Below are 92,091 nucleotides of genomic sequence, written 5' to 3' on the forward strand. Positions count from 1 at the left end.
ACGATAATATCATACACGAGTTTTTAGGTAAACCAGATTTAGAATACCTCACAGAAATGGCTACACTTTCATTGAGAAGAGTATATAAACATTTTAAAGATTTAGAAAAACAAGAGCAACACATTAAACAATATTAAAGCAATGAAAAAGATAATTCTAGCTATGATTATAGGGCTATGTAGTCTAGCGAGTTTACAAGCGCAAGATCTGGTATATAGACCAAAGAATCCTGCATTTGGAGGCGATACATTTAACTATCAATGGTTGTTAAGCTCAGCCGAATCTCAAAATAAGTTTACAGAAGAAACCAATACAGGAAGAGATCAACGATCCGATTTGGAGCGATTTACAGAAAACTTAAATAATCAATTATTGAGTCAGATATCTCGGTCATTATTTAGTGATCAGTTTGGAGAAGATGGACTCACAGAAGGAACCTACACCTTTGGAACCTTATTTATAGAAATCTTTCCTTCATCAGAAGGCTTGGTGATCGATATACTCGATACCAGTACAGGAGATCAATCACAAGTCATAATACCTAATTAAAATAGTTAATGCCATACAAGATTTATAAGGGGATTGTATTAATATGCTGTACGCTTACATTAATAAGTTGTGGAGCATATTTTAATCAACCTATCACGCAAGAAAATGCACGATTGGGTGAGATAACAGTAGAAACACAAAAATTAAAAAAATTACCACCTCCCGTAGAACCCGTAGTAGTGGGAGTATACAAATTCAGAGATCAAACAGGACAATACAAACCCACAGAGAACGGGAGCACCTTTAGTACTGCAGTAACACAAGGAGCTACAACAATATTGCTTAAAGCACTTGAAGATTCAAAATGGTTTGTTCCTATAGAGCGAGAAAACTTAAGCAATTTACTTAATGAAAGAAACATCATACGCTCAACACGTAAAGAATATCGTAAGACTAAGAATCCTAACGAGCCACAATTACCACCATTATTATATGCAGGAATATTATTAGAAGGAGGAGTAATCTCGTATGATTCAAATATCATTACCGGAGGATTAGGAGCAAGATATTTTGGGATAGGGAGTTCAACACAATATAGACAAGATCGTATTACAGTATATTTAAGAGCAGTATCAACGTCAAGCGGAAAAATATTAAAGACGGTCTATGTTTCCAAGACAATATTTTCGCAAGCATTGGATGCAAACTTTTTTAGATACGTAAAGTTTAAGAGGTTATTAGAAGCTGAGACAGGATTTACCAAAAATGAACCAGGACAATTGGCGGTAAGCGAAGCTATAGAAAAAGCGGTAGAAGCGTTAATAGTAGAAGGAATAGAAGATAAGTTATGGAAGCCTAAATTATCCAATACAGAGATAAATAATTTTGTGGCAAATTATAATACCGAGAAGAACGAAGCAGAAAATACAGGATTATACGATAGGTATTTTCAAGAACGTAGAGGAAAGAAGTCCGTATTTATAAAAGGAGGAACAGCCTTAATTAGTGGAGATTATAATAATGCAGAATTCTCTTATTCAGCAACAGTAGGAATGCGATGGTATATAAGTCCATATGTAAATGTTAATGGTAGTTTAAATAAGTTTGAATTAAGGAATGAACAATTTTTTTCAGAAGGATTTAATGCCTTTAATGCCAATGCAGAATTGACTTTGTTGCCTTATGAGAAATTAACCCCATTTATGTTTGGAGGAGCAGGAGTTGTTAATAATGATGGGTTTGATCAAACAGCATTTAAGTTGCAATATGGAGGAGGAATCGAATATCAACTAACGGATAAAGTAGGAATAATGGCAAGTGTAACCCATAATTTACCACTTAGTGATAAGTTGGATGGAGTGGTACAAGGAAAGTTAGATGATCAATACTTTAATTTTTCGGTAGGATTGAATTGGTATTTTGATACACCAATCATAAGAAACAAGCAAAGAAGATTAGCTCAAAGAAGTACAGATCAAGCCATACGAAGAAAGAGTAGGGCAGTAGAAACATCGGCAACAGAATCCAATAGAGCATTTAGAAGAGAAAAGAGACGAGCATTACGAAAACTAAGAAAGCGTAATCGAGATTTAATGGATAAGTGGTTAAGAGAATATTAATAAAATACGAATATACTATATAAAGAAGTATAGCAAATGAAAAATATAATAAGCAATAGAAATCTATGGAGTATACTACTTATAGGTATTACATTTTTTATACAAAGTTGTAGTGAAGATACGATTGATGCAGAAGGCTTAGGAACGATAAAAGGAAAGGTAGTATTGATGGGGACTAACGAACCTTTGGCAAATGTAAAAGTTTCTACCAATCCTAATACCAGTACAGTATTTACTAATGAAGAAGGGATCTATACATTAGAAAATATACCCGAAGGAGATTATTCATTAAGTGCAGAACGAGAAGATCTTTTGGCAGAATTTGAAGCAGTAACGGTACTAACTGATAAAGAAGTAGAAATTGTTTTTGAAATGGAAATTTCTACAGCTAATAATAGACCACCTAATGCTGCAGTAGGTATAACTCCTGTAGATAATGCAGAAGAAGTAGGAATAACGACAGAATTAAAATGGAGTGGAAGTGACCCAGAAGATGATACGTTAACCTATAAAGTGACCTTGCGTAATGAAGCAAATGATGAAGTTGAGGTGTTTGAAAATCTCACAGATACAATACTTGCTATATCAGATTTAGCATATAATACGCGATACTTTTGGCAAGTAGCTTCAAATGATGGAATTAATGAATCAGTTAATAGTTCTGTATATGCTTTTCAAACTGTTGCTTTCCCAAGTAATAGAATCGTTTTTGCTAGACAGATTAATGATAATAATGTATTATTCTCAACAGATGAAACAGGTACAGAAGTACAATTAACCGCAGAAGATAAAAACAGTTTTAGACCAAGACAAAATAAAGTAGTTTCCAAAATTGCTTTTTTACGAACCATAGGAGCCACAACACAGCTATTTATAATGAATCAAGATGGTACCGATATCAGGCAAGTAACATCAACTGTAGCAGTATCAGGATTTAATCTTAACGAAGTAGATTATAGTTGGGATACAGATGGAGCAAGTATTTTATTCCCTAATCAAGATAAATTATATCGCATAGCTATAGACGGTAGTGGATTGAGTTTGATTTATCAAACGAGTAATGGAAATTTAATTACTGAAATAGATCAAAATGATGCTACAGGAAAAATCGCTTTAAAAACAAATGATCTAGATGGATATAATACAGAGATTATTACGATAAACGAATCAGGAATATTACAAGAAACAGTCATTACTGGAGAAGCAGGTGCAGCCGGAGGTATTAATTTTTCTGTAGATGGTTCTAAATTATTGTATACAAGAGATATTTCAGGGTTTGAAAACCCTGATTACAGACAATTAGATTCACATATCATGTTATATGATTTTAATAGTGGAACAACACAAGACCTTTCTGTCGAAAAGACAACAGGAACAAATGATTTAGATGTTAGGTTTTCGCCTAATGAAGCATCAGTGATTTTTACTAATACATCAAATGATGGAATTTCTCAAAAAAACATTTTTATAATGGAAATCGATAATATCGATAATAGAACACTCCTAAAAGAAAATGGATCGATGCCCGATTGGGAATAAGATATCAAGATGTAAAAAATCACAAACAACCATCTGGAATTTATTTCAGGTGGTTTTTTTAATAATGAAATACTTGTAGTTTTGTTTTAATGTTAATTGAATTTAAATTACTGTTTATTAGTGTGTTAATTAAGTGTTGTTTACGGGAAATGCGTAGACGAATATAAAAGCTTTGTTTTTATTTTACGGTAGAAATCAAAAAACGAATCAAAGTTATAGCTATATCTTCTGCTGTTGAATATACTTTACAAGATTCCAAGAGATTATTTTTTTCAATACATCATTTTATTTAATCCAGAGACTTAAGAAGGCAATTTAGGATCCAATATGTTGGCTTAAGTTGAAAGCAAAAATGTTTTGTATTGGAGTTTTAATGTTGTGAATTCACCAAACTCAGAAGTACAGTTTGTGAGCTCGCCTATGACTTATTTGGATTTTGATTTCCGAAAAATCACACTAATCTTTAAAATCAAAATTTAATGAAACATTTAAAATTAAAAGCACTAGCCTTAGGGTTAGTAATGCTAGGGGTATGGTCTTGTGAAACAGAAGAAGCAACACAAGAAGTAGAAGTTCAAGAAACTATCGAATTAGAAGACAATATAGAAGGTTTGAAAGAAGATGAAGAAGAAATGCCTTTAATTACAAAAATAAAGACGTATACAGGTAGTGAAGTTTATTTTTATGGAAGTAAAGATTATTCGGGTAAATTAGTTCTAGAAGATGGAGAATGCAGTAGTTGTATGGTACTATCAAGATTAAGTAGCTTATCTGAAGAAAAAATGAATGCTTTTGATATCTTTTGGGCTTTATCAGAACCAGGAGTTGAAGTTCCAGAAATAATACTTCAAGAAAAAAAAGAAAAAAGCTTATTTCAAAAACAAGGTTGGGCTAGGAGTGAATTAGAAAAAACAAATATCGGAAATGAGAAGTTAGCTGAGATAGCTTGTAATAATAATAGTTTTAAAAGTTCTATTAATGGAGGTTTTGTGGGAGGGAAACCTGATTTTATTGATTTAGATATAATACCTAAATGGAGAAATCTTCCAAAAGATTGTTATAGTATACCACTTAACGGAGTATGTGCACCTGGGCAAAGATATAGATATACAGCTCAATATAATGGAATTAAGAGTTGGGGAGCAAAATTATGTATAAAAAGCGTTGAAACTCCACAAAATACACACAAATTCTGGTTAAACGGAAGACTTATATATAAAGCTCCTACAGTATATTTTTCATATTACAATAGGGGTAAATGGCATGTTCCAAGTGGATCTTGGAGAGAAGTAGCAGCAAATCACACTAGAGTTATTGATTGGAGATGGATTACATCTATTAACAGTAATTTTAGATTTAAATTAAGGTATTTAAGAGATTTTGATCAAGTAGATATAATGATGGACAAATAAGAGTAAAAATCTAACTATATTTTTTAAACAAAGCCTTATAAATTATTTTATAGGGCTTTGTGAATAAAAAGACCCCATAACCAGTTTATTAATTATGGAGTCTTGAAGAAAGATATAAAAGAATGAATTGAATATGAACGTTATTTAAAAAGGAATAAAAGCAGAGATTTTATAGAACTCATCTGATTGACCTAGATTTGTAGCAAAGTTTTTTCCTGCTGCAATTCTAAAAAAGATGCCTTTATCGAATTTTAGTTTTAAATAGCCACCTAACCATTGGTAGACGCTATCTTCTCTAATAATATCATCTGTAGAGCGTGTCAGTACAAACTGTTCATAATAAGCACCCACAGAGAATCGTTTATGAGCGTTGATACCCGGAGCAACCCAATTGAGTAAAAAATCACGAGTTACAGGACCACCTTTTCTCAATGCACCATAATAAGCGAGATAGGCTTCAAATTCAAATTTACCTTGATTATAAGTAGTAAATACACTAGGAATAATACCTTCTCCTAATAAAGTGGTTTCTCCTAAGGATAAAAATTTACCATGACCAAAACCTAAACTTGGATTGATAAACCATTTATCATTAAGTAATTTAAAACCTAAACCAATTCCAGTTTCAATAAAGAGATCACCGCCTCCAGGACTGGGCTCAAGGCCAAAAGTAGGATTGGTCCAAAACACGCTGTACATCGTTAAGTCTAGTTTGTCATTAATAGGTAAACTTCCTAAAAACACAGTAGAAAATCCTGCGACACTATTATGTATGGTATGTACAGCAAAGGAAGCTTTTTTTTCTTCTTTTGTTGATTCTTGAGCATAGGCGATAGATATACTTATCATGAAGATAAGTACAGAACATAAAGTTTTCATAAAATATAATTTGTGTGTTAATGATTATTTGTAAGTAAAATGAGGCGTGCGTTTATCAATAAAAGCTTGCATACCTTCTTTTTGGTCTTGTGTAGCAAAAAGTGCGTGAAAGTTGCGGCGTTCAAATAGAATACCATCTTTAAGACTAGTCTCTAGTGCATGATCGACTACTTCTTTGGCAATAAGAACACTAGGTTTGCTATAAGAAGCAATAGTTTGAGCAATATTTAAAGTCTCTTCAAGTAATCTATCTGTACTAAAAATACGAGAGACTAAACCAGATCGTTCTGCTTCTAGAGCAGGCATTATACGCCCAGTAAGAATTAGATCCATAGCCTTAGATTTTCCTATAAGTTTGGTAAGACGTTGCGATCCACCTATACCAGGAATCACACCAAGTTTTATTTCAGGTTGTCCAAACTGAGCATTGTCAGCTGCCAAGATGATATCGCACATCATAGCTAATTCACATCCACCACCAAGAGCATAACCAAATACAGCTGCAATCTTGGGAGTACGTATAGCTGTAAAAGCTTCCCAGCCCGAGAAATAATCTTCTTGTGACATAGCTGCATAAGATTTGTCTTTCATTTCTTTAATATCTGCCCCAGCAGCAAAAGCTTTTTCTGATCCAGTAATAACAAAACAACCAATTTTAGGATCATTGTCCATTTGTTGTAATGTCTGTATAAGCTCTCGCATGAGCACTGTATTTAAGGCATTTAAGGCTTCGGGACGATGTAATTGAATGATAGCAACCCGCCCCTTTTGGGTTATTGTTATTGTTTTCATAATAATGTGTTTAAGAGAAATAAGTTGATAATAAGAGATTAAGAATCCCAAATAGCTCCATAAGCAGGAATGTTTCTACTTTCCATACCGTAAACTACTTTCCAAGTCAATTTTTTATTGGAAATACAGATGACAGCTTCAGCATTAAAATCTTGATAAGCTTTATATGCAAGTTTGACCATGTCGGGTTTTCCATGAGTATCGGTATTCCAGATGATGGCATTGGGTTGTACAGCTAATATTTCGTCAACTAATGCATCTCCATAGGTTTTTCTTGGGCTTCGAGTTGCCCAAATTAGAAGTGATGGGGTGTTTTGAGAAAGTAAATGAGGTATACATGGACCAATACCACTTCCTGTAGCTACCCAAATAACACGTTTAAATAACTGGTCAATATTACCTACGCCAGCAGTTGGAATTCCTTTAACCCATAGATGAGAAGGAAGATTATCGATTAATTGTCCTGTCCAATCTCCAGCTCTTGAAATAGTAAGTCTAAAACCATCTTTATCTGGAGTTGGTACATTGGCAAAAGAATGCCATTCAACTAAAGGATTTCGACTAATAGCTGTAGAAGAACCTGCAAAAGGAGTAACACCATAATCAAAATTTGCAAGTACCACATGAGATGATGGATTAACCATATCGACCGCTACTTTTTTTAGACGTAACCATGGTAATGCAATACTAAAAGTGATTAGCGATAATAACCAAAAACTAGGAGATTGTAATAAAGCAGTAGCTAAAGATAATGAAGATTGATCGGCAATAAAGAAAATAGTCTGCAACCAAAATAATATTAATGCTGTCCATCCACCAAAACGATGTGTTTTTTCAAACTGATTATGAAATTTGGCTCTTATAGCAGGTAAAGCCATGATAACAATACCGATTAATAATGCTAATAAGAGATATGTAGTAGAGATTAGTCTAAAAGAAACATCTGAGATTTGGTGATGATATGCATAGGTTAAAGAACCTACTAAAAGAGCAAACCAAACTGTACCGCTTACATTACTACCACTGTGAAAACCACCAAAGTGATATACTTTACCAAAAAATCTTCTAATTTGGATAGAAACAGAATGCGGAATACTAGTGGCAATTTTGAAGAAAAGATTGATCAAATAATGTTGTCGAACTAAAATCCCGATCGAAAAATTAATTAAAACAATGTTAGAAATAATAGGTAAGTTAATAGCTTCAGTAGACCACCATTGCCCTTTAAAAATACCATAGCCTAATACGCATAGATTTATTAGAGCAACCAAGGTAAAGATACGATGGTAATGCATTAATGCTTCGGTTTTCCATATTCGTTTAAAAAAAGGAAGTTGTTTAGGCAATTTTACAACATCTAATTCTTCTTGAGATATGGTGTTTTTATCAGTAGTAGAATTTGCTTTTAAAGCTTTGTTTTTTGCAATATTCATGAGTTTACGTTTATCAACTTTTCCGCGGCTAGTCATAGGAAAAGTATCCATAGGGATAATGAATTTAGGGAGACAATAATAAGGAAGCTTATCTTTGATCTTTTGCATAGCTTCATCGATAGCAACGTTAGCAGGGCTTACAAAAGCAACTAAGTGTTGGTTATCAAATTTTAGTGTTACTGCATCTTTACACAATGAAGTTGTTTCAAGTACAGAAGAAACCGAATCTAATTCTACTCTAAATCCTCTAATTTTTACTTGATCATCAATACGACCATAATGCTCTAATTCTCCATTAGCATTCCATCGACCTAAATCTCCAGTATTAAACATGAATTCTCCATTATTGAGAAAGGGATCAAGAGCATATCGTTTTTTATTGAGTTCGTCATTATTAATATATCCTTTTGAAACACAATGACCACCACCCCACATTTGTCCTACTTCTCCTATAGTACAGGGTTGTTTGTGTTCATTTAAAACATAAACAGTATTATTAGGTGTAGGTTTTCCTATAGTAATATGTTTTGCATTAGGCTCGCATAATTGCATGGTATTAACTATAGTGGTTTCTGTAGGTCCACAAGAGTTGTAAAAATTGCAAAATGAGGCCCATATATTAGCCAAAGGGATAGGACATGGTTCTCCTGCTACAGCAACTGTTTGTACTTGCTTACATTGATTTGCATCTATAGTACTTAAAATAGACGGAGTAGCTATAATAATATCGACCTGTTGTGCAGTTTCATTAATATCTTTACCTCTAACGACCAAGGTAGCTCCATGAGATAAAGCTCCCAGGATTTCCCATACAGCCATGTCAAAGGCAATACTTAAAATTTGCCCCACTTTAAGTCCATGACGCATACCTAAATCTCCAGGTGAGGTAAGGAGTATGTTGCACACATTTTTGTGTGATACTTGAACACCATTAGGAGGACCAGTAGTTCCAGATGTAAAAATAGTAAAGCAAACTTCGTCTTGTGAAACAGGCGTATGCGGAGTGAATTCTGCATTAAAATGTTGATCTTGAGTTATTGTATCTAATAGGAATTCATCAATACTGATAATGTTGACAGCTTCTTTTTGAGGAATTAAGTCATTAAAATCAGCTAATGTTAATACAACTTTCATTCGGGTGACTTCCATGATATTAAGCAATTGAGAAGAAGTAGCTATACCTGCATGTTGAGGCACATAAGCAGCTCCAACTTTTAAAGTAGCAAGAATACCGATCACCATAGGAATAGAGCGTTGCAGAAATATACCGACAAAATCACCTTTACGAATACCTTGCTTAACTAGTATGGTGGCAAGTTTATTAGCTTGATGATTCAATTCTTGATAAGTCATCGACTCACCTTGATGTTCAATGGCTATAGCAAGCGGGTGTTTGGCTACCTGAGCTTCGATGGCGTGATGAATACAAGAATACGGGAGTGGAACATGAATACCTTGTCCATATAATTTAAACAACGCTCTATCTTTGTCTGATAATGATTGCAATGCAGTATTATCAAACAAGTTGGGGAAACTATTGTTTGACTGAGCTTGATCTAAGGCTTGTTTTCTAGCCTGTATCAACTCATCTTTTTTTAAGGCAATTTCTTTTTTCATTTAATATAATTTAAGTGAGTATGTGATGTGAAAACTGATCATATAAGATCAGATAACATAGGGGTAATAGAAATTTGCTTTAGTAGAAAAAGAAAGCTTTTGAGTAAGATTCTTTTAGAGGATAAGAACTATAAAAGTTAACATATTCATTAAAAGAAGAGGTGTCGAATAAGCGATCTTGTGTTTTCATAATGTGTATAAATTGATTTTGATAAGACCAAAATTGCCGCTCTTTTTTAGGTAGAAATGTTGGGATTGTAACAGTTTGTTTTCTAGTAGATTTGTATTGTGTTATAATATTGAATGTAAACCGTATAAAGTTTATGGGAAAGCTATGCTATAAATGTTAAAGAATGGATGAAAAGTGTATAATGAAAATTTAGAGAGATTTGATAGGAGTATAATTGTATAGAAATAAGTAAAAGTTTAATTGAAAAAGAAATTAATAGAATCTCATAGAACATACATTTTAAATTTTTGAGCCTCTGTAATTCTATTATCTTTGTCAAACAAACACAACATTAAATAATCATGAGCCAAGAAGTAAGCAAGCGTTATGCTCAACGCGGAGTTTCAGCTTCAAAAGAAGATGTACACAGTGCTATTAAGAATATAGATAAAGGGTTATTTCCTAAAGCATTTTGTAAAATAGTACCAGATTATCTCACAGGAGATAAAGAACATTGTTTGGTAATGCATGCAGATGGAGCAGGAACAAAATCCTCATTGGCATATATGTATTGGAAAGAAACTGGTGACTTATCGGTATGGAAAGGAATTGCTCAAGATGCATTAATCATGAATATAGATGATTTATTATGTGTAGGAGCTACAGATAATATCTTATTATCGTCTACTATAGGTAGAAATAAAAACCTAATTCCGGGAGAAGTAATTTCTGCAATTATTAATGGAACTGAAGAATTATTAACTGATTTAGCTTCTCATGGTATCACAATTCATTCTACAGGAGGAGAAACAGCAGATGTGGGTGATCTAGTACGTACGATTATTGTAGACTCTACAGTAACTGCTCGTATGAAAAAAGAAGATGTAATTGATAATGCAAATATCAAAGCAGGAGATGTTATTGTAGGATTAGCTTCTTATGGCCAGGCAAGCTATGAAAAAGAATACAATGGTGGTATGGGAAGTAATGGATTGACTTCTGCAAGACACGATGTATTTGAAAAAATATTGGCAGAAAAATATCCAGAGAGTTTTGATCCTGCTGTACCAGAAGAATTAGTGTATTCTGGAGAAATGAATTTAACAGATACCAATACCAATGCACCACTCGATGCAGGAAAATTAGTATTATCACCTACACGTACATATGCACCAATTATCAAAAAGATATTGACTAAGTTTGATAAAGAAACTATACACGGAATGGTACACTGTAGTGGGGGTGCTCAAACTAAGATTCTTCATTTTATAGAAAAGAACCATGTGATCAAAGATAATTTATTTGATGTTCCACCTTTGTTTGAGTTAATTCAGAAAAACTCAGGAACAGAGTGGAAAGAAATGTATCAAGTATTTAATATGGGACATCGTATGGAACTGTATGTAGCTCCAGAAATAGCTGAAGAAATTATAGCTATATCAAAAAGTTTTAATGTAGATGCACAGATTATAGGAAGAGTAGAAGCTTCAGAAGAAAAGAAACTAACCATAAAGAGTGCGTTTGGAACTTTTGAATATGCTTAAAAATCAGGATTTATAATACGCGTATACTTTTGCCGTAAGAATTGTAGTTTGGGATGTATATATTGTTTACAAAAAGGTCGATCAGGATCTTTAATATAATAATCTCTAATCTGCTCCCTAGAGGCTTTAAAGGAATCAAAAGGTAAAACAAATGTAATTATAGAAGATTCAAAATCAGCTTGTAATTCTTGTATGTAAACCTCACAAGAATGTTTGTCTTCAATATTAAAATAATAAACAGCACTTCGATATTTAGTTCTAAAACTATGTGTCGAGGTGCTTTTGTGTGTATGCAAATGAACTTCAATCAAATCTTTAAGTGTTATAATTGATTTGTCAAAATGAACAATTACAGCTTCAGAATATACCGTATGAGGCACTGTACTAGAAATATATCCTTGTTCAACTTTTTGAACTCCGTTTAATGACTGAAAAACAGCTTCGGTACACCAATGACATCCGCCACCTAAACCTATTTTTTGAATGGTACTCATACCATAAATGTCGTGAAAAGAAGAATGTATTTACATGAAATAATGAAAATGTTTTTTTGTGAGTTGTTGATGAATAATGTTTTATGATGATTTTAAATTAATTTTAAGACAAATCATAAAAATCGAAGTAAGATGTTAAAATCAATTTCTAGTCTTAAAGGCACAAAAATCTTAAACAAAAAAGAACAACAACAGATAAATGGAGGAAGAGTTCCTTCTTGTTGGGTTGCATGCCCAGATCAAGCACCAATTATATGTGGATTAAATACAGGGATTTATACACAATGTGATTGCAATTGCTATTAATAGTAATTAATAGATATAAAAAATATAAAAGCCGGAGAAAAACCATTACTTCTTCGGCTTTAGCTATATATAAAGGATGTTTTTTTGAATCCTTATAAAGTATAGTATATTTGATAACACACAAATACAATACTACTTTATGTCTGATATAACCAAGTTCCATAGTCTTGCCCATATTTTTATTGCGTTTATAGGAGGTGTTTTATTATTGGCTATTTGGTATAATATCAAGAAACGATTCAAGAAACAATTAGAAGAAGATGATTCTCAAAAGAGAATTGATAAAGGACTACTTTATTTAAGTTTTGCTTTGTTTGTTTGGGTGTTTTCTGGAATGTGGATGTATTTGAGTAATGGATTAGGTTTTGCAAATACCATTCTGTATGATATAGGATATAGTCTTTTTTCGGTATTAAATAATCTATTTTTGTTATTGGCTTTATTCTATTTTGATTTTGCACCTTCTTTTTTATATAAAAACGAAAAAAACACAAAAATTATAACCATACTGATTATAGGAGTATCGGTAGTTACATTTGTATTGATACAGATATTAAAAGAAAACCCTATTGCTTATGGAATGCGATGGAGTGGGGTACCAGATTTATTATTATCAAGTTTTATAACTTATTTATTGATAGTGTCTTTTTACAAAACCTTTATGAATAGAGGATTAAAAGTAGTTGCTGTAATAGCTGTAGTCGCAATTAGTTTAATGTTAATCTCTCAGGTTCCAGATGTATTTATTGTTATAGATGAAGAGTTGTATCGTAATTTGATCAAGATTATAGCAAAAACATCTTTAATAGCAATTTTTTTAGTGTTAGCCACAAGTTGGGTTATTCAATTAGCCTTAACACCTAAACCAAGTGAAATGAAGATTAAATTCTTGGATTGGTCTTTGGTGAACATTACTATTCCTTCAAAAGAAATATATGATAAGACTATTGATTTTGGAGCAAAAACTACACAATATAAAAACCTCTTAAAATTTGCGATTAGACGTAAATATGAAACTGGTGATAAACAATATATAGTAGTCTCGTCTGCAGGAGAAATAAAAAGTCAAACTTACCTTAGTAGAATTATAGAAAATATTAATTCGATTTTGGAGTTAACTTCAGAAACACAGCTTGATCGAAAAGATATTTTTACATTTTTAGGACATGGGAAATACCGATTACGTATTATACCCGAAAATATTAGTATTGATAAAACTCTTTTAAAAGAATTTGAAAAAACGTCACAGACATAATAAAGGAGTAATGTAAAAAGTTGTGTGCGATTTATATATTCGGAAATTAAACTTAAGACAAATCCATTAGCAATCAAACAGTCCAGAAATTTTATTATTTCTCTTATAGCTAATTTTACACTATATTTTCGATAGATCGATAAAAGAATTTAGAATTTGATTTGTTAACCTGAAACTCCATCAGCTACCGAACTCAAAAAACACCAAGTGCCTCCTTTTTTACATTTTATATTTAGTGTTTTACATTTTAGATTATACTAGGGTTAAAATACAACGATAGCTCTTGAGCTATCATAAACACTAGGTTGTGATTAATTGTAATTGCTTGTGTAAAATAACAAATGACAATCAAAAGTTATTATTTGTAACGTCATTTTTTGTTTTATAGTAAAAGCTCATGATTTGTACTGTATTAAAAAATTAAAACAGATGAATCTAGAGCAAACAAAAGAAACTACGTTTTTCGGACATCCCAAAGGTTTAATTTACCTCTTCTTTGCAGAGCTATGGGAACGGTTTTCGTTTTACGGAATGAAAGCCTTATTAGTACTATATATGACTAAGCATTTATTATTTAAAGATGATGCCGCTTTTGGAGTAATGGCAGCATATATGTCATTGGTATATGTAACTCCTATGATAGGCGGAATTATAGCTGATCGTTATATAGGATATCGTAAAGCAATATTATGGGGAGGCTCTTTAATGGCTATAGGACATATTTTATTGACTATAGAAGAACCTATATTTTTTTATGGAGCATTGGCTATAATTATAGTAGGTAATGGTTTTTTTAAACCTAATATATCAACTATGGTAGGAGGACTTTATCAAGAAGGAGATAAACGTAGAGATTCTGGATTTACGATTTTTTATTTAGGAATCAATTTAGGTGGAGCTATTGCTCCATTATTATGTGCATTACTTGCAGAATTATATGGATGGCATTATGGATTTATGTTGGCAGGTTTAGGAATGATTATAGGATTAATTGTATTTAAAAGAGGAACACAGGCTCAAGTTTTTGGAGAAAATGGTATAATACCAGATATAAAAGCATATCAAACTAAGGTATGGGGAATGACCAAAGGAACTCGTATCCATATATTAGCATGGTTAGCAGTACCAGTATTTGCCTTGATTGTAAGATTTAATCAGTTTGAACATTATTTGGTGTGGATTATTTCAATAGGATTAATAGGTTATCTGGGATATATACTCAAAACAGTAAGTGCAGTTGAACGAAGCCGATTATGGGTGGCGATCTATTTTACAGCTTTATATGCATTATTTTCTGCAATATTTGAACAAGCAGGGAGTTCTTTAACACTGTTTGCAGATCGCAATGTAAACCTGATAGGAATTAATGCTGCACAGACCAATAGTATCAATTCATTATGGATTGTATTATTAGCAGTTCCGTTTGCAATGTTATGGACATTTTTATCTCGTAAACGTATGAACCCAAGTTCTCCTGTAAAATTTGGTTTAGGTTTATTATTATTAGGATTAGGGTTTGTGATTTTTGGAATTTCTGCACAAGCTTCAGATGAATTTGGAAGAACACCGATGTGGTATTTGATTTTAGGGTATTTTGTACTCACTGTAGGAGAGTTGTTTTTATCCCCTATAGGATTATCAAAGATCACAGAACTTTCGCCAATAAAATATATCACCTTTATTATGGGAGTTTGGTTATCTGCGAACTTTTACGGACACTTTTTTGCAGGAAAAATAGCGAAATTAACAACAGTAAGAGAAGGGGAAGAGAGTATTTTTTCTCAAGGAATTGTAGGTGAGATAGTGGAAAGTATAACAGGATTAGCACCTGCTTTTATACAAGAGAATACAGAAAACTTCCAGCAATTATATTCTTATGTATCGGTATATGCAAGTTTTGGAGTAATCTCAATGATTATAGGAATTCTTGCAATTTTTGTAGCACCATTAATTCAAAAAATGATGAGAGGTATTCAATAGTTTAATCTAAAGTGTTGTTTTATAGGAGGCTGTATGCTTGAAATATAAAGGTGTGACTATATTTTATTGAATACGAAATGTATAGTCAATAGCTTGTTGCGAAAAGCGATTGCTTTTACATAAAAAAACGTATTTTTGCAGAAGTTTACAGAGGAAATACTTATGATAGATAAATTAAATATAGTTAAACAGAAGTTTGACGAGATAAGTGATTTAATTATTCAGCCAGATATAATAGCAGATCAAAAAAGATATATTCAATTAAATAGAGAATATAAAGATCTTAAAGCATTAATGGATAAGCGTGAAGAGTATATCACGTTAACAGATAATATTGCTGAAGCAGAAGAAATTATTGCAGATGGTAGTGATGCCGAAATGGTAGAAATGGCCAAAATGCAATTAGATGAAGCAAAAGAAGCCTTACCAACATTAGAAGAAACAATACGTTTTATGTTGGTACCTAAAGATCCAGAAGATGCTAAAAACTGCGTGGTAGAGGTTCGAGCAGGAACTGGTGGAGACGAAGCGAGTATCTTTGCAGGAGATCTATACCGTATGTATACTAAGTATTGTGAAGGTAGAGGATGGAAAACTAGCGTAGTAGATCTTAACGAAGGAACTAGTGGTGGATATAAAGAGATTATCTTTGAAGTAAGTGGAGAAGATGTATATGGAACAATGAAGTTTGAGGCAGGTGTACACCGTGTACAACGTGTACCTCAAACAGAAACTCAAGGACGTGTACATACTAGTGCAGCAACGGTAATGGTTTTACCTGAGGCAGAAGAGTTTGATATAGAACTGGATATGAAAGAAGTGAGAATTGAGAGAACTACGTCTACAGGACCTGGAGGACAATCGGTAAACACAACATATTCGGCAATTAAACTACATCACGAACCTACAGGAATGATCGTAAGTTGTCAGGATCAAAAATCATCACATAAAAACTTAGAGAAAGCATTAAAGGTTTTACGTTCTAGATTATACGAATTAGAATTGGCTAAAAAACAAGCAGCTGATTCAGAAAAACGTAAGAGTATGGTATCTTCTGGAGACCGTTCTGCAAAAATTAGAACATATAACTATCCTCAAGGGCGTGTGACAGATCACCGTATAGGATTGACATTATATGATTTAGGAAATATCATTAATGGTGATATCCAAAAAATCATTGACGAATTACAATTAGTAGAAAATACAGAAAAGCTAAAAGAATCTAGCGATTTATTTTAGATAATACTTTTAAAACATTAAAAATCCTCTTTTATCATAGTGTAAAAGAGGATTTTTTTTACTTATAGTAGAATAAAAAAATAACCGCTTGGATTTATCAAACGGTTATGCTATAATGAAATTAATAATAGACTTAACTTTTTTGAGGTCTTAATACAAAGTATAAACCAGTAAGTATAAAAGGAATACTTAACCATTGACCAGTAGAGAAAATACCTAAAGCACTTTCAAAACCTCCTTGGCTTTGTTTTACATATTCTACAGCAAAACGAACAGCCCAAATAAGGATAAGATACATTCCAAATAAGAAACCTGGTTGATTTCCTTTATTCGCTTTCCAATACATAAACCATAGTGCTGCAAATACGAATATATAACCAAATGCTTCATATAATTGAGCGGGGTGACGATATGGAATAGCTTCTAGAATATCTGCAAATTGAGGATTATCTGTAATGGCACTATACGCTTTATTTACATTTTTAATACCAGTTTTTTGAACAACTTCGTATTGACTTAAACCATCTCTAACAAATTTAACTCCCAAAGGAAAATCGTCTGAAGGTTTACCTATGATTTCAGAATTAAAGAAATTACCTAATCTTACAAAAATACCACCACAAGCTGCAGGAATAGTAACACGGTCTAAAACCCAAAGTGTAGGTTTTTTTAATATATTTTTTGAGTAATAATACATTGCAATGATAAAAGCAATAGCTGCACCGTGACTAGCCAAACCTTGGAAACCAATAAATTTAAACGACGGACTAAACTTAAATGGTAGTATGATTTCTAAGAGATTATTTTTGTAATATGCCCAATCATAAAAGAAAACATGACCTAATCGAGCTCCAATAAGAGTACCTAGTACCGCATATATAAAAACTGAATCTAGTTTTTCCATATCGATCTTCTCTCGAATGTAAATTCTTTTCATCAATACCCAACCCAGCGAAAAAGCCACGACAAACATAAGGCTATAGAAGTGTAATGTGTAGAAACCTAAATCGATACCTTTGGCAGGATTCCAGATGATTTTTGCAAATATCATTGATTATATAGTATTTAATTAGATAATGAAGTAAATATAAATAAATATGTGAATCTTGAGGAAAACAAAAGCCTAATTAATATTTAATTAGGCTATATATAGTATTATTTGTTTTTTGAATTTTGAGAAGGAGGTACAGGATCATAACCTTTTCCTCCCCATGGATGACAACTAAATATCCTTTTGGTTGCTAACCATCCACCTTTTAATAATCCATGCTTTTGTAATGCCTCTATTGTATAATGTGAACATGTAGGATGATAACGACACGTAGCAGGAGTAAGTGGCGAAATAAAACGCTGATATATGCGAACCAAAAAAATAAATGGTATAACAAGTAATCGTTTACTCACAATTATAAATTAGTTTAAAGTAAAAGATGTTCCTTCACGGCCATCCTTTAACTGTATACCTATAGCAGCTAATTCATCTCTAATTTGATCACTTAAAGCAAAATCTTTATTTACTCTAGCTTCTGCTCTAAGCTTGATTAAAAGTTCTACTGCTCCAGATAATTTATCGGTATTATCTGCAGATGTAGCATTAACATCTTGTAGCCCTAAAACATCAAAAACAAAAGCATGAAGCGTGTTTTTAAGTATTTCAAAATCAGTGGTAGTTATCGTAGCTTTATTGTCTTTAAGATTGTTGATGAATTTTACAGCCTCAAATAATTTAGCTATTAAAATAGGACTATTGAAGTCATCATTCATAGCATCATAACATTCCTGTCTCCAGATAGAAACATCGAGGCCGTTAGTCGTTTTTCCTGTATTGATTTGTGATAAAGTATTTATAGCTTCCATAAGCTTATAAAATCCTTTTTCTGAAGCTTCTAATGCATCATTAGAAAAATCTAAAATACTTCTATAATTAGCTTGAAGCATAAAAAAGCGAGCTACAGTAGGAGCATAAGCTTTGTTTAAAATAGGATTATCACCATTAAAGATTTCTGCAGGAGAAATAATATTTCCTGTAGACTTTGACATCTTTTTACCATTTAAAGTTAACATATTGGCATGCATCCAGTAGTTAACAGGTGTTTTTCCACAAGCAGCTTCACCTTGAGCAATTTCACACTCATGATGAGGGAATTTCAAATCCATCCCACCTCCGTGAATATCAAAAGTCTCCCCTAGATATTTTGTACTCATAACAGTACATTCTAAGTGCCATCCTGGAAAACCATCACTCCATGGTGAAGGCCAACGCATGATATGTTGTGGTTCGGCTTTTTTCCATAAAGCAAAATCTTGAGGATTCTTTTTATCACTTTGAGCAGTCAATTCTCGAGTATTTGCAATCATATCTTCGAGATTACGACCGCTTAGTTTACCGTAATCATTTGTTTCATTAAACTTTTTAACATCAAAATAAACAGAACCGTTAGAGATATAAGCAAAACCATTATCTATAATAGTCTTAATGATTTCGATTTGTTCAACAATATGACCTGTAGCAGTAGGTTCGATACTAGGCGGGATATTATTGAACTTGTTTAAAATGTTATGAAAGTCAACAGTATAACGCTGTACGACTTCCATAGGTTCTAGTTGTTCTAAACGAGCCTTTTTAGAAATCTTATCTTCACCTACTTCTTCATCATTTTCTAAATGACCTGCATCAGTGATATTACGTACATAGCGTACCTTATACCCTAAATGTTTTAAATATCTAAAAACTAAATCAAACGAAATAAATGTGCGACAATTTCCTAAATGTACATTGCTATATACAGTAGGTCCACAAACATACATTCCTATGTTTCCTTCTGTAATAGGTTTAAAAGCTTCTTTTTCGCCAGTAAGCGAATTATAAATTTTTAAGTGTTGTGATGTGTACAATGGATCTGTCGCCATAATTATTTATATAATGTTTTTTTAAGGTTTTAAAATTGAGTGTCTAATTGGATGTAGTTTAAAAATTCTTTACGTACTGCAGGATCTTTGAATTTACCACCGAATTCACTAGTAACAGTACTACTTTCGATATCTCGTATTCCTCTAGAGTTTACACATAAGTGTTTTGCATCAATAACACATGCAACATCTTGAGTACCTAATATTTCTTGTAGATCTTGAACGACTTGCATAGTCATACGTTCTTGAACTTGAGGACGCTTAGCATAATAGTCTACGATACGATTCATTTTGGATAATCCTACTACTGTACCATTTGAGATGTAAGCGACATGAGCACGACCTACTATAGGTAATAAATGATGTTCACAAGTAGAGTATACTGTTATATTTTTTTCAACCAACATTTCTCCATATTGGTAAGTATTATTGAACGTTGATGCAGTAGGTTTATTATCTGGATTTAATCCTGAGAAAATTTCCTTTACAAACATTTTTGCCACACGTTGAGGAGTACCTTGTAAACTATCATCGGTTAAATCAAGTCCAAGAGTTTCCATGATGTGATGAACATCTTTTTTTATTAATTCTATTTTTTCGGCATCACTTAGTGTGAATGCATCATCTCTTAATGGGGTGTTGGCGCTAGTAGCTACATGATTATCACCTAACGCCTCAATAGCTTCAAGGGCTTTATCTATTTTCATTGTCATTCTTTAAGAATAGCAAAAATACTATTTATAATTGGCGCAAAGATACAATTTTGTAGTTTTTGAAAGCTAAACCTTTGTTAACAATTATATAGAAGCATAAGAAGAGACATTATTGGTATATTTTTCTTATTTTAACCCACTTAATTCCGCAATTATGATCAATATCCCTATCAGTCAAAACCAAACATCAATTACTTTTTTATACAAGTTTATATTTTTTGTTTTGTTATTTATTTGTTCATCAGTATCTTATGGTCAAGGTGCTACATGTGAGGTTTCAGAGCCTTTTTGTTCAGATGCTTCAGGAGAACTTGTTTTTGAGAATGTTACGGGAGTATCAAGTACTACTTCTATAGGATGTTTATCATCAACACCAAATCCTGCTTGGTATTTTTTAAGAATTGATCAATTAGGAAGATTAGAATTTGATATTATACAATGGGTAGATACAAACGGTAATAATATTCCTGATGGAACGGAAAGACGCTTAGATGTAGATTTTATTGCTTGGGGACCTTTTTCTACTTCAGATTCTAATTGTACAGATTTGGCTAGAGCATGTGACACCAATGGTGATGGTGTAGCAAACGAAAATTGTCCTAATAATACAGCTGGACATGATTTTTATTTAACTAATGCTGATAATACAAATATAGTAGACTGTAGTTATGATGGGGCAAGTGTAGAGTCCTTTATTATTCCTGATGCACAAATAGGAGAATATTATTTATTATTAGTAACGAATTTTGCGAATACTTCTGGGAAAATAAAATTAGAGCAAAGAAATTTAGGTAATACAGGAGCTGGAGAGACAGATTGCTCGATAGTAATTACACCATTTTCTGATAGAGATGTGTGTGGTAATGATCCTATAGAGATAGATGGAACAACTACTGATGCGGTTATTTATCAATGGGCCGTTTTTAATGAAACAACGATGATGTTTGACGATATACCAGGAGAAACTAATCCTATTCTTACAGTTAGTGTTTCAGGAACATATCAATTAACTGTTGAGGATATAGATGGTAATTCTGTGATAGAAGATATAGTTGTCACTTTCTATGATGAACCAGTAATAGCTAATACTCCTCAAAATTTTACAATGTGCGGATCAAGTGATGGAATGGCTGAATTTGATTTTTCACTTAATGACAATCTAATTTTAGGAACTCAAGATCCAGGAGTATTTTTAGTTTCGTATCATACTAGTCAAGATGATGCAGAAAATAATAGAAATGCAATACCTAATCGAACGAATTATACGAGTATAACAACAGAGGTTTTTGCTAGAATAGGGCGTAATGATTTAACAAGTTGCGCAGTAATAACATCTTTTCAATTGACAGCAAATCCAGCGCCAATATTGTCAGATACACAATTTGATTATACAATTTGTGAAGTATTGGACGCTACGCCAAATGAAACAGAATTGTCTTTTGCTGCTATGTTAGCAGGATTAAGAGATAGTAGTGATCAATCTACTACTTTGCTAGATGCTACAGAACCATTAAGTATTGCTGATTTTGTAATTACATATCATAGAAGTATGGCTGATGCAGAAAATGATGTTAATCCAGTTGCTGATAACTCAATAATTAATAATGGCACGGTTTTATTTGTAAGAGTAGAAAATAATGAAGCATCTAATCCAACAGGGTGTTTTAATATAGATAATATAGCAACTATTACCATCGAAGTATCTCAAATACCAGGAGTAAATACTAATGTGCCTGATGATATAGAATGTGCGACATCAACTGCAGATCAAAATATAAGAATATTTGATTTAACAGAAAACGATGCAAATATATCTGTAGCAGCTAACTCTCCAGATGTAGAGGTGATTTATTATGCAAGTATGGCGGATTTTAATGCAAGTACACCTATAGCCAACCCTAATGCGTATACCAATTTAAGTAATCCTCAAACAATAATAGCACAGGTGGTTAATCCTGTAAGTGGATGTATATCTAATGAAATAGTAGATTTTGATTTAGTCGTAAATCCTATACCTATTCTAGCCGATACTAATTTTAGTTATGCTATATGCGAAGATATGGATGCCACGCCTAATGAAGATAATGTGGACTTTTCTGAAATGTTAACAAATTTAATAGCTAGTAATAGTTCTTTAAGTGAATTATTAGATGGAGGAGAACCTATTGCTTTAGCAGATTTTAATGTGTCTTTTCATCTTACAGATGTTGATGCTATGTCAAGCATGAATCCTATTACAGATGGAGCAGCATTAACAGATGGAACAATTTTATATGTTAGAGTGGAAAACCCTATAACTGGATGCTTTAATACAGATAATATAGCTCAAATCACATTGAGTATAAATAGCAAACCTAATGCTATAGCTGTGACAGCACCATATGAGGTTTGTGAAACAGAAGTAGGTTCTTCTATAGGTATATTTGATTTAACACTGTATAATGATGAGGTTACTGGAGAAGATCCTGTTCCTGCTAGTTATGCATTTACATATAGATTAAGTGCAGATGAAACATCTGATGTTATTGCAGCACCAGAAACTTTTGAAGGAACAACAGGCCAGATTATTTATGTGTGGATAGAGGATACCACATCAGGATGTGTTTCTGAAATAGGAAATTTTACACTACAGGTGAATCCTTTACCTGTGGTAATATATAGAGAAGATGGTATTGAGTGTACTAATATTAATGGTGATTTAGCAATAAATCTAGGTCAGGATTTAGGTACTGGATATATTTATGATTGGACACCCGATAATGACCCTGATGGAGATGGGGTTGAAAATCCAATTTTTGAAATAAGAAATTTAACAGAAACAACTACTTTTTCATTAACAATTCAAGATATAAGCGCAAGTACTGTAACCTCTTGTGAAAATACATACGAAGTTGAATTAACACCAACTTTTCCTCCTATAGGATTAGAAGTTGATATTCAGTCAGATGCTTTTTCTGGTTTCTTTATGGTTACAGGAGTACCAGATATAGGATTAGGAAATGATGCAGATTATGAATACCAATTAGATGATGGCGAGTTTCAAGATTCTCCAACATTTACAAACTTAAGAGGAGGAGAGCATACCATGACAATAAGAAATCGTTATGGATGTGGTGCAGAAATAACAACTTCTTTTATATTAATTGATTATCCTAGATTCTTTACACCTAATGGAGATGGATTTAATGATGTTTGGAGAATAGAACATATAGAAAATCAGGAAAATGCGATCATTTATATATTTGATCGATCAGGTAAATTATTGAAACAACTAGTACCAGGTGAAGCTTGGGACGGAACATATAATGGTAGAAATTTACCCGCGTCAGATTATTGGTTCAGAGTAGAGTATACAGAGCCTAGAGATAATACAAGTAGAGTTTTTAAAGCTAACTTTAGTTTGAAGCGATAAATTTTTCTTAAAGATAAGGATGAAAACAGGAATTGTGATTAATTACAATCCCTGTTTTGTTTTAGATACATTACTTCCAAAAAGAAGCTTTAAACGATATCAAATAAAGTATGATAGAAGTAACTAGAACGGTGAGTATAATAAAACTATGTTGTAATACTGGATATACGTACTTTAGTATGGATTAAAAATAAAATAGCTCAAGAGGTATAAGAGTTTCTTGAGCTATTTTTATATGTTAATCTAAATCTAAAAATGCAATATGTTTTAGAAATAGTGATTAATAGATTCTTATAAACTTAAAGAAAATGTTACAGTAATATTTTCCCTTTCTTGAGTAATAGAAGCAGTGTTTAGAAAAACATCACTATCAATGAATTGCTGTCTACGATCCTGTTCTGCATAATCATATGCAATATCTAATTTCATTTTTCCGAAATTATAACCAAGACCTAAAGAATACCCGTTAGTATCACCTAATTGAGTTTCGTCTCTATAAGGACTTTCTTCATAGCGTAAACCGCCTCTAAAACTCCAGTTTTGATGCCTTAATTCACCACCAATTCTTACACTTGCAGCACCTTGTAAAGTATTTTTAATACGGTTGTTTTGAAAAGAATAATCAAGATCATCATAAAAATCATCGCTAGAACTAAACTTTGTAGTAGCATAATCTTTATAACTATAATCAATACTAATTAATCCGCTTTTTCCAAAGATAAAAGCTGCACTTCCTGTAAACTTAGCAGGAGTTCTTAAACGATATTCTGGAAAAATATTAATAACGTTGGGATTTGCTATCGCTGTACCATTTGTATTACTATCTGAACTTAAAGCTTGTCTAGTTTCTTCAGAAATTAAAAACCAAGTAGGTGTTTCTAAAGAAGCTCCTAAACGTAAGAAAGGTGTGATTTTTGCAATTCCACCTATATGAGCAGAAAAACCAGATCCTCTAGTTGATAAACGATTGGTAAAAGCAATTTCATTAATATCAGAACCTGTATTCGAATTGAATTCAAAATAGCGAGTTACTTGATCATAATTTATAAAATGAGAGTTTAAGTTAAGACCTAAGTAAAAACGGTCATAAAGTTGCATAGCACCACTTACGCTAAATTTTCCGTTAAAACCAGTGCTTTCAAAAAAGTAGTCCTGATTAAATGAACCAGAAGCTACATTAGAAATATATTCGGTATTAGAAGGATCAGAAGGATCGACAGCATCCAAGATAAAAGTTTCATAAGCTAATAAGGCTTCTTGAGCTCTAGTTCCTTCTCTTTCGCCTAATCGAGCATAAGTGTCTTCTAAAAATCCATTACCTACAGAAATTTGATCAAGGGGAAAACCTTGTGCGGCATTTAAGAAATGACGATCTATAGAAACAGAACTGTTACCAGCTGCAATAAATTCATCTTCGTTATCACTAGTTTGATCATAATTAATACCTAAAACTAGTTTGTTAATAGGAATTGTCTCGTCATTATTTTTAAAAACAAAAACAGCTCCTAATTGATTAAAGTTTAAATTGCTATTAGAATTACTCACAATAGAGTTACTAAAAAACGCATCATTGTTAATATTTGAATGCGAAAGCGTGATAGCGCCTAGAGATTTATTAAAAACTGCTGCTCCAGCAGGATTAGTTTGAATAGCAGAAAGATCACCACCTAAAGCTCCAAAAGCACCACTCATACTACGGTAACGTGCCGTACCTTCAATATTTTGATTGGCATAACGTAAAGCATCTGTGATACTTTGTGCATGCAATCCGGCAACACATGTAATGCCTGTGAAAAATAATGTAAATAGTTTTTTCATTTATTAAAAATTAATAGGCTAAAGAAAAGCCATAATGCTTCGATTTAATTAAAAGCAAATGTAATTAATAGTTAAGATATCTTAATAGAAATTATCCTCTTCCTCCACGACTTCTTGAACGACTTCCAGATGATCTTGTACCAGAAGAACGACTACTGCTACTACGACTTCTGAAACTGCTAGATGAACTTCTATTAGAAGATCTAGATCTTGAGTAGTTTGAACGAGAGCGGCTAGGTGTTTGTCTAGAGCGATAAGAACTATTGCTTCTTGTTCTAGGAGAATAAGTTCTTGTTCTAGTTCTAGAACGATCATATGCACTATTAGACCTTGATCTAGATCTGTTATTTATGGTAGCATTTGAGCGTGATCTGTATCTTGAATTACTATTAATGTTAGCTCGGCTTCTCGATCTGCTGTTATAATTTGTATATCGAGATCTATAAGAGGTACCATATCGGCTACGATTAATAACATTTCTATTGTATCTATTATAAGCAATATAAGGAGAGTTATAGTAACGGTAGGAACGATTATAATAGCGATAAGGAGAATAATAAGAATAGAATGGAGGGCAATAAAATGGATTTCCATAATACCATCCTGTATTCCAGTATGGATTAAAGTTCCAAGGATTATAATAACCATAATTATAATACCCTAATCCAAATCCCCAACCATATCCATAAAATGGTCTAAAGCCTGTATTGTAGATATTAATGGAAACTTCGTCAGATGTGCTTCCCCATGCAGGTCTACCTTCAGAATACCCTACAATAGATGTAGTGTCAACTTCATATTGATCACTTGCATAAGAATCTATATCCGTAAAAATAGCTCCCTCTTCAGGAATTTCGCCATATTGTGTAGACTTTTCTGAAAAGTATTGTTCATAATAACCATTTGATTTTTTTTCAACAGTTCGTGGAGTATGTTGTGGTTGATTGGGTTGATTTTCATAAATACCATCATCATCATGAGCAACATATTGATAAGAACCGCAAGAGGTTAATGTAAGAATACTGAGTAACAAAATCAGCCCAGAGGCTTTATTGTTTAGAATATAATTTTTAAGTCGCATATCTCCTTAATTAATTGTTGAACAATACAAATTTAGTTAGTTTTGCCATAACTAAAATTTATTTAACATAGCCACAAGAGTTGTGCCAAATAACAGTTTATGAGCAAGAATTTAACGAAACGAAGTGAAGATTATTCAAAATGGTATAATGAGCTGGTTGTCAAGGCAGATTTAGCCGAGAATTCAGCAGTAAGAGGATGTATGGTCATCAAGCCCTATGGATATGCCATTTGGGAAAAAATGCAAGCTGAACTAGACAAAAAATTTAAGGAAACTGGACATCAAAATGCATATTTCCCCTTATTTGTACCTAAAAGTTTGTTTGAAGCTGAAGAAAAAAATGCAGAGGGATTCGCAAAAGAATGTGCAGTTGTTACACATTATAGATTACAAAATGACCCTGATAGAGAAGGGAAACTAAGAGTAGATCCAGAAGCTAAGTTAGAGGAAGAGTTGGTTGTAAGACCTACGTCTGAAGCTATCATCTGGAATACATATAAAGGATGGATTCAATCCTATAGAGATTTACCTATATTAGTGAATCAATGGGCAAATGTAGTGAGATGGGAGATGAGAACACGTTTGTTTTTACGTACAGCAGAGTTTTTATGGCAAGAAGGGCATACAGCCCATGAAACTAGAGAAGAGGCTATAGCCGAAACTGCACAAATGAATAATATCTATGCAGATTTTGTAGAAAAATTTATGGCAATTCCAGTTGTAAGAGGAAGAAAAACTGAAAGTGAACGTTTTGCTGGAGCAGAAGATACTTATTGTATAGAGGCATTAATGCAAGACGGTAAAGCATTACAAGCAGGTACTTCTCATTTCTTAGGTCAAAATTTTGCAAAAGCATTTGATGTGAAATTTACTTCAAAAGAAGGAAAACAAGATTATGTATGGGCAACCTCATGGGGAGTTTCTACTCGATTAATGGGAGCTTTAATAATGACGCATAGTGATGATCAAGGATTAGTATTACCTCCTAATCTAGCACCAACACAAGTAGTCATTGTTCCTATATACAAAGGTGAGGAGCAATTGAATCAAATTTCTGAAGTAGTAGATACTATAGTAAAAGAATTAAGAAGTAAAGGTATTTCTGTTAAATTTGATAAAAGAGATACGCATAGGCCAGGAGCTAAGTTTGCACAATATGAATTACAAGGAGTTCCGTTAAGAATAGCTATAGGTCCAAAAGATCTTGAAAAAGGAACTGTTGAGTTAGCAAGAAGAGATACACTTACAAAACAAATTGTAGAGCGAGGTGCTATTGTCGATACTGTAGCCAATTTATTAGAAGAAATACAAGAGAGCTTATACACAAAAGCATTAAATTATAGAAACGAGCATATAACGCCTGTAGATACTTTTGATGAGTTTAAAGAGGTATTAGAGGAAAAAGGAGGTTTTATTTCGGCGCATTGGGACGGAACAGCAGAAACCGAACAAAAAATTAAAGATTTAACAAAAGCAACTATACGTTGTATACCATTTGATGGTATAGAAGAAGAGGGAGTTTGCGTATTAACAGGACAACCATCTTCTAGAAGAGTATTATTTGCTAAAGCATATTAATAACTCTTTTATATAAAAAATAAGATTAGTGATTTGTCGATAAGATAAATCACTAATTTTTTTTAAAAATTATTTTATTGTTTTTCAGTGTATTGTGTTTTTGATGCAAAAAAAAATAAAAAAAAGTTCAAAAAAGTATTGCAGAAGTGAAAAAGGGTTGTATATTTGCACCCGCAATCAGCAATCGAAATAATTGAAATACTGAAAAGCAAAAAAAATGGTCCGTTCGTCTAGGGGTTAGGACGCCAGGTTTTCATCCTGGTAACAGGGGTTCGATTCCCCTACGGACTACGAAAAAAAAGTTGCAAGTTTGAAAATTAAGTTTTAAGTTTGCACACCTTTAAAAAGGTAAATGGCCCGTTCGTCTATCGGCTAGGACGCCAGGTTTTCATCCTGGTAAGAGGGGTTCGATTCCCCTACGGGCTACAAGTTTTTAGATAAAAAATTAACGAGAAGAGAGAGAGATGGCAAATCATAAGTCAGCATTAAAGAGAATAAGAAATAGTGAAGCTAAGCGTCTTAGAAATAAGTATCAGCATAAAACTACTCGTAATGCAATTAAGAAATTACGTGAAGCTGATAAAGAAGAGGCAGTTAAGTTGTTTCCTTCAGTAGTTTCTATGATTGATAAATTAGCTAAAAGAAATATTATTCACAGTAATAAAGCGGCTAATTTAAAATCTAAGCTTACTAAGCACGTAGCAGCTCTTTAAGATTAAGAAAGCATTAAAATTTAAACCGATTGAAATTTTCAATCGGTTTTTTTGTTTTTAATATATATCGAAAATTACAGACATGTCTCAGAAACACATAAAAGAAATAGTAGCAGAATGGTTTAATATATGGGAAGAAGGAGATTTTTATAAATTACCACTATCTGAAGATTTTATACATACAAGTCCTTATGGCGTAATAGAAGGTAAAAAGAAATATTTAGATATAGTTTCTGATAATAAAGAAATGTTTTTGGGTAATAGATTTAAAATACTTGATGCAATTTATGATGAAAATAAGGCTAGCGTACGTTATATAATGGAGTCTTCTAATGCGTTTTTGAATGTAAGTGAATGGTTATATATAAAAGAAGGTAAAATCAGTGCTATAATATCATATTATAATAAAGAGGAAGAGAAAAAAGCTGGAAGAGGGATTACTATCCCTCAATAGATATTATGATTTATTTTTTTCTTCAATCCAGCGAGACATAAATTCAGTACTTCTATGAGAATGATGTTGTAGCATAGCTCCTATAAAGTTTTGTGTTCTTAACGATTGTAAGTGTTCTTGTGTATATTCTATATGTTTAAATAGATTAGGTAAAAACTTTTTCTTATCATATAAGTTGTTGATTATTTGAATTCCGTTTTGTTGAGATTTAGACCATAATTCTTTGTCTTTATACAATGTTACGGCAGCAGTAACAATTTCGTCTTCTGTATTGGCTATAATACCGTTCCAAGGTAGGTTATGATGCATACCTTCTGCACCTATAGTTGTTGTAATGCTAGGAGTTCCGCACAACATAGCTTCAGTAAATTTTCCTTTGATACCTGCACCAAATCGTAGAGGAGATAAACAAATTTTAGCATTAGACATTATTTGATGAGCGTTATCTGCCCATCCTTTGATTAAGAATTCTTCTTTAGAATTGTGTAATTGAGAAACTTTTTCGCTTGGATAAGAGCCATAGATATGTAATTCGGATTGAGGAAGTTTTTTACGTATTAGCGGCCATATTTTTTGTTTTAAATATAATGTCACGTCCCAATTAGGAGCGTGTCTAAAATTACCAATATGAACAAAATGTTTACGTTCTTCAAGAGGTACCCAGGAATTGCTTTTTGAAGATGAAATCTCTTCATATAGAAAAGGGAGATGAAAAAGTATTTCTTTAGGAATGTCAAATTCATTTTGCAATAAATCCATTTCGAAAGAAGAAATCATCAAACTTATATCACAGCGGTAGATACTTGCGATTTCTCTTTTTGCAATAGTGCTATTTTTTAATAGCGCAGGTGTAAAAGGTATTTCTTTTTTTAATGCTTCATGTCGGGTCTTTCTTAAACTATGTAGATCTTCTGTATTTAATATTTTTAATGCATTAGGAAGCTGTTGACTAATACGCCACCCAAATTGTTCTTCCATCATAAAACGATCAAAGACTACTATATTAGGCTTCAATTGAGTTATAAAGGTATCAAAAGAGCTGTCATTAGGTTGTATAGATTGTTTTTTAACTTGTAAAGCCTCAAGATCTATCATATGAGGAGTTTCTGAAGCAGGGCTAGCAAAAATAACCTCCCATTGTTGTTGTTTAAAAGAAGTTATTAATTGAAGCATGCGAGTACCAGCAGCAGACGAATTAGGTTCTGGCCATACGTATCCTATGATTAAAACAGTATTCATGTTTAAGAATTGGTTTATACAAAAAAGTCTCAGTAATTAACTTACCGAGACTTTTGATTTTATAAAGATGTAGCTTTCTTATAACTTAGAAAAGATAGCATACATTTTTTCTTTTTCTTCTTGTGCTAATTCTTGATCAACAAGAATTCTACCACTATGCTCATCAATAATGATTTTTTTACGAGCAGCAATCTCCATTTGTACTTGAGGAGGAATAGTAAAGAAAGAACCACCAGAAGCTCCACGTTCAATAGGAACAATTGCTAAACCGTTCTTTACGTTTTTACGAATACGCTTGTATGCATTAACTAAACGATCTTCGATTTCATTTTCAAAATCAGCAGATTTTTGTAATAATGCTTGCTCTTCTTTTTCTGTTTCTCCTAAGATAGCATCTAACTCACCTTTTTTGTGATCAAGATGTGCTTGACGTTCAGATAAACGCGTTTTTGTTTGTTCAATAACTTCGTTTTTATGAACGATTTGAGCTTTAAATTCTTTGATATGCTTTTCTGCTAATTGAATTTCTAATTCTTGAAATTCAATTTCTTTACTTAAAGAGTTGTATTCACGGTTATTGCGAACATTTTTTTGTTGCTCTCCGTATTTTTTTATTAATGACTTAGCCTCTTCAATAAGGTTTTTCTTATTCTTGATTCCCTCATCAATAGTATTTAAGTCATTTTTAAGCTTATCTAATCTGGTGTTTAATCCGGCTACTTCATCTTCTAAGTCTTCAACTTCTAATGGTAATTCACCACGTACGTTACGTATTTCATCAATTCTGGAATCTATTAATTGCAAATCATATAATGCTCTTAATTTTTCCTCTATAGTAACTTCTTTCTTTGCCATGTTTATAAATACTTAATAGGATTGGTATTTTTCTCCGATAAAATGATGGCAAAATTACTGATTTTTTTTCTAAGATAGCTAACAATTAAGTTTTTTGTGTATTGTTCGCTCTCATAATGTCCAATATCTGCCAAAATTAGTTGATTTTCTGCTTGATAAAATTGATGGTATTTTAGATCTGCTGTGATAAAAACATCAGCACCAGCTCTTTTTGCATTTTCGATAGCAAAACTACCACTACCACCTAAAACTGCTACTTTTTGAATAGGTTTATTCAATAAAGAAGAATGTCTTACACATCCTGTTTTAAAAACAGCTTTAATATGTTGTAAAAAATCAAGCTCATTCATAGGTTGCTCTAATTCACCAACCATTCCCATTCCGATATGTTGATTTGTATTTTCTAAAGTAGTGATTTCATAAGCAACCTCTTCATAACTATGCGTGTTAAATAATGCTTTTAATACAGCACTTTGTTTGTGTTTAGGAAAAGTAACCTGTATTTGTGTTTCTGGCTCATAATGTGTTTCTCCTTTTTTTCCTATAGAAGGATTGGCCGTATCTTGAGCTCTAAAACTACCAGTACCGTTTGAAGCAAAACTACAATGATCATAATTACCTATAGTTCCAGCTCCTGCATTAAATAAAGCTTCTTTAAGAAGATCTGCTTCTTTAAGCGGTACATAAGTGGTCAATTTTTTTATGGTATCTTTTTGAGGAATTAAAATTTTGCGATTGACTAATCCTAGTTGTTCACAAATCATATCATTTACTCCTGTAAAAGTATTATCTAAAGCAGTGTGAATGGCGTAGATTGCAATATCATTTTTAATAGCTTTCATCACTACTCGTTCAACGTAAGAGTTACCATTAAATTTTTTGAGACCACTAAAAACTATAGGATGAAAACTTACAATAAGGTTACATTGATTCTCGATAGCTTCATCGACTACAGATTCAAGAGTATCTAATGTAACTAGAACACCGCTAAGTTCGGTTTCTTTATTTCCAACAAGAAGACCTACATTATCAAACCCTTCTGCATAAGATAGAGGTGCTAGTTCTTCTAAATATTGAATGACATCTTTAATTTGCATATTCGTATTTCTAAAAAATGAAAGTACTAAAACTTTTATTAATACAATTGTATATGCTAAATAAGTTTTTTATTAGAGGTAATGCTCTCCAGTAAAATAGTTATTTTCGCTTTACAAAAAATGAGATATGAACCTATTGCGAAAGATTTTATTTCCGATTGTACCTATATATTATGTAATAACTTGGATTAGAAATTTCTGTTATGATCATAATATTTTTAAATCAGTAGCTTATGACTTTCCAGTAATTGCAGTAGGAAACCTAAGTGTAGGAGGGACAGGAAAATCTCCAATGATTGAGTATTTGATTAAGCTATTAAAGAAAGACTATACAATAGCAACTTTAAGTCGTGGGTATAAGCGTGAAACAAAAGGTTTTCAAATGGTAGCAACTACGGCTATAGCAAAAGATGTAGGAGATGAACCGCTACAGTTTAAGAAAAAATTCCCTGAAGTTCTAGTTGCAGTTGATGCTGATAGAAGAAATGGGATAGCTAGACTAAGACAAGAAAATACTGATTTAGATGTACTATTGTTAGATGATGCGTATCAACATCGTAAAGTGAAAGCAGGTTTGTATGTATTGCTTACTGCGTATTATGATTTGTATTTTGATGATATAATGTTACCTACAGGAAATTTGAGAGAACCTATAGGCGGAATGAGTAGAGCAGCTGTAATTATAGTCACCAAATGCCCACCAGATTTAAGTGATCAAGAACAAAATCATATTATAAAAAAAATAAAACCAAAAGAAAATCAGTTAGTACTATTTAGTACAATAGCATATAGTAAACAACTTAAAAGAGATAAAGAATCTTTAAGTATAGATATATTAAAAAAGAAATCTTTTACGTTAGTAACGGGAATAGCAAACCCTAAACCGTTACTAGATTATTACGATAGTTTAGGATTATCATATGAACATTTAGCTTATCCAGATCATCATCATTTTACAGCTCAAGAGATAAAAGAGTTACAATCTAAAAATGTAATCATTACTACAGAAAAAGATTATGTGAGACTAGCAAATTCTCTTGAAAATGACCTATGGTACCAGCCTATAGAAGTACAATTTTTAAATCAAGCCGAACAGTTTGATCAACGAATTAAAGAATTTGTAAAGTCTTTTTAAAGCTAAATGATGATATAATGAAACGTTATGGTTCTAACTTATAGGTTGTTTCTTTGTTAAAGCTTTGTGTAGTTTAGAGAAAAACTCTTCGGTTTTATATGGCTTAGGGATAATGTCATCAAAACCATTGTTATAAAACTCATTTAAATTATCGTCAAGCGTTACGGCTGTTAATGCTATAATAGGTATTTTGGAATCAAATTTTCTAATGATACGAGTGGCTTCTATTCCGCTAATTCCTGGCATATGGATATCCATGAGGATTAAATCAAATTGCTCATTTTTGGCTTTTTCGATAGCGGTATCGCCATTATCTGCAACATCACAAATGATGTTGTTCTTTTCTAAAATTTTTCTGGTGATTAATTGATTAATTTTATTGTCTTCAACAACGAGAATACGTTTATTGGCTATACTATTATAATCAATTGTTTTAATTTCTTCGATATATTTTTTAGGTGGGGCTTCAAAAACATCAAAGTTTAAATCAAAATAAAAAGTAGATCCTTTACCAGGAGCACTTTTTAATTTGATAGTACTACCCATAAGGTCTAATAAATTCTTAACGATAGATAATCCTAAACCAGTACCACCAAATTTTCTGTTGATTTGAACTGAACCTTGAGTAAAGTTTTCAAAAATACTTTGTTGTTTTTTCTCAGAGATTCCAACTCCATCATCCTCAATTTCGAAGCTTAAAAATACCTTATTCTCTACATGACTAAGGAGTTTTACTTTGATCCAGATATTTCCGTTTTGAGTAAACTTAATAGAGTTACCGATAAGATTAATCAATACCTGAGAAATCTTTAGGGGGTCACCTATTAATTTAGACGGAATATTATCATCAAAAGAGTAATGAAGTTTATTGTTTTTATCTTTTGCCGATTTACCTAAAGCGATAAGTACATCATTAATACGTTTTCTTAGATTAAAAGAGGTATTGTCAAGTTCTACTTTTTTGGCTTCAAGCTTATTTAAATCTAGTATATTATTGATTAAAGAGAGCAAGTATTCTCCAGAGAATTTAAGTGAGTTTAAATGTTCTTTTTGGTTAGGAGTAGGACTTTCTTCTAATAATAAATGCGTAAGACCTGTTACAGCATAAAGTGGTGTTCTTAATTCGTGAGTAATAGTTGATAAGAATTGAATCTTGGCTTCACTAGCTCTTTCTGTATTTTCTTTAGCAATAATAAGCTCGGTATTTTTATTTTGTAATAGCTCATTTGCTCTAGCTCTTAAATTATTATTCTTATACAGTGATAATGTTAATAATGATAAAATTGTAATTAAGGCTATACTTAAGATCGTAGTAAGTCTATTGAGTTTAAGTGATTGTTGTTGTTGGAAATTTTCTTCGGTAAGTTCTTCTAGTAATACATTTTTTTCGCTGAGATTAATTTTTGCACTAGCTTCTTGAACAACAATTTCTTTGTTGATATTAAAGAGGGAATCGTTTAGTTTTTGATGCGATTTTAAGAAAAGTAAAGAGGTTTTAAAATCTTCTTGTTGTTCATAAATCTTACTATAAATATAATATGATTTAGAACGAATTTCGAAAAAACGATTCTTTTTACCCATATTCATGGCCAAATCATTAATCTTTTTAGCTTCTTCTATTTGATTAAGCATTAACAAAGCTTCTGCTTTATTGACATATAACTTGGATTTAAGATATAGGTTTTTTGAAGAATTGATTTGAGGTAAAGCACTGTTGAATTGCTGAATTGCTAATTCAGGTTTTTGTTGAGCCATATATAATAACCCTAAATTGATTTGTATAGAACTTTCTAATTCAGGAGCATTATATTGCTGTGCTAATTTCTCTGCGTGAAATAAATCTTCTTGAGCATAATCAAACTCGTTAAGTTGTGTACATATCGAACCACATAAATTTAATGATTGAGCTAATTCTAAAGGATCCTGAGCTTCACGTAGAATTTTTGTGGCTCTAAAAGCTAATTCTTGAGCTTGTTTAAAATCTCTTAATTCAAGATAAAGTTTAGCGAGAACTCTACTTGTTTTGGCAGAGTAAATTCTGTCTTTAGTATTATGAGAAAGTTCTTTGGCTAAAGTGATATTTTTTAATGCGAGCTCAAATTTTGATGTATGGATAGCAAAGGATGCAGCATTTAAATAATTTTCAATAGAATCCTTTGTGGTTAATAGTTGATCTTGATTTCCAAAAGAATATGAAAGAGAAGAGACAACTGAAATCCACAGAGCAAATATAAATGTTATGTAATATTTGATTTGGGTAAGCATTTGCGTCGAAATATCTCAACTAATATAGTTATTTCTTACAAATCTTCGGTATTAAATCGATTAATCTGTTACTGTAACCTATCTCATTATCATACCAACCTATAATTTTTACCATTTTTCCGATAACAGAAGTCATAAGTGCATCAAAAGTGCAAGAATATGGATTTCCAATAATATCAATGGACACTATAGGATCTTCTGTATAAGCCAAAATACCTTTTAATGAATTTTCTGAAGCTTCTTTAAAAGCGCGATTAATTTCGTCAATAGAAGTTTCCTTTTTTACATTAAAAGTAATATCAGTAAGTGAACCATCAGGAACAGGAACTCTAATACCACAACCACCAATTACATCATTGAGTTCTGGAAATATTTTTGTTAATGCTTTTGCTGCTCCAGTTGTTGTAGGAACAATAGATTGACCAGCTGCACGAGCACGTCTTAAATCGCGATGTGGTTGATCATGTAAACTTTGATCGGTAGTATAACTGTGTACTGTTGTAATGTATGCTTGTTCAATACCACACAACTCATTAATGACTTTAATCATAGGAGCTGCATTATTTGTAGTACAAGAAGCATTAGATATAATAGTCTCGCTTCCATCTAGAATATCATCATTAACACCTAATACTACAGTTTTAATCAAATCATCTAGAGGAGGGGCAGAGAGGATTACTTTTTTAGCACCAGCATCGAGGTGTTTTTGAGCTAAAGAATGTGTTTTAAACTTTCCTGTAGCTTCGATAACTATATCTATATCAAATAAATCCCATTGACATAAAATAGGATCTTTATGATGCGATAAAGGTACTTTTTTATCATTAACAAGGATAGCATCAGCTTCATAAGAAATATCATGAGCCAAAACACCATGTATACTATCGTATTTTAGTAAATGACTTAATGTACGAGCATCTGCTAAATCATTGATAGCAACTACATCTATATTGGGATGTTGTATCAATAAACGGAATAGGTTACGACCTATTCTTCCGAAGCCATTGATAGCTATTCTAATAGGATTGTTCATTATGGATAAGAAGCTATGCTAAATATTAAGTCAAGTGTTTTTGAGCTTTGTATGAAGAACGTACTAATGCACTACTTTCTACATGCCTGAATCCCATATCTAGAGCAATTTCTTCGTATTTTTTAAATTGATCTGGAGTGATAAATTGTTTTACAGGTAAATGCTTTTTACTTGGTTGTAAATATTGACCAATAGTCACTACATCAAGATTAATAGCTTTAAGGTCTTTTAAGGTTTGAATTACCTCTTCTTCCTTTTCTCCTAAACCAAGCATGATACCACTTTTTGTGCGGTGAATCCCATTATCTTTTAAGTATTTTAAAACTTGTAGACTTTGCTCATATTTCGCTTGTATACGAACTTCTCTCGTTAAACGTTTAACCGTTTCCATATTATGAGAAACAACTTCGGGTTTAACTGCTATAATGCGATCTATATTTTTAGTTTTTCCTTGAAAGTCAGGAATAAGTGTTTCAAGAGTTGTATTAGGGTTCATACGACGAATAGCTTGTACTGTCTCAGCCCATATAATTGATCCACCATCCAATAAATCGTCTCGGTCAACTGATGTGATTACCGCATGTTTGATATTCATCAATTTAATAGATCTAGCTACTTTTTCAGGTTCTTCCCAATCTACGGTTTCTGGACGACCAGTTTTTACACCACAAAAACCACAAGAACGTGTACAGATATTTCCTAAAATCATAAAAGTCGCAGTCCCTTCACTCCAGCATTCTCCCATATTAGGACAGCTTCCAGAAGTACAGATAGTATGTAAATTATATTTATCTACAAGACCTCTTAATTCTGTATATTTTTTACCAGTAGGAAGTTTAACTCGTAACCATTTTGGTTTTCCTTTTGGTGGAGCAACAGTAGCTACATCTGTATTCATAGTAATGCAAATTTTAAAGGCAAAGATACAAAGAAAGGAATTAAAAAAGCACTAGCATAAGTTTTGATTCGTAAATATGATGTTAAAAGAATCGATTAGGAAAACAATCGGTTAATGATCTAACTTCAAAACTATAGGTTAAGAAAATTTCATGAGATCCTTGACTAAACTCATTGAGGTCTGATAATGTATAATCATAAGCATAACCTACTCTAAAGTTAGGTGAAATCTTATAACTGAATAAAGCACTTACAGCATCTTCTATTCTATAAGAAACCCCTAATTCTAATTTATTTCTCATCAAAAAACTAGCTGCAATATCTGTTGTAATAGGTGCTCCAGCTGCTGTTTTTAATAAAACAGATGGTTTAAACTTAAGATCAGGATTTAATCTAAATACATAACCTGAAGTAAGATAATAATGAATGTCTTCTCTTCCTTCAAAAGTTGTAGCAGCAGTATTTTCTAAATGCTTTGATGGAATAAGGTTAGGAGCAGATAATCCTAAATAAAAATTTCTGCTATATAAAAAAGCACCAGCTCCAACATTTAAGAACGTACTGTTTACATTAGCAAAAGCAGGGTCTGTATTTGATCCTCCAGAATCTAAAGTTAGATTTGAGAAATCAGCATTATAAACAGTAAAACCTAATTTTGTTCCTAATGATAAGCGCAGGTTTTCTGAAAGATTAAAGCGGTAAGCAAAATCTCCATTTACATTAGTTTCGGTAATATCATTACCTATCTGATCATTGACTACAGTAAGTCCTAAATCAATATTTCTTCTTAAAGAAGCATGTCCAAAAAGCGTAATTGTTTCTGGTGCACCTTCTACATTTGTCCATTGACGTCTATATAAAGCTCCTAACTCAATATGTCCGGTATCTCCAGTTACATATGCAGGGTTAATAACATTCATGTTATAGGTGTATTGAGTGTATTGAGGATCTTGTTGGGCAAGACTTAAAAAAGTATTGCATAATATGAATAGGGGGAATAATAATTTTTTCATTACAGCATAGTTAAGTTTAGACTACTAAGTGTTTAAAGTTTTTGGGTTACTTTCTTAAGTGAATTCTACCTTGAATAGGATCAAAACCAGCTTGATTTAATTCAATAACATAAAAATAAACTCCAGAAGGAACCACTTTTCCAGAAAGGAAAGATGAAGAAGATGAACCATCCCAAGGTGGAGTATTGATGTTCCCTTCAAAAACCTTATTTCCGTAACGGTTATAAATCTTTATAGTGTGATTAGGAAAAGTTGCTAAATCATTAATGATTAAAGTATCGTTAATACCATCTCCGTTAGGCGAAAAACCATCAGGAACAAAAATGGTAAAGAGTACAGTTAATCGAACTTGAGCAGTTAATGTTTGTATACAAGCTATTCCAGAAGCTGTAGTTATTGTTACACGATATAAATACCCATTAAAATCTAATGAAACAGGATCTATAGTTAAAGTATTTGTAGTTGTACCAGAATAAATACCTCCATCTGATAGTGTAGTCCAAGTAGAACCATTGTCGGTACTTTCTTCCCAAGATATAGTTACATTAGTATCATCTGTTTCAAAAGAAAAAGAAACACTTTCATCTTCGTTAATTACTTGGTCAGTAGGCGCTGTAGTAAAACTTAAGGTATTAGCTTCTAAAAAGTCAGGGACACCATTGTTATCTCCATCTAGAGGAGTGAGGTAACCACCATTTGCATTTATTGTTGTTGAGTTTGATACTAACCCATCGGCATCTTCTTGAACATTAGTACTTTCTAATGAATCTGGATGTCCTGTTCCAGAAGGATCTGGATAACCAGCTTCTAGTGCATCTGAGCATCCATCTCCATCACTATCTAAGTCTTCGTCATTAGGAATTCCATCTCCATCAAGATCTGGACAAGCTGGAGCAGAGATAACGGTAATTTGTACATCATCTATAAAGTTACCAGAAGATTGATCTCCAGCACTAGAAACAGATACGAATGCAAATACAGTAGTTTGTTGATCTGCAGGTACAGTATATTCTCCAGTATATAAGCCCCAATCTGTATTACCATCAGACATGGTAGCTTGAGTTACAGCATTTGTTAAAGATTCTCCTATTTGAACTTCTGCAACATCAACGCCTGTACGTCCTCTATGTCTTACAGACCATCTTACTACAGAACCAGGAGTGATACATAAGTTCTGATATAAAGTAGAAACTTCTGTAGCATTAAGTTCTGCAAATTGATTTCCTTCAAATGCAGGTACACCGCTAAAACCATCTCTCCATAATTCAATATTATTATCAGAAGATGTTGTCGACCATTTTAATTCATGCGTATCAAAATCATCAATACCTTCTCTAAAAGCTTGGAAAAAACCAAAAGAGTTTGTTGTAGGAGCTTCAAAACCACCATTAGATAATGGTTGCGCACAACTATTACCACACTCGTCTGCATTAGTAATTCCATCATTATCTTTATCTAAATCCACAGGTGGAGGAGGTGGATCACCAATTTGAGTTAAAGCACAAATTTTTTGTTCATTAAAACGACCTCCAGTTGATCCTGTAAATCCCCATATTACCTCAGAAGCACCTAAAATTGTTCTAAGGTCATTATTAATTGTTGTTAATAGTACACCATCAAAGAAATAAGTGAAGGTGTTATTTGCTGGATCCCATATAAATTGTACATCATGGTAATTATCATCTTCAATATTTCCATTAGTACCGATTACTTGAGGGCCAAATAAATTAGTAGTACTATCACTGTGATCTGCACTACCATCGATTTGAATTCCTGTATGATCACTACCATTATTAGGATCTCCTTGATTCGAATTGGTAAAGGTATCAAATTCAACCGCAAAAGAAGGTGTAATAGATTCATAACCAACTCCACCACCGCTGTTTCCAAATTCAGAAGAACCGATTCCGCGAAGTACAAATGCAACACCGTCTGCACCAGCATTATCATTTCCTAAAAATATTCTAAATTCGAAATCAAAGCCTTCATTTAAATTTAAAGTGTTTACACCCCAAAATGCACCTACTTGATTTTGTTGAGCAGGGGTAATGATATATTCGTTATCCGAATTTAGTGTAGCATCCTGTAATGGTGTAGCACCGATATCAAGACATTGTTGGGCATTTATTTTTGATGAAAATAAAAAAGCACAACAGATAACAAGGAGCTTGTAGTGAAGTTTCATAATATTGGGGATTAAGAAGTGTTTAACTTTCTATATCTGATTAGAAATGACCCCAAATATCGAATCAATTAATTAATTTTCAAAATAGATTAGACATAAAGATGCCTGTATCGAATGAAAAATCAATCAATGAAGAGTAAATAAAGTATCAATTACTTTTAAAATGATAATATGTGATTAAACTTTTTGAATAAAATATGTTTTATGGATTAATAAAGTATTTTTTTTACATAAATATGATTGACTATGGTTTTTAACAAATTTGATATTGATACATTTTAGAAAAATCGATTTGAATAACAATCAATGTATTTCCTTAATTGGAAACTATACATTAGAAAAACTTCATGTGATCCTCTACTAAATTCATTTAATCCAGACAGTGTATAATCATAAGCATAACCTATCTTGAAATTAGGTGTAATATCATATCTTAACATCAAAGCCACAGCATCTTCTAATCGATAAGAAGCACCTATTTCAAATTTTTCTTGCACTAATAAATTTAATGAGACATCTGCAGAAATAGGAGCATTAGCCACATGTTTAACAAGAGCTGATGGTTTCAATTTAAAATCTTTATTGATATTAAAAATATACCCTACAGTTAAATATGCATGAAGTTCTTCAAAACTACGAGCTTCATATGAAGCAGTATCTTCTATATGTTTTGTAGGAATAAAATTAGGAGAAGATATTCCTAAATAAAATTCTTTTGTATATAAAAACGCACCTGCTCCAAAAGTTAAAAAGTTACTATTAATATTTTGAGCAAATAAAGGATCTGTAGGAGCTCCTCCTGAGTTGAGTTGAAGTCTACTAAAATCTGCATTATAGTTAGTAATACCAGCTTTTACACCAAGAGATAGAAAAAAATCTCTTGCAAGTTCAAATCGATATGCTACATCTGCATTTGCATTGGTCTCGGTAATTTCTCCGTCAAGTCCAATACGATCATTGATTACATTTATTCCTACCTCTACACCAGCTGGTAATGTGGCATGAGCAAATAAAGTACCTGTTTGTGGAGCTCCTTCTACATTTACCCATTGTGTTCTATAGAATACTCCTGTATCGATATTTCCTGTTCTAGCTGTTGTATAAGCAGGATTAACAATACTCATGTTATACATATAATGAGTAAAATGAGGATCTTGTTGCGCTAGACTTGTAATAGAATACAATAGTAAAGCGAAAATAAAAACTGCTTTTTTCATGGGTAATAAATTTTGTGGTGTTGTCTGTCTCATCAAGTGTTAAAGAGTTTTTATGGTTATTTCCTTAGATGTACTCGTCCTTGTAATGGATAAAGATCATCTTGATTAAGGTGAATTACATAGAAGTAAACACCACTAGGTAAAGCTCTATCTGAGGATTCATTATTTAATGAACCATCCCAAGGATTTGAATTAATCCCTCCTTGATATACTCTATTTCCATATCTGTTATAGATTTCTATAGTATGATTAGGGAATGAGTTGAGATCTTCTATTACAAAAGTGTCATTAATACCATCATCATTTGGAGTGAATCCATCTGGAACAAAAATGTCCATAACAACTTTTAATCTAGCTTGTGAAACAGCAGATAGGTCACACATAAAATTAGGATCGTTAATGACTACTCGATATAAATTACCATTAAAGTCAAATGGAGCTGGATCTATAGTTAAAGTATTTGTAGTTGTACCGTGGTAAACATCAGAATCCATAAGTTCTGTCCAAGTATCACCACCATCAGTACTTTCTTCCCAAATGAAAACAAGATCCGGGTTTTGAGTATCAAAAGTGAATGAAATAGCTTGTTCTTCTTCTACTGTTTGATTACTAAGTTCTGTACTAAAGCTTACATCAACAGCTTCTTGGAAATCATAAATTCCGTTATTGTTATTATCAAGTGGAGTGAGATAACCACCTTGATTAATTACCAAGCCATCAATGTCTTCTTGTACAGGAGAAGTACCTAGTACACCATCATCATCAGGATCTGTAAATCCAGCTTCGATGGTATCATAACAACCATCACCATCACTATCTAGATCGCGATCATCAGTAATACTATCACCGTCTGTATCTGGACAAGGAGATATACCACCACATTCCACATCGTTGGTGATTCCGTCATTATCAAAATCTAAATCAGCACGTTCATTAACAATTAAAATGGCTTCACTGGTTACTTCGTATTCACAAATAAAATCAGGATTACTCATAGTGACTTTATATCGGTAACCATTAAAATCTAGTGTAACATTGCTAATGGTTAATATATTATTATTGGTTCCACTATAAATAGTATTATCGACTAATTGAATCCATGTTTGTCCACCATCTCTACTTTCTTCCCAACCAAAATCAATTTCGCTTCTAGCCATAGAACTGTCAAAATTAAAAGAAGCATCATTTTGTTCTAATACAGCAGTGTTTTGGATTTCGGTAGTGAAAATTAATAGAGGAGGTGCTTCTTGAAAATCAAATATGGTATTGTTATCTGTATCAAGAGGAGTAAGATATCCTCCTTGATTAATAACTAATCCATCAACATCTTCTTGTACAGGAGAAGTTCCTAGTACTCCATCATCGTCAGGATCAGTGAACCCAGCCTCAATAGTATCAAAACAACCATCGCCGTCACTATCGAGGTCAAGATCATCTGTTAGTCCATCGCCATCAGTATCTGGACAAGGAGTTAGGCCTCCACATTCAACAACATTGGTAATACCATCATTGTCTAAATCCAAATCTGGACGAGGGTTCACTGTAAGCAAAGCTTCTGAGTAGGTGTAATAAGGGCAAATGAAAAAGGGATTTCTAATCGCAATTCTATAGCGATGGTTGTTAAAAGTTATAGGTACAGGGTTAATCGTAAGTCTATCTCTATTAGCAGAGATAGTATATATTCCTGTACTTTGTATATCGGTCCATGTGGTACCATTATTTGTACTTTCTTGCCAAATAATTTCGCTAAATGTATTTAACGGAAGCACTGTGGCAAAATCAAAAGATACACTGTATTCTTCTTCTATAATTTGATCTGATAATTCTTGAGTAAAAGCAACATCAGTGGGAGCTTCTTGAAAGTCAAAAATACCATTATTGTCATTGTCAAGAGGAGTGAGGTATCCCCCTTGATTAATTACTAGTCCGTCAATATCTTCTTGCACAGGAGAAGTACCCAGAACTCCATCTCCATCAGGATCTGTAAATCCAGCTTCTATGGTGTCAAAACAACCATCTCCATCACTATCAAGATCTAAATCATCTGTAACACCATCTCCATCTGTATCTATACAAGGTGTTTGTCCACCACATTCAACAACATTAGTAATACCGTCATTATCTAAGTCTAGGTCTGGTCGAGGTGTTACAGTAAGTGTACCATCTGTATATGCAAATCGTTCACATAAAAAGGTCGTATCACTTACTTCTACACGATATTGATAACCATTCATATCAATAGTCGCGGGATTGATATCAAGAATATTTGGAGCAGATAAACTATATATAGAAGGAGGTGTAAAATCAATGTTAGTCCAAGTGTTTCCTCCATCGGTACTAAATTGCCAAGTAATATTTAATCTATTAAAATCAATATCAGTATCAAAAGTAAAGGTTACAGGATTCACTTCTTCTATAGTTTGATCGGCCATTTCTACAGTAAAGTTGATCGGATCTGGTGCTTCTTGAAAATCATAAACTCCATTGTTGTTATTATCAAGAGGATCTGTGTATCCACCTTGATTAATAACTAACCCATCAATGTCTTCTTGTACAGGAGAAGTTCCTAATACACCATCATCATCAGGATCTGTAAATCCAGCTTCGATAGTGTCATAACATCCATCAGCATCACTATCTAAATCTTGATCATCTGTAATACCATCTCCATCAGTATCTATACAAGAATATACATTTACCGTCATTTGAGGATTACTAATAGATGCTGGTCCACCGTGATTTGAATTTCCAAAAACGATATCTACACCTGCTTGGCAATCATAAGTAAAAGCTTGATTAAGTACAAAGCCAGCAACAGAAGCATCCATAAATGGTAAAGCATCTTCACGAGTTCCATTGGCTGTAGTAACCATTAATCTAATATTAACTGGAGTAGCGATTAATTCTGGGTTACCTTCATTAGTCCATGGAGTCCATGTACCATCTCCATTACTATCAAAACGTCCACCTCTATTGAATTCTCTTGTTTGGGCTCCGTTATTAGCATCCCAGTGATCCTGATGGAAAAAGATAACAGGAACACCATCTATAGTTAATTGTAAACCATCATCAAAAGAACCTACTGTGAAAGATAATTCGCAACGATCTAAAATATTATTAGTACCAGTATCTACATTTACGTTAAAGTTTGATGTGATTACTGAGTTTCCTGAAGTACCATTAACTGTAGCTGTAACAGGATATCCTCCTGTAGCACTTTGATTATCGGTACCAGTAATAGTTAATTGAGTCGTATTAGCAGCACACTCAGTAGCGTTAGTAATACCATCATTATCGAGATCTAAATCTGGTCTAGGCAATACTGTAAGTATACCATCTGTATAATAATATAGCGGACAAAGGAATAATGGATCACTAACTTGTACTCTAAAAATATTTCCGTCATTTGATAAATCTACAGGATCTATAGTAAGTGTTGTATTATCAGCACTAATCGTCATATTTTGATGAGGCGGGGTTCCTGGTGTTAAATCAGTCCAGGTAGTCCCATTATCAGTACTCGTTTGCCAAGTGGCAATAAATGATGATAATGGTAAAGTAGTATCAAAAGAGAACGAAACGCTATTTTGATCTTCAACTGTTTGATCAGACATTTCTAAGAAGAAAGTAATAGGAGTTGGCGCTTCTTGAAAATCATAAATACCATTATTATTACTGTCTAGAGGATCTGTATATCCACCTTGATTAATAACTAAACCATCTTGATCCTCTTGAACAGGAGATGTTCCTAGAATACCATCATCATCAGGGTCTGTAAATCCAGCTTCAATAGCATCTACACAACCGTCATTATCACTATCCAAATCAAGGTAATCAGGGATAGAATCTCCGTCTGTATCTTGACAAACTTTTAAGGAGAATGTAACATTGTTATTGAATAGACCTAAATCTATATTAGAATATACTCGAACACTAGTAGCAAATCCTCTAGATTCCCAAGTAAAATCATCACTATTAATAGGACCATTAACAGTTCTTCTTACATAATAATCGTTTTGATCTATATCTGTAGGTAGAGGACGGCTTTCAAAACCAGGATCAAGGTTCGATACTAAATCGTAACGTACTCCATCTAATGAAAGCATACCGTCTATATTATTGGTATCTACGACACCTCCTCTACGATGTGTTACTCTTATTTCGGCATCTAGTGTTCCAGATACTGTAAACGTAACAGGATCATCACGTTTAACTCCCCATCGTGTACCTCTTACATGACCATTAGTCATCGTAACCAAAATACTTCCTGGAGGATACCCAAAAAGAGCAGATACATCACGATCGGTTACATCGTATCCAATATTTGAATCGTTAGGAATAGGAGCGTCAAACATAACACTAGGAGAAATTTCTACAAAAGGAGCATCACATTCGGTTTCGTTGGTGATACCATCATTATCGAGATCTAAATCTGCTCTAGGTAATACAGTAAGTACGCCATCTGTATATTCAAATAATGGGCATAAGAATAAAGGATTACTAACTTCTGCTCGATATAGATAACCTGTCATATCGATTGTAGCAGGATTGATCGTTAGTATATTTGTGTTTTCGCCACTATAAATAGGGCTATTTTGAAAATCAATGTCTGTCCAACTAGTACCATTGTCTGTACTTAATTGCCAATTGATAGCAAGACCTGCAATATTCAAATCTGTATCAAAAGTGAAAGAAACACTATTGTTATCAATAATGATTTGATCAGACATTTCTACAGTAAAATTGATAGGTTCTGCAGCTTCTTGGAAATCATAAATACCATTATTATTACTATCCAAAGGAATATCATATCCTCCTTGATTAATTACAAGACCATCTAGGTCTTCATCAACAGGAGAAATACCTAAAATACCATCACCATCAGGATCTGTAAATCCAGCTTCGATAGCATCAACACAACCATCATTATCACTATCTAAATCTAAATAATCTGGTACACCATCTCCATCTGTATCTGGACATGGAGCAGGAGTAATAATAGTGATTTGAACATCATCGATAAAATTACCTACAGATGGGTCATTATTAGCACTTGAGATAGATTCAAAAGCAAAAATAGTACTGTCTTGATTAAGCGGTACTGTATATTGCCCAGTATAATAACCCCAGGCTTGAGTACCATCAGACATGATTTGTTGAGTTGTTGCAGAAGCTAAAGTTTCACCTATTTTTACTTCGGCTACATCTACTCCTGTACGACCTCGATGCCTTACAGACCATTCTAAAACAGTACCAGGAGTAATACATAAAATTTGAAATAAAGTGGAAACCCTAGTGGCATTTAATTCGGCAAATTGATTTCCTTCAAATGCTTGAACACCTTGAAAACCACTGCTCCAAAATTCGATTCGACCATCTGAAGCAGTAGTTTCCCAACCAGGGATAGTATCTTCATCTAATGTAGCAAATGATCCTAGAGAAATTGCAGGTGTTTCAAAACCTCCGTTGATAATAGGTTCAGAACAAGCTGCAAAACCACATTCGATGGCATTTGTTATTCCATCATTATCAGAATCTAAATCTGGACGAGGTGTAACGGTTAATACCGCTTCAGAGGTAACCTCTACTGGACAGGGCGCATTAGGGTCAGAAATGACTACACGATATTGATACGTGTCAAAGTTAGCAGGGACATTAGGGATACGTAGTGTGAATGTGTTTACGCCTAGGTAATTGGGGTCTGTAGGTTGAATTCTTGTCCATGTAGCTCCATTATCTGTACTAACTTCCCAATAGTGATCTATAGGAGTGATTGAAGGCTGAAAAGTAAATGTTGCTTCAAAGCCTTCGTCAACTGTTTCGTCAGCTAACTCAACGATGAAAGAAACAGGATTTATAACTTCTTGGAAATCGTAAATGTTATTGTTGTTACGATCTAGTGGAATAGCATATCCTCCTTGATTTAACACTACACCATTAGCATCTACAGTAACAGGAGAAGATCCTAGAATTCCGTTATCGTCAGGATCGGTAAATCCAGCTTCAAGAGTATCATAACAGGTATCATTGTCACTGTCAAGATCTAAATGATCATATACTGTATCATTATCTGTGTCATTAGGAATTGTCCCTGTACCAGCAGTATCAGGAATACCATCGTTATTATCTAAATTACCATCTATATCATCTGCATAACCATCATTATTTAAATCAACACCACCAGATTCACGTACATCATAAATTCCGTCATTGTCAGAATCTAAATCTAAAGCATCTACAATACCATCGCCATCTGTATCGATACACTTTGAGTTAGAGAATCTAAAGCCTTCTAAAGAAGCACCTCGTTGAGCATTAATTGTTATACTTGTTGCGCCTCTTGGGAAAATGATATGCCATCTTAACTCGCTATTAGTAATAGGATCAACTCCTCTTTGTGTAAAAGAACTTCCGTTGGTTAAAAAACTACCATCATTTTCAACTAATTGATCTTGAGGGTCACGAATTACAGCATTACCATCTCCGCCAGTCCAAGTAATAGTATAAATGTTGAATCTAGAAAGAAAGTCTTCACCTCCAGTTCGACCATATAGAACTAAAGCATTTTCGGTATTGTTAGTAGGAATATTAAAAGTAGCATCTAGTGACCAAAAACCATTACTACTACTATTACCTCTGTACATAAAATAAATTCCTCCTAAGGGAGAAACTCCTTGATTAGTAATAGTGTTGAATCCTGAAGCAGTAATATCCCAAGTACCAGAATCTTGACCATCAAAATCATAAGTTCCATTTTCTGTACCGTTTTGATTATTACTTGTGATTTCAAAATCAGCATGAACTAATGAACATTCTACAGCATCTGTAATACCATCATTATCTGTGTCTAAGTCAACAGAATCAATACGATTACGAATACATACTTTTTGTAAGTTAGTTGCTCCACCTGTAGATCCTGTAAAACCCCACAAAACATCAGAACTACCAATAATTGTTCTAATATCTCTTTGTAAAACTGTAAGTTCTGTACCGTCAAAATAATATGTGAATTCGTTAGTAGTAGGATCCCAAACAAAACGAACATCATGATAAGCATCATCTTCAATATTACCTAAGTTTTCGGGACCAAAAAGATTGCTATTACTATTGTGGTTTGATATTCCATTTGCCATGATACTAGTGTGATCATTAGTGGGGTCACCAAGTCCACCATTTCGATATGTATCAAATTCTACAGCAAAGGAAGGTGAAATACCAGCATAACCAACACCACCTCCAACTGATCCAGTTTGAGCAGTACCTTGAGCTCTTAAAACAAAAGCTACTCCATCTGCACCAGCGTTATTATTACCAAGATAAATACGAAATTCAAAATCAAAAGGATTATCTAGACTTATTGGTGATTGCCCCCAGATAGCACCAGCTTGACTTCCTGCATTAGGAGTAATTACATATTCATTAAGGTTATTAACTGAAGCACTACCTATGGTATTTACATCAATGGGAATACATTGCTGAGCATGGATACCTGTTATGTAAAAAAAGTATAAGAAAACAATCCAAGTAAAGTTAGTATTCATGACAGTTTAGTTAGTTCAAGCACACAATCTGTCAAAACTTATAGGGATATCAATATGTAGGTATTCAATGGGGGATGTGTTCCAAATGTCTAACTAAAAAATGAATAAAAAAAATGCTTGTATTAACGTATGATTAAAATATTTTTTTATTTTTTATAATATGTAAGTGTCATATTATAAGTGATCTAAGATACCATAAGCTAAAAAATAATAACCCTAAAATACCAGCAATACTGAGGATTTTAAGAAATTTTGAAGGTTTTTGTTCAGGTGTTAACTCAAGTTTAAAAATTAGAATGTGATTAACAATTGCATAAAACGGAGCAGTTAAAAAGGATAATATAGTAGCAGTTTTGATTAATAATTGCATCTCTGAAGTAAAGAAGTTTAAGATAATTAGTGTTCCTAGAACTAAAATTAAACTCCAGAATAAGAAAAAGTTATTTTTTTTTGAGTTTGTTAATAAAGAAGTGGCTTTTGCCATAGCTCTAGGTGATGCGTCCAAAGTAGTTAAAGTAGTACTAAACATAGTAGTAAAGGCAGCTATAGCAATTATAATGGTAAAATTGTTTCCGAGATTTTTAGTGTAAAGAGTTATAAGTTGTTTCGAAAAAACAATTCCTGAACTTGAAAATATCTCATCGGTGTTGAACATGACCAGAGCTCCTAGACTTAAAAAGCAAATAGCAAGAATAATGGTTGTAATATAACCGATATTAAAGTCAAATAATACATTTTTAACCTCTGTAACGTTAACTTCTTTTTGTTTTTCTACAGTCCATAGAGATTGCCATATAGAGATATCTAGAGGTGCAGGCATCCATCCCATAAAGGCAATTAAGAAAGCAATATCAGTTGTGGATTCTGGAAGAACCTGTTTAAAATCAATAGGAGTTGAAGATTTAAAAAATGCAACAATAACAGCATATATAGTAGTTAATGTTAACGTAATAACTATAACTTTAATGATTCGATCTAGAACTTTATACTGTCCAATTAATAAAATTGCAGCACAAAAAATAGTAATAATAGTACTCCAAAGATTGAGAGAAAGTTCAAAACCAAAAAGTTGATTTGCTAAACTTGCAGTAACAATAGTTACAGCAGTTTGAATAGTAAACATGGTAGCAAAAGAGAGTATTATATAAAAAATTAACACTCCTTTATGTAAACTTTGATAACCGTCTAGTAAACTCTTTCCTGTAATAGCAGCATATCTTGAACCAAATTCAAAAAATGGGTATTTGATAATGTTTATAAGAATTAATGCCCATAAAAAACCATAACCAAAATCTGCTCCAGCTCTAGTAGATTGAACTAAATGAGAAACACCAATAGCAGCTCCAGCAAATAAAAGACCAGGGCCTAATTTTTTTAAAGAAAATGTCATAAGGTGAAATTACTTGTTTTTGATAATTTCTGCAAGTAATTTTCGAGCTCTCAATAATTTAACTTTAACATTGTTTATAGGTTCGTCAATAATAGCAGCTATTTCTTTATAACTCAATTCTTGGAAATAACGTAGATTAATGACTTCTTGATAGTGAGGTTTTAACTGTTTGATATATTGTAATAATTGAGCTAAATTTTGCTCAGTTATTAAACGATCTTCTGGAGTAGGAGTGTCATCAGGAATTTTGTAGATAGTATCTTCTTCTTCTGTAGAAGTTTTTGAAACGACAGATGTGTTTTTCTTTCGTAGAGAGTCGATATGTAAATTTTTGGCTATTTGAATAAGCCATGTGCTGAAGGAATAAGATTCATTATAAGACACTATTTTATCAAAAGCTCTAGAAAAAGCTTGAATAGTAATGTCTTCGGCATCATACTCATCTTGTGTTCGTTTTAGTAAAAAACCATAAACATCATTCCAATAAGTATCTAGAAGATAATTAAAAGATTTTTGATTACCTTCTTTAGCTTTTTGAATATGAGTTAATAAAGTTGAGTCCTCAGTGTTCAAATACGTAAATTATTTTAAAATGATCAAAATTGATTAAAAGCTATAAAAAAAGCTATTATCCAGCATGATTAGTCTCTGTACAAGAATCAAATTGATCAGGAGTTTTTCCGCAAAAAGAGCAAGATTCTCCATTTTCGTTTAGAAAAGGACTTTGGCTTGCACATGTACCTGAAAATTTACCATCTTTTTTTGCCCATATTTTAATAGCAATTCCAGCAACAGCAAGAAGTAATAATCCTAAAGTCAATAATAAAAGTTTCATAAACTAAAAATAGCATGTAAAATTAATGAGACAAAGATACAAAGAATATATCCTTGCCTTATGATAAAAAACATGTTATTCTGTTAAAAAATGTTGACTTCGGCCTCTAGTGAGATTCCAAAAACAGATTTGATTTCAGCTTGAATCTTTTGAGCTAATGCTAAAATCTCTTTACCAGTAGCATTACCGTGATTAACGAGTACTAAAGCTTGTTTGTTATGAACACCAGCATCTCCAAAGCGTTTACCTTTAAAACCTGCTTTTTCAATAAGCCAGCCTGCTGGAACTTTTACCTGAGAAGAAGAAATGATATAATGTGGTATTTCAGGAAACTTTTGTTGTAATTCCTTAAATACTTTAGATGAAATAACAGGGTTTTTAAAAAAACTTCCACTATTTCCAATTTTTTTAGGATCAGGTAATTTACTTTGTCTAATCATAATTACAGCATCAGCAACATCACGAATGGATGGAGAAGAGATACCTTTTTCAGACAAAGCATTTTCTATAGCACCATAAGAAGTGTTTAAAATATGTTCTTTAGTCGTCAATCTAAATGTTACCGAAGTGATAACATATTGACTTTTTCCTTCATTTTTGAAGAATGAATTGCGATACCCAAAGAGACAATCTTCTTTAGAAAATATTTTTTTTGCTCCAGTAGCAATATGAATAGCTTCACACGAGACAAAATGGTCTTTTAGTTCAACACCATAAGCACCAATATTTTGGATAGGAGAACTGCCTACATAACCTGGGATAAGCGAAAGATTCTCTAATCCGCCATAATTTTTGCTAATACAATACTGTACGAAATCATGCCAGTTTTCACCAGCAGAAGCTGTCACTAAGACTGTGTTTTCTGTATTTTTTTGTGTTGTAATACCTTTAATGGCAATATGTAAAACTAAAGCATCAAGTGACTTAGTAAGTAGCATGTTACTTCCTCCGCTTAAAATAAATAGAGGTGTTTTATTATGTTGTTTTAAAGCTTGAATTAATGCCGTTTCACTAGTGATTTTTATATATTGAGAAGCAGGAACATCTATACCAAAAGTATTGAGATGTTTTAGCGATTTTTGTGATTCTAATTCCATAATGTCAGGTATTTCTCGAGTGCTAATTTAAGAATTGAAATGGCTTTTTTGAGATCATTATTGTTTAATACGTAAGCTATTCTAACTTGGTTTTTTCCAGTGTTAGGAGTTGAATAAAAACCAGCAGCTGGAGCTAACATGATAGTTTCTTGATTAACATCAAATTGATCTAGTAACCATTGAGAAAAATGTTCGCTATCTAAGACAGGTAATTCTACTATACAATAAAAAGCACCTTGAGGTGTAGCTACTTTAACATTAGGAATCTTCTTTAATTCACTAATCAAAGTATCTCTTCTGGATTTATACTCAGCAATAGTTTCTTTATAATACGTTTCGGGAACTTCTAATGCTGCTTCACTAGCGATTTGAGCTAATAAAGGAGGGCTTAAGCGTGCCTGAGCAAATTTCATGGCAGTATTAATTACTTCCTTGTTTTTTGAAATAAGAGCACCAATTCGAGCACCACACATACTATAACGTTTAGAAACAGAATCAACAACAATAGCATGATTGCTTAATTGTTCTTCTTGTAAAATAGAATAGTGACTCATATCATCATATACAAACTCTCGATAAACTTCGTCAGAAATAATGAATAGATCATGTTTGATAGCAATTCTAGCTAATTCTTGAATTTCTTTTTTGCTATATAAATAACCCGTAGGATTTCCTGGATTACAAATAAGAATAGCTTTAGTTTTAGGCGTAATTAAAGTCTCAAAATCTTTGATAGGAGGTAAAGCAAAACCATTGTCCAATGTTGAAGTAACAGGAACTACTTTAACATTAGATTGTTGTGCAAAACTATAATAATTGGCATAAAACGGTTCGGGAACAATGATTTCATCTCCTGGATCAGTAATACTACCCATTGTGAATATTAAAGCTTCACTACCACCTGTTGTAATTAAAATATCATTTGATGAGACAAGTATATTATGCTTCGTGTAATAATTTGCTAATTTAATTCTTAAGCTCTCAATACCTGCAGAATGACTGTAGGCCATAATTTCTAATGCATTGTTTTTTACGGCGTCTAAGGCCTCAATAGGTGTTTTAATATCAGGTTGTCCAATATTTAAATGATAAATATGTTTGCCTTGCTTCTTTGCATGATCAGCAAACGGAGCCAATTTCCTTATCGGGGATTCTGGCATCGAATTTCCTTTTTTTGATATAACAGGCATTGAAATAATGTTAAAATGGCGATAAATTTCTGAAATTATTTGATAATTAAGCCTATAATTAAAAACGATTTTTGATTAATTACGTATCTTAGAATAAAAAGTAAACTTATTTGGGAAAAAAAAACAGAAAATGCATTTTATATGCGATAATACTTGGTATGCTTTCATTTACTATGAATGCTCAAGAGGGATTACATTTTAAAAAAGGAGTTACAAAAGATAAAATACGATTTAAGCTTACAAATAATTTAATAACGATTCCAGTTAAAATTAATGATACAGAGCTTACTTTTTTGGTAGATACAGGTGTGAATTCCACTATCATTTTTAGTTTGGAACAAAAAGATTCTGTAGAATTTAAGAATGCTTCAAAAATTTTAATCAGAGGTTTAGGAAAAGGAGAGCCTATAGAGGGAATCAAATCTATGCATAATAGATTAGAAATTGGTAATGCCGTTAATAATGATCAAACGATTTACCTTGTTTTTGATGAAACAATGAACCTTTCTCCTAGAATGGGGTTTCCGGTACATGGCATTATTGGCTATGATTTTTTTAAGAATTTTATAGCAGAAGTAAATTACAGTAGAAAAGTTATTAAAATAACTAGTCCAGAAACGTATAAGTATAAACGTTGTAAAAAATGTTTTTCAACAGAGATTTTTCTAAGAAATAGTAAGCCTTATATAAAAACAATATTAAAGCAAGATAAGAAAGATGAAGAGCTAACTTTATTAGTGGATTCTGGATCTGGAGCTGCCTTATGGTTGTTTGAAAATGTAAAGGACAGAATAGAGATAGCAGAACGTTTTTTTGAAGATTATTTGGGGAGAGGATTAAATGGAGAGATATATGGTGTAAGATCTAAAGTAAAGCATTTTACATTAGGGAATTTTGATCTAAAAGAAGTGACGGCTTCTTTTCCTGATTCTATTTATACCAGAGGAGTAAGAATTGCGGATAGACAGGGATCCATAGGGGGGAATCTAATGAAGCGATTTAATATGGTTATTGATTATCCTAATAAAAAAATGACCTTTAAAAAGAATAAGTATTTTTCTAGACCCTTTAATTATAATATGAGTGGTTTAACGATTATTCATAGTGGTTTTGATGTGGTGGAGAGAAGAACAGGATCAGTAAGTGATCTAAGAGCTTTTTCTTTAAATTTTAATGCGAGATCTCATGTAGAAAAATCAAAAAATGCTTTATATCAATTATTATATTCGTTACAACCTAAATTTGAGATTTTTGAAGTAAGACCCGATTCTCCTGCAGCTTTGGCGGGATTACAAAAAGGTGATGTTTTGATAAAAGTAAATAATAAGCCAGCAAAGGATTATTCTTTATCAGCATTAAATGATTTGTTCTATAGTAAAGAAGGAAAGCGTATAAAGATGGAAATAGAACGGAATGGAGTGAGGATTAAATATATCTTCTATTTAAAAAAAGTAATATAAAAAAAGCACCAAATTATTGGTGCTTTAATAGTTCGGTTATACTATATTATTTAAGATTTTTCAAGAACACTTTTATTAGGATCTAAAACGGTTCCTTTTATCTTAATAGCCTTTGTAGGTTGTACTGCATTAGAATATACAGTGATCGTTTTACGAATAGGTCCAACTCTTTTAGTGTCGTACTTTACCTCAATAACTCCAGTAGCTCCCGGGGCAATAGGTCCTTCTGGTTTTTTAGGTATAGTACATCCACAACTTGAGTGAACTCTAGAAATGATTAAAGGAGCATCTCCTGTATTGGTGAACTGAAATTTACGAACACCATCACTTCCTTTGGCGATTTCGCCATAATCGATTACGTCAGATTTAAATTCGATTTTTGCTTTGGCATCTTGAGCATGAAGTGAAATGCTTAAAAGGCCTACAAACAAAAACATAACTATTTTTTTCATAATGTAGGTTTTAGTTAACTGTAAAAGTAAATACTTTTTAAACAACATCAAAATAATACATAGCGGTATTGCAGTAGTTACTATATTATAGTTACTTTTGCACTTCTAACTTCAAAAACTAGACCAAAGTATGGCATCATTGGGAAAATATAATGCGAAAGCAGTAGAAGAGAAATGGTATAATTACTGGATGAAAAATAATTATTTTCATTCTGAAGTAGATGAAAGAGAACCATATACTATAGTAATACCACCACCCAATGTCACAGGAGTCCTTCATATGGGACACATGCTTAACAATACAATTCAAGATGTATTAATTCGTAGAGCTCGTCTTAAAGGATTAAATGCTTGTTGGGTACCAGGTACAGACCACGCTTCTATTGCTACAGAAGCCAAGGTTGTAGCAAAATTAAAAACTCAAGGAATTGATAAAAATGATATTACTAGAGAAGAGTTTTTAAAACATGCATGGGAGTGGACAGAAGAATATGGAGGCGTTATCTTAGAGCAGTTAAAAAAACTAGGTGCTTCTTGTGATTGGGAACGTACTAAGTTTACTATGGATGACGATATGTCAGAAGCTGTAATTAAATCTTTTGTAGATTTGTATAACAAAGGATTGATTTACCGTGGTTACCGTATGGTAAACTGGGATCCAGAAGCAAAAACTACATTATCAGACGAAGAAGTGATCTATGAGGAACGTCAAGGATTCCTATATCATATCAATTATAAAGTAGAAGGATCTGATGAAGTGTTGACAATTGCAACAACTCGACCAGAAACTATTTTTGGAGATACGGCAATTTGTATCAATCCTAATGATGAACGATTGACCCATCTTAAAGGAAAGAAAGCTATTGTACCTATTGCAAATCGTGTGATTCCTATTATAGAAGATGAGTATGTAGATATGGAGTTTGGTACAGGGTGTTTAAAAGTAACTCCTGCACATGATGAGAACGATAAGGTTTTAGGTGACAAACATCAATTAGAAGTAATCGATATTTTTAATGAAGATGCTAGTCTAAACTCTTTTGGATTACATTATAAAGGACAAGATCGTTTTGAGGCACGTAAAGCTATAGCCAAAGAACTAGAATCCTTAGGTGTATTAATAAAGAAAGAAAGTCACCTTAATAAAGTTGGTACATCAGAGCGTACAAAGGCTGTTATAGAACCTAGATTATCTGATCAGTGGTTCTTAAAAATGGAAGAGTTGGTTAAGCCAGCAATAAAAGCTGTACTTGAAGATGAAGAGGTAAAGCTATTTCCTAAAAAGTTTGAAAATACATACCGTCATTGGATGACAAATATCCGCGATTGGAATATTTCTAGACAATTATGGTGGGGGCAACAGATTCCTGCTTATTTCTATGGAGAAGGTAAAGAAGATTTTGTTGTTGCAGAAAATAAAGAAGAGGCCTTAAAGCTAGCTCAAGAAAAAACAGCTAATGCGTCTCTAACTATAGCAGATTTAAAACAAGATCCAGATGCTCTTGATACATGGTTTTCTTCTTGGTTATGGCCTATGAGTGTGTTTGATGGGGTACGTAATCCAGATAATGAGGAGTTTAAATATTATTATCCTACTAATGACCTTGTAACAGGACCAGATATTTTATTCTTCTGGGTAGCAAGAATGATTATTGCGGGATATGAGTATGCAGATGCAAAACCATTTTCTAATGTTTATCTTACAGGATTAGTACGAGATAAACAAAGACGTAAAATGTCTAAATCATTAGGAAACTCTCCAGATGCGTTAAAATTGATAGAAGATTTTAGTGCAGATGGTGTACGTGTAGGATTATTATTAAGTAGTGCTGCAGGAAATGATTTAATGTTTGATGAAGCGCTTTGCCAACAAGGAAAAGGTTTTGGAAACAAGATTTGGAATGCTTTTAACCTAGTACAAGGATGGGAAGTAAGCGAAGAAACAGTACAGCCTAAAGCTTCAAAAATAGCGATAGAGTGGTATCAAGCTAAATTACAGAAGGCCTTAGTTGAAATAGAAGATCATTTTTCTAAATATAGAATATCTGATGCTTTAATGGCTATCTATAAGTTAATTTGGGATGATTTCTGCTCTTGGTTCTTAGAAATGATAAAGCCAGCTTATGGTGCACCTATTGATAGTGTTACATATAAAGCAGCTATAGCATTATTTGAAGACAACTTAAGAATTCTACATCCGTTTATGCCATTCTTAACAGAAGAGATTTGGCAGCATATTACAGAGCGTTCAACAGAAGATGCGTTAATTATTAATAAATGGCCATCGTTAACAACTGTTGACGAAGAGTTGATTTCTGCTTTTGATTTTGCTTCAGAGGTAGTATCTGGAATACGTAATATTAGAAAAGAAAAGAATATTTCGTTTAAAGAAACTATAGAGTTATCAGTGGTTAATAACGAAAAAGTAGCGCCTATTTTTGATGAGGTAATTGCAAAGCTTGGTAATGTTTCTGCTATTAATTATGTGGGAGAGAAGGTGAGTGGAGCATTAGCATACAGAGTAAAATCTAATGAATATTTTATTCCGATTGCGGGAAGTGTTAATGTAGAAGATGAAATAAAGAAATTAACTGAAGAGTTAACGTATACAGAAGGATTCTTAAAATCGGTTCAAAAGAAATTATCTAATGAGCGTTTTGTAAATAATGCACCAGAGAAGGTAATTGCTATGGAACGTAAAAAAGAATCAGATGCGTTAAGTAAAATAGAAACACTTAAAACGAGTTTAGAAGGATTGAAAAATTAATAAGATCCATATAAAATACATTATAAAAGTCCTCTTTGTTAAATATAATAAAGGGGATTTTTTATGCGAAATAATAAACGAGTATAGTAGAGTTAAAATAAAAATAGAGAACACTCTGGTTGATACTAGAAATCTTATTTTTAAAATAGAATAGTTAATTCTAATCAGTAATATATTTATTAACTAGAGCTATATATTTAAGTTTTGCTTCTCGAGGGCTTAGGTTCTTTATTTGAAACAAAGCATTAAGTTTAAAAGCGTTTCTCACTTCGTTTGATCCAGAAGGAGTGTGTAGCCCTTGATTGTATGTAGCGTGTTTATAATAGGCATAAAAATGAAGCATAATATCAGGTGCTAATTGTATTTTTGTAGCACTAGCACGCTTAAAAGCATTTTCAAAGGCGATATTTAACTCTTCTTCGGTCATAAGTTTTACTTAATACAAAAATAAGTCTTTGTAAGAGAATTTAATAAAGAAACTAGAATTAAACTTGTCCAAAAAATTTCATTACTTCTAAAAAGAAGTATAAAAAAGGACTAGCAAAAATGATACTGTCTAAACGATCAAACATACCACCGTGGCCAGGCATAAGAGAACCACTATCTTTAACTCCGGCTTGTCTTTTAAATTTTGATTGAATTAAATCTCCTAAAGTACCAAAGAAACTTACTATAATACTTATTACAATCCAAATAGGTAATGATAGCGAAGTAGCGTATAACGAAATGATATAAGCGGCTATTAAAGAAAAGGCAAATCCTCCGACAAAACCTTCGATGGTTTTTTTAGGAGAAATACGTTCTAATAATTTATGTTTTCCAAAATTTTTACCTGTGAGATAAGCAAAAGTATCATTAGTCCATATTAATAAAAATGCACCTGCAATAATTTCGGGTTGATAAAATCCTTGATAACAGGGTAAGATTAACAAAAATGTCATTGAAGAAATAAGATAGAAAATACTTACCAGATATTTCTTCTTTTCAAACATTGGTATAATACGGATAGTTAATAAATCACGTATTAATAAAACTTGAGTTAACAAGGTAAGGGCTAATAAGCTTCCTGTTATGTATTGAGGAGGTGTGAAACCTACAAAAACAACAACTAAAAAAGCAAATATGAGATAAAGCCAATAGTTCTTAAAATGAATAAGTCGTTGAAGTTCCTGAATACAGATGAATCCGAAGATAGAAAAGACAGCGATAAATGAATATTTGTGAAAAAATATTGCGAATAAGAGTATCGAGACAAACAAAAATCCCGATAGTGATCGTGTTACTAATTCCTTCATTGGTTTATAGGTCTTCTAATAACAGTAAATATAAATTTTTAGAAATACTGCCGTAACTTAAGAAATCTTTTTCTTTTTGAGGTTCAAAATTCTTAATAGTTGTGATATTTGAAGGAATAGCGTTTTTATTTTTTTCTTTAATACCTTTTAATCCTTCACTTATATTACCTACTAGTTGACTTGTCGAGGAAACAATAACAATATTATCTGAAAGTTCGGATAACTTTTTTTCGCTTAATTGATTTGAGCAAATAAGGATTGCTCCTGTATCTGCAATTAGATACTCACAAGTAGCAAAATAAAAATCAGTAGTAGTGTGTTGAGTAAATTCAAGATTGTATCCTTGAAATTTACTTTCTAAGGAAGGTTCAAAACAACAAACCTTTTTTTCGTACCAATCATTTTCTAATAAGATATTATCAAAAGACTCCTGTAATTCGCTTTCGTTATCACAGTATAGGAATTTACCACCATTACGCTTAAAGTTAATCATAAATTGTTCATCAATAGGAAGATTAACCTCAGGCATATATTTACTGCGATCATCTGCAATAGGAGACTTGCTGGTTTGGTCTGATTTAGATTTTCGAGAAAATAACCTTCTAAATAGACTCATTCTTTATTAGTGATTGGGGGATTATCTGTTTGTTTATTTCCAAAGATATAAAAAATCTTAATTCAAGTTTAAACTTGAATTAAGATTTTTTACGTTTTCTCCGTAATTCTTATAGATAACCCATTGATTAATATGGTTTAAGATTACTCTTCTTCAGTAGAAACTTCTGCTTCAGTTTCAGTTTCTCCAAAAGAACGTTTTCCAAATATCTTTTCTAAATTATCTTTGAAGATTACTTCTTTTTCTAGTAATACTTCGGCTAATTCAGTTAATTTATCTTTATTATTCTCTAATAAATCGATAGCTCTTTGATATTGTTCTTCAATGATTTTAGAGATCTCTTTATCTATTAATTCACTAGTTTGTTCACTATAAGGCTTACTAAAGTTATATTCACTTTGACCAGAAGAATCATAATAAGTCAAGTTACCTATTTTATCATTCAGACCATAAATAGTAACCATAGCTCTAGCTTGCTTTGTAACTTTTTCTAGATCACTTAATGCGCCAGTAGAGATTTCATCAAAGATAACTTTCTCTGCAGCTCTTCCTCCTAAGGTAGCACACATCTCGTCTAACATTTGTTTAGGACGCACGATTTGACGTTCTTCTGGTAAATACCATGCAGCACCAAGAGATTGCCCTCTAGGAACAATAGTTACTTTTACAAGAGGAGCAGCATGCTCAAGCATCCAACTTACCGTAGCATGTCCAGCTTCGTGGAATGCAATAGCCCTTTTCTCTGCAGGAGAAATGATCTTGTTTTTCTTTTCTAATCCACCTACGATACGATCTACAGCATCAAGGAAATCTTGTTTACCTACAGCTTTTTTGTTGTTACGAGCAGCTATTAAAGCAGCTTCATTACATACATTTGCTATATCTGCACCAGAGAATCCTGGAGTTTGTTTTGATAAGAAATCAGTGTCAAGATCTTCTTCTTTTTTAAGAGGCTTTAAATGCACTTCAAAAATCTCTTTACGCTCTCTTACATCTGGAAGATCAACATATATCTGTCTGTCAAAACGTCCAGCACGCATTAATGCTTTATCAAGGATATCTGCACGGTTAGTAGCAGCCAAAACAATTACATTTGTATTGGTACCAAAACCATCCATCTCTGTTAATAACTGGTTAAGTGTGTTCTCTCTTTCGTCATTAGAACCAGAGAAATTGCTTTTTCCTCTTGCACGACCTATAGCATCTATCTCATCAATAAAGATGATTGCAGGTGATTTTTCTTTGGCTTGTTTGAACAAGTCTCTTACACGAGAAGCTCCAACTCCCACAAACATCTCTACAAAATCAGAACCTGATAAAGAAAAGAAAGGAACTTTGGCTTCACCAGCAACAGCTTTTGCCAATAAGGTTTTACCTGTACCAGGAGGTCCTACTAATAAAGCTCCTTTAGGTATTTTTCCTCCTAAAGAGGTATATTTTTCTGGGTTTTTTAAGAAGTCAACAATTTCTTGTACTTCTTCTTTTGCACCTTCTAATCCAGCTACATTTTCAAAAGATACTTTTACATCAGTGTTTTGATCAAATAGTTTAGCTTTTGATTTTCCGATATTAAATATCTGACCTCCAGCTCCACCACCGGCACCACCACTCATTCTACGCATAATGAAAATCCATACTCCAATGATTAAGGCAAAAGGGAGTAGTGAAAGTAAAATATCTGCCATAAAATTACTTTCGGTCTCATATACTACAGAGGTTTTAAGTCCTTCTTTTGAAATTACACTGTTAATTTGATTTTCAAAATTTTGTAAATCCCCAAATTCAAATTGGTAATTTGCTTCTTGAGGACTTTTGGGAAGTAGTGATTTTGATTTTGAACCTTGATGTTTATCAAGAGAAGATGCTTCTGGCGTTAAGTATACTTTAGCTATTTTTCTATTAACTATAACAACTTTTGCAACTTCACCTTCTTTTAGGTATTGATTAAAATCTGATGGATTAATTTTTGCGGGATCGATCCATCCACTACCACCTAGAAAATTTAAAGCTATAAAACCTACTAGAATGATTGCATAAATCCAGTAAGCGCTAAATTTAGGCTTTTTGTTAAAATCTGGTTTTTTATTATCTCTCGCCATCTAAGCTTATTTCTGATTTAATAATTTGTTTTTATAGAAGTAGTTTTGGCATCTCCCCATAACCCTTCTATATCATAATATTCACGTATGTGCTTTTGGAAAACATGTACAACTACATTTACATAGTCAATTAAAACCCATTCTCCATTTTCAGTCCCTTCTACATGCCAAGGCTTGTCTTTTAGTTCTTTACTAACTATTTTTTGAACTGAACTTACAATAGCATTTACTTGTGTATTTGAGTTTCCGTTACATATGATAAAATAGCTACATACCGTATTTTCAATCTCTCTCAAGTCTAAAATATCGATATCTTCGCCTTTAACCTCTTCTATCCCCTTAATGATATGAGTAATTAATTGGTCTGTACTAATTTCTTTTTTTGTCATGCAAAAATTTTAATTTGTGTAAAGTTATTATTTTTTGTGATTTAAGTAACCTTATTTGTGCATATTTGTTAAAACTTTTTTTGATATTTTAACGATATATTATGCGTATAATCAAAGTTGATGCCATTGAGTCAACAAATACATTTTTAAGAGATCTTATTCGCTCAACATCTGTAGAAGCTTTTACTACTGTTTCGGCTAGAGAACAAACAGCAGGAAGAGGGCAAATGGGAACGATATGGAAGAGTAAAGCAGGTGAGAATCTGACTTGTAGTGTGTTTGTACCGATGAAAGGATTTGCTTTATCATCGCAGTTTTATATCTCTATGGCTGTTGCTCTTGCTATAAGTAAAACTTTGCAAAGTTTATTGATACCTAAAATTAAAATCAAATGGCCAAATGACATTTTGTCTGATAAACAAAAGGTATGTGGAATTCTGATTGAAAATATAGTAACTCATGGACAATTAACAGGTGTTATTGTGGGAATAGGTTTGAATGTTAATCAAATCGATTTTGAAGGGTTACCTCAGGCGAGTTCTCTTAAGCTTATTACAGGTAAGTTTTTTAACATAGATGAGTTGACAATGGTTATTCTTGATAATTTAAAAAAATATATTGAACTGTTAAAAGCAAATGAGTTTGATGTATTGCATAAAGCGTATGAAGCGTTGTTATTTAGAAAAAACAAACCCTCTACATTTCAAGATGTAAAGGGTGAATCTTTTGTAGGTATCATATGTAATGTTTCTCCTTCAGGAAAACTAAATGTTTTATTAGAAGATGAAATCGTACAAGAATTTGATTTAAAACAAATCAAATTACGATACTAGATAGTTCCTAACTTGTCGCTTAAAGTATTGATGAAATTTTGGATAGGTCCTTTGATCATCATACCCATCATAGCATTGAATTTACCTTCAAATACTAATTTTGTTTCACTTTTTGAATCAGCAGTTTCTTTAATGTCTGCAGTAAGTGTAAATGGTAATTTATCACTTGCAGCACCTAAAACTACTTTATTAGGAGCAGTACTATCTTTTTGCTCTAATACGATTTCTGGCATACCTTTTAATTGAAAAACAAAACGTTTGTCGTTAATCACTTCAAATTTTTGTTTGCTATCAGGCATAATTTGCTCAAAGTTTTCAACTTTTGATAAAAAATCAAAAACTTCTTGAGGAGTTTTATCTACAGTTACAGTAGGACTTTCTAAATTCATTATATAAGTAAGTTTACTATTTATTGATTCCACTCAGCAGGATGTTCTCTCCAGCTTTGTAGGGTTTCTAATTCTTGAGAGGTGATGTAATTGGTATCTTTAGCTTGTTCTAATAACGCTTCATAATTACTCAAAGTATGTAACGATAAATTAGCTTCTTTAAAGTTTTGAGTAGCTATTTCAAATCCATAATTAAAAATAGCAACCATACCTTTAACCTGTGCTTCTGCCGCTATAAGAGCTTTGACTGCGTTCAAACTACTTTTACCAGTACTAATTAAGTCTTCGATAACAACAACTTTTTTACCTTTAGGTATGATTCCTTCTATTTGATTTTGTCGACCATGCTTTTTTGCTTCAGGTCTAACATAAATAAAAGGTAAGTTAAGATACTCTGCAACGAGAATACCTATTCCTATAGCACCAGTTGCTACTCCAGCAATAACATCAGGTTTACCATATTCTTGTTCGATAAACTTAGCGATATGCTCTCTTAAAAAGTTACGAATAGGTGGATAAGACAATGTTATGCGGTTATCACAGTAGATAGGAGACTTCCATCCAGAGGCCCATGTAAAAGGCTCTTGTGGTTGTAGTTTAATTGCGTTAATTTGCAATAATAGTTCAGCAGTTTTTTTTGCTGTATTTTTGTCAAAAATCATAATGCAAATGTATAAAGTTTTTGTAAATAATACGCCGATTATTCTATCGACCGAAAAGTCTACAGACTCCAATTATAAATCGATTCCGATTAAAAAAGCCGATTTTATAACTATTATTAGAGGTATTCTTGACGGAACGTCAACAAAGATACATTTGTATCACAAAAATGAAGAAAAATTATTCAAGCATTTATATAAAAAATTGCCTGTAATTGTCGCTGGAGGAGGAAAAGTCTTTAATAATAAGAATGAAATACTTTTTATCCATCGTAATGGAAAGTGGGATTTGCCTAAAGGTAAGACAGAAAAAGGAGAACCAATACCGATTAGCGCCATACGAGAAGTTGAAGAAGAAACAGGAGTAACAGGAATTGAAATCACAAAGTTTCTATATAAAACTTTTCATGTGTTTAAGCGCAATGGTGAGTTTAGACTTAAAGTGACTTATTGGTTTGAAATGAAAACTGATTATGATGGAGAATTAGTTCCACAAATAGCAGAAGGAATTCATAAGGTAAAATGGAAAGGACATAAGAGTGCTCAAAAAGCATTGAAAGATTCGTATGCAAATATCACACTCTTATTTTCTCATGATTATTTATCGTCTTAAAATACGATAGATAGGATATTGTAAATGTGCTTTTTCATAGTGAGCAGAATGTTTGTGAATCCAATCTAATTGTGCATACCAATTTGAAGCAAAGCTGCTATCCTGTGTTTTCTTTTGTTCAAAAGACATTTTAAGATTAGCATCTGTTTTTAAAATAGCCAAGGCTTTATCTTCCCATACATAAGGAGAAAAGCCTTCTTTTTGTTGTAGTATCGTATCAAAGAAATTCCAATTAAAGAAAGAATCAGTAGCTTCTGGCTCTAAGGTTTCTAATACATATCTAAAAGCTGATTGATTAGTAGGAACAACCCAATCACCTTTTGAGAAATGTATATTTTCATTATTAGCAGATACATTGGTATTGTAATGAAGATAGTGCCCTTCAAAAGGAGTATTTCGGGTTTTATAATCCGCTATACGATAAGATTCTACCTGTATTGTAGAGTCTTTTTGTAATTGATGCATTTCTACTTTGTTCAATTGTAAGCGTTCAATAACAGGCCACCATCCTTGAGGAATTATATAAGCTTCAGGAATAGAGATGTTTTTGGTAGCTTTAAAATAATCTTTGTATTTGATTGTTTTTTGGTAAGGTTGATCTCTATAGTATTTTAAACGATTTGCTCCTGTAATTTCACTTGGGATGTAATCTCCATTAAAACCTTTAAAGTCAAATTTAGAATACCGGGTAGTATCAACTTTCCAGAGTATAGGGTATGTTTTTTCTTTAGTAAACGAAGCCAAAGCAGACGAGCGTAGTTGTTTTATTTTTGAAGCATCTTTTTCTATAATTTCAATCATAGATTTCATTAATTCATAAGTACCGTCAACTCTCTTCTTATAAGGTTTCAACATATGCGTTTCTACCATCATACCTAATGTGTTCCATAATGTAGTATATCCTGTAGAATAACGAGGTGTATCTAGAAATTGAGAAAATCCCTTATCTGGAGTAGTTCCCCATACATTAACATAAGGAGTGATGTCCCATTGTTTTTCTGATAAATGGTTCTCGAGTTGTGGTTGTAATTCGTTCTTTAAATACTGACCTAATTGGTGATGGAGTTTGTTGTGTTGTGTAAAAAGGTGCGTTAATGTATATTGATAGTCGGCACCGTTACTCACGTGGTTATCAATAAAAACATCAGGTTGTACATGGTGAAAAACTTTCGCGAAAGCTTGAGCATTTTTAGTATCATTCTTGATAAAATCCCTATTGAGATCATAGTTTCTAGCATTACCTCTAAATCCATATGATTTAGGACCATTTTGATTTGTTCTAGTAGTTGAGTTTCGGTTTAATGCACCACCAATATTATATATAGGAATCGCTGTTATAATGGTGTTTTTAGGAGATGTTACATGACCTTGAGCTAAATCTCTCATCAATAACATCGTAGCATCTATACCATCACTTTCTCCTGGATGGATACCATTGTTGATCAATAAGACATTTTTCTTTTGATGGAGAGTTTCAAAATTAAAGTTTTGATCAGGGTCAAAAGTAACTAGATGTAAAGGATGACCACTATCAGTCATACCTATAGCTTCTAGTTGAATAGAAGGATATTGATCGGCTAATTTTTGATAAAATGTAATGACCTCTGGATAAGTAGGCGTTTCTGTACCTTGACTTTTTTCGTAGCGTGTAGTAAAATCATAAGAAGTATCCTCGGTCGTAGTACCACATCCTATAAGAATTACAGAAAGGATTAAGAATAGAATTTTTTTCATCGGTAAAGTTCGTGTATTTAGAATCTATAGCATAAATATAATAGGAAAAATAAGAATGATGGATTAAGCTGAAATAGCTGGAAGAATAATGATAAATAATAAGGTAAGATAGATTGTTAATGCTGAGGATGATAAATGGAGCAATGTTATGATTATGTGATAACTAAGTGAAGAATGGTCTGAATTATTGTATAACAGGAAAATAACACTATTTTTGCAGCCTTAAAAATATAGGATATGACAGAATTCGTGAGAAAACGTGTAGCAAATGCTAAAAACGATATTTTATCGGGATTAACAGTAGCATTAGCGTTGGTTCCAGAAGCAGTAGCTTTTGCCTTTGTAGCAGGAGTAGATCCATTAGTAGGATTATATGCTGCATTTATGATTGGGTTGATAACTTCAATTTTTGGAGGAAGACCAGGAATGATCTCTGGAGCAACTGGAGCTTTGGCAGTTGTGATGGTTCATCTTGTTGCCGAAGGAAACGAAATGGGAGCAGCTGGAGAACAATTAGGATTATACTACTTATTTGCTACAGTAATCTTGATGGGAATTATCCAAATGTTAGCTGGAGTATTCAAATTAGGAAAATTTGTTAGGTTGATTCCGCATCCAGTAATGATGGGATTTGTTAACGGATTGGCTATAGTGATATTCTTATCTCAGGTAGGGATGTTTAAAGAAAATATAAAAGATGTTTTTGGTGGAGATAAATATGCGACGACTTCTGTCGAAAAGCGTTTTGAAATTAAAGACGATAAAGTATATGATGTTGCTACTCAAAATGTAATGTTTACTTATGATAATGGTCGATTTGAAGATGTACGTACCAAAGAAGGGAAATACATGATTTATGATGGGCAAGTGTTTGATTTACAAAATAAGCAAGTGGCCTTTAATAAAGAAGGGAACTTTATTTATTCGATTAAGAAAACAGGAAAAGCAAAACAATGGATAGCTACAAATCAATTGTTAATGATGTTAGGACTAGTTTTATTAACGATGTTAATTATGTGGGGATTACCTAAATTAACTAATAAGTTACCTGAAGCATTAATCGCTATAGGGGTAGTATCTGCAATAGTAATTTTAGGGGGACTTGATGTAGCTACAGTTGGTTCTTTTATTAGAGATGGTGGAGGAGAAGGATTACAAGGAGGATTACCACAATTTCAGGCAGATATATTTTCTAAAGTACCTTTAACTTGGGAAACACTTAAATTTATAGGGCCATATGCTTTAATTCTGGCAGCTATAGGATTAATAGAATCGTTAATGACACTTAACCTTATTGATGAGTTAACAGAGACTAGAGGAAATTCTAATCGTGAATGTATGGCTCAAGGTGGAGCGAATATTATTACAGGACTTTTTGGTGGTATGGGAGGTTGTGCTATGATCGGACAATCTATTATCAATATTAAAGGAGGAGGACGTACACGTCTTTCTGGTATTGTGGCAGCTGTAACATTATTAATGTTTATTCTTTTTGCATCTGGATTGATAGAACAAGTACCTATTGCAGCATTAGTAGGAGTAATGTTTATGGTAGTAATAGGAACATTTGCATGGTCTAGTTTTAGAATTTTAAATAAAATACCTAAGAGCGATGCTATCGTTTTAATTGCTGTATCTGGATTAACTGTGGTATTTGACTTAGCTATAGCAGTTATTGCAGGGGTAATTATTTCGGCATTGGTTTTTGCATGGGAAAACGCGAGACGTATCCGTGCACGTAAACATATCAAGGAAGACGGAACTAAGGTTTACGAAATTTGGGGGCCATTATTCTTTGGAAGCATACAAGCATTTACAAGCAAGTTTGATGTAAATAATGATCCAGAATATGTAGAGATTGATTTTATGGAATCTCGTGTAAGTGATCACTCGGCACTAGAAGCAATTTTTAATTTGATCGAGAAGTATGAAGCAGCAGGAAAGCATGTACGTGTAAAGCATTTGAGCGAAGAGTGTCAAGCATTAATGGTAAAGGCTTCTCCTAAACTTGCAAACTCTATAGAACACAATATCGATGATCCTCGTTATCATGTTATGGCAAAGGTGATGGAATAATAATGATATAATAGAATAAAAAAAAGAGAAAGCCTGAATAGTTAATATTCAGGCTTTCTCTTTTTATAATAAATAACCTTTTATTTCTAAATCAATTTAAAAAGAAAGGTTTTGATTTGTTTTATTTAACGCGTACTGTATTAGGTACCAAAATGGTATAATCACCATTGTTACGAATAACATCTCTTACAATACTACTACTAATAAACGAAGTCTTGGCAGCAGTTAATAAAAATACAGTTTCGATTCCTGCTAACTCGCGATTAGTATGGGCAATAGCTTTTTCAAATTCAAAGTCTGCAGGATTACGTAATCCTCTAAGTATAAAATTAGCATCAATTTCTTTACAAAAATCAACAGTGAGACCACTATAAGTAACTACTTTGATTTTAGGTTCATCAGCAAAAGCCTCTTCAATAAAACGTTTACGTTCTTCTAGAGAAAACATATACTTTTTTGAACCATTAATACCAATAGCTACAATAACTTCGTCAAATAAAGGAATTCCACGGCTAATTACATCGTAGTGACCTAAAGTGAAAGGATCAAAAGATCCAGGAAAAATAGCTCTGCGCATAATGATAAGTTTTGATCGCTTAACAAATATAAAGATTTAGGATAAAGCAGCTTCTATAGCATTGCCAAATAATGCAGTTAAGGAGATACCAGCAGCGTTTGCTTGCTGAGGCAAAATACTAGCTTCACTTAATCCAGGATTTGTATTCATTTCTACAAAATGAGGTTCTCCATTATGAAAAATATATTCACTTCTAGAAAAGCCTTTCATTTTTAATAGTTTATATACTTTTAAGGCTAATGCTTTTACTTTTTCAGTATCCGCTTTATTTAATCGAGCAGGAGTGATTTCTTGTGATTCTCCTAAATATTTTGCAGCATAATCAAAGAACTCATTTTCAGTAACAATTTCTGTAATAGGTAATACAGTGGCTTCACCATTGTATTCGATTACACCTACAGAAACTTCGGTACCTTCAAGAAAAGACTCGATAATGATTTCATCATCTTCTTTATAAGCCAGTTCAATAGCAGGAAACATTTCTTCTATAGTTTTAACTTTAGAAACACCATAACTACTTCCAGATTTGTTAGCCTTTACAAAGCAAGGTAAACCTACAGTGTCAATAATTTCTTTAACATTGATCTCATCTCCTTGATTCAAGAAATAATTTGTAGCACAAGGAATTCCGTAAGGCTTCAAGGCACTAATACAATCACGTTTATTAAAAGTTAACGCTGCCTGATAAAAATCACATGCAGTTTGCGGTATACCTATTAATTCAAAATAAGCTTGTAATAAACCATCTTCTCCAGGAGTACCATGAACAGTATTAAAAGCTGCATCAAAAACAATTTTTTGTTCTCCAATAATAAGTGTGAAATCTTTTTTGTCAATCAAAAACTTATGTTCGTTTTCATCAAGATAATACCAATTATCTGTAGTAATATATACACGATAAGGTGTATAATGATCACGATCCAAGAATTTATATACAACATTTCCACTATGAACAGAGATATCAAACTCACTAGAATAACCTCCCATTAAAATGGCGATATTTTTTGTACTCATAACAAAACAGATTTGATGATTTCAATACAATTTAAATATTAAATAGTATTATAACGTTTATGATAGGAACAAAAATATCATTTTATATCTTTGCCCAAAGAATTAACCAATGGGATTATTAAAATTTATCTTTAGCAAGAGTTTCTTGATGCAACTTATTATTGCGGTAGTATTAGTGGTAGTTATATGTTTTGTAGGGTTAGAATGGCTTAATAAAACTACAAATCACGATCAACGTATTATAGTACCAAGTTTGAGTAAGTTGACCTTGGATCAAGTCAAAGATGTTTTGACCGAAAAGCAATTGCGTTTTGAAGTTCAGGATTCGGCTAACTTCAATCCTAATTACCCGAGATATTCTGTAATTGAACAAAACCCGACTGCAGGAAGTAAAGTAAAAGAGAATCGCAAGATATATGTAGTATTAAATCCATCGGGATATAGAAAAGTCGAAATACCTAATAACTTGATTCAACGTACTCGTAGACAAGTTGAGCCTACATTAAAAGCATTAGGATTTAAGATAGGTAAAATCACATACAAACCTAATATTGCTACAGACGTAGTATTAGAGTTATTACATAAAGGAAAGAAAATTAAAGCGGGAGACCAATTGATGAAAACATCAGTTATTGATTTAGTAGTAGGAGACAATGCCTTATTAAATCAAGGTGAAGGTTCGCAAGAAGAAGGAGCAGAGCGTACAGAACAATAGATATGAGTATAGTAGAAGGACCAATAGAGCAGAACGAAGACGAATTATATGAGCATTATCGTTTTGTAGCAAGTAGTGGACAAGAACCATTACGTGTAGATAAATTTTTAATGAATTTTGTAGAAAATGCTACACGTAATAAAATCCAACAAGCTGCAAAAGAAGGAAGTGTTTTTGTAAATGATGTGGCAGTAAAGTCAAATCATAAGGTAAAACCCAATGATGTAGTGAGAGTATTGTTCTCTCATCCACCATATGAACAATTGTTAACACCAGAGGATATTCCGCTAGATATAGTATATGAAGATGATGCAGTATTAGTGGTAAATAAACCAGCGGGAATGGTAGTTCATCCTGGACATGGAAATTATTCGGGTACATTGATTAATGCCTTGATATATCATTTTGATAATTTACCTAATAATAGTAGTGATCGTCCTGGATTAGTACACCGTATAGATAAAGATACTAGTGGACTTTTGGTAATAGCCAAAACAGAAGAAGCGATGACACATCTTGCTAAACAATTTTTTGATAAAACTAGTGAGCGAGAATATGTGGCTATAGTATGGGGGAATGTAGAAGAAGACGAAGGTACAATAGAAGGAAATATAGGAAGGCACCCTAAAAACCGTTTACAAAATACCGTTTTTGAAGGCGATGAAGCAGAGAAAGGAAAACCTGCTGTAACACATTTTAAAGTGATTGAGCGTCTAGGATATGTAACATTAGTTTCTTGTAGACTAGAAACAGGACGTACACATCAAATACGTGTACACATGAAGCATATAGGGCATACATTATTTAATGACGAACGTTATGGTGGTGAAAAAATCCTTAAGGGAACTACCTTTACTAAGTATAAGCAGTTTGTAGAAAATTGTTTTAAGGTGTTATCAAGACAAGCCTTACATGCACGTACTTTAGGATTTGTACATCCAGTGACAGGAGAACAAATGCATTTTGAAACAGAAGTACCACAAGATATGTTGGATTGTATAGCGCGCTGGCGAAACTACGCAAAGAATCAAATAGAAGGAAAATAATATAAACGTCGACTTTAAGTCGGCGTTTTTTTATAAAAGAAATTAAAGGACTATCAAAAAAATCAATACAAATATCAATAACAAAAAAATATAACCATTTTATAAGTCCTTAATGAATTGTATTTTTGAAAAAAGAAAAGATATAATCTGCAAATAGAAGTAACATTTTAAATAGATGTAAATCATAACTTACAGATTAGATCACATACCATAAAAAAAAGAGCAAATGAAAATAGTTATATCTCCAGCAAAATCTTTAGACTTTGAATCAGCATTACCAACAAAAAAACATACACAGGGATCTTTTTTGGCAGAAGCCGAAGTATTAAATGGAATATTAAAAGAAAAAAGCCCTAAAGAAATAGGAGAGTTAATGCATATAAGTGATAAACTTTCTGAGCTTAACTGGCAACGTAATCAAGATTGGAAATTACCATTTACAGTAGCTAATGCTCGTCCGGCGGTATATTCATTTAATGGAGATGTATATACAGGACTTGATAGTTATACGATTCCAGAAGAAAAGTTAGATGTATTAGAAGGTACTTTACGTATTTTATCTGGACAGTATGGGATTTTAAAACCTTTTGATTTAATACAACCATACAGATTAGAGATGGGAACTAAGCTGCCTGTTGAGGAACATAAAAATCTTTATGGTTTCTGGAAAGATAAATTAGCACCATCTCTTAATGAAGAATTAGCAGATGACGAATTGTTTGTAAACTTAGCAAGTACAGAATATTTTAAAGCAGTAGATACAAAAACGTTAAAAGTACCTGTGATCACACCAGTTTTTAAAGATTGGAAAAACGATAAACTTAAAGTAATAAGTTTCTTTGCTAAAAAAGCAAGAGGAATGATGGTTCGTTATATCATAGATACTAATGCAAAAACAATAGAAGATCTTAAAGGATTTAATTATGAAGGATATTCGTTTAGCGAAGAACACTCTATTAAAAAGAATGAGTTGGTATTTGTAAGATAAGAACTATCAAAAATTATAGATATTTCAATTTTAATGAATTGAAAAAGTCTAAATGAATTCATTATAAAGAATAAACCATGGTAAGTGCTATGGTTTATTTTTTTACAGATACTTAATAGTGGATTTTATGCTAGTTATTTTGAATAAAAATGACATTTATGACAAAGTTTTTGTAGTCTATGGGATATAAAAGCTTAGTAACTAGCATGTGATTTGCAGTTTTATGCTGAGTTTCTTAATATTGAAAGATTGAAAATGATTATTAGATAAGAATATTTAGAAAAATCAGCTTCAATAAAAGACTAATAGCAGTCAAAGAACCCCATAAAACCCAAAAAATTGAACATAAAACCAATCCAGATAGCAGTTTTTTTAATCCTAGTATTAGGAGTTTTATTTGGATTAACATTTTTAAGTCAAGAAGAGGCTATCAAGAAAAAGCATAAAGCCGAAGATGGCTTTGCATTGACAGGGCTTCAGATTAAATATCCTACTACAGAAAACTTTTTACAATTAGAAGAAGATTCTGTAGCTACGCTAGAACAAATAAAAACCGTAACAACAAGTGTTATTCCTATAGAAGAGGAAGTACCAGAAGAAACATTAGTAAATGTTGATAGCATTATTAGTGAGCCTGAAGTAAAACTTGTACCTCAAAAAATAGATTTTTCGAAAATAGATACTACTCAAATTGTGCGTATACGCTATCCAGATAGCATGCCAGATTTTATTAGTGATTTAAGAAAAAAACTAAATAGTAAACAATGTAGAATTTTACATTATGGAGATTCACAGTTAGAAGGAGATCGTATCACGTCATATTTACGTAATCGTTTACAAGGTTTATATGGTGGTAGCGGTCCAGGGTTTATTCCTATAAAACAAGTATATAGACAAATCAGTGCAGAAGTAGTGCCATCTGATAATTGGGAACGATATGCACTTTTTGATCCAACACAAGCTAAGTTTTCGCATAAAAAATATGGAACCTATATGTCTATATCAAGGTTTACACCAGCTGTAGAAACGTTACCAGATAGCTTGGCTCTTGATACAATGGCTATACAAAAAGCAACAATAACTATAGGTAAAACCAAAAAATCATATGCAAGACTCAGAAAATTTAATACTATAGGATTGCATTACGGAAACTGTTTAGATGCGATAAAGGTCAAAGTTTATAATAACGATCAGTTAATACAGCGAGATAGTTTAATTGCAGATGCTAATTACCATAATTACAAAATTAAGTTACCGAGTACGCCCACAAATTTACGTATAGAACTAGAAGGGAAAATAAGTGCAGATTTTTATGGACTTACACTAGATAGTGGTAAAGGAGTACAAATAGATAATGTCGCTATGCGTGGAGCATCAGGGACAGTGTTTGCAAAATCTAGTGCTACAAACTATAGTCGTATGACAAGAACACTAAAACCTAAAGTTGTTATCATGCAATATGGAGGAAATACAGTGCCATATCTCAAAGACTCAACACAAGTAGAAAATTATAGTAAGTATATTATACATCAGATTAACTGGATTAAAAGAAGAACCAAAGGAGTACAGGTAATCTTTATAGGACCTACAGATATGTCAACTTCTGTTAACGGAAACATGGAAACCTATAAAATATTACCGTATCTTAATCAAACATTAATGGAGACTTGCCTCAAGAATGAAGTAGCTTATTGGAGTATGTATGATGCAATGGGAGGTAAAGGATCTATGAAACTATGGGTTGATGAAAAATTAGCAGGTAGTGATTATACCCATTTTACACCCAAAGGAACCAAAATAATATCAGAACTATTTTTTACAGCCCTATATCTTGACCTTAAATCAGAAAACGATGAAGCCTTATAGAATATTATTCGCCTTATTATTGCTATGGGTGTCAAAATCATCCTATGGACAAAAATATTTGTTAGATAGCATTAAAACCAATTACAACTTTGTGAATTGGAAAGCTAATGAGATTAAATTTGCAGAAAAATCACCAGCATTTAAAGCATTATACAAACGATTAAATAATGTAGTTCAAGCTAAAGAAGAAGATATACATATATTTCATATAGGTGGTTCTCATATACAGGCCGATATCTATTCTAATAGATTACGTTCCTATTTGCAACATATGAGTCCTACGGCCAAAGGGCAAAGAGGTTTTATCTATCCATATCGTATGGCCAAAACCAATAATCCAGGTAATTATAAAGTAGAATACGACGGAGAATGGAAAGGATTTAGATGTTCTATACTTAAAGATAGTATAGCATGGGGGTTATCTGGAGTTACAGCAGTATTTAAAGATTCTATATCGCATGTAAAAGTAGATGCTAACTATGTCAATTATGATAAAAAAATGTACAACTTTAATAAGTTGAGAGTATTTTATGATGATTGGAGTGAAGATTACCAATTAAAATTTACAGATAGTACATTGATTACTCATAGTGAGGTAAATAAAGAGGGGCATTATATAGAATATGCTTTTAACGATACCGTTGAAAGCGTTGAATTTGATATAGAAAGAATAGGAACTCCAGAAGAATCTGAGTTTTTAATGATGGGATTAGAATTAATGAATGATAGAAAAGGAATTGAATATACTTCTATAGGGGTTAATGGAGCAAGCTTTGCATACTATAATCGTTGTAAGTATTTTGAAGATCAATTGATGCTATATAAACCAGATTTGTTTATTGTTTCTATAGGAACAAATGATACATATACGACAGAATTTGATGATCAGGAGTTTAAAAATTACTACGAGAATCTGATTAAAATGATATTAAAGGCAAATCCCAGAGCAGCAATTTTATTAACCGTACCTAATGATTCATATTATAAAAGAAAATATCCTAACCCTAATACTCGTATAGCAAGAAAAGTAATTTATGATTTGGCACATAAATATTGTATGGCTGTATGGGACTTTTACGAAATTATGGGAGGATTTAATTCGTCTAAGGCATGGTATGAAAATGATCTTATGCCCAAAGATAGAATCCATTTTACGAGATTAGGATACCGTATAAAAGCAGATTTATTATTAGAAGCATTAACAAATTCTTGGGAAAGATCCTTAGGTTTGCAGCCTCGAACAGTTCTTAAGCAAATAATTAATGAATAGACTTATTGATATATTCTCTTTCTCAGAAGAGTTCCCATTAATCTTTACTCAAGCAGATTTTTGGATATTTTTTGCTATCATATATTTTATCTATGCATTAATCTATTCAAAAAAAAGTGTTCGAAGTGCGTATTTGTTTTTAATAAGTTTAGTGTTTTATTACAAAACAAGTGGGCTTTTTATCGGAATTCTACTTTTTAGTACGATAAATGATTACTTCTTAGGGAAAACTATTTATAATAGTACATCACAGCTCAAGCGAAAGATTTTAGTAACGATAAGTGTAATTTTAAATTTAAGTACACTTTGTTATTTTAAATATGCATATTTCTTTACAGATTCTTATAATTATTTATTCAAGACCAATTATGAAGTATTTAATGCTTTGGCATATTGGGCAAACGGAATATCACAAATAGATTATTTTACAGTAGATGCGATTATATTACCTGTAGGAATTTCATTTTACACGTTTCAAACTATAAGTTACAGTGTAGATATATATAGAAAGCAGTTAAAACCATTAGATTCTATAATTGATTTCGGTTTTTTTGTAAGTTTCTTCCCTCAATTAGTAGCAGGTCCCATTGTAAGAGCATCTGATTTTGTACCGCAAATAAGAAAAGATATTGTTGTTACTAAAGAAGATTTTGGAAGGGGAACATATATGATCTTAAAAGGGTTGATCAAGAAAATGATTTTTGCAGACTTTATTGCAATGAATTTTTTAGATCCTATTTTTGATATGCCCGAGATGTTTTCTGGCTTTACTAATGTTATGGCTATGATTGGGTATTCATTGCAGATTTATGGCGATTTCTCGGGATATACAGATATAGCTATAGGATTAGCATTATTAATGGGATATAAATTGCCTAAGAATTTTAACTCTCCGTATAAAGCAATTCACTGTGGAGATTTCTGGAAGCGATGGCATATTTCGTTATCAACTTGGTTAAAGGATTATTTATACATTCCGTTAGGAGGAAATAGAAACGGAACAGCAGCCTCGTATATTATTTCTGCAATTATCATATCAGGAGTATTATTTGCAGTAGGAGATTTCTTGATTGGGATGTTTGTATTTTGGATATTAATGTTAATTGCCTTTCTATCACATATCAATAAGAGTGTAGCAAAGCATATTAATACCAATATAAATGTATTATTAACGATGCTTATTGGTGGACTATGGCATGGTGCATCATGGAAATTTGTTGTCTGGGGAGGACTTAATGGTTTAGGAATATTGGTTTATAAATACTGGAAACGTATTAGCCCATATGAAAAATCAAATCATTTTATCGTTACTACCTGGAAAATAGCCTTGACTTTTGCTTTTATAACTTTTACAAGAATATACTTTAGAGGAAATAGTATGGATCATATAGCTCGATTTTATGAGCAAGTAATGAATAATATGGATTGGCAAAATGCAACATTAGTTTTATGGGAGTATAGATTAGTTTTTGGAGTGATGCTTGTAGGATATATTACGCATTGGTTACCTTATGCAACCAAGGATTATTTTGAAGCAGTATTTATAAAAAGCCCTATGATGGTAAAAGGAACTGTAGCAGTTGCAGTAGCTATATTATGTTATCAAACATATGCAGCAGATTTTCAACCATTCATTTATTTTCAGTTTTAAAAAGAAGAGCTTTTTTAGATCACGATAGATATAAAAAAAAACTCATAGCATCGCTATGAGTTTTTTTACTTTATAAGGTATTACAGATTAGTTACCTTGTTGTTGAGCTTTCTTTTTCATTTCTTCATTAGCAACAATACCTAACTCAACACGTCTGTTTTTTGCTCTACCCTCGGCAGTATCATTAGTGTATTTAGGTAAAGATTCACCATGCCAAAATGTTTGAAAACGATAAGGATTTAAACCTTTAGATGTTAAATACTTTACAACAGATTCAGCTCTATTTTTAGATAAAGTTAAATTATAATCAGCATTTCCTCTATTATCAGTATGTCCCTCTACAGTAATATTAGTATCAGGAAATTCTTTAAAAATACCAATAAGCTTATTTAGGTTAGCTTTAGATTTAGCATTAAGCGCATAAGAGTTAGTAGCAAAATAAACACCACTATTTTCATCAAAAACAACGTTAATTCCTTCTCCTACACGAGTAACTTCTGCACCAGGAATTTCTTCTTCAATTTTTTGAGCTTGTTTATCCATTTGTTTCCCAATGATACCACCAGCCAAACCACCTACAACTCCTCCTATGATAGCACCTAGAGCAGAGTTTTTCTTTTTTACATTATTACCAATAATACCACCTAATACGGCACCAGAAGTAGCACCAATCACAGCTCCTTTTTGTGTGTTATTAGCATTTTTTATTGCACTACAGCTAGAAGTTAAGATAGCTAAAGCAATAAGTATCGAAAGTGTCTTGTATAAATTCATAACAAATTAAATTTTTGAAAAGTTCATAGTAATTACAAATGGTTTTCCTTCAAGAATAGTGGTCATTTTCCAAGTCATAACTTGGTCATCTAGATGATCAAGTCCCATACGATAACCTTTGTTACCATTGGTACTTTTTTTCTTAGTATCTATAGGCTTAAATAAAAAACTATAGTTACCGTTTTGGTCAGGTTCTGGAATAGTAAATCTAAAATTTCTATTACCTGTAGATTCACAACGATTAATAGTGTAATATCCTGTATGGTTATTAGGAATAAAACGCCAAGTACTACCAGCCATGCATTCTGCTGTAGCATCATTGTATAAGGTAACATCAAAAATACCAGATTCACTATACGTAATTTCGTTAAGAGACCAATCACCTTTTAGTGTCTTTTTTGCAGCAATGATTGTTCGTTGTGTAGGTGAACAAGAAATCAAAGCTATCGTCATTAATAATAAAATAACTTTTTTCATAGTTGATGAGGTTTGTATAAAATGAACATACAAAATTATCTAATATTGATGATTTAGAAATGGTATTTTGATATAAAAACAAAAACTTAAAGAAAGATTACTGTAGACACGTCATAATCAAATAGAGAACGAGTAAAAAAAATAAAAACGAAAGCATAGCAGTTGTAAGAAAATAGATTAGTACGTAAGATAAATATGAGTACTGTAGAGAAAATCGTATTATTGAGATACATTTAAGTAGAAAATATGTTTATCCATACACACCCATATCCTCCATTTTTTCCTGAAAAAGTAACCAAATTAATAGTAGGTACATTACCACCTCCAAGATTTACCACTGGAGAATTAAAAGAAGAAGATGTTAATTTTTGTTATGGAAGCATAAGTGGATTGTTATGGCCAGTATTAGATACTATTTTTAAACTAGATCTTAAATTTGAAAATACAGATAAAGCTATAGCACAACGAAAAAACTTTTTAAGTTCAAGAGGTATTGGAGTCTGTGATATTGTAGCTGCATGTAAACGTGAAAAAATAGATGCTTCGGATTTAGGAATGCAAGACATAGAACTAAGAGACGTAATAGCATATTTAGAAAAATATCCTAATATAGATACCATATTATTTACAGGAGGGAATAGTAAAAATGGACCAGAATATTTTTTTAGAAAATTATTAAAAGAGTACGATTTAAAGTTAAGTTTGGTAGACAATACCATTCCTAGAATACACCAAGTAGATATTAATGAGAAAAAGGATAATAAAGAATCACGTATTATTAAGACTATTTCATTAACTGCTCCATCTGGTGCAGCTAATAGAGCAATAGGAAGTCAATCATTGTATAAACAACGAAAAAAAGAAAATCCTAAATACACAACTTTTGATTATAGAGTAGAACAGTATCAACAGTTTTTTTAATAAGCCTATGCCTATGCAGAATCAGTCTCAAAAGTTGTGGGTGAATTAAAATATAATAATGAATGTTGATTTATAGATGTACTTAGAATTCATCAATTAAAATCCTTTAAAATTTTACATTTTAGACTATTCATTGGAACTAAAAACAGAACAATTGAGTTTTGTTCTCTATCCTCTAAACAAGAAGAAGCGATCTTTCATGTTTTCGATTTCAGAATTTTTATTAGTAATGATATAATCGATAGCTTCATTTGTAAATTTTTTTCCTTTAGCAGTAAGCGATACAATATCATTATCGATAACAATCATATTATTATTTAATGCTAGATTAAGTACAGATTTAGATTTTACTTTTTGCCAATTGATATGTTCGTTTAAATGATTTACATGGCGTTCGCTTTCTTCACTATGATTATTTAGGTGTAATAAAAAGGTTAATAAAGATACCTCTATACGTTGCTGTCTTTGTCTATATAATACAGAAAATAATCCTCTATTAGGCGCAAAAAGGTAGACAAGTAAAAAAAGAACCCCTAGTACTGTAGTCATAGAACCAGCTATAGAAGCATCTAGCGCATGAGCAACCCAATATCCAATAATAGCACAGCAAACTCCGAAGAAAACAGAAAGTCCTAGCATTTTTTTGAGATCATTTGTTAACAAATAAGCTGTTGCAGCTGGAGCAATCATTAATGCTACTACCAAAACTGCACCTACAGCATCAAAAGCACCAACCGTAGTAATAGAAGAAACGGTCATTAATCCGTAATGAACAACCGCTGGAGAAAAACCTAATGCAGAAGCTAAACCAGCATCAAAAGTACTTACCTTTAACTCTTTAAAGAAAGCAATTAAAAGAGTTATGGTTAATGATAAAATGACTCCAATAATCCATAATGATTTAGGTCCTAAATCAAAATCGTTAATGATTAAACGATCAAAGGGAGCAAAAGCTAATTCACCCAAAAGAACAGCATCAACATCAAGATGTACATCATTTGCATTTTGAGCAATGAGAATAACACCAATGCTAAATAATGCTGGAAAAACTAACCCAATGGCAGTATCTTCTTTTACTAAGCCTGTCTTTTGAATAAACTCTACCAGTATTACTGTAACTACACCACTTAATGCAGCAAGAATGATCAATAGAGGTGAAGAAAGATCATGCGTAATAAAAAAACCAATTACGATTCCGGGTAAAATAGAATGACTAATAGCATCACTAATTAATGCCATTTTACGAAGTACCAAGAAAGTTCCTGGAATCGCACAAGCTATAGCCACTAAACTTGCAATTAATTGTATTTCGATTTGAGCACTACTCATGAGGAGAATCAATTTGTTGATTGTATAAATTAGCGGCTTTATGATAACCAGCTTCAGTCATAGACCACATATTACCTTTTACAATGATATAATCTTTATCTTCTAGTTTTTGCAAAGACTTTTTTGTAAAACCTTGAAAATTATTCAAAATCTTAATGGCATGTGGATGAGCTATATTTTCATGATCTTTAGCAATATTATACATAAAAGATAAGGTCTTATGTAGTTGTAGATCATTCCTATTTTTTCTAAAACGTATTTCCCTAAATAAAAGTCCTCTACTAGGAGAAAAAATAAAAGAGATTAAAACAAAAATAGCAGCTACCAAAACGATAACAGGACCTGTAGATAAGTTGTTATGACTAGCACTTATAGCTGTACCAATTACTCCAGATGAGGCACCAAAAATAGCGGCAAGTGTAACCATGATACCTAGACTATTTGTCCATTGCCTTGCAGCAGCAGCGGGAGCCAACAACATGGCACTCATTAAAACAACGCCTACAGTCTGTAGACCTAATACAATAGCTAGAACAATAAACGAGGTGATTAAGATATCAATAAAACGAGTATTAAATCCAAGAGTTTTTGTATAATCTGCATCAAATAAAAGAATCTTAAACTCTTTCCAAAATAACAATAACACAAAGAGACAAATACTTGTTACTATAGCCATTAACCAAACATCACTTTCTACCAATGTAGCAGCTTGACCAAATAAATACTTATCTAATCCAGCTTGATTAGCATTAGGTTGCTTTTGGATAAAAGTTAATAGCAACATTCCAAATCCAAAAAATAAGGATAAAATTAATCCTAGAGCAGTATCAGATTTAAGATGTGTTTTACTAATGATTCCTTTAATCCAAAAAGTACCTATTAGCCCACTGATTAAAGCACCTAATAAAAGTACATTGCTATTTTTTGCGCCCATGATTAAAAAAGCAATAGCAATTCCAGGTAATGCCGCATGAGAGATGGCATCACCTAATAAACTTTGTTTACGCAATACAGCAAAACTACCTAGCATACCACAAATGGCTCCCAAAATAGCAGTACCAAGTGTTATTGTACGTAGCGTGTAATCTGTAAAAACTAATGATATGTATTCAAAAATATCCATATAATAATTGAAAAGTATTAAGCATAGAACTATCCTTGAATACTTACTTTATAATTTATACCATACGTTTTAGTAAGGTTGTCATCATTAAAAATATCTTTTACGGGACCCGTTGCTATTTTTTTGACATTTAAAAAAGTAACCCAATCAAAATATTCGGGTACAGTTTGTAAATCATGATGAACGACAATTACCGTTTTACCTGCTTTACGTAACTCTTTTAAAATATTTATAATAGCTTTTTCAGTAGTAGCATCTACACCTTGAAAAGGTTCGTCCATAAAATAAATAGAAGCATTTTGTACTAAGGCACGAGCCAAAAAGATACGTTGTTGCTGCCCCCCAGAAAGCTGACTGATTTGGCGATCTTTAAAAGAAAGCATCCCTACTTTTTCTAAAGCTTCTAATGCAGCTTTTTTCTGTTTTTGTCCAGGACGTTTGATCCAGCCTAGACTACCATAGGTACCCATCATTACAACATCTAATGCTGTAGTAGGAAAATCCCAATCAACACTTCCTTTTTGAGGAACATAGGCTACAAGTGAGCGTTGTTTCTTGTATGGTTTATTATAAATTTGAACACTACCCGCTATAGGCTTTATAATATCTAAAATGGATTTTATTAAAGTAGATTTTCCAGCACCATTAGGTCCTACAATAGCCATAAGAACCCCTTCTGGAATCGCTAAATCAATGTCCCATAATACTGGTTTATAATTATAAGCAACCGTGAGATCATCTATACGGACAGCAATTGCTCTATCTTGAGATGAGGTTGAATTAGTTTTGGGAGCAGGTTTCTCCATTTTTATAGTATTCATAATGAATTCTAAATTTAAGAATTCCACTTTAAATGAAAGAGAAAAGCGAATTCAATAATAATCATTTATTGTAAAGCATCAATAATAGTCTTTACATTATAGGTAAACATACCTACATAAGTTCCTTCTACAGTATCAGGATTCCCTAATGCATCAGAATATAAAGTACCACCAATAGTAACTTCATGGCCTTTAGATTTTACAGCAGCTTGTAAAGCTTCGATAGTACGTTTAGGAACAGAACTTTCAACAAAAATTGCTTTGACATTTTTCTCGATAATAAAAGCAGCCAGTTTTTGAACATCTTGAACTCCTGCTTCAGTTGCAGTTGATAATCCTTGTAGTCCCACTACATTAAATTGATACGCTTTACCAAAATAATTAAAAGCATCATGAGCAGTAACTAGAATTCTTTTTTCAGGAGCGAGTGATGTTATTTTTTGAAGAATATCTTGTTGTAAAGTAGATAGCTTTGCTAAATAAGCTTTACTATTCTTTTCATAAGTTTCAGCATTTTTAGGATCAATTTCTTTTAGTTTTTCTGTGGTGAATTGAATAGCTAATTTCCAATTATTAATATCAAACCAGATATGAGGGTCATAACTAGAAGCAAAATATTCAGAAGAAATTAAAGTACTTTTATCGATAACATCACTTATAGCTATTGTTTTAATGTTTTGGTGACGCATTTTCTCAAAAACTTCTTCCAGTTTTCCTTCTAGGTGTAATCCATTATAAAAGATCACATCAGCATTTACTAATTTGGTTACATCACCTTCACTGGCTTTATAAAGGTGAGGATCAACACCATTACCCATTAATCCTTGCAATTCAATAACATTACCCCCAATATTTTTAACCATATCTGTGATCATAGAAGTAGTAGTAACTACATTTAGTTTTTCATTAGGGTCTTTTGTCACCTTTTTACATGAAAATAAAGAAAGCATTAAGGTTAAAATAAGAAAGGTGTGCTTGTACATAGAATTGTTATTTTATAATAATTATGGGATATGAAATTCAATCTCACTGTTAAATGAAATCCGAATAACTTCATAAAGACTTAGTAGTTATATATTCACAAGTAAATAAGTAGAATAAGAATAGGCTATAAAAAATCAAAGATTATAATATGTTGATTTCTTGAGGTAAAAAACCAGTAAAACCAAAAACTGATAAGAATATGAAGATTATACTTCGGTTAAATTTCATGAATTGTTATTTTTGTTTGTATTTGAAGCAAAACTAAAAAGTTAGCTTTGACTAACAAAATAAATATGCATAATTTAACAAAAAGCGAAGAGGATTACCTAAAGGCACTCTTTCAATTACTTATAGAAGATGAATCTATTAAAGTAGGAAATAATCAATTGGCCGAATACTTAGCAGTATCTCCTGCATCTGCTAATAATATGGTAAAAAAGCTCAAAGCTAAATCATATGTTATAAGTGAAAAATACGGTAAACTAGAACTTACTGATGAAGGAAAAGCTGTAGCTGTACGTTTAATACGAAAGCACAGGCTATGGGAAACTTTTTTATGTAAGTATCTTAATTTTACATGGGACGAAGTACATGAAGTAGCAGAACAATTAGAGCATATAAAATCATCCAAACTAATAGACGAATTAGATCGCTTTATGGATTTTCCAGAACGTGATCCCCATGGAGAAGTAATACCAAATGCAAAAGGAGAATATTCTATACAACCCAAAATAACACTATCATCATTACCTCAAGGAAGTATATGTAAATTGATGGCAGTAAACGACGGATCGGTGACTTTTTTGAAGTATGTTTCAGAAATCGGATTAGCATTGAGTAGTGAAATAGAAATTATCGAAATTAGAGAGTTTGATAAATCTATTCGCATACGATTTAATGCAATAGAAGAAACTGTGAGCAAAAAATTTGCAGATAATGTTTTTGTTAAACTCATAGAGTAATAAAAAAGACAAGTTCGTTTAAAGTTTTCAATTTTGATATATACTGTATCTTTGATGTAACACAATCATTATGGAACTAAAACTAAACAAACCTATTTGTTTCTTTGATTTAGAAACTACAGGTATTAATATCTCTAAAGATAGAATTGTAGAGATTTCAATTTTAAAAGTATTTCCAAACGGGAATAAAGAAAGTAAAACATGGTTAGTAAATCCTGAAATTCCAATTCCGCCAGAGACTACAGCTGTTCATGGTATTACTAATGAAAAAGTAGCAAATGAACCAACCTTTGAAAAAATAGGACCTTTAGTTCATGATATGATCAAGGGGTGTGATTTAGGAGGGTTTAATTCTAATCGTTTTGATATTCCTTTACTAGCCGAAGAGCTTTTAAGAGTAGATATAGATTTTGATATGAAAAGTGCTGTAGCGGTAGATGTACAAACTATTTTTCATAAAATGGAACAACGTACATTATCTGCTGCATTCAAGTTTTATTGTGATAAAGACTTAGAAGATGCACATTCTGCAGCAGCAGATACCAATGCGACTTATGAAGTATTAAAAGCACAATTAGATCGCTATCCAGAATTAGAAAATAATATGAAATTTTTGGCAGATTTTAGTTCGAGAAAACAATTTGCTGATTTTGCTGGATTTATAGCTTTTAATAAAGAAGGAAAAGAAATTTTTTCTTTTGGAAAACATAAAGGAAAATTGGTAGAACAAGTATTGGACGATGAACCAGGATATTTTGGTTGGTTACAAAATGCAGATTTCCCGAGATATACTAAGAAAATTTTGACAGCAATAAGGTTAAGAAAACTTAATAATAGCCTTAAACTGTAAAATGTAAGATAAAATAGGTTCATTAAATTATTAATGAACCTATTATAATATAAAAAAGAGAATACTATGAAATTGATATGTATAGGTAGAAATTATACGGATCATATAGAAGAATTAGAAAATGAAAAACCAACAGATCCTGTAGTTTTTCTGAAACCAGATACCGCTATACTATTAAAAAAACAACCTTTTTTTATTCCAGATTTTTCAGATAATATACATCACGAAGTAGAAGTTTTGGTGAAAATTAATAGAGTAGGGAAATTTATTGATAAAAAATTTGCACATAAATACTATAACGAAATAGGGTTGGGTATTGATTTTACAGCAAGAGATTTACAACAAAAATTAAAAGAAAAAGGATTGCCATGGGAAAAGGCAAAAGCCTTTGATGGTGCAGCAGTAGTAGGTAATTGGGTACCAAAAGATACTTACGAAAACCTTGATGAACTAGATTTTAGTTTAAAGAAAAATGGAGAAGAAGTTCAAAGAGGAAATACAAGGTTGATGCTCTGGAAAATAGATGAGTTGATCGAATATGTATCAAAATATTTTACATTAAAGATAGGAGATATTATATTTACTGGTACACCAGCAGGAGTAGGGAAAGTTCAAGCTGGAGATTCACTAGAAGGATTTATAGAGGAGAAGCAATTTTTTTCGATAAGGGTTAAATAGATGGAAAAAAGATATAGTTTAGAAAAAATAAAAGAATTAGCAGGAGACGATCAAGAATTTATTACAGTACTAGTACAAACTTTTCTAGAAGAAATTCCAGAAGATATGCATGGTATGGTAAGCGCAGTCGAAGCTAATGATGCAGAAAAAGCATATCAATGTGCTCATAAAATGAAACCAAATCTTCAATTATTTGATGTGGATTTACTAAGCTATATTAAAGAAATGGAATCTTGGTCAAAATCAAATAAAAACAAAGAAGACATTCAACCTATCTTAACTCATATAACCAAAACGATAACAGAAGTTTTGAAACAATTAGAAAACGATTTTGCTTAAAAAAATATGTTAGCAGAAATAATTACGATAGGAGACGAGATCCTTATTGGTCAAATTGTAGATACTAATTCGACTTATATTAGTAAAGCTCTTAATAAAATAGGAATAGACGTATACCAAATTACTTCTATTCAAGATGAAAAGAAACACATACTTCAAGCCTTAGAAGAAGCAAAAAATAGAGTAGATGTAGTCTTGATAACTGGTGGACTAGGTCCAACAAAAGATGATATTACTAAGCATACATTGTGTGAGTATTTTGATGATAAACTAGAGCAAGACGATGAGGTATTAGCTCATGTAGAAGAGTTATTTGAAAAATACCTTAATAAACCATTATCACCTATTAATAAACAACAAGCACTTGTACCTACAAAAGCAATAGTTTTAAAAAATCAATTTGGTACAGCTCCAGGAATGTGGTTAGAAAAAGACAATACTGTTTTTATTTCTATGCCAGGAGTACCTTTTGAAATGAAAGAATTAATCGATGGAGAAGTGATTCCTAGATTGCAAAGACAATTTAAAACACCGTTTATTCTTCATAAAACATTGATGACCTATGGAGTAGGAGAGAGTGATTTGGCAAATGCTATAGCCGAAGTCGAAGATAACCTACCTCCAAGTATCAAGTTAGCATATTTACCTAATTTAGGAAAAGTAAGATTAAGATTATCTGCTAGAGGTGAAGACAAAGAAGTTCTCGAGAAAGCATTAGGAGAAGAAGTAGCTAAAATTGAAGCTATTCTAGGCGATGTTGTTGTAGGCTATGAAGAAGATAAAGCAATTGAACTTGTTGTAGGAGAGTTGTTAAAAGCTAATCAAAAAACATTAGCTATAGCAGAAAGTTGTACAGGTGGAAAGATTGCAGAAACCATAACAGCAAATGCAGGAGTATCATCATTTTTTAATGGAGGAGTAGTGACCTATGCAACAAGATCAAAAGTAGATGTTTTAGGCATAGATAATACTACAATAGAAACTTTTGGAGTAACAAGTCATGAAGTAGCTCAAGCTATGGCCAAAGCTGCACAGCATAAATTTAAAGCAGATTATGCTATAGCAACAACAGGAAATGCGGGGCCATCAAAAGGAGATGGAGATGTAGAAGTTGGTACTGTATATATAGGAATAGCGACACCGACAAGAGTTTTTTCAGAAAAATTTAAATTTAGTAACCATCGTACAAGAACAATAGGTAAAGCGGTAAGTAAATCATTTGAACTTTTAAAAAAGACTCTAGAAACTAGCTAGTAATTGATCGCTCCATGAAATAGCATCTTTGAGATTGGAAAAAACATCCATAGGACGATTAAAGAAAGTACGTTCAAGATCTGCTATTTTAGTAGTCTTATCATTATAAGATACAATAGCATAACCTTTTAAATTAGGAAAAAGACCTCTTAACTGAAAATGAGATGTAGGAACAACAGAGTATGAATGGATTCTATTAGAGATATAGACAAACGAGATATCCTCTTTATAATGTAAAAGAGCTGCTTTAAAAATAGGATGAAGCTTTTCAAAGTCAACAATAGATCCTCTATTCATTTCACCAATAACGCAATCTTCATAAAAATAAAAAGATCCAAAATCAAGGCATAGGTATTCTAGTAATTTTTTGTTTATTGTGGTGGAGGTAACCGAATTTTCCTGAGGGTTCATCATGAATAAAGTATACTTAAAGATAGTATTTTTTCAAAAATAAAGGAAAAGACAGCTATAACTGATATAAAATGAGAGTAAAATAAATAGAAAAGCGATGCTATTACACATCGCTTCAATCTCTATTACTACTTAATTACCCCATATCAAGTAGTTAGTTGCTTTCTTGAAAACTAACTGATGTAAAATTAAGTAAAGAAGTACAGTTTCTAAATAGGTAAAAACCCCTATTTTTAGTACGGTTAATGAGTTGAATTAAAAAAAAGTATAAAAAAATAATAGACAGTGTGTTGTATTTTAGATAAAAAAATCGTTAATTTGCACCCTGTTTTGAAATAATACCAAAATTTAGAAAGAGATGTCAAGAGTTTGCGAGCTTACAGGTAAAAAAGCAATGGTTGGGAACAATGTTTCTCACGCAATGAATAAAACAAAACGTAAATTTAACGCTAATTTAATTAAGAAGCGCTTCTACATTCCTGAAGAAGACCGTTGGATTACTTTAAAAGTATCAACTGCAGCGTTAAAGAATATTAATAAGAATGGGATCTCTGCTGTTTTAAAAGAAGCAAGAGCAAAAGGATTTTTAACTAAGTAATATCCTTCTTTATATTAAAGAAACTATACAATGGCAAAGAAAGGTAATAGAATTCAGGTAATCTTAGAATGTACAGAGCACAAAGCTAGCGGTAAGCCAGGTACTTCAAGATATATTACAACAAAAAACAAAAAGAATACGCCAGATAGAATTGAATTAAAGAAATTTAATCCGATTCTTAAAAAAATGACGGTTCATAAAGAGATAAAATAAATAGAAAATGGCAAAGAAATCAGTAGCATCGTTACAGACTAAGTCAAACAGATTGACTAAAGCTATAAAAATGGTAAAGTCTCCTAAAAGTGGAGCTTATACTTTCGTAGAGTCAATCATGGCGCCAGAAGCGGTAAATGACTTTCTTAAAAAAAAGTAGTTCGCTTTGAGTAAAAATATTAGATAGAGCTGTTTTCTTATTGAAAATGGCTTTTTTCTTTTTTATATATTTGAGTAATATTTAGAAAGTTTTTATTGGAAATCTTTTATACATAAACAAAGAATAACTAATAAGAAGTAATTTACACTAGAAAAACGAATGAGCTTTTTTAAAAAAATATTCTCTTCAGAGAAAAAAGAAACCTTAAATAAAGGGTTGGAAAAAACAAAATCAAGCTTCTTTACTAAATTAAGTAAAGCTGTTGCAGGTAAATCAAAAGTAGATGATGAAGTTCTAGATGATTTAGAAGAAGTATTGGTAAGTAGTGATGTGGGAGTAAAAACTACTATTAAGATCATTGATCGTATAGAAGATAGAGTAGCAAAAGATAAATATCTTGGTACAGATGAGCTTAATAAAATTCTGAGAGAAGAGATAGCAGGTCTTTTATCCGAAACTAATGTAGGAGAAGGTGTGGATTACGAGATACCTAAAACAAAACCTTATGTCTTAATGGTGGTAGGTGTAAATGGTGTAGGTAAAACCACTACTATTGGTAAGTTGGCTTATCAATTCAAAAAGAAAGGACTTAAAGTTGTTTTAGGGGCAGCAGATACATTTAGAGCAGCAGCTATTGATCAATTACAAGTTTGGGCAGATCGAGTAGATGTACCTATAGTAAAGCAATCAATGGGAAGCGATCCTGCTTCAGTAGCTTTTGATGCATTGCAATCTGGAGTGACTCAAGATGCAGATGTTATTATTATAGACACTGCAGGAAGATTGCATAATAAAGTCAATTTAATGAATGAATTGTCTAAAGTAAAAAGAGTAATGCAAAAAGTGATAGGAGATGCACCTCATGATGTGTTATTAGTATTAGATGGTTCTACAGGGCAAAATGCTTTTGAACAAGCAAAACAATTTACTGCAGCTACAGAAGTAACTTCATTAGCAGTAACGAAATTAGATGGTACAGCAAAAGGAGGGGTAGTAATAGGTATAAGTGATCAATTTCAAATACCTGTTAAATATATTGGTGTAGGAGAAGGTATTGAAGATTTACAGGTGTTTAACAAATACGAATTTGTTGATTCTTTCTTTAAATAGAAAGTAGATATAACTAAATAAAACAAGAACGAGCTATGAATATTCATAGCTCGTTCTTGTTTTATCAAAAACCTTTAAAAAAACTTTTGTGTATAAAGCGCTGTAGTATAGGTGTGTAAGTGTGTAGGTGAAAAAACTTTAAA

At 32.3% G+C, this 92,091-nt stretch carries 79 protein-coding genes and 2 tRNA genes (1 of these 81 running past the window's edge); 38 read left to right on the top strand and 43 right to left on the bottom strand.

Annotated elements, in window-relative coordinates:
- The 5 genes from csgH to ACYEKI_RS10545 all read left to right on the top strand — a co-directional run.
- Nucleotides 1–137, top strand: the end of a protein-coding gene (gene csgH, locus ACYEKI_RS10525) for a curli-like amyloid fiber formation chaperone CsgH (RefSeq protein WP_459211149.1). The gene continues 583 nt to the left of window position 1, outside the view; only the last 137 of its 720 coding nucleotides appear in the window; its start codon lies off the left edge, out of view; it ends in the stop codon at nt 135–137.
- 4 nt (nt 138–141) lie between these two features.
- Nucleotides 142–549: a curli production assembly/transport component CsgF gene (locus ACYEKI_RS10530; RefSeq protein WP_459211150.1), complete on the top strand. Its 408-nt coding sequence runs from the start codon at nt 142–144 to the stop codon at nt 547–549.
- Between the two features lie 8 nt (nt 550–557).
- Nucleotides 558–2,108, top strand: a complete 1,551-nt coding sequence (locus ACYEKI_RS10535) for a CsgG/HfaB family protein (RefSeq protein ID WP_459211151.1) — start codon at nt 558–560, stop codon at nt 2,106–2,108.
- A gap of 36 nt (nt 2,109–2,144) precedes the next feature.
- Entirely contained in the window at nt 2,145–3,647 is a 1,503-nt protein-coding gene (locus ACYEKI_RS10540) for a carboxypeptidase regulatory-like domain-containing protein (protein WP_459211152.1), read from the top strand.
- Nucleotides 3,648–4,126: 479 nt separating this feature from the next.
- Complete coding sequence (locus tag ACYEKI_RS10545; RefSeq protein WP_459211153.1) at nt 4,127–5,059, top strand: hypothetical protein; 933 nt, start codon at nt 4,127–4,129, stop codon at nt 5,057–5,059.
- A gap of 144 nt (nt 5,060–5,203) precedes the next feature.
- Here ACYEKI_RS10545 and ACYEKI_RS10550 read toward each other — a convergent pair whose 3' ends face one another.
- Genes ACYEKI_RS10550 through ACYEKI_RS10560 form a run of 3 tightly spaced genes read right to left on the bottom strand, consistent with a single transcriptional unit; the run spans nt 5,204 to nt 9,780 of the window.
- A complete protein-coding gene (locus ACYEKI_RS10550) occupies nt 5,204–5,938 on the bottom strand; it encodes a DUF6733 family protein (RefSeq protein ID WP_459211154.1) in 735 nt (244 codons plus the stop codon).
- A 24-nt stretch (nt 5,939–5,962) separates the two neighbouring features.
- Nucleotides 5,963–6,730: an enoyl-CoA hydratase gene (locus tag ACYEKI_RS10555; protein ID WP_459211155.1), complete on the bottom strand. Its 768-nt coding sequence runs from the start codon at nt 6,728–6,730 to the stop codon at nt 5,963–5,965.
- Between the two features lie 38 nt (nt 6,731–6,768).
- The gene (locus tag ACYEKI_RS10560) at nt 6,769–9,780 is read right to left on the bottom strand and encodes an amino acid adenylation domain-containing protein (protein ID WP_459211156.1); all 3,012 of its coding nucleotides are present in this window, start codon (nt 9,778–9,780) and stop codon (nt 6,769–6,771) included.
- 531 nt (nt 9,781–10,311) lie between these two features.
- Here ACYEKI_RS10560 and ACYEKI_RS10565 point away from each other — a divergent pair.
- A complete protein-coding gene (locus tag ACYEKI_RS10565; protein WP_459211157.1) occupies nt 10,312–11,493 on the top strand; it encodes an AIR synthase related protein in 1,182 nt (393 codons plus the stop codon).
- On the opposite strand, the gene ACYEKI_RS10570 is transcribed toward ACYEKI_RS10565, so the two are convergent.
- Nucleotides 11,490–11,987 carry a peptide-methionine (S)-S-oxide reductase gene (locus ACYEKI_RS10570; RefSeq protein WP_459211158.1) on the bottom strand — a complete coding sequence of 166 codons (498 nt, stop codon included), beginning with the start codon at nt 11,985–11,987 and terminating at the stop codon, nt 11,490–11,492. The two genes, ACYEKI_RS10565 and ACYEKI_RS10570, sit on opposite strands and share 4 nt — an antisense overlap.
- A 132-nt stretch (nt 11,988–12,119) precedes the next feature.
- On the opposite strand from ACYEKI_RS10570, the gene ACYEKI_RS10575 reads away from it, so the two are divergent.
- From ACYEKI_RS10575 to prfA, 4 genes are all read left to right on the top strand, one after another.
- Complete coding sequence (locus ACYEKI_RS10575; RefSeq protein ID WP_459211159.1) at nt 12,120–12,293, top strand: hypothetical protein; 174 nt, start codon at nt 12,120–12,122, stop codon at nt 12,291–12,293.
- Between the two features lie 139 nt (nt 12,294–12,432).
- A complete protein-coding gene (locus tag ACYEKI_RS10580) occupies nt 12,433–13,548 on the top strand; it encodes a hypothetical protein (RefSeq protein WP_459211160.1) in 1,116 nt (371 codons plus the stop codon).
- Nucleotides 13,549–13,977: 429 nt separating this feature from the next.
- Entirely contained in the window at nt 13,978–15,528 is a 1,551-nt protein-coding gene (locus ACYEKI_RS10585; RefSeq protein WP_459211161.1) for a peptide MFS transporter, read from the top strand.
- Between the two features lie 162 nt (nt 15,529–15,690).
- Nucleotides 15,691–16,767, top strand: a complete 1,077-nt coding sequence (gene prfA, locus ACYEKI_RS10590; protein ID WP_459211228.1) for a peptide chain release factor 1 — start codon at nt 15,691–15,693, stop codon at nt 16,765–16,767.
- 133 nt (nt 16,768–16,900) lie between these two features.
- Here the strand turns inward: prfA and lgt are convergent, their stop codons facing one another.
- From lgt to folE, 4 genes are all read right to left on the bottom strand, one after another.
- Nucleotides 16,901–17,818, bottom strand: a complete 918-nt coding sequence (gene lgt, locus ACYEKI_RS10595; protein WP_459211162.1) for a prolipoprotein diacylglyceryl transferase — start codon at nt 17,816–17,818, stop codon at nt 16,901–16,903.
- Nucleotides 17,819–17,922: 104 nt separating this feature from the next.
- A complete protein-coding gene (yidD, locus tag ACYEKI_RS10600; protein ID WP_459211163.1) occupies nt 17,923–18,171 on the bottom strand; it encodes a membrane protein insertion efficiency factor YidD in 249 nt (82 codons plus the stop codon).
- Nucleotides 18,172–18,180: 9 nt separating this feature from the next.
- Nucleotides 18,181–19,677 (bottom strand): cysteine--tRNA ligase, encoded by a 1,497-nt coding sequence (cysS, locus tag ACYEKI_RS10605; RefSeq protein ID WP_459211164.1) that lies wholly within the window; start codon nt 19,675–19,677, stop codon nt 18,181–18,183.
- A 29-nt stretch (nt 19,678–19,706) separates the two neighbouring features.
- Nucleotides 19,707–20,384, bottom strand: coding sequence for a GTP cyclohydrolase I FolE (gene folE, locus ACYEKI_RS10610; RefSeq protein ID WP_459211165.1), 678 nt, complete (start codon nt 20,382–20,384; stop codon nt 19,707–19,709).
- 160 nt (nt 20,385–20,544) lie between these two features.
- On the opposite strand from folE, the gene ACYEKI_RS10615 reads away from it, so the two are divergent.
- Nucleotides 20,545–23,802, top strand: coding sequence for a T9SS type B sorting domain-containing protein (locus tag ACYEKI_RS10615; protein WP_459211166.1), 3,258 nt, complete (start codon nt 20,545–20,547; stop codon nt 23,800–23,802).
- A gap of 291 nt (nt 23,803–24,093) precedes the next feature.
- On the opposite strand, the gene ACYEKI_RS10620 is transcribed toward ACYEKI_RS10615, so the two are convergent.
- Nucleotides 24,094–25,620, bottom strand: a complete 1,527-nt coding sequence (locus tag ACYEKI_RS10620) for an OmpP1/FadL family transporter (protein WP_459211167.1) — start codon at nt 25,618–25,620, stop codon at nt 24,094–24,096.
- 91 nt (nt 25,621–25,711) lie between these two features.
- Entirely contained in the window at nt 25,712–26,701 is a 990-nt protein-coding gene (locus ACYEKI_RS10625) for a hypothetical protein (protein WP_459211168.1), read from the bottom strand.
- Between the two features lie 99 nt (nt 26,702–26,800).
- On the opposite strand from ACYEKI_RS10625, the gene proS reads away from it, so the two are divergent.
- From proS to ACYEKI_RS10650, 5 genes are all read left to right on the top strand, one after another.
- Complete coding sequence (gene proS / locus ACYEKI_RS10630) at nt 26,801–28,279, top strand: proline--tRNA ligase (RefSeq protein WP_459211169.1); 1,479 nt, start codon at nt 26,801–26,803, stop codon at nt 28,277–28,279.
- Between the two features lie 219 nt (nt 28,280–28,498).
- Nucleotides 28,499–28,570: transfer RNA gene (locus ACYEKI_RS10635), tRNA-Glu, on the top strand.
- A gap of 63 nt (nt 28,571–28,633) precedes the next feature.
- A tRNA-Glu gene (locus ACYEKI_RS10640) sits at nt 28,634–28,705 on the top strand.
- A 38-nt stretch (nt 28,706–28,743) separates the two neighbouring features.
- Nucleotides 28,744–28,992, top strand: coding sequence for a 30S ribosomal protein S20 (gene rpsT / locus ACYEKI_RS10645; RefSeq protein ID WP_459211170.1), 249 nt, complete (start codon nt 28,744–28,746; stop codon nt 28,990–28,992).
- Nucleotides 28,993–29,074: 82 nt separating this feature from the next.
- Complete coding sequence (locus ACYEKI_RS10650; protein WP_459211171.1) at nt 29,075–29,446, top strand: nuclear transport factor 2 family protein; 372 nt, start codon at nt 29,075–29,077, stop codon at nt 29,444–29,446.
- Between the two features lie 3 nt (nt 29,447–29,449).
- Here ACYEKI_RS10650 and ACYEKI_RS10655 read toward each other — a convergent pair whose 3' ends face one another.
- The 3 genes from ACYEKI_RS10655 to ACYEKI_RS10665 form a co-directional block, all read right to left on the bottom strand.
- Entirely contained in the window at nt 29,450–30,685 is a 1,236-nt protein-coding gene (locus tag ACYEKI_RS10655; protein ID WP_459211172.1) for a glycosyltransferase family 4 protein, read from the bottom strand.
- Between the two features lie 78 nt (nt 30,686–30,763).
- Complete coding sequence (locus ACYEKI_RS10660; RefSeq protein WP_459211173.1) at nt 30,764–31,540, bottom strand: zinc ribbon domain-containing protein; 777 nt, start codon at nt 31,538–31,540, stop codon at nt 30,764–30,766.
- A gap of 2 nt (nt 31,541–31,542) precedes the next feature.
- Nucleotides 31,543–32,637 carry a Nif3-like dinuclear metal center hexameric protein gene (locus ACYEKI_RS10665; RefSeq protein ID WP_459211174.1) on the bottom strand — a complete coding sequence of 365 codons (1,095 nt, stop codon included), beginning with the start codon at nt 32,635–32,637 and terminating at the stop codon, nt 31,543–31,545.
- A gap of 127 nt (nt 32,638–32,764) precedes the next feature.
- Between ACYEKI_RS10665 and lpxK the strand changes: the two genes are divergently transcribed.
- Nucleotides 32,765–33,772, top strand: coding sequence for a tetraacyldisaccharide 4'-kinase (gene lpxK, locus ACYEKI_RS10670; protein ID WP_459211175.1), 1,008 nt, complete (start codon nt 32,765–32,767; stop codon nt 33,770–33,772).
- Nucleotides 33,773–33,805: 33 nt separating this feature from the next.
- Here the strand turns inward: lpxK and ACYEKI_RS10675 are convergent, their stop codons facing one another.
- The 12 genes from ACYEKI_RS10675 to ACYEKI_RS10730 all read right to left on the bottom strand — a co-directional run bounded on the left by ACYEKI_RS10675 (nt 33,806) and on the right by ACYEKI_RS10730 (nt 54,435).
- Nucleotides 33,806–36,037 (bottom strand): tetratricopeptide repeat-containing hybrid sensor histidine kinase/response regulator, encoded by a 2,232-nt coding sequence (locus tag ACYEKI_RS10675; RefSeq protein ID WP_459211176.1) that lies wholly within the window; start codon nt 36,035–36,037, stop codon nt 33,806–33,808.
- A 28-nt stretch (nt 36,038–36,065) separates the two neighbouring features.
- Nucleotides 36,066–37,070: a type I glyceraldehyde-3-phosphate dehydrogenase gene (gap, locus tag ACYEKI_RS10680; protein WP_459211177.1), complete on the bottom strand. Its 1,005-nt coding sequence runs from the start codon at nt 37,068–37,070 to the stop codon at nt 36,066–36,068.
- A 25-nt stretch (nt 37,071–37,095) separates the two neighbouring features.
- The gene (gene lipA, locus ACYEKI_RS10685; protein ID WP_459211178.1) at nt 37,096–37,968 is read right to left on the bottom strand and encodes a lipoyl synthase; all 873 of its coding nucleotides are present in this window, start codon (nt 37,966–37,968) and stop codon (nt 37,096–37,098) included.
- An 82-nt stretch (nt 37,969–38,050) separates the two neighbouring features.
- Nucleotides 38,051–38,980: a PorP/SprF family type IX secretion system membrane protein gene (locus ACYEKI_RS10690; protein WP_459211179.1), complete on the bottom strand. Its 930-nt coding sequence runs from the start codon at nt 38,978–38,980 to the stop codon at nt 38,051–38,053.
- 46 nt (nt 38,981–39,026) lie between these two features.
- Nucleotides 39,027–41,165, bottom strand: coding sequence for a lectin-like domain-containing protein (locus tag ACYEKI_RS10695; RefSeq protein WP_459211180.1), 2,139 nt, complete (start codon nt 41,163–41,165; stop codon nt 39,027–39,029).
- A gap of 278 nt (nt 41,166–41,443) precedes the next feature.
- Nucleotides 41,444–42,382 carry a PorP/SprF family type IX secretion system membrane protein gene (locus tag ACYEKI_RS10700; RefSeq protein WP_459211181.1) on the bottom strand — a complete coding sequence of 313 codons (939 nt, stop codon included), beginning with the start codon at nt 42,380–42,382 and terminating at the stop codon, nt 41,444–41,446.
- A gap of 56 nt (nt 42,383–42,438) precedes the next feature.
- A complete protein-coding gene (locus ACYEKI_RS10705; RefSeq protein WP_459211182.1) occupies nt 42,439–49,923 on the bottom strand; it encodes a lectin-like domain-containing protein in 7,485 nt (2,494 codons plus the stop codon).
- Between the two features lie 169 nt (nt 49,924–50,092).
- Complete coding sequence (locus ACYEKI_RS10710; RefSeq protein ID WP_459211183.1) at nt 50,093–51,313, bottom strand: Nramp family divalent metal transporter; 1,221 nt, start codon at nt 51,311–51,313, stop codon at nt 50,093–50,095.
- A 9-nt stretch (nt 51,314–51,322) separates the two neighbouring features.
- Nucleotides 51,323–51,886 (bottom strand): RNA polymerase sigma factor, encoded by a 564-nt coding sequence (locus tag ACYEKI_RS10715; protein ID WP_459211184.1) that lies wholly within the window; start codon nt 51,884–51,886, stop codon nt 51,323–51,325.
- Between the two features lie 55 nt (nt 51,887–51,941).
- Nucleotides 51,942–52,148 (bottom strand): membrane or secreted protein, encoded by a 207-nt coding sequence (locus ACYEKI_RS10720; RefSeq protein ID WP_459211185.1) that lies wholly within the window; start codon nt 52,146–52,148, stop codon nt 51,942–51,944.
- 83 nt (nt 52,149–52,231) lie between these two features.
- Nucleotides 52,232–53,245, bottom strand: coding sequence for a UDP-N-acetylmuramate dehydrogenase (gene murB / locus ACYEKI_RS10725; RefSeq protein ID WP_459211186.1), 1,014 nt, complete (start codon nt 53,243–53,245; stop codon nt 52,232–52,234).
- A complete protein-coding gene (locus ACYEKI_RS10730) occupies nt 53,236–54,435 on the bottom strand; it encodes a pyridoxal phosphate-dependent aminotransferase (protein ID WP_459211187.1) in 1,200 nt (399 codons plus the stop codon). The genes murB and ACYEKI_RS10730 overlap by 10 nt, the downstream gene beginning before the upstream one ends.
- Before the next feature lie 158 nt (nt 54,436–54,593).
- Between ACYEKI_RS10730 and ACYEKI_RS10735 the strand changes: the two genes are divergently transcribed.
- The gene (locus tag ACYEKI_RS10735; protein ID WP_459211188.1) at nt 54,594–55,895 is read left to right on the top strand and encodes an aspartyl protease family protein; all 1,302 of its coding nucleotides are present in this window, start codon (nt 54,594–54,596) and stop codon (nt 55,893–55,895) included.
- Nucleotides 55,896–55,945: 50 nt separating this feature from the next.
- On the opposite strand, the gene ACYEKI_RS10740 is transcribed toward ACYEKI_RS10735, so the two are convergent.
- On the bottom strand, nt 55,946–56,347 hold the full coding sequence (locus tag ACYEKI_RS10740; protein WP_459211189.1) for a DUF1573 domain-containing protein: 402 nt from the start codon (nt 56,345–56,347) through the stop codon (nt 55,946–55,948).
- Nucleotides 56,348–56,477: 130 nt separating this feature from the next.
- Here ACYEKI_RS10740 and ACYEKI_RS10745 point away from each other — a divergent pair, with 130 nt between their 5' ends.
- Nucleotides 56,478–59,114 (top strand): valine--tRNA ligase, encoded by a 2,637-nt coding sequence (locus ACYEKI_RS10745; RefSeq protein ID WP_459211190.1) that lies wholly within the window; start codon nt 56,478–56,480, stop codon nt 59,112–59,114.
- A gap of 160 nt (nt 59,115–59,274) precedes the next feature.
- Here ACYEKI_RS10745 and ACYEKI_RS10750 read toward each other — a convergent pair whose 3' ends face one another.
- The 5 genes from ACYEKI_RS10750 to rsfS form a co-directional block, all read right to left on the bottom strand.
- A complete protein-coding gene (locus ACYEKI_RS10750; protein WP_459211191.1) occupies nt 59,275–59,541 on the bottom strand; it encodes an acyl-CoA-binding protein in 267 nt (88 codons plus the stop codon).
- A 58-nt stretch (nt 59,542–59,599) separates the two neighbouring features.
- Nucleotides 59,600–60,409, bottom strand: a complete 810-nt coding sequence (locus tag ACYEKI_RS10755) for a phosphatidate cytidylyltransferase (protein ID WP_459211192.1) — start codon at nt 60,407–60,409, stop codon at nt 59,600–59,602.
- 4 nt (nt 60,410–60,413) lie between these two features.
- Nucleotides 60,414–61,025 carry an LUD domain-containing protein gene (locus ACYEKI_RS10760; protein WP_459211193.1) on the bottom strand — a complete coding sequence of 204 codons (612 nt, stop codon included), beginning with the start codon at nt 61,023–61,025 and terminating at the stop codon, nt 60,414–60,416.
- A 143-nt stretch (nt 61,026–61,168) separates the two neighbouring features.
- Complete coding sequence (ftsH, locus tag ACYEKI_RS10765; RefSeq protein ID WP_459211194.1) at nt 61,169–63,124, bottom strand: ATP-dependent zinc metalloprotease FtsH; 1,956 nt, start codon at nt 63,122–63,124, stop codon at nt 61,169–61,171.
- A gap of 17 nt (nt 63,125–63,141) precedes the next feature.
- Nucleotides 63,142–63,513 (bottom strand): ribosome silencing factor, encoded by a 372-nt coding sequence (gene rsfS, locus ACYEKI_RS10770; protein ID WP_459211195.1) that lies wholly within the window; start codon nt 63,511–63,513, stop codon nt 63,142–63,144.
- Nucleotides 63,514–63,614: 101 nt separating this feature from the next.
- On the opposite strand from rsfS, the gene ACYEKI_RS10775 reads away from it, so the two are divergent.
- Nucleotides 63,615–64,346 carry a biotin--[acetyl-CoA-carboxylase] ligase gene (locus ACYEKI_RS10775; RefSeq protein WP_459211196.1) on the top strand — a complete coding sequence of 244 codons (732 nt, stop codon included), beginning with the start codon at nt 63,615–63,617 and terminating at the stop codon, nt 64,344–64,346.
- Here ACYEKI_RS10775 and ACYEKI_RS10780 read toward each other — a convergent pair.
- Together ACYEKI_RS10780 and pyrE are read right to left on the bottom strand one after the other, a co-directional pair.
- Nucleotides 64,343–64,735 (bottom strand): SRPBCC family protein, encoded by a 393-nt coding sequence (locus ACYEKI_RS10780; protein ID WP_459211197.1) that lies wholly within the window; start codon nt 64,733–64,735, stop codon nt 64,343–64,345. The two genes, ACYEKI_RS10775 and ACYEKI_RS10780, sit on opposite strands and share 4 nt — an antisense overlap.
- Nucleotides 64,736–64,755: 20 nt before the next feature.
- Entirely contained in the window at nt 64,756–65,397 is a 642-nt protein-coding gene (pyrE, locus tag ACYEKI_RS10785; protein ID WP_459211198.1) for an orotate phosphoribosyltransferase, read from the bottom strand.
- Nucleotides 65,398–65,404: 7 nt separating this feature from the next.
- Here pyrE and ACYEKI_RS10790 point away from each other — a divergent pair, with 7 nt between their 5' ends.
- Nucleotides 65,405–66,007 (top strand): NUDIX hydrolase, encoded by a 603-nt coding sequence (locus ACYEKI_RS10790; RefSeq protein WP_459211199.1) that lies wholly within the window; start codon nt 65,405–65,407, stop codon nt 66,005–66,007.
- Here ACYEKI_RS10790 and ACYEKI_RS10795 read toward each other — a convergent pair.
- Nucleotides 65,996–67,741: a M14 family metallopeptidase gene (locus tag ACYEKI_RS10795; protein ID WP_459211200.1), complete on the bottom strand. Its 1,746-nt coding sequence runs from the start codon at nt 67,739–67,741 to the stop codon at nt 65,996–65,998. The genes ACYEKI_RS10790 and ACYEKI_RS10795 overlap by 12 nt on opposite strands.
- A 237-nt stretch (nt 67,742–67,978) precedes the next feature.
- Here ACYEKI_RS10795 and ACYEKI_RS10800 point away from each other — a divergent pair, with 237 nt between their 5' ends.
- On the top strand, nt 67,979–69,817 hold the full coding sequence (locus ACYEKI_RS10800) for a SulP family inorganic anion transporter (protein ID WP_459211201.1): 1,839 nt from the start codon (nt 67,979–67,981) through the stop codon (nt 69,815–69,817).
- A gap of 121 nt (nt 69,818–69,938) precedes the next feature.
- Here ACYEKI_RS10800 and coaD read toward each other — a convergent pair whose 3' ends face one another.
- Together coaD and ACYEKI_RS10810 are read right to left on the bottom strand one after the other, a co-directional pair.
- The gene (gene coaD, locus ACYEKI_RS10805) at nt 69,939–70,394 is read right to left on the bottom strand and encodes a pantetheine-phosphate adenylyltransferase (RefSeq protein ID WP_459211202.1); all 456 of its coding nucleotides are present in this window, start codon (nt 70,392–70,394) and stop codon (nt 69,939–69,941) included.
- A 36-nt stretch (nt 70,395–70,430) separates the two neighbouring features.
- Nucleotides 70,431–71,408: a D-alanine--D-alanine ligase gene (locus ACYEKI_RS10810; protein ID WP_459211203.1), complete on the bottom strand. Its 978-nt coding sequence runs from the start codon at nt 71,406–71,408 to the stop codon at nt 70,431–70,433.
- A gap of 109 nt (nt 71,409–71,517) precedes the next feature.
- Between ACYEKI_RS10810 and ACYEKI_RS10815 the strand changes: the two genes are divergently transcribed.
- From ACYEKI_RS10815 to ACYEKI_RS10840, 6 genes are all read left to right on the top strand, one after another.
- The gene (locus ACYEKI_RS10815; protein WP_459211204.1) at nt 71,518–72,123 is read left to right on the top strand and encodes a PASTA domain-containing protein; all 606 of its coding nucleotides are present in this window, start codon (nt 71,518–71,520) and stop codon (nt 72,121–72,123) included.
- Nucleotides 72,124–72,125: 2 nt separating this feature from the next.
- The gene (locus ACYEKI_RS10820) at nt 72,126–73,169 is read left to right on the top strand and encodes an RluA family pseudouridine synthase (protein ID WP_459211205.1); all 1,044 of its coding nucleotides are present in this window, start codon (nt 72,126–72,128) and stop codon (nt 73,167–73,169) included.
- Between the two features lie 226 nt (nt 73,170–73,395).
- A complete protein-coding gene (yaaA, locus tag ACYEKI_RS10825) occupies nt 73,396–74,157 on the top strand; it encodes a peroxide stress protein YaaA (protein ID WP_459211206.1) in 762 nt (253 codons plus the stop codon).
- A gap of 339 nt (nt 74,158–74,496) precedes the next feature.
- Nucleotides 74,497–76,023, top strand: a complete 1,527-nt coding sequence (locus ACYEKI_RS10830) for an SGNH/GDSL hydrolase family protein (RefSeq protein WP_459211207.1) — start codon at nt 74,497–74,499, stop codon at nt 76,021–76,023.
- Nucleotides 76,010–77,293 carry a DUF459 domain-containing protein gene (locus tag ACYEKI_RS10835; protein ID WP_459211208.1) on the top strand — a complete coding sequence of 428 codons (1,284 nt, stop codon included), beginning with the start codon at nt 76,010–76,012 and terminating at the stop codon, nt 77,291–77,293. Before ACYEKI_RS10830 ends, ACYEKI_RS10835 begins: the two co-directional genes overlap by 14 nt.
- Nucleotides 77,286–78,944, top strand: a complete 1,659-nt coding sequence (locus ACYEKI_RS10840) for an MBOAT family O-acyltransferase (RefSeq protein WP_459211209.1) — start codon at nt 77,286–77,288, stop codon at nt 78,942–78,944. Before ACYEKI_RS10835 ends, ACYEKI_RS10840 begins: the two co-directional genes overlap by 8 nt.
- A gap of 87 nt (nt 78,945–79,031) precedes the next feature.
- On the opposite strand, the gene ACYEKI_RS10845 is transcribed toward ACYEKI_RS10840, so the two are convergent.
- Together ACYEKI_RS10845 and ACYEKI_RS10850 are read right to left on the bottom strand one after the other, a co-directional pair.
- On the bottom strand, nt 79,032–79,718 hold the full coding sequence (locus ACYEKI_RS10845) for an OmpA family protein (protein WP_459211210.1): 687 nt from the start codon (nt 79,716–79,718) through the stop codon (nt 79,032–79,034).
- A gap of 6 nt (nt 79,719–79,724) precedes the next feature.
- Nucleotides 79,725–80,195: a lipocalin family protein gene (locus ACYEKI_RS10850; RefSeq protein ID WP_459211211.1), complete on the bottom strand. Its 471-nt coding sequence runs from the start codon at nt 80,193–80,195 to the stop codon at nt 79,725–79,727.
- 246 nt (nt 80,196–80,441) lie between these two features.
- On the opposite strand from ACYEKI_RS10850, the gene ACYEKI_RS10855 reads away from it, so the two are divergent.
- Complete coding sequence (locus tag ACYEKI_RS10855) at nt 80,442–81,116, top strand: uracil-DNA glycosylase family protein (protein ID WP_459211212.1); 675 nt, start codon at nt 80,442–80,444, stop codon at nt 81,114–81,116.
- Nucleotides 81,117–81,284: 168 nt separating this feature from the next.
- Here the strand turns inward: ACYEKI_RS10855 and ACYEKI_RS10860 are convergent, their stop codons facing one another.
- From ACYEKI_RS10860 to ACYEKI_RS10875, 4 genes are all read right to left on the bottom strand, one after another.
- Entirely contained in the window at nt 81,285–82,445 is a 1,161-nt protein-coding gene (locus ACYEKI_RS10860; protein ID WP_459211213.1) for a metal ABC transporter permease, read from the bottom strand.
- On the bottom strand, nt 82,438–83,568 hold the full coding sequence (locus tag ACYEKI_RS10865; RefSeq protein ID WP_459211214.1) for a metal ABC transporter permease: 1,131 nt from the start codon (nt 83,566–83,568) through the stop codon (nt 82,438–82,440). Before ACYEKI_RS10865 ends, ACYEKI_RS10860 begins: the two co-directional genes overlap by 8 nt.
- Nucleotides 83,569–83,597: 29 nt before the next feature.
- A complete protein-coding gene (locus tag ACYEKI_RS10870; protein WP_459211229.1) occupies nt 83,598–84,374 on the bottom strand; it encodes a metal ABC transporter ATP-binding protein in 777 nt (258 codons plus the stop codon).
- Nucleotides 84,375–84,454: 80 nt separating this feature from the next.
- The gene (locus ACYEKI_RS10875; protein WP_459211215.1) at nt 84,455–85,372 is read right to left on the bottom strand and encodes a metal ABC transporter solute-binding protein, Zn/Mn family; all 918 of its coding nucleotides are present in this window, start codon (nt 85,370–85,372) and stop codon (nt 84,455–84,457) included.
- 294 nt (nt 85,373–85,666) lie between these two features.
- Between ACYEKI_RS10875 and ACYEKI_RS10880 the strand changes: the two genes are divergently transcribed.
- The 5 genes from ACYEKI_RS10880 (at nt 85,667) to ACYEKI_RS10900 (ending at nt 89,456) form a co-directional block, all read left to right on the top strand.
- Entirely contained in the window at nt 85,667–86,335 is a 669-nt protein-coding gene (locus ACYEKI_RS10880; RefSeq protein ID WP_459211216.1) for a metal-dependent transcriptional regulator, read from the top strand.
- 70 nt (nt 86,336–86,405) lie between these two features.
- Nucleotides 86,406–87,185, top strand: coding sequence for an exonuclease domain-containing protein (locus ACYEKI_RS10885; protein ID WP_459211217.1), 780 nt, complete (start codon nt 86,406–86,408; stop codon nt 87,183–87,185).
- Between the two features lie 66 nt (nt 87,186–87,251).
- Nucleotides 87,252–87,863 (top strand): fumarylacetoacetate hydrolase family protein, encoded by a 612-nt coding sequence (locus ACYEKI_RS10890; protein WP_459211218.1) that lies wholly within the window; start codon nt 87,252–87,254, stop codon nt 87,861–87,863.
- Entirely contained in the window at nt 87,864–88,202 is a 339-nt protein-coding gene (locus tag ACYEKI_RS10895; protein WP_459211219.1) for an Hpt domain-containing protein, read from the top strand.
- Between the two features lie 6 nt (nt 88,203–88,208).
- Entirely contained in the window at nt 88,209–89,456 is a 1,248-nt protein-coding gene (locus ACYEKI_RS10900; protein WP_459211220.1) for a competence/damage-inducible protein A, read from the top strand.
- On the opposite strand, the gene ACYEKI_RS10905 is transcribed toward ACYEKI_RS10900, so the two are convergent.
- On the bottom strand, nt 89,442–89,870 hold the full coding sequence (locus ACYEKI_RS10905) for a hypothetical protein (RefSeq protein ID WP_459211221.1): 429 nt from the start codon (nt 89,868–89,870) through the stop codon (nt 89,442–89,444). The two genes, ACYEKI_RS10900 and ACYEKI_RS10905, sit on opposite strands and share 15 nt — an antisense overlap.
- A gap of 355 nt (nt 89,871–90,225) precedes the next feature.
- Here ACYEKI_RS10905 and rpmB point away from each other — a divergent pair, with 355 nt between their 5' ends.
- The 4 genes from rpmB (at nt 90,226) to ftsY (ending at nt 91,948) form a co-directional block, all read left to right on the top strand.
- A complete protein-coding gene (rpmB, locus tag ACYEKI_RS10910) occupies nt 90,226–90,465 on the top strand; it encodes a 50S ribosomal protein L28 (RefSeq protein WP_459211222.1) in 240 nt (79 codons plus the stop codon).
- A gap of 30 nt (nt 90,466–90,495) precedes the next feature.
- Nucleotides 90,496–90,678 carry a 50S ribosomal protein L33 gene (gene rpmG, locus ACYEKI_RS10915; protein WP_459211223.1) on the top strand — a complete coding sequence of 61 codons (183 nt, stop codon included), beginning with the start codon at nt 90,496–90,498 and terminating at the stop codon, nt 90,676–90,678.
- 7 nt (nt 90,679–90,685) lie between these two features.
- Nucleotides 90,686–90,838: a DUF4295 domain-containing protein gene (locus ACYEKI_RS10920; protein WP_459211224.1), complete on the top strand. Its 153-nt coding sequence runs from the start codon at nt 90,686–90,688 to the stop codon at nt 90,836–90,838.
- A gap of 159 nt (nt 90,839–90,997) precedes the next feature.
- Nucleotides 90,998–91,948: a signal recognition particle-docking protein FtsY gene (ftsY, locus tag ACYEKI_RS10925; protein WP_459211225.1), complete on the top strand. Its 951-nt coding sequence runs from the start codon at nt 90,998–91,000 to the stop codon at nt 91,946–91,948.
- Nucleotides 91,949–92,091: the final 143 nt, after the last annotated feature.

Origin of the sequence: Aquimarina rhabdastrellae (assembly GCA_947387485.1) — a bacterium.
Taxonomy (GTDB): Bacteria; Bacteroidota; Bacteroidia; order Flavobacteriales; family Flavobacteriaceae; genus Aquimarina.

Excerpts from the sequence above, each read along its gene's own strand:
- ACYEKI_RS10530 (WP_459211150.1), top strand. The coding sequence starts at position 142 with ATGAAAAAGATAATTCTAGCTATGATTATAGGGCTATGTAGTCTAGCG.
- ACYEKI_RS10535 (WP_459211151.1), top strand. The coding sequence starts at position 558 with ATGCCATACAAGATTTATAAGGGGATTGTATTAATATGCTGTACGCTT.
- ACYEKI_RS10540 (WP_459211152.1), top strand. The coding sequence starts at position 2,145 with ATGAAAAATATAATAAGCAATAGAAATCTATGGAGTATACTACTTATA.
- ACYEKI_RS10545 (WP_459211153.1), top strand. The coding sequence starts at position 4,127 with ATGAAACATTTAAAATTAAAAGCACTAGCCTTAGGGTTAGTAATGCTA.
- ACYEKI_RS10550 (WP_459211154.1), bottom strand. The coding sequence starts at position 5,938 with ATGAAAACTTTATGTTCTGTACTTATCTTCATGATAAGTATATCTATC.
- ACYEKI_RS10555 (WP_459211155.1), bottom strand. The coding sequence starts at position 6,730 with ATGAAAACAATAACAATAACCCAAAAGGGGCGGGTTGCTATCATTCAA.
- ACYEKI_RS10560 (WP_459211156.1), bottom strand. The coding sequence starts at position 9,780 with ATGAAAAAAGAAATTGCCTTAAAAAAAGATGAGTTGATACAGGCTAGA.
- ACYEKI_RS10565 (WP_459211157.1), top strand. The coding sequence starts at position 10,312 with ATGAGCCAAGAAGTAAGCAAGCGTTATGCTCAACGCGGAGTTTCAGCT.
- ACYEKI_RS10570 (WP_459211158.1), bottom strand. The coding sequence starts at position 11,987 with ATGAGTACCATTCAAAAAATAGGTTTAGGTGGCGGATGTCATTGGTGT.
- ACYEKI_RS10575 (WP_459211159.1), top strand. The coding sequence starts at position 12,120 with ATGTTAAAATCAATTTCTAGTCTTAAAGGCACAAAAATCTTAAACAAA.
- ACYEKI_RS10580 (WP_459211160.1), top strand. The coding sequence starts at position 12,433 with ATGTCTGATATAACCAAGTTCCATAGTCTTGCCCATATTTTTATTGCG.
- ACYEKI_RS10585 (WP_459211161.1), top strand. The coding sequence starts at position 13,978 with ATGAATCTAGAGCAAACAAAAGAAACTACGTTTTTCGGACATCCCAAA.
- prfA (WP_459211228.1), top strand. The coding sequence starts at position 15,691 with ATGATAGATAAATTAAATATAGTTAAACAGAAGTTTGACGAGATAAGT.
- lgt (WP_459211162.1), bottom strand. The coding sequence starts at position 17,818 with ATGATATTTGCAAAAATCATCTGGAATCCTGCCAAAGGTATCGATTTA.
- cysS (WP_459211164.1), bottom strand. The coding sequence starts at position 19,677 with ATGGCGACAGATCCATTGTACACATCACAACACTTAAAAATTTATAAT.
- folE (WP_459211165.1), bottom strand. The coding sequence starts at position 20,384 with ATGAAAATAGATAAAGCCCTTGAAGCTATTGAGGCGTTAGGTGATAAT.
- ACYEKI_RS10615 (WP_459211166.1), top strand. The coding sequence starts at position 20,545 with ATGATCAATATCCCTATCAGTCAAAACCAAACATCAATTACTTTTTTA.
- ACYEKI_RS10620 (WP_459211167.1), bottom strand. The coding sequence starts at position 25,620 with ATGAAAAAACTATTTACATTATTTTTCACAGGCATTACATGTGTTGCC.
- ACYEKI_RS10625 (WP_459211168.1), bottom strand. The coding sequence starts at position 26,701 with ATGCGACTTAAAAATTATATTCTAAACAATAAAGCCTCTGGGCTGATT.
- proS (WP_459211169.1), top strand. The coding sequence starts at position 26,801 with ATGAGCAAGAATTTAACGAAACGAAGTGAAGATTATTCAAAATGGTAT.
- rpsT (WP_459211170.1), top strand. The coding sequence starts at position 28,744 with ATGGCAAATCATAAGTCAGCATTAAAGAGAATAAGAAATAGTGAAGCT.
- ACYEKI_RS10650 (WP_459211171.1), top strand. The coding sequence starts at position 29,075 with ATGTCTCAGAAACACATAAAAGAAATAGTAGCAGAATGGTTTAATATA.
- ACYEKI_RS10655 (WP_459211172.1), bottom strand. The coding sequence starts at position 30,685 with ATGAATACTGTTTTAATCATAGGATACGTATGGCCAGAACCTAATTCG.
- ACYEKI_RS10660 (WP_459211173.1), bottom strand. The coding sequence starts at position 31,540 with ATGGCAAAGAAAGAAGTTACTATAGAGGAAAAATTAAGAGCATTATAT.
- ACYEKI_RS10665 (WP_459211174.1), bottom strand. The coding sequence starts at position 32,637 with ATGCAAATTAAAGATGTCATTCAATATTTAGAAGAACTAGCACCTCTA.
- lpxK (WP_459211175.1), top strand. The coding sequence starts at position 32,765 with ATGAACCTATTGCGAAAGATTTTATTTCCGATTGTACCTATATATTAT.
- ACYEKI_RS10675 (WP_459211176.1), bottom strand. The coding sequence starts at position 36,037 with ATGCTTACCCAAATCAAATATTACATAACATTTATATTTGCTCTGTGG.
- gap (WP_459211177.1), bottom strand. The coding sequence starts at position 37,070 with ATGAACAATCCTATTAGAATAGCTATCAATGGCTTCGGAAGAATAGGT.
- lipA (WP_459211178.1), bottom strand. The coding sequence starts at position 37,968 with ATGAATACAGATGTAGCTACTGTTGCTCCACCAAAAGGAAAACCAAAA.
- ACYEKI_RS10690 (WP_459211179.1), bottom strand. The coding sequence starts at position 38,980 with ATGAAAAAATTATTATTCCCCCTATTCATATTATGCAATACTTTTTTA.
- ACYEKI_RS10695 (WP_459211180.1), bottom strand. The coding sequence starts at position 41,165 with ATGAAACTTCACTACAAGCTCCTTGTTATCTGTTGTGCTTTTTTATTT.
- ACYEKI_RS10700 (WP_459211181.1), bottom strand. The coding sequence starts at position 42,382 with ATGAAAAAAGCAGTTTTTATTTTCGCTTTACTATTGTATTCTATTACA.
- ACYEKI_RS10705 (WP_459211182.1), bottom strand. The coding sequence starts at position 49,923 with ATGAATACTAACTTTACTTGGATTGTTTTCTTATACTTTTTTTACATA.
- ACYEKI_RS10710 (WP_459211183.1), bottom strand. The coding sequence starts at position 51,313 with ATGACATTTTCTTTAAAAAAATTAGGCCCTGGTCTTTTATTTGCTGGA.
- ACYEKI_RS10720 (WP_459211185.1), bottom strand. The coding sequence starts at position 52,148 with ATGAAACTTTTATTATTGACTTTAGGATTATTACTTCTTGCTGTTGCT.
- murB (WP_459211186.1), bottom strand. The coding sequence starts at position 53,245 with ATGGAATTAGAATCACAAAAATCGCTAAAACATCTCAATACTTTTGGT.
- ACYEKI_RS10730 (WP_459211187.1), bottom strand. The coding sequence starts at position 54,435 with ATGCCTGTTATATCAAAAAAAGGAAATTCGATGCCAGAATCCCCGATA.
- ACYEKI_RS10735 (WP_459211188.1), top strand. The coding sequence starts at position 54,594 with ATGCTTTCATTTACTATGAATGCTCAAGAGGGATTACATTTTAAAAAA.
- ACYEKI_RS10740 (WP_459211189.1), bottom strand. The coding sequence starts at position 56,347 with ATGAAAAAAATAGTTATGTTTTTGTTTGTAGGCCTTTTAAGCATTTCA.
- ACYEKI_RS10745 (WP_459211190.1), top strand. The coding sequence starts at position 56,478 with ATGGCATCATTGGGAAAATATAATGCGAAAGCAGTAGAAGAGAAATGG.
- ACYEKI_RS10750 (WP_459211191.1), bottom strand. The coding sequence starts at position 59,541 with ATGACCGAAGAAGAGTTAAATATCGCCTTTGAAAATGCTTTTAAGCGT.
- ACYEKI_RS10755 (WP_459211192.1), bottom strand. The coding sequence starts at position 60,409 with ATGAAGGAATTAGTAACACGATCACTATCGGGATTTTTGTTTGTCTCG.
- ACYEKI_RS10760 (WP_459211193.1), bottom strand. The coding sequence starts at position 61,025 with ATGAGTCTATTTAGAAGGTTATTTTCTCGAAAATCTAAATCAGACCAA.
- ftsH (WP_459211194.1), bottom strand. The coding sequence starts at position 63,124 with ATGGCGAGAGATAATAAAAAACCAGATTTTAACAAAAAGCCTAAATTT.
- rsfS (WP_459211195.1), bottom strand. The coding sequence starts at position 63,513 with ATGACAAAAAAAGAAATTAGTACAGACCAATTAATTACTCATATCATT.
- ACYEKI_RS10775 (WP_459211196.1), top strand. The coding sequence starts at position 63,615 with ATGCGTATAATCAAAGTTGATGCCATTGAGTCAACAAATACATTTTTA.
- ACYEKI_RS10780 (WP_459211197.1), bottom strand. The coding sequence starts at position 64,735 with ATGAATTTAGAAAGTCCTACTGTAACTGTAGATAAAACTCCTCAAGAA.
- pyrE (WP_459211198.1), bottom strand. The coding sequence starts at position 65,397 with ATGATTTTTGACAAAAATACAGCAAAAAAAACTGCTGAACTATTATTG.
- ACYEKI_RS10790 (WP_459211199.1), top strand. The coding sequence starts at position 65,405 with ATGTATAAAGTTTTTGTAAATAATACGCCGATTATTCTATCGACCGAA.
- ACYEKI_RS10795 (WP_459211200.1), bottom strand. The coding sequence starts at position 67,741 with ATGAAAAAAATTCTATTCTTAATCCTTTCTGTAATTCTTATAGGATGT.
- ACYEKI_RS10800 (WP_459211201.1), top strand. The coding sequence starts at position 67,979 with ATGACAGAATTCGTGAGAAAACGTGTAGCAAATGCTAAAAACGATATT.
- coaD (WP_459211202.1), bottom strand. The coding sequence starts at position 70,394 with ATGCGCAGAGCTATTTTTCCTGGATCTTTTGATCCTTTCACTTTAGGT.
- ACYEKI_RS10810 (WP_459211203.1), bottom strand. The coding sequence starts at position 71,408 with ATGAGTACAAAAAATATCGCCATTTTAATGGGAGGTTATTCTAGTGAG.
- ACYEKI_RS10815 (WP_459211204.1), top strand. The coding sequence starts at position 71,518 with ATGGGATTATTAAAATTTATCTTTAGCAAGAGTTTCTTGATGCAACTT.
- ACYEKI_RS10820 (WP_459211205.1), top strand. The coding sequence starts at position 72,126 with ATGAGTATAGTAGAAGGACCAATAGAGCAGAACGAAGACGAATTATAT.
- yaaA (WP_459211206.1), top strand. The coding sequence starts at position 73,396 with ATGAAAATAGTTATATCTCCAGCAAAATCTTTAGACTTTGAATCAGCA.
- ACYEKI_RS10835 (WP_459211208.1), top strand. The coding sequence starts at position 76,010 with ATGAAGCCTTATAGAATATTATTCGCCTTATTATTGCTATGGGTGTCA.
- ACYEKI_RS10840 (WP_459211209.1), top strand. The coding sequence starts at position 77,286 with ATGAATAGACTTATTGATATATTCTCTTTCTCAGAAGAGTTCCCATTA.
- ACYEKI_RS10845 (WP_459211210.1), bottom strand. The coding sequence starts at position 79,718 with ATGAATTTATACAAGACACTTTCGATACTTATTGCTTTAGCTATCTTA.
- ACYEKI_RS10850 (WP_459211211.1), bottom strand. The coding sequence starts at position 80,195 with ATGAAAAAAGTTATTTTATTATTAATGACGATAGCTTTGATTTCTTGT.
- ACYEKI_RS10855 (WP_459211212.1), top strand. The coding sequence starts at position 80,442 with ATGTTTATCCATACACACCCATATCCTCCATTTTTTCCTGAAAAAGTA.
- ACYEKI_RS10860 (WP_459211213.1), bottom strand. The coding sequence starts at position 82,445 with ATGAGTAGTGCTCAAATCGAAATACAATTAATTGCAAGTTTAGTGGCT.
- ACYEKI_RS10865 (WP_459211214.1), bottom strand. The coding sequence starts at position 83,568 with ATGGATATTTTTGAATACATATCATTAGTTTTTACAGATTACACGCTA.
- ACYEKI_RS10870 (WP_459211229.1), bottom strand. The coding sequence starts at position 84,374 with ATGGAGAAACCTGCTCCCAAAACTAATTCAACCTCATCTCAAGATAGA.
- ACYEKI_RS10875 (WP_459211215.1), bottom strand. The coding sequence starts at position 85,372 with ATGTACAAGCACACCTTTCTTATTTTAACCTTAATGCTTTCTTTATTT.
- ACYEKI_RS10880 (WP_459211216.1), top strand. The coding sequence starts at position 85,667 with ATGCATAATTTAACAAAAAGCGAAGAGGATTACCTAAAGGCACTCTTT.
- ACYEKI_RS10885 (WP_459211217.1), top strand. The coding sequence starts at position 86,406 with ATGGAACTAAAACTAAACAAACCTATTTGTTTCTTTGATTTAGAAACT.
- ACYEKI_RS10890 (WP_459211218.1), top strand. The coding sequence starts at position 87,252 with ATGAAATTGATATGTATAGGTAGAAATTATACGGATCATATAGAAGAA.
- ACYEKI_RS10895 (WP_459211219.1), top strand. The coding sequence starts at position 87,864 with ATGGAAAAAAGATATAGTTTAGAAAAAATAAAAGAATTAGCAGGAGAC.
- ACYEKI_RS10900 (WP_459211220.1), top strand. The coding sequence starts at position 88,209 with ATGTTAGCAGAAATAATTACGATAGGAGACGAGATCCTTATTGGTCAA.
- ACYEKI_RS10905 (WP_459211221.1), bottom strand. The coding sequence starts at position 89,870 with ATGATGAACCCTCAGGAAAATTCGGTTACCTCCACCACAATAAACAAA.
- rpmB (WP_459211222.1), top strand. The coding sequence starts at position 90,226 with ATGTCAAGAGTTTGCGAGCTTACAGGTAAAAAAGCAATGGTTGGGAAC.
- rpmG (WP_459211223.1), top strand. The coding sequence starts at position 90,496 with ATGGCAAAGAAAGGTAATAGAATTCAGGTAATCTTAGAATGTACAGAG.
- ACYEKI_RS10920 (WP_459211224.1), top strand. The coding sequence starts at position 90,686 with ATGGCAAAGAAATCAGTAGCATCGTTACAGACTAAGTCAAACAGATTG.
- ftsY (WP_459211225.1), top strand. The coding sequence starts at position 90,998 with ATGAGCTTTTTTAAAAAAATATTCTCTTCAGAGAAAAAAGAAACCTTA.